The sequence below is a fragment of the Leucobacter iarius genome (assembly GCF_039530105.1).
Taxonomy (GTDB): Bacteria; Actinomycetota; Actinomycetes; order Actinomycetales; family Microbacteriaceae; genus Leucobacter; species Leucobacter iarius.
Genome location: NZ_BAAAOB010000003.1, coordinates 1 through 114199, shown reverse-complemented (window position 1 = coordinate 114199; position 114199 = coordinate 1). Strand labels below are relative to the sequence as shown.

104 protein-coding genes and 1 tRNA gene (1 of these 105 cut by a window edge) are annotated in these 114199 nt (G+C 71.1%); 47 read left to right on the top strand and 58 right to left on the bottom strand.

Going from position 1 to position 114199, the window contains the following annotated elements; translation table 11 throughout:
• On the bottom strand, positions 1–981 hold the 5' portion of the coding sequence (locus tag ABD169_RS12175; RefSeq protein WP_344032585.1) for an ABC transporter substrate-binding protein. Its footprint begins 888 nt before the window's first position; 981 of the gene's 1869 nt are visible here — the first part of the coding sequence; the start codon lies at positions 979–981; its stop codon lies off the left edge, out of view.
• A 263-nt stretch (positions 982–1244) separates the two neighbouring features.
• Here ABD169_RS12175 and ABD169_RS12170 point away from each other — a divergent pair, with 263 nt between their 5' ends.
• Genes ABD169_RS12170 through ABD169_RS12160 form a run of 3 tightly spaced genes read left to right on the top strand, consistent with a single transcriptional unit; the run spans position 1245 to position 4690 of the window.
• On the top strand, positions 1245–2579 hold the full coding sequence (locus tag ABD169_RS12170) for a M20/M25/M40 family metallo-hydrolase (protein ID WP_344032583.1): 1335 nt from the start codon (positions 1245–1247) through the stop codon (positions 2577–2579).
• A complete protein-coding gene (locus tag ABD169_RS12165; protein ID WP_344032581.1) occupies positions 2572–4041 on the top strand; it encodes a serine hydrolase domain-containing protein in 1470 nt (489 codons plus the stop codon). Before ABD169_RS12170 ends, ABD169_RS12165 begins: the two co-directional genes overlap by 8 nt.
• A complete protein-coding gene (locus ABD169_RS12160) occupies positions 4025–4690 on the top strand; it encodes a MurR/RpiR family transcriptional regulator (protein ID WP_046455127.1) in 666 nt (221 codons plus the stop codon). The genes ABD169_RS12165 and ABD169_RS12160 overlap by 17 nt, the downstream gene beginning before the upstream one ends.
• Before the next feature lies 1 nt (position 4691).
• Here the strand turns inward: ABD169_RS12160 and ABD169_RS12155 are convergent, their stop codons facing one another.
• Together ABD169_RS12155 and ABD169_RS12150 are read right to left on the bottom strand one after the other, a co-directional pair.
• Entirely contained in the window at positions 4692–6119 is a 1428-nt protein-coding gene (locus ABD169_RS12155; protein WP_344032579.1) for an APC family permease, read from the bottom strand.
• Positions 6120–6160: 41 nt separating this feature from the next.
• A complete protein-coding gene (locus ABD169_RS12150; protein ID WP_344032577.1) occupies positions 6161–7264 on the bottom strand; it encodes an alcohol dehydrogenase catalytic domain-containing protein in 1104 nt (367 codons plus the stop codon).
• A gap of 159 nt (positions 7265–7423) precedes the next feature.
• On the opposite strand from ABD169_RS12150, the gene ABD169_RS12145 reads away from it, so the two are divergent.
• Positions 7424–8860, top strand: coding sequence for a PucR family transcriptional regulator (locus ABD169_RS12145; RefSeq protein WP_344032575.1), 1437 nt, complete (start codon positions 7424–7426; stop codon positions 8858–8860).
• A gap of 12 nt (positions 8861–8872) precedes the next feature.
• On the opposite strand, the gene ABD169_RS12140 is transcribed toward ABD169_RS12145, so the two are convergent.
• Both ABD169_RS12140 and argS read right to left on the bottom strand, forming a co-directional pair.
• Positions 8873–9649, bottom strand: coding sequence for an LmeA family phospholipid-binding protein (locus ABD169_RS12140; protein WP_344032573.1), 777 nt, complete (start codon positions 9647–9649; stop codon positions 8873–8875).
• Positions 9650–9662: 13 nt separating this feature from the next.
• Entirely contained in the window at positions 9663–11333 is a 1671-nt protein-coding gene (argS, locus tag ABD169_RS12135) for an arginine--tRNA ligase (RefSeq protein WP_046455122.1), read from the bottom strand.
• A 73-nt stretch (positions 11334–11406) separates the two neighbouring features.
• Between argS and ABD169_RS12130 the strand changes: the two genes are divergently transcribed.
• Positions 11407–11479 (top strand) — tRNA-Arg (locus ABD169_RS12130).
• A gap of 72 nt (positions 11480–11551) precedes the next feature.
• Here the strand turns inward: ABD169_RS12130 and ABD169_RS12125 are convergent.
• Both ABD169_RS12125 and ABD169_RS12120 read right to left on the bottom strand, forming a co-directional pair.
• Positions 11552–13816: a DUF2510 domain-containing protein gene (locus tag ABD169_RS12125; RefSeq protein ID WP_344032571.1), complete on the bottom strand. Its 2265-nt coding sequence runs from the start codon at positions 13814–13816 to the stop codon at positions 11552–11554.
• Positions 13817–13950: 134 nt separating this feature from the next.
• A complete protein-coding gene (locus tag ABD169_RS12120; protein ID WP_344032569.1) occupies positions 13951–14913 on the bottom strand; it encodes a GlxA family transcriptional regulator in 963 nt (320 codons plus the stop codon).
• A 117-nt stretch (positions 14914–15030) separates the two neighbouring features.
• Between ABD169_RS12120 and ABD169_RS12115 the strand changes: the two genes are divergently transcribed.
• The 3 genes from ABD169_RS12115 (at position 15031) to ABD169_RS12105 (ending at position 18976) form a co-directional block, all read left to right on the top strand.
• The gene (locus ABD169_RS12115) at positions 15031–15630 is read left to right on the top strand and encodes an isochorismatase family protein (RefSeq protein WP_344032567.1); all 600 of its coding nucleotides are present in this window, start codon (positions 15031–15033) and stop codon (positions 15628–15630) included.
• A 156-nt stretch (positions 15631–15786) separates the two neighbouring features.
• Positions 15787–18486 carry a LuxR C-terminal-related transcriptional regulator gene (locus ABD169_RS12110; RefSeq protein ID WP_344032565.1) on the top strand — a complete coding sequence of 900 codons (2700 nt, stop codon included), beginning with the start codon at positions 15787–15789 and terminating at the stop codon, positions 18484–18486.
• Between the two features lie 43 nt (positions 18487–18529).
• Positions 18530–18976: a YdeI/OmpD-associated family protein gene (locus tag ABD169_RS12105; protein WP_344032563.1), complete on the top strand. Its 447-nt coding sequence runs from the start codon at positions 18530–18532 to the stop codon at positions 18974–18976.
• A gap of 7 nt (positions 18977–18983) precedes the next feature.
• On the opposite strand, the gene ABD169_RS12100 is transcribed toward ABD169_RS12105, so the two are convergent.
• The gene (locus ABD169_RS12100) at positions 18984–19736 is read right to left on the bottom strand and encodes a copper homeostasis protein CutC (protein ID WP_344032561.1); all 753 of its coding nucleotides are present in this window, start codon (positions 19734–19736) and stop codon (positions 18984–18986) included.
• Between the two features lie 145 nt (positions 19737–19881).
• Between ABD169_RS12100 and ABD169_RS12095 the strand changes: the two genes are divergently transcribed.
• From ABD169_RS12095 to ABD169_RS12085, 3 genes are read left to right on the top strand one after another with little or no spacing between them, the layout of a single operon-like run.
• Positions 19882–21264 (top strand): hypothetical protein, encoded by a 1383-nt coding sequence (locus tag ABD169_RS12095; protein WP_344032560.1) that lies wholly within the window; start codon positions 19882–19884, stop codon positions 21262–21264.
• A complete protein-coding gene (locus tag ABD169_RS12090; RefSeq protein ID WP_344032558.1) occupies positions 21261–22832 on the top strand; it encodes a DNA-3-methyladenine glycosylase 2 family protein in 1572 nt (523 codons plus the stop codon). The genes ABD169_RS12095 and ABD169_RS12090 overlap by 4 nt, the downstream gene beginning before the upstream one ends.
• Positions 22829–23398 (top strand): methylated-DNA--[protein]-cysteine S-methyltransferase, encoded by a 570-nt coding sequence (locus ABD169_RS12085; protein WP_344032556.1) that lies wholly within the window; start codon positions 22829–22831, stop codon positions 23396–23398. Before ABD169_RS12090 ends, ABD169_RS12085 begins: the two co-directional genes overlap by 4 nt.
• Here ABD169_RS12085 and trmB read toward each other — a convergent pair.
• On the bottom strand, positions 23383–24147 hold the full coding sequence (gene trmB, locus ABD169_RS12080) for a tRNA (guanosine(46)-N7)-methyltransferase TrmB (protein WP_425560971.1): 765 nt from the start codon (positions 24145–24147) through the stop codon (positions 23383–23385). The two genes, ABD169_RS12085 and trmB, sit on opposite strands and share 16 nt — an antisense overlap.
• Before the next feature lie 108 nt (positions 24148–24255).
• On the opposite strand from trmB, the gene aroQ reads away from it, so the two are divergent.
• Both aroQ and ABD169_RS12070 read left to right on the top strand, forming a co-directional pair.
• The gene (gene aroQ, locus ABD169_RS12075; protein ID WP_046455111.1) at positions 24256–24693 is read left to right on the top strand and encodes a type II 3-dehydroquinate dehydratase; all 438 of its coding nucleotides are present in this window, start codon (positions 24256–24258) and stop codon (positions 24691–24693) included.
• A 63-nt stretch (positions 24694–24756) separates the two neighbouring features.
• A complete protein-coding gene (locus tag ABD169_RS12070) occupies positions 24757–27141 on the top strand; it encodes an ATP-binding cassette domain-containing protein (protein ID WP_344032554.1) in 2385 nt (794 codons plus the stop codon).
• A 334-nt stretch (positions 27142–27475) separates the two neighbouring features.
• Here the strand turns inward: ABD169_RS12070 and ABD169_RS12065 are convergent, their stop codons facing one another.
• The 4 genes from ABD169_RS12065 to ABD169_RS12050 all read right to left on the bottom strand — a co-directional run bounded on the left by ABD169_RS12065 (position 27476) and on the right by ABD169_RS12050 (position 32008).
• On the bottom strand, positions 27476–28486 hold the full coding sequence (locus tag ABD169_RS12065) for an LOG family protein (RefSeq protein ID WP_344032894.1): 1011 nt from the start codon (positions 28484–28486) through the stop codon (positions 27476–27478).
• A gap of 68 nt (positions 28487–28554) precedes the next feature.
• On the bottom strand, positions 28555–30795 hold the full coding sequence (locus tag ABD169_RS12060; RefSeq protein ID WP_344032552.1) for an FtsX-like permease family protein: 2241 nt from the start codon (positions 30793–30795) through the stop codon (positions 28555–28557).
• The gene (locus ABD169_RS12055) at positions 30792–31478 is read right to left on the bottom strand and encodes an ABC transporter ATP-binding protein (RefSeq protein ID WP_046455106.1); all 687 of its coding nucleotides are present in this window, start codon (positions 31476–31478) and stop codon (positions 30792–30794) included. The genes ABD169_RS12060 and ABD169_RS12055 overlap by 4 nt, the downstream gene beginning before the upstream one ends.
• A complete protein-coding gene (locus tag ABD169_RS12050; protein ID WP_231580832.1) occupies positions 31475–32008 on the bottom strand; it encodes a PadR family transcriptional regulator in 534 nt (177 codons plus the stop codon). Before ABD169_RS12050 ends, ABD169_RS12055 begins: the two co-directional genes overlap by 4 nt.
• A gap of 74 nt (positions 32009–32082) precedes the next feature.
• Between ABD169_RS12050 and ABD169_RS12045 the strand changes: the two genes are divergently transcribed.
• Positions 32083–33552, top strand: coding sequence for an RNB domain-containing ribonuclease (locus tag ABD169_RS12045; protein ID WP_344032548.1), 1470 nt, complete (start codon positions 32083–32085; stop codon positions 33550–33552).
• Here the strand turns inward: ABD169_RS12045 and ispG are convergent.
• The 4 genes from ispG to ABD169_RS12025 form a co-directional block, all read right to left on the bottom strand.
• Entirely contained in the window at positions 33542–34669 is a 1128-nt protein-coding gene (gene ispG / locus ABD169_RS12040; RefSeq protein WP_046455141.1) for a flavodoxin-dependent (E)-4-hydroxy-3-methylbut-2-enyl-diphosphate synthase, read from the bottom strand. The genes ABD169_RS12045 and ispG overlap by 11 nt on opposite strands.
• A 76-nt stretch (positions 34670–34745) precedes the next feature.
• A complete protein-coding gene (locus tag ABD169_RS12035; protein ID WP_344032545.1) occupies positions 34746–35504 on the bottom strand; it encodes a M15 family metallopeptidase in 759 nt (252 codons plus the stop codon).
• A gap of 16 nt (positions 35505–35520) precedes the next feature.
• Positions 35521–36783, bottom strand: a complete 1263-nt coding sequence (locus ABD169_RS12030) for a CapA family protein (RefSeq protein ID WP_344032544.1) — start codon at positions 36781–36783, stop codon at positions 35521–35523.
• A 55-nt stretch (positions 36784–36838) separates the two neighbouring features.
• A complete protein-coding gene (locus ABD169_RS12025; protein WP_344032542.1) occupies positions 36839–38209 on the bottom strand; it encodes a M50 family metallopeptidase in 1371 nt (456 codons plus the stop codon).
• A gap of 85 nt (positions 38210–38294) precedes the next feature.
• Here ABD169_RS12025 and ABD169_RS12020 point away from each other — a divergent pair, with 85 nt between their 5' ends.
• The gene (locus ABD169_RS12020) at positions 38295–38642 is read left to right on the top strand and encodes a TfoX/Sxy family protein (protein ID WP_344032540.1); all 348 of its coding nucleotides are present in this window, start codon (positions 38295–38297) and stop codon (positions 38640–38642) included.
• A 63-nt stretch (positions 38643–38705) separates the two neighbouring features.
• On the opposite strand, the gene dxr is transcribed toward ABD169_RS12020, so the two are convergent.
• Both dxr and ABD169_RS12010 read right to left on the bottom strand, forming a co-directional pair.
• Positions 38706–39800 (bottom strand): 1-deoxy-D-xylulose-5-phosphate reductoisomerase, encoded by a 1095-nt coding sequence (gene dxr / locus ABD169_RS12015; RefSeq protein ID WP_344032538.1) that lies wholly within the window; start codon positions 39798–39800, stop codon positions 38706–38708.
• A 4-nt stretch (positions 39801–39804) separates the two neighbouring features.
• Positions 39805–40797, bottom strand: coding sequence for an FKBP-type peptidyl-prolyl cis-trans isomerase (locus ABD169_RS12010; protein ID WP_344032536.1), 993 nt, complete (start codon positions 40795–40797; stop codon positions 39805–39807).
• Between the two features lie 157 nt (positions 40798–40954).
• Here ABD169_RS12010 and ABD169_RS12005 point away from each other — a divergent pair, with 157 nt between their 5' ends.
• The gene (locus ABD169_RS12005) at positions 40955–41638 is read left to right on the top strand and encodes a lysophospholipid acyltransferase family protein (protein ID WP_344032535.1); all 684 of its coding nucleotides are present in this window, start codon (positions 40955–40957) and stop codon (positions 41636–41638) included.
• Between the two features lie 19 nt (positions 41639–41657).
• Here ABD169_RS12005 and rsmI read toward each other — a convergent pair whose 3' ends face one another.
• Positions 41658–42479, bottom strand: coding sequence for a 16S rRNA (cytidine(1402)-2'-O)-methyltransferase (rsmI, locus tag ABD169_RS12000; RefSeq protein WP_344032533.1), 822 nt, complete (start codon positions 42477–42479; stop codon positions 41658–41660).
• Between the two features lie 44 nt (positions 42480–42523).
• Here rsmI and ABD169_RS11995 point away from each other — a divergent pair, with 44 nt between their 5' ends.
• Both ABD169_RS11995 and ABD169_RS11990 read left to right on the top strand, forming a co-directional pair.
• A complete protein-coding gene (locus ABD169_RS11995) occupies positions 42524–43705 on the top strand; it encodes a DsbA family protein (protein WP_344032531.1) in 1182 nt (393 codons plus the stop codon).
• Positions 43706–43788: 83 nt separating this feature from the next.
• A complete protein-coding gene (locus tag ABD169_RS11990; protein ID WP_344032529.1) occupies positions 43789–45018 on the top strand; it encodes an MFS transporter in 1230 nt (409 codons plus the stop codon).
• Between the two features lie 39 nt (positions 45019–45057).
• On the opposite strand, the gene ABD169_RS11985 is transcribed toward ABD169_RS11990, so the two are convergent.
• Positions 45058–45696 carry a trimeric intracellular cation channel family protein gene (locus tag ABD169_RS11985; protein WP_197074120.1) on the bottom strand — a complete coding sequence of 213 codons (639 nt, stop codon included), beginning with the start codon at positions 45694–45696 and terminating at the stop codon, positions 45058–45060.
• A 100-nt stretch (positions 45697–45796) separates the two neighbouring features.
• On the opposite strand from ABD169_RS11985, the gene ABD169_RS11980 reads away from it, so the two are divergent.
• From ABD169_RS11980 to chrA, 4 genes are all read left to right on the top strand, one after another.
• Positions 45797–47095: an aminotransferase class V-fold PLP-dependent enzyme gene (locus tag ABD169_RS11980; protein ID WP_344032526.1), complete on the top strand. Its 1299-nt coding sequence runs from the start codon at positions 45797–45799 to the stop codon at positions 47093–47095.
• The gene (gene sufU / locus ABD169_RS11975; RefSeq protein ID WP_344032524.1) at positions 47092–47562 is read left to right on the top strand and encodes a Fe-S cluster assembly sulfur transfer protein SufU; all 471 of its coding nucleotides are present in this window, start codon (positions 47092–47094) and stop codon (positions 47560–47562) included. The genes ABD169_RS11980 and sufU overlap by 4 nt, the downstream gene beginning before the upstream one ends.
• Positions 47563–47834: 272 nt before the next feature.
• Entirely contained in the window at positions 47835–48992 is a 1158-nt protein-coding gene (locus ABD169_RS11970; RefSeq protein WP_344032522.1) for a DUF4192 family protein, read from the top strand.
• Between the two features lie 54 nt (positions 48993–49046).
• The gene (gene chrA, locus ABD169_RS11965; protein WP_344032520.1) at positions 49047–50327 is read left to right on the top strand and encodes a chromate efflux transporter; all 1281 of its coding nucleotides are present in this window, start codon (positions 49047–49049) and stop codon (positions 50325–50327) included.
• Positions 50328–50398: 71 nt separating this feature from the next.
• Here chrA and ABD169_RS11960 read toward each other — a convergent pair whose 3' ends face one another.
• The gene (locus ABD169_RS11960) at positions 50399–50569 is read right to left on the bottom strand and encodes a hypothetical protein (RefSeq protein ID WP_156174898.1); all 171 of its coding nucleotides are present in this window, start codon (positions 50567–50569) and stop codon (positions 50399–50401) included.
• Positions 50570–50756: 187 nt separating this feature from the next.
• The gene (locus tag ABD169_RS11955; RefSeq protein ID WP_344032518.1) at positions 50757–51710 is read right to left on the bottom strand and encodes a LysR family transcriptional regulator; all 954 of its coding nucleotides are present in this window, start codon (positions 51708–51710) and stop codon (positions 50757–50759) included.
• A 77-nt stretch (positions 51711–51787) separates the two neighbouring features.
• Here ABD169_RS11955 and ABD169_RS11950 point away from each other — a divergent pair, with 77 nt between their 5' ends.
• From ABD169_RS11950 to ABD169_RS11940, 3 genes are all read left to right on the top strand, one after another.
• Positions 51788–53581, top strand: coding sequence for an FAD-binding protein (locus tag ABD169_RS11950; protein WP_344032516.1), 1794 nt, complete (start codon positions 51788–51790; stop codon positions 53579–53581).
• 75 nt (positions 53582–53656) lie between these two features.
• A complete protein-coding gene (locus ABD169_RS11945; protein WP_046454059.1) occupies positions 53657–55345 on the top strand; it encodes an FAD-binding dehydrogenase in 1689 nt (562 codons plus the stop codon).
• A 91-nt stretch (positions 55346–55436) separates the two neighbouring features.
• Positions 55437–56861: a bifunctional pirin family protein/GNAT family N-acetyltransferase gene (locus ABD169_RS11940; protein ID WP_344032513.1), complete on the top strand. Its 1425-nt coding sequence runs from the start codon at positions 55437–55439 to the stop codon at positions 56859–56861.
• Between the two features lie 36 nt (positions 56862–56897).
• Here ABD169_RS11940 and ABD169_RS11935 read toward each other — a convergent pair whose 3' ends face one another.
• From ABD169_RS11935 to ABD169_RS11915, 5 genes are all read right to left on the bottom strand, one after another.
• Entirely contained in the window at positions 56898–57548 is a 651-nt protein-coding gene (locus ABD169_RS11935) for an SDR family oxidoreductase (RefSeq protein ID WP_344032511.1), read from the bottom strand.
• Positions 57549–57622: 74 nt separating this feature from the next.
• Positions 57623–58186, bottom strand: a complete 564-nt coding sequence (locus ABD169_RS11930) for a dihydrofolate reductase family protein (RefSeq protein ID WP_344032509.1) — start codon at positions 58184–58186, stop codon at positions 57623–57625.
• 50 nt (positions 58187–58236) lie between these two features.
• Entirely contained in the window at positions 58237–58842 is a 606-nt protein-coding gene (locus tag ABD169_RS11925) for a hypothetical protein (protein WP_344032507.1), read from the bottom strand.
• 16 nt (positions 58843–58858) lie between these two features.
• Positions 58859–59365, bottom strand: coding sequence for a PACE efflux transporter (locus tag ABD169_RS11920; protein ID WP_344032505.1), 507 nt, complete (start codon positions 59363–59365; stop codon positions 58859–58861).
• Between the two features lie 223 nt (positions 59366–59588).
• Positions 59589–61667, bottom strand: a complete 2079-nt coding sequence (locus tag ABD169_RS11915; protein WP_344032503.1) for an MDR family MFS transporter — start codon at positions 61665–61667, stop codon at positions 59589–59591.
• A gap of 226 nt (positions 61668–61893) precedes the next feature.
• Here ABD169_RS11915 and ABD169_RS11910 point away from each other — a divergent pair, with 226 nt between their 5' ends.
• Complete coding sequence (locus ABD169_RS11910; RefSeq protein WP_046454063.1) at positions 61894–62358, top strand: DUF3817 domain-containing protein; 465 nt, start codon at positions 61894–61896, stop codon at positions 62356–62358.
• Positions 62359–62475: 117 nt separating this feature from the next.
• Here ABD169_RS11910 and ABD169_RS11905 read toward each other — a convergent pair whose 3' ends face one another.
• From ABD169_RS11905 to ABD169_RS11895, 3 genes are all read right to left on the bottom strand, one after another.
• Complete coding sequence (locus ABD169_RS11905) at positions 62476–62802, bottom strand: hypothetical protein (RefSeq protein WP_344032501.1); 327 nt, start codon at positions 62800–62802, stop codon at positions 62476–62478.
• A 541-nt stretch (positions 62803–63343) separates the two neighbouring features.
• Positions 63344–63538, bottom strand: a complete 195-nt coding sequence (locus ABD169_RS11900) for a hypothetical protein (protein WP_344032499.1) — start codon at positions 63536–63538, stop codon at positions 63344–63346.
• Between the two features lie 69 nt (positions 63539–63607).
• The gene (locus ABD169_RS11895) at positions 63608–65389 is read right to left on the bottom strand and encodes a 2-isopropylmalate synthase (RefSeq protein WP_344032497.1); all 1782 of its coding nucleotides are present in this window, start codon (positions 65387–65389) and stop codon (positions 63608–63610) included.
• A 169-nt stretch (positions 65390–65558) separates the two neighbouring features.
• Between ABD169_RS11895 and ABD169_RS11890 the strand changes: the two genes are divergently transcribed.
• Complete coding sequence (locus tag ABD169_RS11890; protein ID WP_344032495.1) at positions 65559–66242, top strand: FadR/GntR family transcriptional regulator; 684 nt, start codon at positions 65559–65561, stop codon at positions 66240–66242.
• Positions 66243–66454: 212 nt separating this feature from the next.
• Positions 66455–67534: an FUSC family protein gene (locus ABD169_RS11885; protein WP_344032493.1), complete on the top strand. Its 1080-nt coding sequence runs from the start codon at positions 66455–66457 to the stop codon at positions 67532–67534.
• Between the two features lie 64 nt (positions 67535–67598).
• On the opposite strand, the gene ABD169_RS11880 is transcribed toward ABD169_RS11885, so the two are convergent.
• Entirely contained in the window at positions 67599–69242 is a 1644-nt protein-coding gene (locus tag ABD169_RS11880; RefSeq protein ID WP_344032491.1) for a DUF4822 domain-containing protein, read from the bottom strand.
• 181 nt (positions 69243–69423) lie between these two features.
• Between ABD169_RS11880 and ABD169_RS11875 the strand changes: the two genes are divergently transcribed.
• Positions 69424–70704 (top strand): threonine/serine exporter family protein, encoded by a 1281-nt coding sequence (locus ABD169_RS11875; RefSeq protein ID WP_344032489.1) that lies wholly within the window; start codon positions 69424–69426, stop codon positions 70702–70704.
• A 37-nt stretch (positions 70705–70741) separates the two neighbouring features.
• Here the strand turns inward: ABD169_RS11875 and ABD169_RS11870 are convergent, their stop codons facing one another.
• Both ABD169_RS11870 and ABD169_RS11865 read right to left on the bottom strand, forming a co-directional pair.
• Positions 70742–71368: a response regulator gene (locus ABD169_RS11870; protein ID WP_344032487.1), complete on the bottom strand. Its 627-nt coding sequence runs from the start codon at positions 71366–71368 to the stop codon at positions 70742–70744.
• The gene (locus ABD169_RS11865) at positions 71365–72534 is read right to left on the bottom strand and encodes a sensor histidine kinase (RefSeq protein ID WP_344032485.1); all 1170 of its coding nucleotides are present in this window, start codon (positions 72532–72534) and stop codon (positions 71365–71367) included. The genes ABD169_RS11870 and ABD169_RS11865 overlap by 4 nt, the downstream gene beginning before the upstream one ends.
• A 78-nt stretch (positions 72535–72612) precedes the next feature.
• Between ABD169_RS11865 and ABD169_RS11860 the strand changes: the two genes are divergently transcribed.
• Both ABD169_RS11860 and ABD169_RS11855 read left to right on the top strand, forming a co-directional pair.
• Positions 72613–73431, top strand: coding sequence for a tyrosine-protein phosphatase (locus ABD169_RS11860; RefSeq protein WP_344032483.1), 819 nt, complete (start codon positions 72613–72615; stop codon positions 73429–73431).
• A gap of 26 nt (positions 73432–73457) precedes the next feature.
• Positions 73458–74357 (top strand): AfsA-related hotdog domain-containing protein, encoded by a 900-nt coding sequence (locus ABD169_RS11855; RefSeq protein ID WP_344032481.1) that lies wholly within the window; start codon positions 73458–73460, stop codon positions 74355–74357.
• Here the strand turns inward: ABD169_RS11855 and ABD169_RS11850 are convergent.
• Complete coding sequence (locus ABD169_RS11850) at positions 74273–74986, bottom strand: ScbR family autoregulator-binding transcription factor (protein ID WP_046454723.1); 714 nt, start codon at positions 74984–74986, stop codon at positions 74273–74275. The two genes, ABD169_RS11855 and ABD169_RS11850, sit on opposite strands and share 85 nt — an antisense overlap.
• 92 nt (positions 74987–75078) lie before the next feature.
• On the opposite strand from ABD169_RS11850, the gene ABD169_RS11845 reads away from it, so the two are divergent.
• Entirely contained in the window at positions 75079–76002 is a 924-nt protein-coding gene (locus tag ABD169_RS11845) for an NAD-dependent epimerase/dehydratase family protein (protein ID WP_344032478.1), read from the top strand.
• Positions 76003–76039: 37 nt separating this feature from the next.
• On the opposite strand, the gene kdpC is transcribed toward ABD169_RS11845, so the two are convergent.
• The 4 genes from kdpC to kdpF are packed head-to-tail and all read right to left on the bottom strand — an operon-like array spanning position 76040 to position 80568.
• Positions 76040–76657, bottom strand: a complete 618-nt coding sequence (kdpC, locus tag ABD169_RS11840; RefSeq protein WP_344032476.1) for a potassium-transporting ATPase subunit KdpC — start codon at positions 76655–76657, stop codon at positions 76040–76042.
• Positions 76658–76670: 13 nt separating this feature from the next.
• Positions 76671–78806 (bottom strand): potassium-transporting ATPase subunit KdpB, encoded by a 2136-nt coding sequence (gene kdpB, locus ABD169_RS11835; protein ID WP_344032474.1) that lies wholly within the window; start codon positions 78804–78806, stop codon positions 76671–76673.
• Positions 78803–80476, bottom strand: a complete 1674-nt coding sequence (gene kdpA / locus ABD169_RS11830) for a potassium-transporting ATPase subunit KdpA (RefSeq protein ID WP_344032472.1) — start codon at positions 80474–80476, stop codon at positions 78803–78805. Before kdpA ends, kdpB begins: the two co-directional genes overlap by 4 nt.
• Entirely contained in the window at positions 80476–80568 is a 93-nt protein-coding gene (gene kdpF, locus ABD169_RS11825) for a K(+)-transporting ATPase subunit F (RefSeq protein ID WP_158234942.1), read from the bottom strand. Before kdpF ends, kdpA begins: the two co-directional genes overlap by 1 nt.
• A 192-nt stretch (positions 80569–80760) precedes the next feature.
• Here kdpF and ABD169_RS11820 point away from each other — a divergent pair, with 192 nt between their 5' ends.
• Both ABD169_RS11820 and ABD169_RS11815 read left to right on the top strand, forming a co-directional pair.
• Entirely contained in the window at positions 80761–81147 is a 387-nt protein-coding gene (locus ABD169_RS11820; RefSeq protein ID WP_344032469.1) for an MmcQ/YjbR family DNA-binding protein, read from the top strand.
• The gene (locus ABD169_RS11815) at positions 81144–81734 is read left to right on the top strand and encodes a hypothetical protein (protein ID WP_344032466.1); all 591 of its coding nucleotides are present in this window, start codon (positions 81144–81146) and stop codon (positions 81732–81734) included. Before ABD169_RS11820 ends, ABD169_RS11815 begins: the two co-directional genes overlap by 4 nt.
• Here ABD169_RS11815 and ABD169_RS11810 read toward each other — a convergent pair whose 3' ends face one another.
• The gene (locus ABD169_RS11810; RefSeq protein ID WP_344032464.1) at positions 81735–82283 is read right to left on the bottom strand and encodes a hypothetical protein; all 549 of its coding nucleotides are present in this window, start codon (positions 82281–82283) and stop codon (positions 81735–81737) included.
• A gap of 69 nt (positions 82284–82352) precedes the next feature.
• Between ABD169_RS11810 and ABD169_RS11805 the strand changes: the two genes are divergently transcribed.
• Entirely contained in the window at positions 82353–82949 is a 597-nt protein-coding gene (locus ABD169_RS11805; RefSeq protein ID WP_344032462.1) for a TetR/AcrR family transcriptional regulator, read from the top strand.
• Here ABD169_RS11805 and ABD169_RS11800 read toward each other — a convergent pair.
• Both ABD169_RS11800 and ABD169_RS11795 read right to left on the bottom strand, forming a co-directional pair.
• Positions 82946–83548, bottom strand: coding sequence for a response regulator transcription factor (locus ABD169_RS11800; protein ID WP_344032460.1), 603 nt, complete (start codon positions 83546–83548; stop codon positions 82946–82948). The genes ABD169_RS11805 and ABD169_RS11800 overlap by 4 nt on opposite strands.
• Positions 83545–84762 (bottom strand): sensor histidine kinase, encoded by a 1218-nt coding sequence (locus ABD169_RS11795; protein ID WP_344032458.1) that lies wholly within the window; start codon positions 84760–84762, stop codon positions 83545–83547. Before ABD169_RS11795 ends, ABD169_RS11800 begins: the two co-directional genes overlap by 4 nt.
• Before the next feature lie 180 nt (positions 84763–84942).
• On the opposite strand from ABD169_RS11795, the gene ABD169_RS11790 reads away from it, so the two are divergent.
• Positions 84943–85875: an alpha/beta fold hydrolase gene (locus ABD169_RS11790; RefSeq protein ID WP_344032456.1), complete on the top strand. Its 933-nt coding sequence runs from the start codon at positions 84943–84945 to the stop codon at positions 85873–85875.
• Positions 85876–85884: 9 nt separating this feature from the next.
• On the opposite strand, the gene ABD169_RS11785 is transcribed toward ABD169_RS11790, so the two are convergent.
• Entirely contained in the window at positions 85885–86997 is a 1113-nt protein-coding gene (locus ABD169_RS11785) for a DNA alkylation repair protein (RefSeq protein ID WP_344032454.1), read from the bottom strand.
• Entirely contained in the window at positions 86981–87469 is a 489-nt protein-coding gene (locus ABD169_RS11780) for a MarR family winged helix-turn-helix transcriptional regulator (RefSeq protein WP_344032452.1), read from the bottom strand. Before ABD169_RS11780 ends, ABD169_RS11785 begins: the two co-directional genes overlap by 17 nt.
• Before the next feature lie 54 nt (positions 87470–87523).
• Between ABD169_RS11780 and ABD169_RS11775 the strand changes: the two genes are divergently transcribed.
• Positions 87524–88249 carry a hypothetical protein gene (locus tag ABD169_RS11775; protein ID WP_344032450.1) on the top strand — a complete coding sequence of 242 codons (726 nt, stop codon included), beginning with the start codon at positions 87524–87526 and terminating at the stop codon, positions 88247–88249.
• A gap of 5 nt (positions 88250–88254) precedes the next feature.
• Entirely contained in the window at positions 88255–88614 is a 360-nt protein-coding gene (locus tag ABD169_RS11770; protein ID WP_344032448.1) for a Fe-S protein, read from the top strand.
• Between the two features lie 18 nt (positions 88615–88632).
• On the opposite strand, the gene ABD169_RS11765 is transcribed toward ABD169_RS11770, so the two are convergent.
• Positions 88633–89337: a VOC family protein gene (locus tag ABD169_RS11765; protein ID WP_344032446.1), complete on the bottom strand. Its 705-nt coding sequence runs from the start codon at positions 89335–89337 to the stop codon at positions 88633–88635.
• 95 nt (positions 89338–89432) lie between these two features.
• Here ABD169_RS11765 and glsA point away from each other — a divergent pair, with 95 nt between their 5' ends.
• The 3 genes from glsA to ABD169_RS11750 are packed head-to-tail and all read left to right on the top strand — an operon-like array spanning position 89433 to position 92895.
• Entirely contained in the window at positions 89433–90470 is a 1038-nt protein-coding gene (gene glsA / locus ABD169_RS11760; RefSeq protein ID WP_344032443.1) for a glutaminase A, read from the top strand.
• Positions 90467–92137 (top strand): MFS transporter, encoded by a 1671-nt coding sequence (locus ABD169_RS11755; RefSeq protein ID WP_344032440.1) that lies wholly within the window; start codon positions 90467–90469, stop codon positions 92135–92137. The genes glsA and ABD169_RS11755 overlap by 4 nt, the downstream gene beginning before the upstream one ends.
• Positions 92134–92895, top strand: coding sequence for an META domain-containing protein (locus tag ABD169_RS11750; protein ID WP_344032438.1), 762 nt, complete (start codon positions 92134–92136; stop codon positions 92893–92895). The genes ABD169_RS11755 and ABD169_RS11750 overlap by 4 nt, the downstream gene beginning before the upstream one ends.
• Before the next feature lie 34 nt (positions 92896–92929).
• Here the strand turns inward: ABD169_RS11750 and ABD169_RS11745 are convergent, their stop codons facing one another.
• Together ABD169_RS11745 and ABD169_RS11740 are read right to left on the bottom strand one after the other, a co-directional pair.
• Positions 92930–93529, bottom strand: a complete 600-nt coding sequence (locus ABD169_RS11745) for a hypothetical protein (protein WP_344032436.1) — start codon at positions 93527–93529, stop codon at positions 92930–92932.
• Between the two features lie 12 nt (positions 93530–93541).
• Entirely contained in the window at positions 93542–94777 is a 1236-nt protein-coding gene (locus ABD169_RS11740) for an NADH:flavin oxidoreductase/NADH oxidase family protein (RefSeq protein ID WP_344032434.1), read from the bottom strand.
• Between the two features lie 67 nt (positions 94778–94844).
• Here ABD169_RS11740 and ABD169_RS11735 point away from each other — a divergent pair, with 67 nt between their 5' ends.
• A complete protein-coding gene (locus ABD169_RS11735; RefSeq protein ID WP_344032432.1) occupies positions 94845–95435 on the top strand; it encodes a TetR/AcrR family transcriptional regulator in 591 nt (196 codons plus the stop codon).
• Positions 95432–96136 (top strand): type 1 glutamine amidotransferase domain-containing protein, encoded by a 705-nt coding sequence (locus ABD169_RS11730; protein WP_344032430.1) that lies wholly within the window; start codon positions 95432–95434, stop codon positions 96134–96136. The genes ABD169_RS11735 and ABD169_RS11730 overlap by 4 nt, the downstream gene beginning before the upstream one ends.
• Here the strand turns inward: ABD169_RS11730 and ABD169_RS11725 are convergent.
• From ABD169_RS11725 to ABD169_RS11705, 5 genes are all read right to left on the bottom strand, one after another.
• Positions 96130–96903 (bottom strand): iron ABC transporter ATP-binding protein, encoded by a 774-nt coding sequence (locus ABD169_RS11725; RefSeq protein ID WP_344032428.1) that lies wholly within the window; start codon positions 96901–96903, stop codon positions 96130–96132. The genes ABD169_RS11730 and ABD169_RS11725 overlap by 7 nt on opposite strands.
• On the bottom strand, positions 96900–97967 hold the full coding sequence (locus tag ABD169_RS11720) for an iron chelate uptake ABC transporter family permease subunit (RefSeq protein WP_344032426.1): 1068 nt from the start codon (positions 97965–97967) through the stop codon (positions 96900–96902). Before ABD169_RS11720 ends, ABD169_RS11725 begins: the two co-directional genes overlap by 4 nt.
• Positions 97960–98946, bottom strand: coding sequence for an ABC transporter permease (locus ABD169_RS11715; RefSeq protein ID WP_344032424.1), 987 nt, complete (start codon positions 98944–98946; stop codon positions 97960–97962). Before ABD169_RS11715 ends, ABD169_RS11720 begins: the two co-directional genes overlap by 8 nt.
• 58 nt (positions 98947–99004) lie before the next feature.
• Positions 99005–100000: a siderophore ABC transporter substrate-binding protein gene (locus tag ABD169_RS11710; RefSeq protein ID WP_344032422.1), complete on the bottom strand. Its 996-nt coding sequence runs from the start codon at positions 99998–100000 to the stop codon at positions 99005–99007.
• Between the two features lie 241 nt (positions 100001–100241).
• A complete protein-coding gene (locus tag ABD169_RS11705) occupies positions 100242–101165 on the bottom strand; it encodes a LysR family transcriptional regulator (RefSeq protein ID WP_046454739.1) in 924 nt (307 codons plus the stop codon).
• 130 nt (positions 101166–101295) lie between these two features.
• Between ABD169_RS11705 and ABD169_RS11700 the strand changes: the two genes are divergently transcribed.
• Positions 101296–102480, top strand: coding sequence for an NAD-dependent formate dehydrogenase (locus ABD169_RS11700; RefSeq protein WP_344032419.1), 1185 nt, complete (start codon positions 101296–101298; stop codon positions 102478–102480).
• Positions 102481–102524: 44 nt separating this feature from the next.
• On the top strand, positions 102525–103016 hold the full coding sequence (locus tag ABD169_RS11695; protein ID WP_344032417.1) for an HPP family protein: 492 nt from the start codon (positions 102525–102527) through the stop codon (positions 103014–103016).
• A 28-nt stretch (positions 103017–103044) separates the two neighbouring features.
• Here ABD169_RS11695 and ABD169_RS11690 read toward each other — a convergent pair whose 3' ends face one another.
• Positions 103045–103986 carry a Dyp-type peroxidase gene (locus ABD169_RS11690; RefSeq protein WP_344032415.1) on the bottom strand — a complete coding sequence of 314 codons (942 nt, stop codon included), beginning with the start codon at positions 103984–103986 and terminating at the stop codon, positions 103045–103047.
• A 129-nt stretch (positions 103987–104115) separates the two neighbouring features.
• On the opposite strand from ABD169_RS11690, the gene ABD169_RS11685 reads away from it, so the two are divergent.
• Positions 104116–104937 (top strand): endo alpha-1,4 polygalactosaminidase, encoded by an 822-nt coding sequence (locus tag ABD169_RS11685; protein WP_344032413.1) that lies wholly within the window; start codon positions 104116–104118, stop codon positions 104935–104937.
• A gap of 26 nt (positions 104938–104963) precedes the next feature.
• On the opposite strand, the gene ABD169_RS11680 is transcribed toward ABD169_RS11685, so the two are convergent.
• Positions 104964–105788: an ABC transporter ATP-binding protein gene (locus ABD169_RS11680; RefSeq protein ID WP_344032410.1), complete on the bottom strand. Its 825-nt coding sequence runs from the start codon at positions 105786–105788 to the stop codon at positions 104964–104966.
• A 187-nt stretch (positions 105789–105975) separates the two neighbouring features.
• On the opposite strand from ABD169_RS11680, the gene ABD169_RS11675 reads away from it, so the two are divergent.
• Positions 105976–107646, top strand: a complete 1671-nt coding sequence (locus ABD169_RS11675; protein ID WP_344032408.1) for an ABC-F family ATP-binding cassette domain-containing protein — start codon at positions 105976–105978, stop codon at positions 107644–107646.
• On the opposite strand, the gene ABD169_RS11670 is transcribed toward ABD169_RS11675, so the two are convergent.
• The 4 genes from ABD169_RS11670 to ABD169_RS11655 form a co-directional block, all read right to left on the bottom strand.
• On the bottom strand, positions 107643–109649 hold the full coding sequence (locus ABD169_RS11670) for a S9 family peptidase (protein ID WP_344032406.1): 2007 nt from the start codon (positions 109647–109649) through the stop codon (positions 107643–107645). The genes ABD169_RS11675 and ABD169_RS11670 overlap by 4 nt on opposite strands.
• Positions 109650–109796: 147 nt before the next feature.
• On the bottom strand, positions 109797–111425 hold the full coding sequence (locus ABD169_RS11665; RefSeq protein ID WP_344032404.1) for a PucR family transcriptional regulator: 1629 nt from the start codon (positions 111423–111425) through the stop codon (positions 109797–109799).
• 58 nt (positions 111426–111483) lie between these two features.
• A complete protein-coding gene (locus tag ABD169_RS11660) occupies positions 111484–113031 on the bottom strand; it encodes an N-acyl-D-amino-acid deacylase family protein (protein ID WP_344032402.1) in 1548 nt (515 codons plus the stop codon).
• Positions 113024–114199: ERAP1-like C-terminal domain-containing protein (locus ABD169_RS11655; RefSeq protein ID WP_344032399.1), on the bottom strand; the 1176-nt coding region annotated here is incomplete at its 5' end. The genes ABD169_RS11655 and ABD169_RS11660, both read right to left, overlap by 8 nt.

Here is a 114199-nt window from a genome sequence, read left to right as displayed (position 1 = left end):
TCGCACCACGGGATCGTGCAGCACCGGGTTGCCGTCGCCCAGCGGTTTGCCGTCGATGTCCTTCGCGCCGGGGTTGATCGCGATCGAGGAGTAGCCGCGCCCCGCGCCCGAGACCGTGGTGATGCCGGAGGCTCCCTTGAGGGCGTCGAACTGGGCGACGGTGAGATCGCTCATCATGTCGATCTCGCCGGTCTTGAGCGCCTGCACCGCGGCGTCAGAGTTCTTGTACGGCACCCAGGCGACGCCGCCCGACTTCGCCTCGCCGCGGCGGTAGTGCGGGTTCGGGATCATCTCGACCCCGTTGGTCTTCGACGACGCGGAGACCGTGAACGGGCCCGAGCCGACGACGTCCGTGTCGTTCGCGAAGCCGGCGGGATCGGAGATCTTCGACCAGACGTGCTTCGGCACGATCGGCAGATCGGTCCCCGGGTTCGCGGCCTGCGGGGAGCGCATGCGCATCACGACGGTCGTGGCATCGGGCGCCTCGATCGACGCGATGTTCTCGACGAGCGACCCGTTCGCCATCTTCAGGGCGTTGTTCTTCTGGATCGCCTGCACGGTCCAGACGACGTCGTCCGCGACGATCGGCTGCCCGTCCGACCACTTCCCGTCCTTCGGCAGGTGGAAGGTCCACTCGGTGGCGTCGGCGCTCGATTCCCATTTCTCGGCCATGCCGGGCGACTCGGTGTTGTCGTCGGCGCTCCACTCGACGAGCGGCTCGTACTGCAGCCGCATGATCTCGAGGCTCGTCCAGAGCACCGAGAGGAACGGGTTGAGGGTGTCGACGTCGCCCAGCAGCGCGACGCGGATGACCGGGGGCTTCGCCGCCGCCCCGGCCGGGGCGGCGCCCGCACCGGCCGGGGCGGCGCCCGCACCGGCGGCCGCTCCGCCAAGGGCGAGCGCGCAGGCTCCCGTCAGGGCGAGCGCGCGCCGCCGCCAGGCGACCATGGGCCGCACCTTCTGCTCCCGTTGTGCCCGCATCGAACCACTCCTTCGTGTTTACGTTTCTCAAATGTGAGAACTGGCATCGGATGTGCTGCGGTTCAAACGAGATCAGATCCTCATTGATCCGCATGATCAAGCCGAAACTTTGCACGTTTCGCACTTGCCACCGTCAAGCTATCCGTGAATGATAGGAATCGCAAGATGCATTTTCGGTACGGATTGCGCTGCGCCAGGTGCGCGGATCGCCCCGCGTCGGAAACAATGGAGGCCGGGCCTCCGTGAGCCAGAGCAGGAGCAAGATGTCCAGACCGGAAACCGCCTCGAAGATGAGCGCCGCCGAGCTGTGCGCCCGATTGATCCGTTTCGACACCTCCAACTACGGCGAGGGCCGCAGCGCGGGCGAGGCCGACCTCGCCGCCTGGCTCGTGGGCGCGCTCGAACGGGCGGGCTACGCGCCGCAGCTGGTCGGGCCGTCACCCGCCCGCGCCTCGGTGGTGCTCCGCGTGCCGGGCACCGATCCCACGCTCCCCGCGATGCTCGTGCACGCCCACACCGACGTGGTGCCCGTCGAGCCTTCGCAGTGGACCGTGCCCGCCTTCGCCGGCCGCATCTCCGACGGCTACGTGTGGGGCCGCGGGGCGACCGACATGAAGGACATGGTCGCGATGACACTCGCCACGCTGCTGAGCTGGGCGAAGACCGGCACCCGCCCGCGGCGCGACATCGTGGTGCTGTTCGTCGCGGACGAGGAATCGGGCGGCGAGCACGGCGCGCTCTGGCTCGTGCGGAACCGGCCCGAGCTGTTCGCCGGTGTGCAGTTCGCGATCGGCGAGTCCGGCGGCGATGCGACGGAGCTCGTCGCCGCGGACGGCCGCACCGTGCGCTGCTACCCCATCGCGACCGGTGAGCGCGGCACCCTGCACCTGCGGCTGCGGGCGAGCGGCGATCCCGGGCACGCATCACGCCCCCACCCCGGGCACGCGCTCGAGCGCCTGATCGCCGCGTGCCACCGCATCAACACCCATGAGTGGCCACTCCGGCTCACCGACACCGTGCGCGGCTACATCGAAACGATCGACCGAGCGCTCGGCAACGAGCCCGAGCTCGACACCGAGGCCGGCGTGCTCGCCGCGATCGACCGCCTGGGCCCCGCGGGCGAGGTCGCGGCCGCGACGATCCGCTGCACCGCGACCACGACCGTCATGAACGCCGGCATGACCGTGAACGTGATCCCCGGCAACGCCGAGGCCCTGGTCGACGTGCGGTGCCTCCCCGGCACTGAGGACGAAGCCGTCGAGACGCTGCGCGGACTCATCGGCGACGGCATCGCCTGGGAGTTCGTCGACCGGCAGTCCCCCGTCAGCGCCCCGCATCCGTCGCCCTGGTTCGATGCGATGCGCGACGCGATCATCGCCCACGATCCGGACGCGGTCGTGCCTCCCGTCTGCATGGGCGGTGGGACCGACGCGAAGGCGTTCGCCGCGCTCGGCATCGCGGGCTACGGCTTCGCCCCGCTCACGGCGGATCCCGAGGGGCGCAGGCCCGCGGGCACGCACGGCGCCGACGAGCGCACGCCCGTCGCATCCATCGACGGCGGCCAGCGGATCCTCGAGGAGTTCCTGACCCGTGTCTGATTCCCTGCTGACCCGGCCCTCGGCCGAGGCGCGTACGAACGGGACGGATGCCGACGCGCTGCTCACCGATCTTGCGGCATCCCGGGTCCGCTCCGGCTCCACGCCGGCGATCGCGCTCTCGGCGCGCATCGGCGGCCGGGACGCGTTCGCCGCGTCCGGCGATCGCGGCGACGGGCTCCCTCCCGACGCCGGCACGGTGTTCCGCATCGCCTCGGTCACCAAGTCGTTCACCGCGGCTCGTGCGCTGCAGCTGCGCGACGCCGGCGCGCTCGATCTCGATCGCCCGGTCGCCGATCTCCTGCCCGCTGCGGTGTTCCGTCCGGCCGGATCGGGCGCGCGGATCACTCCGCGCATGCTGCTCACCATGTCGGCGGGACTCCCCACCGACGACGCCTGGGCGGACCGCCTCGAGTCCATGACCGCGTCCGAGTTCGATGCGCTGCTCGCGGCGGGGATCCGGCTCGTGCGCGAACCGGGAACCGGCTTCGAGTACGCGAATCTCGGGTGGGCGATGCTCGGCCGAATCCTCGAGCACCTCGACGGGCGCCCGCTGCCGCGGCAGGTCGAAGCCGAGATCCTCGACCCGCTGGGGCTCACCGGCGTGCGCTTCACCGCGCCGACCGGCAGGCCGCTCGCGACCGGTCATGCGCGACGGGCGGCCGGGTGGGAGGCGCAGCCGCTGACCGGGCCGGGCGCGTTCTCGGCCATCGGCGGAATCTTCGCATCGACCGCCGATCTGCTCGACTGGGCCGCTTGGCTGGCGAGCGCGTTCTCGCACCCCGACGACGATCGCGTTCTCGCCGCCGCGAGCCGCCGCGAGATGCAGCAGCTGCACCGGACGCTCCCGCCCGAGCCGTCCGCCCCGTCCACCGCCGTCGTCGTCGGCTACGGCTACGGCCTGTTCGTCGAGCTGGTGTCCAAACTCGGCCGGGTCGTCTCGCACTCCGGCGGGTACCCCGGATTCTCGGCGCACCTGCGCTGGGGGCTCGATCGCGAGGTCATCGTGTGCGGCCTCGAGAACGGCGGCTACTCGGGAGCCTGGGAACCGACCGGCGAGGCCTTCTCGCGCTTGGCTGCGCAGTGCCCCGAGCCGCGCGTGCGTCCGTGGGCCGAGACCGAGGCCGCCGTGGCGCTGACTCGGACCCTCGCCGAACGGACCGACGACGACGCACGCTGGTCGAGCGCGGAGCGGGACGCTTTCGCCCCGTGCGTCGCCCTCGATCTGCCGATCGCCGAACGCCGCGCCGCGCTCCTTCGGGTACGCGACGAGCTCGGCCCCGGGGCGCGCCTCGCCCCCGAGGGGATCCGCTACCCGACCGCGGCGAGCGCCCGCTGGCGTATGATCGGGCGCGATCGGCAGTGCGACTTCGTGCTGGAACTGACACCGACGGATCCGCCGCTGATCCAGCGATTCGATGCGAGGCCCGCGGGCCGTGAGGAGGACCATGCCGAAGCCCGCTGAGCACGCACCGCAGCCCAGGCGCCGGTCCTCCGCACTGAAGTCGCGGATCCTGCAGGCGGAACGCGCGGCGCTCGAGAGCGCGGTCGAGGCGTTCGAATCCGACCCCTCGTTCGAGCGCGCCTCCGCGCTCGTCGCGGGCAGTCGTCGGCGCTTCGTGCTCGGCCGGGGCGCCTCTCAGGGCTACGCGGCGACGCTCGCGAGCGCGCTCGGCGCGAGCTTCAGCCAGGTGATGCTGGCGGCTCCCCCCAGCCTGGAAGCGCTCGACCTGCTCTCCGATGTGCGCACGGGAGACGCGCTCATCGCGGTGTGCACGCGCCCCTACCGACGGGACACGGTCGAGATCGCGCGGCAGTACGTCGCCGCCGGCGGCACCGTCGTGCTGCTGACGGACAGTTCCGACTCGCCGCTCAGCGCCTTCGCCGCCGAGCAGGTGGTCGTCGACACCGAGGACCGCGAGCTCGGCGACACCTCGTCGGGGATCCTGCTCGCGATCCGTCTGCTCGTCGACCTGGCGGCCGCGAGCTCCAAGGGAGCCGCGCGGCGCGCCCAGGAACGGGAACGCCTCGGCGCGGTCCTCGACCTGTACGCCCCCGAGCAGCGCTGGGACGGACGGGTCGCGGATCCGCGCCTCGGCGGCAGCGTGGTCTGACTCAGCCCACGCCCTCCAGCATGTCGGTCTCGGTGTTGCCGATCCGGTCGAGCACCTGCGGGTCCCGCTTCCGCAGGCGGAGGAACCAGGCGAGCGCCACGATCATCGTCACCAGGAAGATGTACGGGATCACGTTGAGCGGGAACGCCGGTACGGGGAACACGTTCGCGAGGAACACGTAGACCATGGCGATCACGGCGATCGCCGCGCACAGGGTGACGAGCGCGCTGCGCATCCGCTCGCGGCGCACGTAGGCGACGCAGGCGATCGCGACGAGCGCGTACGCGACCATGTACCCGTAGGTGCCGTAGGTGTCGACCCACACGGTGATGTCCATCGGGTGCACGCCGCAGGCGAGCAGGATCACGTCGAGCACGATCGCCGCGGGGCCCGCGATCAGCAGCACCCGGTGCGGAGTGAGGTGCGTGTCATGGGTGCGACCGAAGCGCTCCGGCACAACGCCCTCCTTGCCCATCACGTAGACGATGCGGCCGACCACGTTGAGCGGGGCGACGACCACGGCGAAGAACGATGCGGCGACGCCGAAGGTGAGCAGCGGGGTGAACCACCCGGGCATCCCGATCTTCTCGGAGATCGCCTGCAGCGGGCTCGCCGCGGTCGCGAGGTCGTCGCCGAGCACGGCGATCTGCGTGTAGGCGGCGAACACGTAGAGCACGCCGACCACGACGGCGCTCCACATGATCGCGCGCGGGATCGCGGTGTAGGGGTTCTTCGCCTCGCGGCCCAGCGCATCGGCCGAGGAGAACCCGACGAAACCAAGGATGCCGAGGACCATGCCGGCCGCGACGCCCTGGAAGGGAACGCCCTCGAAGCTGAACTGGGCGGGGTCCCAGGCGTCGGGACCGAGCACGACGAGCGCCGTGATGAGCAGGATCAGGATGATCGCGACCGACACGAGCTCGAGCACGAGCGAGACGCGCGCCGAGATGCGGATGCCGCGGATGGTGAAGAAGGTGGCGAGACCGCCGATCACGATCGCGAGCGCCACGAGCCAGACGACGCCCGAGGCGGGGACGCCCAGCAGGCGGAGCAGGTCGGACATGTAGGACACGGCGCCGCCGAGCGAGCCGGCCGCGATGCCCCAGCAGCCGATGATGAGCGCGACGCCCGCGGTGTAGGCGCCGCTCGGGCCGAGGCCCTTCGCGACGTAGGTGTACAGGGATCCCGCCGAGGCGTTCTTCTTCGCGAATACCGCAACGCAGTAGCCGACGCAGACGATCACGATGGTGGCGAGCAGGAACGACAGCATCGTGCCGTTGCCGGCCCCGATGAAGATCGAGGCCGCGGTGAACGCGATGACCGCGCTCGGTGCGATGTTGGCGATGGCCTGAGCGGCGAGCTCGGGCCCCGACATCACTCCGTGGCGCAGGCCGGCGTCGACCGGCTGCTGGGAGGTGGTGGTGGACATAGTGGTGGACTCTCCTTCGAGTGGCTTCGGTGGCGCGGGGCTCAGGGGATCAGCAGGGTGCGCAGCACGCCGCCGGCCTCCAGATCGTCGAGCGCCTCGGCGGCCTCGGCGAGCGGGCGTCGGCCCGAGATGAGCGGATCGAGCTTCAGTTGCCCGTCCATGTAGCGGTCGACCAGCGCGGGGATGTCGATCGAGGGACGCACCGATCCGTAGTTCGAGCCGAGGATCCGCTGATCCGCCTCGGCGAGCACGAGCGGCTCGAACGAGGCCTTGGCTCCGGTCGGCGGCAGGCCGACGATCACGGCGGCGCCGCCGAGCCCGAGCATGCGGATCGACTGCTCGGTGGTGGAGGTGCGGCCGATCGCGTCGAAGGCGTAGTCGACGCCGTCGGGCACGAGTTCGAAGAGCTGCTCGACGGCGTCGCGCTGCGAGGCGTCGATGCGGTCGGTTGCGCCGAACTGCAGCGCCATGGCGGTCTTCTCGGGCACGACGTCGATCGCGATGATGCGCTCGGCTCCGGCGAGCTTCGCGCCCTGGACCACGTTGAGGCCGACGCCGCCGCAGCCGATCACGGCGACCGTGGATCCCGGCTCGACGGCGGCCGTGTTGAGCACGGCGCCGACGCCCGTGGCCACGGCGCAGCCGACCACGGCGATGACGTCGAGCGGCGCGTCGTCGCGCACCTTGATCGCGCCCGAGACCGGGACCACGACCTCCTCGGCGAACGAGGACACGCTCAGGTAGTGGTGCAGCGGCTCGCCGGTCTCGGCGTTGCTCAGGCGCGAGGTCCCGTCGAACAGCGAACCGTGCGCGTTGTTGACCTCGACGACCTTCTGGCAGCGCGCCTCGTGGCCCTGCAGGCAGTAGCGGCACTCGCCGCACGGCGGCACCCAGCTGAGCACCACGTGGTCGCCGACCGCGAGCGAGGTGACGCCCTCGCCGAGCTCGGTCACGACGCCGGAGCCCTCGTGCCCCATCACCATGGGAGCGGGTGCGTCCCACTCGCCGCGCTTCACGTGCAGGTCGGAGTGGCACACGCCCGCTGCGGCGATCTTCACGCGCACCTCCCCCGCCTTCGGCGCGGCCAGGTCGGCATCGACCACTTCCACGCGGGTATCGGGATCTCGGAACACCACGGCCTGCATCTTGCACTCCTTCGTCGGCGGCTGCACTGGGTCGGTCTCGCCGTCGCGGTCTGGACCGGTCGGGCGACTGAGGAGATGCTACGGAGGGATCGGGAGCCGTGTCACTGCGCCGAAGGGTGGAAGCGGCCTGGTAGATTCGACGTTTGGTACATTCGAGGGGTGCCGCTCACCCTGTCAGCCATCGCCCGCGCCGTCGACGGCAGCTGCGTCTCGCAGCGGCTGTCCGAGCGCACCCCGGTCGACGGCGTCGCGCGGTTCGACGAGGTCGTCGTGGTCGGGCATCCCGCCTACGCGACGCTCGTGACGGGCGATCCCGCGGCGCTCCTCGACCGGCTGGACGCCGGCGGGCCGGAGGCCGATGCCCTCGCGCGGGCCGTCCTCGTGACCGATGCCGACGATCCGGCACTGAGCGAACGACTCGCAGCGCACGGCACCACCGCGATCCTCGGTTGCGCGCTCGGCGGCGTCGCCCTGCACGCGACGCTCGCCGCGCTGCTCGCCGACGACCTGGCCGCATCGGACCGGCTCGTCGCCGCAGGCATGAAGGTGCTCACCCAGGCGGCCCGGCGGGGAGGCTCGACCGCGGCGATCGCCGAGCTCGCGCACCGCATCGACGGCTGGGCGGTCCTGCTCGACGCGCAGGGGCAGCTGATCACGAGCGCCGGTGCGGGTCGCCTGCACGTCTCCGATGCGACCGCGGTCGCGCTCGGACGCCCCGTCCGCGTGCGGCACGAAGGCCTGCAGCTGCACCAGGTCGGCTCCGACCGGGACCTCGCCGGATACCTCGTGATCTCGACCAGGTCCGGCACGGTGAGCCGCTCGCGCGATCTGGCGTCGCTCGCCGCCGCCCTGTTCGACCTGCTGCTCCGCTCCCACGACCCCTCGGTCACCGAGCACCTCGGCCGCGAGTCGCTCATGCGCACGATCATCGACGGCGGCGCACCCGCGCTCGAACTGCTGCGCCGCTGGGGCGTGCACGACCGCAGCCTCACCGCCTTCGCGCTCGGCGCCCGCACCCGCACGATCGACGCCGAGCGCCTGCTGCGCCGCTGGTTCGACGAGCTCGGAGCCGAGCACGTCTTCGCCGCGTCGCAGGGTCGCGTGCTCGGCTTCGTGCGCGACGACCTCGTCGACGAGCTCGCGAAGCGGGTCGACGAGCTCACGCCGGTCTCGGGGCAGCGCCTGCACCTCGGCATCGGCACCCCGTCCCCCGCCGACGCGCTCGCCCGCGGCGCCGCGCAGGCGGGCCAGGCGCTCGACACCGCGCTCGACGAATCGCGCACGGTGGTGCACTACGCCAGGCTCGCCTCGGTGGAGCTGGTGCTCGGATCCCTCGCCGCCGAACCGCGGGCGGAGCTCGCCCGCGCGCTCGATCCGCTGCGCGACGCGACCGGTGCGCACGGCGAGCTCACCGAGGCGCTGCGGGTGTTCCTCGCTGAGAACGGTCGCCACCGGGCGAGCGCGGAGCTGCTGGGCATCCACCGGCAGACCCTCGTCTCGCGCCTGCGCCGGGTCGAGGAGCTGACCGGGCTCTCGATGGAGCACGCCGACGACCGCGCGACCGCCTGGATCGCGCTGCGCGCGCTCGACCGCTGAGCGGGACTCGGGTCAGCCGCAACTGCCCTTCTCGCGCTGCTTCGGATCGCTGACGAGGGTCGGTGAGATCTTCGCGTCGACGCGCACCGATCCGGTCGACGACAGCTGGATGCCGGTCAGCTCGATCCCCCGCGGCAGCTGGTCGCGCACGCAGACCGTCTGCGGCTGGGTCAGCGCGCGCACGGCGGGTCCTCCGAACGACTCGATCTGCTTCGCGGTGAGGTCGAAACCGGCGGCCTTGACGCCCGCGGGGGTGATCTTCACGTCGCCCTTCTCGACCCCGAGCTTCAGCGTCGCCGAGAGCGACACCTTCTGCCCGAAGATCTCCATGCTGCGGCCGACGTCGATCGCGCCCTCGCGCACCGTGCCCGTCTGTGCGATGCCCTTCGTGAGCAGCGAGATGGTCTGGTCGATCTTGTCCTTCGGCACCGTGATCGACGCCGTGGCCCCCTGCACCTCGCCGGAGCCGGAGATGAGGCTGAACGGCGCGGAGTCCGCGTGCACCGTGAGGTCGCCCTGCAGGCCCTCGACGAGCGGGGCGTCCGGCACGGTGACGGTGACGTCGCCCAGCTTGCCCGTGATCGTGTGCAGCAGCACCGAACCGTCGAGCTGCACGTCGACCGGGTGATCGCTCGACAGCTCGAGCGGTTGACGCACCGCGGTCGAGATCATCCCGGGCAGGATCGCGCGCAGCGCGATCTCGCCCGCGCCCGCGAGCACCGCGAGGATGACGACGATCCAGAGGATCCTCAGCCACCAGCGCGGTCGGCGCTCCCGCTGCTCCGTCATCGTGCCGTGCCGATCAGAGGCGCTCGGGCGCCGAGACGCCGATCAGGTCGAGACCGTTGCGCAGCACCTGGCCGGCGGCGTCGTTCAGCCACAGGCGCGTGCGGTGCAGGTCCTCCACCGGGGCGTCGCCCAGCGGGATCACGCGGCAGTTGTCGTACCAGCGGTGGAACGCCGCCGCGAGCTCCTCGAGGTAGCGCGCGATGCGGTGCGGCTCGCGCAGCTCCGCGGCGCCGGCCACGATCCCCGGGTACTCCTGCAGCTTGCCGAGCAGCTCGGTCTCGGTCTGGTGCGTGAGCAGCTCGGGCGCGAACGCGCTGCGGTCGATGCCCGCGGCGGCCGCGTTGCGGTCGACCGCGCAGGTGCGGGCGTGCGCGTACTGCACGTAGAAGACCGGATTGTCGTTCGTGCGGCTGCGCAGCTTCTCGCCGTCGAGCGCGAGCGGCGAGTCCGCCGGGTAGCGGGCGAGCCAGTAGCGCAGCGCGTCGGAGCCGAGCCACTCGAGCAGGTCGTCGAGCTCGACGATGTTGCCGGCGCGCTTCGACAGGCGGGCGCCGTTGAGGTTGACGAGCTGGCCGATGAGCACCGTGATGTCGGTCTCGATGTCGTCGCCGGCGGCACCGGCGATCGCCGTCAGGCGGCCGATGTAGCCGTGGTGGTCGGCACCGAGCAGGTAGATCTTCTCGCCGAAGCCGCGATCCTTCTTCGTCAGGTAGTAGGCCGCGTCGGCCGCGAAGTAGGTGTAGATCCCGTTGCCGCGGGTGAACACGCGATCCTTGTCGTCGCCGAAGTCGGTCGTGCGCACCCAGATCGCGTCGTCCGCCTCGAAGACGTGGCCCTGCTCGCGCAGGCGGTCGACCGCCGCGTCGATGGGGCTCTTCTCACCGTTCTCGCCCGGCGCGTGCAGCGAGCGCTCCGAGAAGAACACGTCGAAGTGCACGTTGAAGCGCTCCAGCGAATCCTTGATCTCGGTGAGCTGCTGCTGGTAGCCGATCTCCTGCGCGAGCTCGAGCGCGCGGTCGCGATCCTGCGCGGCGATCTCGGCGAGATCGGGCTGCTGGGCGAGCACGTGCGCGCCGAGCGACTGGATGTAGGCGCCCGGGTAGGCGTCCTCGGGTGCGGGCTCGCCGAGAGCGGCGGCCAGCACCGAGCGGCCGAACTTGTTCATCTGCGCGCCGGCGTCGTTGATGTAGTACTCGTTCGTGACCTCGGCGCCCGCGGCGCGGAGCACGCGCGAGATCGAGTCGCCGAGCGCCGCCCAGCGGGTGTGCCCGAGGTGCAGCGGACCGGTCGGGTTCGCGCTCACGAACTCGAGGTTGATCTTCTGCCCGGCGAGCGCATCGCCGTGCCCGTAGGCCTCGCCCTGCTCGACGACCCGGCGGGCGGTCTCGCCCGCGCTCGCGGCGTCGAGGGTGATGTTGATGAAGCCGGGGCCCGCGATGTCGGCCGCGGCCACGCCGTCGATCTCGGAGATGCGCTGCGCGATCTCGGTCGCGAGCTCGCGCGGGTTGGTGCCGATCCGCTTCGCGAACTTCATCGCGGCGTTCGACGCCCAGTCGCCGTGCTCTCGGCTCTTCGGTCGCTCCACCTGCGTGTCCGCGTCGGTCACCGGGACCTCGACGCCGCGCGCGGCGATGAGGTCGGTGAGGATCCGGGCGATGGCGGTGGCAAGTTCCTGTGGCGTCACAAGCACCGATCCTACCGGCCGCCGGGCGACCGGCGCGCGCGGGCCCCGAGAAGTGCGCTAGGCTTGCGGAGTCGCCTCCGTAGCTCAGGGGATAGAGCGCCGGTTTCCGGTACCGTAGGTCGGGAGTTCGAATCTCTCCGGGGGCACGAGATATCAGCCGGGTCGGCCCGCAGAAATGCGGACCGACCCGGCTTTTTCGTATTCCTGGCTCCGAGCCGCTACTTGGCGGCGAAGCTCGGGAGGAGATCGTCGCGCACCCAGCTCGAATCCTCGACGCGGGTCGCCGTCCCGGTGAAACCGGAGTCCGGGATGAGCAAGTACCGGTTCGCACCCGATGCGGAATCGTTCCAGGTCGTGTCGACCGCGTACCAGGCGCCATCGATCTTGACCTTGTTCCACGCATGCGGGCCGGCGGACAGCACATCGCCGGCCACGTACACGGTCGGGACGCCAGCTGCATTCATCAGGGCGTTGTAGGTCACCGCGTATCCACCGCACACCACGCGGCCCTTCTCGAACACGCCGTCGGCACGCCAGGCGTACTCGAATCCTTCCAGCCCCTTCCCGGCCTCGAGGGCATCGCGCGCCGCGCCGTCGTACACCGTGTGGGCGGCCAGCCAGTCGTTGAGCGCGACCGCCTTGTCCCGGTCGGACATGCCGGCGGTCACGACGGAGGAGAGCGTCTGGTCCACTCCGCGCTTGATGGACGCTTGGATGCGCTTGCGCTCGTCGGCCTGCATTCCGTAGTCCACGCGGAGCAGGGTCCGATCGTCCACCCGCTCCGACATGTCGTCGAACCCCACGACGTCGATCACGTACGGGTTCTGCGCCCTCGCCTCCTGCACCGCATCCGTGACCGTCTGGGCACCCGGGGCATCCGCGTACCGAGTGACATCGATGAAGGTGTCTCCGAGGATCATGTGCCCGGCGATGTACTTCACGTAGTCGTTTGAGCCGTAGACCGGGTACTCGGTCTTCGGGGCGTTCGACACCGGCTTCGCGTCCGACTTCGCCTGCTCGATGCTCCGAACGAGCACCGCTTCCCCACCGGTCGGCGGTGCGGCGGCCGCGGCTTTGGCGTTGTAGGCCGTTCGGAAGGCCTCAGCATCGAACCCCGGATCCGGATCCAACCAGCTGGTCTTCCACTCGAGCTTCGTCCCCACCCCGACGATAGTGAATTCCAACTGGTCCGGATCATCCGGGTTCCGGGCGATCCCGCCCTCCGGGATGAAGGCCCTCGTCTCGCGGGTGCGGCCGTCGAGGCTGGTGAACGAGAACCTCTTTGGCAGTTCGTTCAACGAGCTCCGGTCCACGATGAGGTACTGCCCGCCCATCGCCGTCTTCGCCGTCTCGTAGGGCAGCGCTTCGAGCATTCCGCCCAGGTCGGCCGTCGCGATGCGGGACCGATCACGTCCGTTCGACGCGATCACTCCCCACTGGTATCCGCTCTGAGTGAGGGTGCCGAGCGGCTCCGTCCGTCCGGTCTTCAGGATCTCGTCGGCGCTGAGGCCGTCGAAGATCGCAAGGTGGGCGTTCTGCCGTTCCTCGAAGATCGAGTCCGTGTCGTCCTTGCTCGACCAGGAGGTGCCGGAGGTCTTCGCGAGCGCTTCGTAGTGCCGGCCCGGACTCGAGTCCTCCCCGCTCTGCAACGCCGAGCTCCCCACGACGATGTACTCGGTCGCACCCTCGACCGGTGTCCAGGACAGTTCGATGGATCCGGTCTTCCGGTCGACGGTCGCGCGCACCCCGGGAGCTTCGATGCCGGGAGCTCGCGTACTGATCTTCGTGACCACCGGCTTCTTCAGCTTCTCCCCGTGCTCGTCGATGTGCCTCACGAGGTAGTACTCGGGGTGCAGGCCCCAGTCGTTGCTGTTCGTCCCCTGCGACATCAGATCGACCGAACCGCCTCCTTCGGCCATGAGTGCGAAGGTCGAATCGGACGGCCTGATCTCCAGACCGCCGGACGTCTTCGACTGCGATACCCAGACCCCCGTGGGAACAGTGAGCGTCGGGTCGAGGAAGAGCTCGAATGCCCAGGCGAAGTCGCCGTCTTCCTTCTGACGGCTCGCGAAGTCGTAGTCCGCCGGGAAGGAGAAGGCGGTGTTCGATGCGACGTTCTCGATCGGATCCGTCATGGCGAACTCGCGCCCCGGAACCGCCTCCGCATCAGTGGACAGCTCGATCTGCGAACCGAGGACCGTGCGGATCATCACGAAGAGAGCGCCCCCGGACAGCGCGAGGACGATGGCCACCGCACCGGCGACGATGGCGAGCGTCCGCAGCTTCTTCCGAGGACGTCGCCCGGGCAGACCGGGAGCGGCCTGCGTCGGCACCGCTGCGCGCACGGAATCGTCTGCGCCCGCCGTCAGCCTCGCCGTGCCCGCCGGGTGCACGTGGTCAGTCCAGTTGCCTCCGTCCCACCAACGCTGCAGGCCGGAGTCGATCGGATCCGGATACCATCCGGGCGCGGGCTGTTCGGTCAAGATACGAGACTCCCTCGAAGTCGGGCGGGCATGCCCCGGTCCGCCCGGAACACGCATCTCTCGGAGACTGAACCAGGATACGGCTACGAGCGACTTCCACCCCCCACCTGCGTCGAGGATCCGTTCCCGGGGACTCAGATCAGCGCGCCCGCACGGAACGCCTCGCGGTAACTCGCCGGGGTCGTGCCGAGTTCGGTGCGGAAGTGCTCGCGCAGGATCGCGGCCCCGCTGAACCCGCAGGCATCGGCGATCGCTTCGACCGCGAGATCGGTGCGTTCGAGGAGCTCGCGCGCCCGCGACACCCGCTGCTGAGTCACCCATCGGGCGACCGTGCTGCCGGTCCTGCGGCGGAAGGCCCGGGTGAAGGTGCTCCGGCTCAGGTGCGCACGCGCCGCGAGCTCGTCGATCGGGAGGGGGCCGTCGAGGTGCGCGAGCGCCCACTCGCAGGCGCGCCCCACCGGGTCGTCCGATTCCGATACGGCGGGCTGTTCGATGAACTGCGCCTGCCCGCCTCGGCGGTGCGGCGACGCGACGATGCGGCGCGCGACCCGGTTCGCGGCGCTCTGCCCGATCCGCGAGGCGAGCAGGTGGAGGCAGGTGTCGATGCCCGCGCTGGCCCCCGCACCGGTCAGCACGGCGCCCGCATCGACATAGAGCGCAGCCGGATCGAGCCGGACCTCGGGGAACCGTCGTCGGAAGGTCTCGATCCACTTCCAGTGCGTGGTGGCGCCCCTGCCGTCGAGGACTCCGGCGTCGGCGACCGGGAACACGCCGAGGCACAGGCCCACGATCGTGGCGCCGCGCAGGTGCGCCGCGCGGATCGCGGACAGGACCGGCGCAGGTGCGGGCGTCGCGGGATCGCTCCACCAGGGAACGATGACGATGTCGGCGGTCTCCGTCGCGTCGAGTCCGCGCGGGACGACGATCTCGTACCCGGCGGAAGTCCGCAGCGGTCCGGGGCGTTCCGCGCAGATCTCGATCGGCCAGGGCTCCGCCTCGCCCGGAGGGTTCTCGGGTCCGAGTACCAGCGAGGGCACCGAGAGGTGGAAGGGACTGATGCCGTCGAATGCGATGACGGCGACCGACGGGGCGGGCATACGACTCCTCAGCGGTTCGGCCGCTTCCTGCGCGAAGTGACCCGATTTCACCTGTTCATGCTATTTCAGCTCACGAATACTGGACAGCAGCACCCCGATCCCGACGAAAGGCCGGCCATGACCGTCTCCGCCACCCTCCGCTCGCTCAGCGGACTCCCCCAGCAGCCCGCATCGCTCGCCGACGCCACCCTGATCCTCGTCGACTTCCAGAACACCTACACGACCGGCGTGATGGAGCTCGAGGGCTGGGCGCCGGCGCTCGAGGCGGCCGCCGAACTGCTGGCCCGTGCACGGGCCGCCGGGGCGACCGTGATCCACGTCGTGCACGACGACGGGCCCGGAACCCCCTACGACATCCGCAGCGAGATCGGCGCGATCCACCCCGCCGTCGTCCCCGTCGACGGCGAACCGACCGTCGTGAAGCACGCGCCGAACGCCTTCGTCGGCACGGAGCTCGGGGACCTGGTCGACGCCGCGGGTCACGAGGAGGTCGTCATCGCGGGGTTCATGACCCACATGTGCGTCACGTTCACCGCCGAGGGCGCGTTCCTGCGCGGAAACCGTCCGACGGTGGTCGCGGACGCGACCGCGACCCGCTCGCTGCCGACGCCGTACGGCGACGTGCCCGCGGAGCAGCTCCACCGCTCGGCCCTCGCCACGATCGGGGACCTCTACGCGGTGGTGGTGCCGAGCGCGGACGACCTGCGCTCGGCCTGACCGGGGCCCGCATCGCCCCTCCGGGGCGGGCGACACCCGCGCGGGGGTCACGGACGCTCAACGATTCACATGAATCGTCATGTTTCAGACGTAGCATGAGGCTGTCGATCCGCACGGCAGCGAAGCCCGCCGGATCCTCAGGCAGGTGGTGCGGCGATGGTGTCGGAGAACGCGGGCGGGCGCGAGGCCGGATCCTCCGCGGAGCCCGTGCCCGTCCCGATCTCACCGCACTCCGCACCGTTCTGGGGACGCGGCGCGCTGCTGGCCGACGCCCGGGCCGCGCTCGAGCCCGACGGGGCGAGCGCGATCCTGGTGGGCGCCGCCGGTTCCGGGAAGACCCGCCTCGCGAGGGAAGCCGCGCTCGGCTTCCTCGAAGATCGTCCGAATACCCGCATCGCACGATTCGGGGCGACGAGCGCGACGCAGCGCACGCCGCTCGCCGTCTTCGCGCCGGCCCTGCGCTCGCTGCGCGGCCCGGCGGGCGACACCCCCGAAGAGGTCGCGCGGTCGCTCGTGCGCGCCTGCACGGGAGGCGCGAAGGGGGTGCCGCTCATCGTCCTCATCGACGACACTCCCCAGCTCGACCCGATGAGCGAGGCCGTCACCGACCTGCTGCTGGCGCTCCCCGACGTCCGCGTGCTCCTCACCTGCCGCAGCGCCCCGGGGCCTTCCGCGCTGCTCGCCCGCGCCTGGCGCGATGGCGAGCTGCGGCGGATCGAGGTCCCCGAGCTGACTCGGCCGGAGACCGCGGAGTTCTCGACCGCGATGCTCCCCGGAAAACCCTTCGCGCCCGACACGATCCGGCGCCTGCACCAGTCGACCGGTGGCAACCCGCTCTTCCTCGCCGAACTCATCGGCGCGCTCGACCGGTCCGGTGCCCTCGAGGAACGGCACGGCCTCCGGATCTGGCCCGGCTCGCTCCCGGCCGGCACCTCCCTGCACGATGTGCTGCGCGCCGAGATCGCCCGGCTTCCGGCCGACGAACGGACGGCGTTCGAGACGACGGCCCTCTGCTCCCCGGCGCCGCTCCACCTGCTCGAAGATTCGATCTCGCCCGACGCCCTCGAACGGCTGCTGGAGAAGGAGGTCGTGCGGATCGTCTACCGGGCCGACGGCAGACCCGTACTGGAGCTCGCCCACCCGATCTACGGCGAGACCGCCGAGACGATGCTCAATCCGCTCCGGATGCGGGAGCAGTACCGCACGCTCTACGATCGGGCCGTCGAACCGCTCCTCGAGGAGGACCTCGAACGCACCACCGGCGGCGGGACGATCCCGACCGGGGATCTGCTGACGGTCGTCGACTGGGGCCTGCACGGCGAGCGCGAGGTTCCGCTCGAACTCCTCGTACCCGCGTTCCGCTTCGCCCGTCCGCTCGTCGACCACGGGTTCAGAGTGCGCATCGCGTCGGCCCTGCTCCGGCGCCACGGCCTCGAGCGGTCGCTCCGGATCGATGCGCTGGTCAATCGGCTCGAGGCCTTCCGCTACCTCGGCGATCCCGATGCCGTCGCCGCCGACGAGGTGTCCGCGCGAGCCCTCATCGAAGCAATGCCCGCGAGCGCCGAACGCACGCGCCTGGCCGCGGACCTCGCCATCGCCTTCGCCGACGCGGCGGTGCTGATGGTCGGGCGCTGGGAGGACGCGGTCGCCGCGCTCGACTGGGCGGACCGGCTCGGCGCCGCGGGACCCTCCGCGGCAGCGACGACCGCAGCGATCCGGGTCGAGGCGCAGCGCGGCATCGCGCTCTGCTACGGCGGCGAGATGGTCGCGGCCACCGAGCTCGAACGGCGCCTCTCCGAAGCCACGCAGGGCACCCCCGGATTCCTCCCCTTCGCCCCGACCTCGATCCTGCTGCACGGCCAGCGGGGCGAGACCCGTCAGGCACGGCAGATCGCTCGGCAGCAGCTCCGCTTCGCCGTGCAGGCCGCCGCCGACTATCCGCTCGCCGCGGGCGAGATCATCGGAGTCTGGTGCCTCGTCGACGTGTTCGCCGGGCACAGTCGCGAGGCGGCGTTCATCTACGGAGTGATGGAGCAGGCGATCGCCCGGGGCGCAGGCGGTCCGCGCCTCCGGGAGACGGTCGTCGCGTTCGGGCGGGGCCTGCTGGCGCTCATGCAGGGCGACTGGGTGCGCGCGTCGGAGCACCTCGCGATCGCGTGCTCGGAGCTGGACGATTTCACGGGCACCGGCTCGGAGGGGCTGCTGCTCACCTCGCTCGCCCTCGCCCAGACGGCGAGCGGAGACCTCGACGGCGCGCGGGTCACCCGCGCGGCCATCGCCGGGTGGCCCACCGGGACGAGTCGGCTGCTCGACGTCCCGAGCCGCTACCACCTGCTGCTCGCGCGGCTCTGGGCGCCCGACGGCACCGAGCGCGGAGAAGCCGAGGCGATCGCGCTGCGAGCCCGGGAGTACGGGTTCGGGCTCATGGAGCTCCGCGCCCTGCACGCGATCCAGCTCTGCGGAGGGCCGCCGCTCCCGCCGGAGCAGCTCGCCCGGGCCCGGGAACTCGGTTCGTCCCTCGCCGCCCCCATCGCACCCCTGCTGGCGCTGCACATCGACCAGCTGCGCGCCCCCGGACGGGAGAATGCCGGAGACACCGCGAGGCGCCTCGCCCGGCGCGGCCTGTTCCTGCCGACCCCCAGGCATCCCGTGCTCACGGTCCGTGAGCAGCACGTCGCGGAACTCGTCTCCCTCGGCTACAGCAACGCGCAGATCGCGAAGCGGCTGCAGAACTCCCGGCGCACGGTCGAGACCCACGTCGCGCGGATCCTCATGAAGCTCGGTGTCGGGTCGCGGGAGGCCGTGGCCGATGCGCTCGACGCGACCCGCTGGGACGAGGAGGAGGCCGCCGGATGAACGGGCTCTCCCGCGGAGCCCGACCGAGGAGCATACTGAAGCGATGACCCTCATCGTCCGCACCGTCCTCGCCCCGCACGGCCCCGCGACCGCCATCGTGCTCAGCGACGCGCAGGTCGCCGAGCTCGGCGGCGGCAAGCGCGCCGCCGTGCGCGTCACCATCGGAACCGCCTCCGTCCCCCTCCGCCTCGGCGTGATGGGCGGGCAGAACCTCATCGGCATCTCGAAGGCGAACCGCGCGGAGCTCGGCGTCGAGATCGGCGACGCGGTCGAGGCGCGCATCGACCTCGACGAGGCGCCGCGCGAGGTCGAGGTCCCCGCGGAGCTCGCCGCGGCGCTCGACGCGGATCCCCTCGTCCGGACCCGGTTCGAGGCTCAGTCGTTCACCGCGCGCAAGGAGGACGCCCGCGCCGTCGCCGACGCGAAGCGGGAGGAGACGCGCGAGCGCCGGATCCTCGCGATCGTCGAGCGGCTGCGGGCCGGGATCTGATCCGGACTCAGGCGCGCGCCGCGGCGACCGCGGCCCGCACGATCCCCGCGTCGGTCGCGTCGTAGGACGAGTCGCCGCCGCCGGGCCCGGTCGGCCCGCCCATCAGGGTGCGTCGGGCGGACAGGTGCAGCGCGTCCGCTCCGACCGCGCGCAGTGCGGCGGCGTCGCCCGGAGTCGCTCCCCCGCCCGCCATGATCTGTACGCCGGTTCCCGCGGCGGCGAGCGCCCGCAGCACGGGCATGCCCTCCGAGACCCGCGCCGCTCCGCCCGAGGTCAGCACGCGCGCCACGCCGAGCTCGGCGAGGTCCGCGAGCGCGGCCACCGGATCGCTGCTCAGGTCGAGCGCACGGTGGAAGGTGACCTCGGCCGCACCGGCCGCATCGCGGAATGCCGCGACGGCCGGGAGATCGATCGCGCCGGACCGGTCGAGCGCGCCGACGACGGCACCGGACGCGCCGAGGCGGATCGCGTGCGCGGCATCCCGGCGCATGAGTTCGAGCTCCTCCGGGCTGTAGACGAAGTCGCCCGGACGGGAGCGGATCAGGACGTGCACGAAGCCCTCGCGTCCGGCGTCGCGCGCGAGCCCGGCCGCCGATTCGATCAGCGCGGCGCTCGGCGTCAGGCCGCCCGTCACGAGCGCGGTGCAGAGCTCCACGCGGTCCGCGCCCTCGGCGAGGGCGATCCGCACGCCGTCGAGGTCCTGCGCGACGATCTCGACCGCCAACCGGCCCGGTGCGGGCGTCTCCGCTGCTGTATTCATCCGACCAGCCTAGGAGGTCGGACGGGCGGTCCCGGACCCCGGGCGCGGTCATGGGTGGCTTCCGGGTGACGCATCGCCCCGCAGGCCGCTGCGCGCTGCCAGTATGGACCCGTGCGGTGTGCGCCGCCCCAGGGAAGGATCACCGATGAACGAACCCCGCGAAGTGGATGCCCTGCGCGAACGCGTCGCCGCGCTCGAGAGTCGCAATCGCGAGCTCGAGGCCGCCGGGAACGGCGGCGGGTCCGATCGCGCCGGTTCGAAGCGCGGTCGGCTGCGCGCGGTCGGCGCGATCGCGCTCATCGCCATCGGAGCGCTCCTCGCCCCGGTCGCCGTCATCGGGAGTTGGGCGCGCGCCGAGCTCGTCGACACGGATCGCTTCGTCGAGACCTTCGCCCCGGTCGTCACCCGCCCCGCGGTGCAGGACTACATCTCGGCGCAGGCCGAGCAGGCGATCGCGCAGCACGTCGATGTCGAGGGACTCGTCGGCGATCTGCTCGGCGGTGTCGAACAACTGGACCTGCCGCCCAAGGCCAAGGCCGCGCTCCCGCTGCTCAAGGCCCCCGCGGTCGCGGGGGTCGAGTCGCTCATCTCCACGGCGGTCGACCGCGTCGTGCGTTCGCCCGAGTTCGCCCGGGTGTGGTCGACCGCGCTCCGCGAGACCCACAGCCGGGCCATCGCGGTGATCCAGGACGATCCGTCGAGCGCCGTCCGGCTCGGCGACGACGGTACGCTCTCGCTGCAGCTCGACTCCGTCGTCGCCGAGGTCAAGCGCTCCCTCCAGCAGCAGGGATTCGGGTTCGCCTCGGCCATTCCCGAGGTCCACCGCAGCATCCCGCTCGCGGCCTCCGACTCGCTCGCGCTCGTGCGCACCGTCTACCAGCTCGCCACCGCGGCGGGCACCTGGCTCCCCTGGCTCTCGCTGGGCCTGCTCGCGCTCGGGGTGCTCGTGGCCCGGGGCCGCCTGCGCGCCATCGCGTGGGCCGGAGCCGCGCTCGCGGCGTCGCTGCTGCTGCTCGCGTCGGGCCTCGGCATCGGCAGGCAGTTCTTCATCGGCTCCGTGAGCCCCTCGATCATGCCGGCGGCCACGGCCGATGCGCTGTTCGAGCAGCTCACCCTCGTCATGCGCTCCTCTCTTCTGGCGCTGGTGGCGCTCGCGATCTGCATCGCGGTGGGCGCCTGGATCTCCGGTGGATCCCGCATCGCGGTCGCCGCACGCTCGGCGGGCGCCACGGGGTTCGGCGCGCTGCGTGCGGCGCGCGACCGTGCCGGGCTCGATCCCCGCGGCTTCGGCCGGGCGGTCGAGCGGCTGCGTCCCGCGATCCTGTCCCTCGTCGCGGCGCTGGGCGTGCTCCTCGTGTTCCTCAGCAGGCCCGCTTCGTTCGCGGGCGTGGTCTGGACCCTGGTCGCCGTCCTGGCCACGGCCCTGGTGGTCGAACTGCTGCGGCAACCCGGTGATCGTCCGTCCTCCACCGAGATGTCCGAAAACCGCGAGTCGGGAACCCCGGCCGCCGCCACAATGGAGGAATGACGAGCGACGCCCGGACCCACCCCGCCCTGGGCCTCGACTTCGCCGCGAGCTATCGCGCGATCTCCGGCCGCGATGCGCGCTGGGACGGCAGGCTCTACCTCGGCGTGACCAGCACGGGCATCTACTGCCGCCCCTCGTGCCCGGCGCGCAAGCCGAAACCCGAGAACTGCCGGTTCTTCCCCAGCGCCGCCGCGTGCGTGGCCGCGGGGTTCCGCGCGTGCAAGCGGTGCCGCCCCGACACGATCCCGGGCTCCCCCGACTGGAACGCCCGGGGCGACCTCGCGGCCCGGGCCGTCCGCCGGATCCGGGACGGCGCCGTCGACGAGGCGGGAGTGCCCGGTCTCGCGTCCGAGCTCGCCGTGAGCGGGCGGCACCTCCGCCGGATCCTCGTCGAGGAGATCGGCGCGGGCCCGCTGCAGCTCGCCCGCACCCGCCGGGCGCACGCGGCGCGGGCGCTCATCGAGCAGACCGATCTGCCGCTCGCCGACATCGCGTTCGCCGCGGGGTTCGGCAGCGTCCGTCAGTTCGGGGACACCATGCGCGAGGAGTTCGGAGTGGCGCCGTCGTCGCTCGTCCGGGACTCCGCTCGCGCGCGGGCTGCGCGGGGTTCCGGCACGGCGACCTCCGACGAGCGTCCCGCGCTCGCGCTCAGGCTCCGCACGCGAGCGCCGTTCGCGGCGGCCCCGGTGCGCGCGTACCTCACCGCGCACGCGGTGCCCGGTCGCGACGAGGTCCCGTCCGATCCTTCGGAACCGACGCGCCACGCGATCGATGCGCCCGGCGGCACGGCCGTCGCCCGCGTCGACTGGGGCCGGATCGCCGCAGCCGGGGACGGATCCGTCGCGATCCCGGTCGGGCTCGAACTGCCCTCCCTCGCCGACACGCTCCCGGCGATCGAGAACCTGCGCCGCCTGCTCGACCTCGACGCCGACCCCGGCCAGTTGGGCGGCGCGTTCTCCGAGGACCCGCTGCTCGCGCCCCTGATCGCGGCCCGACCGGGACTCCGGTCGCCCGGCGCACGCACTCCCGCCGAGTTCGCGCTCGGAGTGGTGCTCGGGCAGCAGATCTCGCTCGCCGCGGCGCGGACGGTGCAGGGTCGCCTCGCCTCCGCCTTCGCGAGGCCGGACGAACGGCCGCTCGCCCGAGCCGACGGGTTCCTCGGCGCACCGGATCCCGCGCGGATCGCCGATACTCCGCTCGAGGAGCTGCGCGCCGCGCTCGGGATCATGCGCAGCCGGGCGGAGACGCTGCGGGCGCTCGCCGCCGCGATCGCGGACGGCCTCGACCTGGGTCCCGGCGCCGACCGCGCCGAAGCGCGGTCCCGTCTGCTCGAGCTCCGCGGCATCGGCCCGTGGACGGCGGAACTCATCGCGCTGCGGGGGCTCGGGGATCCGGACGCCTACCCCGCCGGCGACCTGATCCTGCACCGGGCGCTCGGGGTGGGGACGGCGCGCGAGGCGGTTCGGCGCGCTGAGGACTGGCGACCGTTCCGCGGGTACGCGGCGCAACTGCTCTGGGCCGACTTCCTCGAATCGACCGCGACACCGACCCGGAAGGATCCGGCATGACCCCCGCACCGCTCTCCCACACCACCGTCGTGATCGCCGGAAGCCCGTTCCGGGCGATCTGGACGCCCGAGGACGGCGTCGTCCGCGCCGGCGGTTTCGACACCGAGTTCGATCCCGGCCACCGGCTCCTCCGGGATCGGCTCGCCGTGGGCTCGCCCGAGCTCGCGAGCCGCGGGCTCGCGCCCCGGCCCGACGACGAGCATCCGATCGCCGAGGCCCTGCGCGCCTATGCGGCGGGCCGGCTCGATGCGATCGACGGGATCCCGGCGTCCCAACCCGAGACGGAGTTCCGCGGCGACGTCCGGCGCGCGCTGCGCGGGGTCGCCGCCGGCGAGCACGTCACCTACACCGGCCTCGCCGAACGAGCCGGGCGGCCGGACGCCGTGCGCGCGGCCGCGTCGGCCTGCGCCACCAACCTCATCGCGCTCATCGTCCCCTGCCACCGGATCCTCCGCCGGGACGGCGGCGCCGGCGGCTACCTGTTCGGGGTGGAGCTCAAACGGCGACTGCTGCAGCACGAGGGCGCGCTGACGCCCTCGGCCGCGCGGGCTCAGCGCAGGCGGTAGGCGAGGTCGCGGATCTCGCGACCTTTGTCGATCCCCTTCTGCTCGAACGCGGTGAGCACCCGCCCGTCGAAGCGGGGCGCCCAGTCGCCGTCGAACGCGCGCTCGAAGTCGGCGGAGGCTGCGTCGCCGACCTCGCGCATCTGCTCGGCGTAGTCCTGCCAGTCGGTGGCGAGGCGCAGCAGGCCGCCGGGGCGCAGCGCCCGCGCGGCGATCCGCATGAAGTCCTCGGAGATCAGACGGCGTTTGTTGTGCCGGGCCTTGTGCCACGGGTCCGGGAAGAACACCCAGATCTCGTCGACCGAGCCCGCAGGCAGGGCGTGCTCGAGGACCTCGGGGGCGTTCGCCTCGACCAGCTTCAGGTTCGTCGTGTCGGCCCACTCGGCGCGGATCATCGTGCGCGCGAGCCCGGCCTGGAACACCTCGATCGCGAGGTAGTCGCGATCCCGGTGCTCGGACGCCGCGTGCACGATCGCGTGCCCCTGCCCCGAACCGACCTCGACGGTCAGCGGCGCCGTGCGCCCGTAGACGGCCGCGGGATCGAGGCTCGCGTCCTTCGCGATGCTCGTCACCGCGTGATCGCGGGGCAGCTCGACCAGGAACCGCGGGCCGAGCTCGTCCCAGGCGCGCTCCTGCGACGGGGTCATCCGGCCGCGGCGTACGAAGGAGACCGGCTTCTCGCGGAAGGTCCGGGGGTCGAAGCTCTTCGCCGGGAGGGGCTGCTGCGGGGTCTCGTTCGGGGTCTCGCTCACCCGACAACGGTAGCGCAGCGGGCGCCGAGCGGCCGCGACGATACGATGGGGGCAGGAGCGCGGCCCGCGATCGAGCGGCATCGGAACGGCTCCCGAGACGGAGCGAGCATGTCGAAGCGGATCCTGCTGGTGAACGGGCCGAACCTGAATCTGCTCGGCACCCGCGAGCCCGAGGTCTACGGGCACGACACCCTGGCCGGCATCGAGGCGCTCGTCTCGTCCGTCGGTGCGGAGCTCGGCCTCGAAGTGCGGGCTGTGCAGAGCAACCACGAGGGCGAGCTCGTCGACGCGATCCAGTCGGCCCGCGAGGACTGCGCTGCGATCCTCATCAACCCGGCCGCGTACACCCACACCTCCGTCGCGATCCGCGACGCGCTCTCGGCCGTCGCACTCCCCGTCGCCGAGGTGCACCTCTCCAACGTGCACGCGCGCGAGGAGTTCCGACACCATTCCTTCGTCTCGCCGATCGCGGCGTTCGTGATCGCGGGCGCCGGGATCCAGGGCTACGAGTTCGCCGTCCGGAGGCTCGCGACGCTGATCGGGTGACACCCGAGCACCCGATCAGGAATCGAGAAGCCCGATGTCGGAGGCGCGCGCTACTCTTTCGGCATGAGCGCAGCTGCACACCCCCCGCACCCCGCCGACGGCCACGACGTGATCCGGGTCTCCGGCGCCCGCGAGAACAACCTCAAGAACGTCTCGGTCGAGCTGCCCAAGCGCCGGCTGATCGCGTTCACCGGCGTCTCCGGTTCCGGCAAGAGCTCGCTCGTGTTCGGCACCATCGCGGCCGAGTCGCAGCGCCTCATCAACGAGACCTACCCCGCGTTCGTGCAGGGCTTCATGTCGTCGCAGGCGCGCCCCGATGTCGACGTGCTCGAGGGGCTCACCACGGCGATCCTCGTCGACCAGGAGCGCATGGGCGCGAACCCCCGCTCGACCGTCGGCACGGCGACCGACGTCAACGCCATGCTCCGCATCGTCTTCTCCCGTCTCGGCCAGCCGCAGATCGGCTCCCCCAATGCCTTCTCCTTCAACGTCGCATCGGTCAGCGGCGCCGGCGCCGTCACCTTCGAGAAGGACGGCAAGAAGGTGAAGGAGCGCCGCGAGTTCCAGGTGCTCGGCGGCATGTGCCCGCGCTGCGAGGGCCGCGGCACCGTCTCCGACTACGAACTGTCCGAGCTGTACGACGCCGACAAGTCGCTCGCCGACGGCGCGCTCAAGATCCCGGGCTACAGCATGGACGGCTGGTGGGGGCGCATCTTCGGCGACCTCTTCGACCTGTCGAAGCCCATCAAGGACTACAGCGACGAGGAGCTCGACCGACTGCTGCGCGCCGAACCGACCAAGGTCAAGGTCGAGGGCGTCAATCTCACCTACGAGGGTCTCATCACCCGCATCGAGAAGTCGATGCTGTCGAAGGACCGCGAGGCCATGCAGCCGCACATCCGCGCCTTCGTCGACCGCGCGATCGTGTTCCACGCCTGCCCCGCCTGCGACGGTACCCGCCTCAACGAGAGCGCCCGCTCGTCGAAGATCGGCGGAACGTCCATCGCCGATGCCTGCGCCATGCAGATCAGCGACCTGCTCGACTGGGTGCGCACCGTCCAGGATCCGGGCATGGCCCCGCTCATCGAGAAGCTCGTCGACACTCTCGAGTCGTTCGTCCAGATCGGGCTCGGCTACCTGTCGCTCGACCGCGCGACCGGCAGCCTGTCGGGCGGCGAGTCCCAGCGCACCAAGATGATCCGCCACCTGGGCTCCAGCCTCACCGACGCCACCTACGTCTTCGACGAGCCGTCGATCGGCCTGCACCCCCACGACATCCAGCGCATGAACACGCTGCTGCTCAAGCTCCGCGACAAGGGCAACACCGTGCTCGTGGTCGAGCACAAGCCCGAGATGATCGCGATCGCCGACCACGTCGTCGACCTCGGCCCGCGCGCCGGGGTGAACGGCGGCGAGGTCTGCTTCGAGGGCACGGTCGACGGGCTGCGTGCCTCGGGCACCCTCACCGGCGCGCACCTCGACGACCGCGCCCGCATCAAGGAGTCGGTGCGGACCGCCACCGGCGCCATCGAGGTGCGCGGGGCTTCGACCCACAACCTGCAGGACGTCGACGTCGACATCCCGCTCGGGTTGCTCTGCGTGGTCACGGGCGTCGCGGGCTCGGGCAAGAGCTCCCTCATCCACGGCTCGGTCTCGAACCGCGACGGGATCGTGTCGGTCGACCAGGGCGCCATCAAGGGATCCCGCCGTTCCAACCCGGCCACGTACACCGGTCTCCTCGACCCGGTACGCACCGCCTTCGCGAAGGCCAACGGGGTCAAGCCCGCCCTGTTCAGCGCCAACTCCGAGGGCGCCTGCCCCGAGTGCAAGGGCGCCGGCGTGATCTTCACCGATCTCGGCATGATGGCGACGATGGAGAGCCCCTGCGAGGTCTGCGAGGGCAAGCGGTTCAACGCCGAGGTGCTCGAGTACACCTTCGGCGGTTCCTCGAGCGAGGGCGGCAAGAACATCGCGGAGGTGCTCGCGCTCAGTATGAGCGAGGCGCACGAGTTCTTCGCTCGCGCCGAGTCGAAGGTGCCCAAGGCCGTCAAGATCCTCGAGCGCCTCGTCGACGTCGGGCTCGGGTACCTCTCGCTCGGGCAGCCGCTGTCCACGCTGTCCGGCGGCGAGCGCCAGCGCCTCAAGCTCGCGATCCACATGCTCGAGGACGCCGATACCTACGTGCTCGACGAGCCGACCACCGGCCTGCACCTCGCCGACGTCGAGCAGCTGCTCGGCCTGCTCGACCGCCTGGTCGACGCGGGCAAGAGCGTGATCGTGATCGAGCACCACCAGGCGGTCATGGCGCACGCCGACTGGATCATCGACATCGGTCCGGGTGCCGGTCACGAGGGCGGCACGGTCGTCTTCGAAGGGACCCCGTCCGACCTCGTCGCGCAGCGCAGCACGCTGACGGGCGAGCACCTGGCCGAGTACGTCTCGGCGTAGGCCGACGGACCGAGAGGTTCACTGACATACGGGCCTGCGGGGCCGCGATCCTGCTGGAGGGGCGGCTGCTGTCCTCCTGACCTGCACGGGGCCGAGGATGGGCCCGGGCTGCGAGCTTCTGAGCCGTAGTTCTCGGCACATGCCCGGCATATGCCCCGCCTGGTTCCGGGCGCATACCCGGCCTTTCATACAGACTGAGATCCTCGCTCAGACTGAGACTTCGCGCCCGAACATCAGTCTGGACGTGAATCTCAGTCTGAACGCACACCTCGATGCGCGCGCCAAGACCGGCTTCCAGCGCACTTCCGACCTTTTCCGCAGACTGAGATCCGACTCAGACCGGTTCGGGTGCCGCTGCCTCGTCCGGGGCCGACGCGAGGCGGTTGAGCGCCCGGATCAGGCGGTGCAGCTCGCCCACCGCGCGGCGCTGTGGCGTGAACACGAGTCGCGGCAGCGCCGCGGTCTCGGGTTCGTCGCGTTCCTCTGCGAGGGGCGCGGTCCGGGCGAAACCGCCCGACAGGCACATCGTGCCGAAGCGCTCGTTCAGTTCGGCGACCTCGGCGTCGCTCGGCTCGGCGCGGAGCCGCAGCACGAGGTCCGAACCGACCCAGCGGAGCGAGTGGTAGTTGCGCCAGAAACCGGTGATCTCGGCGATCGCCTCCTCCGCGGACTCGGTGATGAGCACGCGATCGAGATCCCCGGGAGCGATCATGCCGGAGCCCGCGAGCTCCTCGGTGACGAAGCGCTCCAGTCCGCGCCAGAAGGTGCCGCCTGGCCGGTCGAGCAGCACGATCGGCACCGGCACCATCTTGCCCGTCTGCTGCAGCGTGAGCAGTTCGAAGGTCTCGTCCATCGTGCCGAACCCGCCGGGCAGGCAGACGAAGCCGAGGGACTCCTTCACGAGCATCAGCTTGCGGGTGAAGAAGTACTTCATCGACACGTGGTGCCCGTCGAGGGTGACCAGGTCGTTCGGCTGCTCCTCGAAGGGCAGCCGGATCGAGACGCCGAGGGAGTGCTCCGGACCCGCACCGGTCGCCGCGGCTTCCATGATCCCGGGCCCCGCACCGGTGACGACCATCCACCCCTGCTCGGCGAGCCCGTGCGCGACGGCCTCCGCGCCGAGCCAGAGCGGATCCTGCGCCTGAGTGCGCGCCGACCCGAAGATCGTGACCTTCGGGGTTCCGACGAACGGCGCGAAGAGACGGAACGCCGCCCGCATCTCCTCCACCGCCGCGGCCGTGATCTTGAGATCGAGCCGCTCGGTGCCGTCCGTGCCCAGACCGACGCCGGCTCGCAGGATCCGACGGACCAGCGCGCGCTGCTCGCGCACGCCGGCCGCGTCCATCGCCGCGTCGAGGGCTTCGGTGATCCTGGGGTCTTCGTTCGCGCTCACGGCCTCAGTCTAGGAGCCGCTCACTCGAATCTGGTCGCCGCCGCACCGCGCCCCGGCCGCGAGGCGGCGAAGGCCACGGCGACCGCGAGACCGACGAGCAGCAGGCACACGCCGAGCACGCCGAACGCCTCGGGATCCGGAACGGAGACCGTGCGCCGCCCCTCCGACAGCCCGGTCACGAGCCCCCACGCCGACAACCATCCGAGCCCGATGCTCGGCACGATCACCGCGAGCAGCGGCACGGCCGTCTCGATCACGATCATGCGCCTGACGAGTCGGGCGGGCGCACCGCTCAGCCGGAGCAGGCCGAGCACGCGCCGCCGATCGATGATCCCGGCGGCCGTCGAGATCGCGAGCGAGATCGCCGAGATGGCGGCGGCGATGAGCACGCCGATCCCCGCGAGGATCGAGTACCTCGCGGCCCAGCTCGCCGCTCCGATGCCGATGCCGGCGTCCTCGGCGCGCGTCGTCGGCCCCGCCTGCAGCGGGAGGTCGGATTGGACCACTGCGGTGCGGGCCCGATCGAGCGCGGCCGCGGAGCCGTCGGTGCCGATGAGCACCTGCATGGGATTCATCGCCATCGCGTCCGCCGCCGACACCGCCCCGATGCGCGCGGGTTCACCGGTCACCTCGAAGTTGCCGAAGTACCCGCCCGGGTCCTCGATCGCGACGAACTCGGCGTCGGGGGCGGGGTCGAGCCCGATCGCGCGGGCACCTTCGGCAGGGATCACGAGGCCCGAGATCTGCTCGGTCCCCTCGCCGGTGACGCCCTCGAAGGAGCGCCCGACGAACGCGGCGTTCACGCCCGGCGTCCGCGCGATCTGCGCGAGACCGCGTTCGAGCCGCGCGTCGGTGTCCGGCTCGCCCGGCGCGACGGAGGCGACGAGCACGTTCGGGCTCAGGAGCTCCGCGGGCGGGGCGATCGCGAACTCCGCCTCGCGCTCCGTCGTCGCCCCGACGACGAAGGTGGTCACGACGAAGAGCGCGAGCGCCATGCCGCCGACTGCGCGGAAGGTCGCGCGGGGGTGCCGGGTGATCCGGTTCATCGCGAGCAGGACCGATGGCCGCCCGCTGCCGCGCGCACCCGCGCGGCTCACGAGCCCGGTCAGGTACGGCCCGGCGAACAGCAGCCCCGTGGTCATCAGCACGAATCCCGCGATGAGCAGCTCGCCGGTGAACGGGATCGGCACCCCGGAGATGGTCAGCACGGTCGTTCCAGCGATCACCGCGCCGCCGAGCACCAGCGGCAGCAGCGAGAGGATCCGCGGGCGACGCTCCTGCCGCTCGCGACTGGCGCCGAGCGGACCGAATCCGGTCCGCAGCGCGGTCACGTAGGCGATCACGCAGGTGATGGCGGCCACGCCGAGCGCGACGCCCGCTTGAACGCCGCCGGACACCGCGAGGTCGTCGGGGTAGAAGCGCATCCCCTCGACGGGCACCATCGCGGCGACCGGGCGCAGCGCCCAGAACAGGCCGACCCCGAGGAGCGCTCCGACGAGGCTCGGCAGCCCCGTCTCGACCGCCGTCGCGCCTGCGACCTGGCTCGGACGCGCCCCGATGAGGCGGATCGTCGAGATCCGCTCGGAGCGCGCGGCCTGCCCGAGTCTGGTGAGGATCACGATGAGCACACCGACCGGGAAGATCACGGCGAATCCGCCCGCGAGGGTGACCAGTTCGTAGCCCTGGCTCGGGAAGGCGAAGGTGCCGAAGCCGTGCACGAGCGTCGCTCCGAGCCGGTTCTTCACCTGATCGACATCGGCGCCGACCACCGCGACGAGCGCGTCGGGGCTCGCGAGCCCCGAGTCGTCGATGGTGCCGATGGGCTTCCCGTACCGGTCCCCCAGCTGGTCGGCTGGATTCGCGGCGATCAACCGTTCGAGCGCCGGCGATGCCAGGTACTCCCCCGGTCGCGGGATCCGATCGACGCCCGGGATCCGCAGCGCGGTATCGGGCGCCGTCGCGACATCGAGGCGGGCGATCCCGGCGCCCCGGAACGGCTCGGGCGCCGCTCCCACCCGGCCGCTCGTGACCGCGATGGCCTCGTCCGGTCCCAGCGGTTCCGTCCGCTCCGCGTTCGCGTGCTCGCCCGACAGGTAGGTCCAGGTCGAGCGCTCGTTGCGGCTGTTGAGCCCGTTGTAGGCCGCCACTACGAGGAGCATGAGCGCGACGCCGACGGCGACCCCCACGGCGACGCCGGCGAGCCGGCCGCGCCCCGACCGCTCGGTGCGAGCGAACAGCCAGCCGAGACGGAGCGCGTTCACGCGAGGATCCCGACGCCCGAGATGCGTCCGTCGCGCACCACGACCTCGCGGTCCGCATAGGCGGCGACGCGGGGATCGTGGGTGACGATGACCACGGTGGCGCCGGTGCCCTTCGCGAGCTCGAGCAGGGTCGCCATGACCTGCTCGGCGGAGAGCGAATCGAGCGAACCGGTCGGCTCGTCGGCGAAGACGATGCGCGGTGCGGTCACGAGCGCACGCGCGATCGCGACGCGCTGCGCCTGCCCGCCCGACAGTTCGCCGGGACGCTTGCCGGCGTGGTCCGCGAGACCGAGCTGCGTCAACCAGGACTTCGCCTGGCGCACCGCCTGCCGACGCGGTCGACCGGCGATCAGCAGCGGGAGCGCCACGTTGTCGAGCGCGGTGAGGTCGGGCAGCAGCTGTCCGAACTGGAACACGAAGCCGAACTCCTCGAGCCGGAGCCGGGCCCGATCGGCCTCCCCCAGCTCGCTCACGAGCGTGTCGAGGTAGTGCGCGGATCCCTCGTCGGGCGCGTACACGCCTGCCAGGACGTGCAGCAGCGTCGATTTTCCGGATCCCGAGGGGCCCATGATCGCGAGCACCTCGCCCGCGCGCACGTCGAGATCGACGCCGTCGAGGGCCGTGTCGAGACCGAAGCGCTTGCGGACGCCGCGGAGCCGCAGGATGGGAGGTGCCGAGCTCACGCGCGCACCTCCTCGCGGAGCGCGCCGAGGCGCGCGGAGGTGAGGTCGATCCAGCGCAGATCGGCCTCGATGTGGAACAGCGCGTGGTCGCACAGCAGCACGGTCGGCAGATCGGAGCCGATCTTGCGCTTGGTGAGGTCGCGCATGCGCGCCAGGTGGCCGGAGCGCTGCGCGTCGAGCAGTCGTTCGGCGTCGTCGTCGAGGAGCAGCGCGATCACCGTCTTCGCGAAGAGGTCGCTCTGGAGCGCGGCCGAGGGCACCTCGACGGCGAAGAGCCATTCGGCGATGCGCTCCCGGCCGGCGGGGGTGATCTCGTAGCGCTTGCGGTCGGGGCCGCCGCCGGCCTCGTCGCCGAGCAGTTCGATCAGACCGTGCTTGAGCAGGCGCGCCAGGGTCGCGTACACCTGCCCGAAGGCGAGGGGCTTCTCGGCGCCGAACAGCCGGTCGTAGTCGTGCTTCAGGTCGTACCCGTAGCCCGGCCCCGTCCCCAGGATGCCGAGCAGGGCGTTCGAACTATTCATTCCGCTCATACACCGAGCGTATACACCGAATGTATAGATGCGCAAATCATGGGTGATGAGCCTGGTCGGGCTAGGCTGAGCCCATGCCCAGCCGGCACGTCTCCCTCCCCCGAGTCCCCACCGCAGCCGACGAGCGCGCCGCGCTCGAACAGAGCCTCGCCGCGCTCCGCGACGAGCTCGAGCTCCCCGGCGAGTTCTCGCCCGAAGCGCTCGCCGAGGCGGCGTCGACGCGCCCCGAGGACCCGGGGAACGACCTGCGCGACATCCCGTTCAGCACGCTCGATCCCCTCGGGTCGAAGGACCTCGACCAGGCGTTCCACCTCACGAAGAGTCGCCGCGGCGTCACGGTGCGCTACGCGATCGCCGATGTACCCGGCTTCGTCCGTCCGGGCGGCGCCCTGGACGCCGAGGCCCGCCTCCGCGGGCAGACGATCTACCTCCCCGACGGCTCGATCCCCCTGCACCCCCGCTCGCTCAGCGAGGGGCGCGCATCGCTCCTCCCCGCCGAGGAGCGCCCCGCCTACGTCTGGACGATCGAGCTCGACGCCGATGGCGCGCAAACCGACGCCCGAGTGGAGCGCGCCCTGATCCGCTCCCGCGCGCAGCGCGACTACGCGAGCGCCCAGCGGGAGATCGACGGCGGCCGGGCCGACGAGCAGCTGCTCCTGCTGCGCGAAGTGGGCGAGCTCCGCATCGCCCAGGAGCGGGCACGCGGCGGGGCGAGCCTGCCGATGCCCGAGGAGGAGGTCGTCGAGGACCCGGCGGACGGATATCGGATCGAGCGCCGGAGCGTGCTCCCCGTCGAGGACTGGAACGCCCAGCTCTCGCTGCTCACCGGCATGGCCGCCGCCGAGCTCATGCTCGCGGGCGGCACCGGGATCCTGCGCACCATGCCGAAGCCGGACGAGGCGGCCATCGCCCGCTTCCGATCGCAGGTCGCCGCCCTGGGCCACCCGTGGGCGCCCGACGTCGAGTACGGCGAGTTCCTGCACGGCATCGACGGCGCGGCGCCCGAGTCCGTGCCTCTGCTGCAGGCGGCCTCGGCGCTGTTCCGCGGCGCCGGCTACACCCCGTTCGACGGCGCCGTCCCCGAGCAGCCGTCGCAGGCGGCGATCGCCGCGCCGTACGCCCACGTGACCGCTCCCCTGCGCCGCCTCGTCGATCGCTGGGGCCTGGCGATCTGTGCGGCGATCAGCGCCGGAACCCCGATCCCGGAGTGGGCGCGGACGAGCCTCCCGGAGCTTCCGGAGCTGATGCGTGCTTCGACTCAGCGCGCCTCACGAGCCGAGGCCTCGGCGCTCGACCGCATCGAGGCGGCGCTGCTCGCGCCGAGCCTGGGCGAGCTGCGCACGGCCCTGGTGGTGGACGCGAGCCCGAGCCGAGCCCGCCTGCTGCTCGACGACCCGCCCGTCGTCGCGAGCGCGGAGATCGCCGACGCGACGCCCGGGACCCGGATCGAGGTGCGCGTGACCGCCGCGGACATCGCGACGGGCAGGATCTCGCTCTCGGCCGCCGAGGCCGACGACGCGGAGCCGCTCGCCGCTACAGCGTGACGACCTCGGGGCTCCCCGACTCGGCGTTCGGCATCTCGGCCGCGATCCGATTGGCCTCCTCGATCAGAGTCGCGACGATCTCGTGCTCGGGCACGGTCTTGATGACCTCGCCCTTGACGAAGATCTGGCCCTTGCCGTTGCCGGACGCGACCCCGAGATCCGCCTCGCGCGCCTCGCCGGGGCCGTTCACGACGCAGCCCATGACGGCGACGCGCAGCGGCACGCTCATGCCCTCGAGGCCCTTCGTGACCTCTTCCGCCAGCGTGTAGACGTCCACCTGGGCCCGACCGCACGAGGGGCACGAGACGATCTCGAGCTTCCGCTCGCGCAGATTCAGCGACTGCAGGATCTGCAGACCGACCTTGACCTCCTCGACCGGGGGCGCAGACAGCGAGACGCGGATCGTGTCGCCGATGCCCTCGGAGAGCAGGATCCCGAACGCGGTCGCGCTCTTGATCGTGCCCTGGAACGCGGGACCCGCCTCGGTGACCCCGAGGTGCAGCGGCCAATCGCCGCGCTCGGCGAGCTGGCGGTACGCCTTGACCATGACGATCGGGTCGTTGTGCTTCACCGAGATCTTGAAGTCGTGGAAGTCGTGCTCCTCGAACAGCGACGCCTCCCAGACCGCGCTCTCGACGAGCGCCTCGGGCGTCGCCTTGCCGTACTTCTGCAGCAGGCGCGGGTCGAGGGATCCGGCGTTGACGCCGATGCGCAGCGAGACGCCGGCGGCCTTCGCGCGTCGCGCGATCTCGCCGACCTGATCATCGAACTTGCGGATGTTGCCGGGGTTCACGCGCACCGCGGCGCAGCCCGCGTCGATCGCGGCGAACACGTAGTTCGGCTGGAAGTGGATGTCCGCGATCACCGGGATCTGGCTCTTCATCGCGATGATCGGCAGCGCCTCGGCGTCATCGCGGCTCGGGCAGGCGACGCGCACGATGTCGCAGCCCGCGGCCGTGAGCTCGGCGATCTGCTGCAGCGTCGCGTTGATGTCGGTCGTGGGCGTGGTGGTCATCGACTGCACCGAGACCGGCGCGTCGCCTCCCACCATCACGGAACCCACGCGGATCTGGCGGGATGTGCGTCGCGGGGAGAGGACCTCGGGAACCGAGGGCATGCCCAGGTTGATTGCTGCCACGAGCAGGATTCTACCGGCGCGGGCTGTGCGCGCCCTCGAACGCGGATACGCCGGGCTACGGCGTCGCGTAGTCGGGGGCCGCCGGAAGCCCGAAGAACTCCTCGAGCGTCGTGACCCCGGTGCGCTTCATCTCGGCGGCGAGCTCGGGACCGACGTAGCGCAGGTGCCAGGGCTCGGGCATGAATCCCGTGACGCCCTGCTTCCCCTCGGGGTACCGGATCACGAAGCCGTACTCCGCGGCGTGCGCGGCGATCCACGCGCCCGCCGGCGTCTGCCCGAAGCAGGCGGCCAGGTAGCAGTCGCCGAAATCGTCGAGGTCGACCGCGAGGCCGGTCTGGTGCTCCGAGTGCCCCGGCCGCGCCGAGTAGGTGTCGGCCTGCTGCTTCCCGTCGCGCTCGACGTATCGGTCGTAGAGCGTCACCTGGGTGGCGTAATCGCGGTAGGCGCTGATGATCCGGACCTTGAGCCCGGCCTGCTCGGCACCCCGGATCAGTTGCACCACGGCAGCGGCTGCGGGCGCCCGCAGCGGCTGCGCGAACTCATTCTCGACGCCCTCGGGCATCGCCAGGTCGCTCGGAGCGAAGTCGACGGGCTTCAGGGCTCGTCGCTTGTTGCTCACGACCCAGATCGACTGCGGGTCGTCGATGGAGTGCGCCGCTCGGTCGAAGGCGGGCGTCGTCGGCTTCGGTTTCGGAGCAGGCGACGACGTGCTCGGTGCGGCGCTGCTCGGCTTCGACACCGAGCGCTCGGGCTCCTGGGCGCAGGCCAGCAGCGTGTTCGCGAGCACCGCGCAGGCGGCGACAGCGGACAGCACCCGGATCCCGCGCACGCTAGCGGGGCTCCAGCTTCACGTCGGGGCCGAGGATCTTCGCGGACGCCTCGGCCTGCTGCGCGGGCGTCACGCCGAAGCGGGTCCGCGACAGCAGCGAAGCGGAGTCGGCGAGCGGCGTGATCGACAGGTTCTTCCGTGCGTCGAGCCGGTTCGCCGCCTCGTCCTCCGCGGTCCAGTCGTAGTGCATGTAGGTGAGCACCCCGGTCGGGTTCTGCACGGTGACGGGGCCGCCCGCCTTCGCGCGGGCGAGCTCGAACCTGGCGATCAGGCCCGTGCGCTGGTCGAGCGCGATCTGCGTGTTCAGCATGTTGCCGATCGAGTACCAGACGAGGGTGCGACCGCCGCCCGAGCGATCGAGCCAGGCGACGGGCTGCAGCACGTGCGGCCCGGTCCCGATCACCACGTCGGCCCCGAGGTTCGCGACCTTCTGCGCGAACCCGCGCTGCTGATCGTTCACCTCGTGCGAGTCCTCGGTACCCCAGTGCGCCGACACGATCACGACGTCGGCCTGCTTCCGCGCCTGTGCCATCAGCTGCGTCACGAGGGCGTCGTTGCTCATGAGGTTCAGGGAGACGCCGTCGATCGGCGCGTTCGAGTACTCCGCGAACGAGACGAGGGCGATCTTCACACCGTCCTTCTCGAAGATCGGGACCGTCTGCTGCTCCTGCGCGCTGCGGTTGGCGCCGTCGACGATGGCGGGCTTCAGCGTGTCCCAGGCCTTGCGGGTCGCGGCGATCCCCTCGACCCCCTTGTCGGCGGTGTGGTTCGTCGCGGTGTTCACGAGGTCGCAGCCGACGGTCTTGCGCAGGTCCCGCGCGAACTCGGTCGGCGCGTTGAACGTCGGGTAGCCGCTGATCCCGAACTCCACGCCGGCGCTCGGCACCTCCTGATTGCAGAAGCGGACGTCCGCAGCGTCGAGCTCCTTCGTGATCCCGGTGAAGAACTGGCCGTAGTTCCAGGTGCCGTCGGCCTGCTTGGCGTTCTGGTTGACCGAGTCGTGCGGCAGCATGTCGCCCATCGCGATCACCGAGATCGGTTTCGGGACGTCCGGAGTGGTGGGCTTCGACGAGGCGCTCGGCGACGGGGTCGCGGAGGAGGAGGCTTTCGGCTTCGGCTCGACGGGGTGCGGCATGAACGCGAACGCGGCGGCCGCTCCCCCGCCGATGAGCAGGAGCGCGACGACGCTCAGCGTGATCGCGAGCCGGGTGCGGCGGGCCGGCCGGCGACGGGCCGGTGCGACCGGGTTCGGATCGTCAGACATGCGACCACACTACCGAGCGCCGCCTGGGCGCCTCCGAGCGCGACCGGCGTTCCGCTCAGCCGAAGAACGAGATGGGCTTCACCAGGTCCGCGTAGACGAGCAGCACGGTCATCGCCCCGAGCACGATCACGACGCCGAAGGTGATCGGGACCATCTTGGCGGTATCGACGGGCCCCGGATCGGGCTTGCGGCGCAGGCGGGCGATGCCGCGCTTGATCGCCTCGTAGATCGCACCGGCGACGTGGCCGCCGTCGAGCGGCATGAGCGGGACCAGGTTGAACACGAACAGCGCGACGTTCAGTGATCCCAGCAGGCCGAACATGACCTGCGCCTTCGCCGCGACCGGGGCGTCGGTGCTCACGATCTCGCCCGCGAGCCGTCCGACTCCGACGACGCTCATGGGGCCGTTCGGGTCCCGCTGCTCCGGCCCGAAGGCCGCGTTCCACACGTCGACCATGCGCTGGGGAAGCCCGACGACGACCCCCGCGACGCGCACGACGTTGTCGCCGACGAAGCCGGGCACCTCGGTGATCGGCTGCTGCACGAGCTCCGACGCGGGAGTCGCGCCGACCATGCCGACCTGCTCCGTCTTCGCGGAGCCGTCGGAGTTCTTGACCGTCTGACCGTTCGCGTCGGTCACGACGCGCGTGTTGGTGACGGGAGTGAGCGAGAGCTGCTTCGTCTCGCCGTCGCGCTGGATCTCGATCGAGAGGGTGCGGCCGGGCGATGCGCTGACGGTGTCGCGGAACGCGTTCCAATCACGGACCGCGGTGCCGTCGATCGACAGGATCTTGTCGCCGGGGCGCAGACCGGCCGCGGCCGCGGGAGCTTCGGGGTCGTTCGCGCTGCAGGCGGTCTCCCCGCTCTGCGACGCGGACTTCAGGCACTCGTTCACCGAGCCGAGGGTCGTGCTGTTCTGCGGCACGCCGAACCCGCACAGCACGATCGCGAAGAAGACGAACGCGAGCACGAGGTTCATGAACGGCCCGCCGAGCATGATGATGATGCGCTTCCAGGACGGCAACCGGTAGAAGGTCCGCGAGTCCTCGCCCACTTCGATGGTCTCGGCGCTCGCGAGCCTCGCCTCGTCCACCATCCCGGCCACGCCCCGGCGCGGCGCGCCCTCCTGGACCACGGAGTTCAGGAACCCGGTGGTCGACTCCCGCGGAGCCTCCCCCGGTTTGGACGGCGGGAACATGCCGATCATCGAGATGTAGCCGCCGAGCGGGATCATCTTGACGCCGTACTCGGTCTCACCCTTGCGACGCGACCAGATGGTGCGTCCGAAGCCGATCATGTACTGCGTGACCTTGACCCCGAACAGCTTCGCGGGGACCAGGTGACCGATCTCGTGCAGTCCGATGGACACGGCGAGCCCGACGAGGATGATCAGGATCCCGAGCACGTAGAGCAGCACATCGAACACCGGTTCAGCGTACCGCCCGCGCGCTGTGGTCGGGCTGTGGCCGGGATCCGGAGCCGCTGCGAATCGCGGGGACTACACTCCGAGCATGAGCACCAGGCCCGAAACGATCGAGTTCCTCATGGATCAGCTCGGCCGCGCGCCGATCTTCCGCACCAAGGCCATGTTCGGCGAGTACGCGCTCTATCGCGACGAGAAGGTGATCGCCTTCATCTGCGATGACGAGCTGCTCATCAAGCCGACGCCCGAGGGGCGAACGTGGCTCGAGGGTTTCGGTCCGGTCGAGGAGTCCGAGGCCTACCCCGGTTCGAAGATGTACTACCTGATCGGCGGCGACCGCTGGGAGGATCGCGACTGGCTCGAGGAGCTCACCCGGGTGACCGCTGACGCGCTCCCCGCGCCGAAGCCGAAGAAACCCCGCGCGCCGAAGCGGTAACCGCCGTCCTCCCGAGCGACGGAGGAGCCAACCGTCATCCTGCGCGACGGAGGAGTCGCAGGATCAGCGCCGCCCCGCGCGCGCCGAGATGACGATCTGCGCGCGCTCGCGCGCCCAGCGCTCGATCTCAGGCAGCGCGTCGAGGGTGAGCTGGGCGGGCGCTTCGTGCGCTTCCAGGACGTCGCGCACGGTGTCGACGATGTCGAGGAAGCCGATGCGCCCGTCGTGGAACGCATCCACCGCCTCCTCGTTGGCGGCGTTGTAGACCGCGGGGTAGCTGCGTCGGGCGCGCCCGACCTCCTTGGCGAGGTCGACGGCCGGGAACGCCTCGGCGTCGAGCGGCTCGAAGTCCCAGCTCGTCGCGCGAGTCCAGTCGATCGGTGCGCCGACGTTCGCCAGGCGGCCCGGCCAGGTGAGACCGAGCGCGATGGGCAGACGCATATCGGGCGGCGAGGCCTGCGCGATGGTCGATCCGTCGATGAACTCGACCATCGAGTGCACGACCGACTGCGGGTGCACCACCACCTCGATGTCGCCGTACGAGACGCCGAAGAGCAGGTGCGCCTCGATCACTTCGAGGCCCTTGTTGACCAGGGTCGCGGAATTGGTCGTGACGACCCGTCCCATGTTCCAGGTCGGGTGGTTCAGCGCTTCCGCCGGGGTCACGCCACGCAGCGATTCGCGGCTCCGCCCGCGGAACGGCCCGCCGGACGCGGTGAGCACGAGGCGTCGCACCTCGTGCTCGGAGCCGGAGCGGAGCGCCTGCGCGATCGCCGAGTGCTCAGAATCGACCGGGACGATCTGGCCGGGAGCCGCGAGCCCCGTCACCAGATCGCCACCGACGATCAGGGATTCCTTGTTGGCGAGGGCGAGCGTGCGCCCCGCTTCGAGCGCGGCGACAGTCGGGCCGAGCCCGACCGATCCAGTGATGCCGTTGAGCACCACGTCCGCCGGCACCTCGCGGATCAGCTGCACCGCCTCGTCGGCGCCGAGCCCGGTGTGCTCGACGTTGAACTCCTCGGCCTGCGCGCGGACGCGGTCCGCCTGCGACCCCGCGACCAGGCCGACGACCTGGAATCGCGAGGGGTTGCGGCGGACCACGTCGAGCGCCTGCTCGCCGATCGAACCGGTCGAGCCGAGGATGACGATGCGGCGCACGGGACTACTTCTCGTGGACGGTTCCGAGGATGTCGAGCACGAAGACCATGACGTCGTCCGGCTTGTGACCCATCTCCTGCAGCTTCTGGGGCCCGTAGCCGCCCTGATCCAGCGCGGCCGGGACGACCGAGATGATCTGCGAACCGACCTTCTGGCCCTCGAGCGCCTTCTGGAATCCGCCGATCACGCCGGTGGTGAGGAAGTCGGCGGGCTTGCCGCGGCTCCAGCTCGAATCGAACTCCTTGCCCGTGCTCCAGATCACGCCGCGGTAGTTGACGTAGACGCGGTCGCCCGGCTTGACGGTCTCGCCCTTGCCCTCGATGACCGTGGCGGTCTTGAGGGTCGTCGGCGGCTTCACACCCTTGGGGATCGTGATCGTCGGCTCGCCGTTCTCGGCCAGCTTCACGGTCGGGAAGCCCTCGGGCGCCTTCTTCGCGGTGCCCTCGGCCTTCTTGAGCAGCTTGCTCTCCGAGAGCGTGCCCGGCTGCTGCTTGGTGACGTCGATGACCGCGAGGATCGAGTCGCCGTCCTTGAGGTCGGGGATCCCGAGCGAGGAGGCGGGCTGCCCGTTGGCGAGGTCGCTCGCGGGCATCGCCATCGCGACGCGCTGGCCCTTCACCGAGCAGCGCACCGCCTGGTAGGCCCAGTTGGGCAGCTGCTGCGCGTCGTTCATGAGCGGGGTCTCGGGGATCGCCTGGACGACCTTGCCGGTGCGGCCGTTGAACAGGGTGACCGCTGCGGAGACGCCGCCGCCCTTCGCCGTGGTGTCGCCCTTGCCCTCGATCAGCACCGAGCGCTCGAGCTCCTTGGCCTTGAGCGGGGTCTTGGAGGTGAGCTTCAGCGTCTTGCCGAAGTCGCCCTCGACCTGGACCGACTTGCTGGCGTCGCCCGCGGGCGTGCAGTCCTTTGGCATGCCGGGGGCCGCCTGAGCGGTGCAGCCGGCGAGGGCCAGGGGCAGCACGAGGGCTGCGGGAATGAGGAGGCTCAGACGCTTCACGAACACGGATCCTTACGGTCGAGGCACGGTTTTCCTCCATCATGCCGGAGTTTCCCCGGCCCCGCCTGAGCGTCGTGCCAGGGACCCGCCGATGATCACCCCGGACAGGCCGATCGGTCACCCGGCCCGGGGGCGCACCTGCGATTAGGCTCGTGGCGTGTCCGATCCCGCAGCAGATTCCGCACGCCCCGGGCCCGTCTTCTTCATCGGGCGCGCCGTGCTCCGCCCGCTCCTGCGCCTGCGCTTCCGCCCCCGGGTATCCGGCCGCGAGCACGTGCCCGTCGCGGGTCCGGTGCTGCTGGCGAGCAACCATCTCAGCGGCCTCGACACGATCCTGATCCCCTCGTTCGCGCCGCGCCAGGTGCAGTTCCTCGCGAAGGAGTCGTTGTTCTCCTCGCGCATCGGGGGCTGGTTCTTCCGCGGAATCGGCGCGATCCCGGTGCATCGCTCCGCCGGATCCGCCGCGCAGGCCGCGCTCGACGCCGGACGCGACGTGCTCGCTGCCGGCCGGGTGTTCGCGGTGTTCCCCGAGGGCAGCCGCTCGCGCGACGGCCGGCTCTACCGAGGGCGCGGCGGCGCGGCCTGGATGGCGCTCGAAACGGGCGCGACCGTCGTTCCCGTCGGTCTCATCGGCACCGATCGCTCGCTCCGGGATCCCGCGACCGGGCGCGCGCCGCGCGTCGAGCTCCGGTTCGGCGCACCGATCCCGCTCGACGATCTGGCCGGGCTGCCCGGCGGGCGGGCGCGCAGGGAGGCGACCGAGCGGATCATGGCCGCGATCCGCGAGCTCAGCGGCCAGGAGCCCGCGGACGACTACGCGGCCGGCGGTCGCGGGGCGTAGCCGGGAACGCCCGGACGGTTCAGGCGCTCCGTGCGGCGAGCGCGGCGGCGTAGAGCTCGCGCGCCGACAGTCCGGTCGCCGCGGCGACCTCGCGGGACGCGTCCTTGAGGCGATCGCCCGACGCGACGCGACGCTGCACCTCGGCCAGCGCGTCGGCCGGCGATACGACGGTCTCGGGCGCTCCGGCCACGACCACGACGATCTCGCCGCGCACCCCGTCCTCGGCCCAGCTCGCGAGCTCGGCGAGCCCGCCGCGACGCACCTCCTCGTGGAGTTTGGTCAGCTCGCGGCAGACGGCCGCGGGCCGCTCGGGGCCGAAGGCCTCCGCCATGGCGCCGAGGGCGTCCGCGATCCGGCTCGGCGCCTCGAAGAACACGAGGGTGCGCCGCTCGGGCGCGAGGGCGGCGAGGGCGCGGGCGCGCTCCCCCGACTTGCGCGGCAGGAATCCCTCGAACGCGAATCGGTCGGTCGGGAGCCCCGAGACCGCGAGCGCGGTGAGCACGGCGCTCGGCCCGGGCACCGAGGTGACCAGCACCCCGCGCTCGGCGGCGAGCTGCACCACGCGGAAGCCCGGATCCGACACGGTCGGCATGCCCGCGTCGCTCACGAGCACGATGTCTTCGTGCTCGGCCCGCTCGACGAGCGAGGCCGCCCGGTCGCGCTCGTTGTGGTCGTGCAGAGCGATCAGCTCCGGCCGGCTCTCGATGCCCAGCAGGCGCAGCAGCTGCCCGGTGTGCCGAGTGTCCTCCGCCGCGATCGCGGAGGCCGAGGCGAGCGTGTCGCGCAGGCGCTGCGACGCGTCCCCGAGGTTGCCGATGGGGGTCCCCGCGATGATGAGCATGCGTCAATCGTAGGCGCGCAGCTCCGCCTGGCAGAATTGCCGCCATGAGCGATTCCCAGCCTCCGACTCCCGACGAGCAGCCCTCGCCCGTTCCCTCGCCGCAGCCCGGCGCGTCCGTTCCGCCCGGTGCGCCCGTTCCGCCGCCCCACCCCTACGCCGCGGCGGCGCAGAGCAGGAGCGGACTGTCGACGGCGGCGCTGGTGCTCGGCTCGCTCGGCCTGCTGCTCGGCCTCGGAGCCATCGTCGTGCTCGCCGCGGTCGGCGGCTTCGCGGCCGCCGCCGTCTCAGGGCTCGCGATCCTCGTCGGCCTCGCCGGCCTCGTGCTCGGCATCGTCGCGCTCGTGCGCAAGCAGCCGAAGGGCTTCTCCCTCTCGGGCATCATCACCGGCGCGCTCGCCATGGTGCTCGGCATCGCGCTCTTCGGTGCCTCCCTCGTCGTGGGCGTCGGGCAGGCGATGATCCAGGGCTCCGGCGGTTCCGAGTCGTCGAGCGGGTCCCAGGAGAACGACGGCTCCGGAGGCGCCTCGCCGAGCGCGGACGCGTCCGGACCCGCAGGGATGCAGAGCGGCGGCGTCGTGTTCGGCAAGGATCTGATCCCGGCCGAGACACCGGCGCTCGGTTCCGGTGAGACCCCGGTCCCCTCGAAGGTCGCGCGCGATGGCAAGACCGCGGACGTCCTGCTCTACGTCGACTTCCGCTGCCCCGTCTGCCGCATCTTCGAGGAGACGAACGCCGATCTCCTGCAGCAGGTCGTGCAGAGCGGCTCCGCGACCCTCGAGGTGCACCCGCTGACCTTCCTCGACAAGGTGTCCGCCGGCACCCAGTACTCGTCGCGCGCGGCGGGCGCGTTCGCCTGCACGGTGCAGGAGGATCCCAAGGGCGCCTGGCCGCTGTACCGATCGCTGCTGACCGCCGAGGTGCAGCCTCCCGAGAACACGGGAGGCCTCACCGACGAGCAGCTGATCGCGCAGGTCGAGCGCGCGACCGGCGGCGCGAGCGCCGCCCTCAAGTCGTGCATCACCGACCAGCGCTTCGTGCCGTTCGCACAGGCGATGAACCAGTACACGCTGTCCACGCACGTGCCGAACGCGGTGGATCCGCAGCTGGCGGTGACCGGCACCCCCTTCGCCGTCGTGAACGGCGTGCCGTTCACGGGCGCTCCCAACGATGCCGCCGCGTTCCGGACGTTCCTGACCGAGCAGGGCGTCGCGCTGCCCGCCCAGTAGGGGTCCCGCCCCGAGCACCCGTCGCGGTCCCGTCGTCCATCGCCCGATGGGCGACGGGACCGCGCTGCTATACTCGGTCGGCTATGCACAAATCGCCTCAGTCCCCGACCCTCGTCTCCCTCGCAGGGCTCGGGTACTTCCCGCTCGCCATGGTGGCGCGCCTCCCCTTCGCCATGATGGTGATCGGCGTGCTGACCCTCGTGGTGGCGGCGCGCGGCTCGGTCGAACTCGGCGGCATCAACTCCGCGATGGTCGGCCTCGGCACGGCCTGCGTCGGCCCGCTCATCGGCGCAGCCGCCGACCGTTTCGGCCAGCGTCCCACCCTGCTCATCGCCGGGGCCGTCAACAGCGTCGCGCTGCTGCTCTTCGCCTGGCTGGCGTACAGCGAGCTGCCCGTCTGGGCCATGTTCGTCGGCGCGTTCCTCGTCGGCGCTTCGGCGCCGCAGGCCTCGCCCATGTCGCGCTCCCGCCTCGTCACGCTGGTCGGCGACCTCCCGGTCGAGCGCCGCCCCCGGGTCATGAGCACGACGATGGCCTACGAGTCCGCGGTCGACGAGGCGATCTTCGTCTTCGGCCCCGTGGTCGTCGGGCTCCTCGCCACCTGGTTCGGCGCGGGCGCGCCGGTCATCGGTGCGGCGGTGCTCACGGCGATCTTCATCACCCTGTTCGCGCTGCACCGCACGAGCGCACCGGCCAAGTCCGCCGAGGAGCGGGCGGCGACCCTCGCACCGGTGTCGGAGCTGTGGCGGCCCCGCCTCCTCATCGTGGTCATCGGCATCGCAACCGTCGGCGTGCTCTTCGGCTCGACGCTCACCGGGCTCACCTCGTTCATGCAGGATCGGGGCGCGGTCGAACAGGCCGGGATCCTCTACGGCGTCATGGGCGTCGGATCCGCGATCTTCGCCATCGCCATCGCCATGCTGCCCCCGAGCTTCACGCTGCGCCTGCGCTGGCCGGTGTGCGCGGTCATGATCCTCGCCGGAACGCTGCTGCTGCAGACCGCGCACGACATCCCCCGGCTGCTCGCGAGCCTCGCGCTCATGGGCATCGGCATCGGACCGCTGCTCGTCACCATGTACAGCCTCGGCGCGCTGCGCAGCCCCGCGGGCCGCTCGGCGACCGTGATGACGATGCTCGGCTCGGGCATCGTCGTCGGCCAGTCCGCGGCCTCCGCGATCACGGGCACCGCCGCGGAGCAGGCGGGCACGTCGGCCGCACTCGTGGTGCCGCTGGTCGCCGCGGCGCTGGCGCTCGCCTCGGGCATCGCGAACTGGTTCCTCACGCCCGAGTCGGAGCGGCGCTCGGCGCACTGATCCGGGCCCGCCGATCCCGGGCGCACCGGGCCCCCTCGCTCAGGCTCCGGTCGCGGGCGTCTCGCGCATGCGGGGCTTCGGCAGGTGCCAGCCCAGCTTCCGCGAGGCGAGGCGCAGCACGATCGCGCACGCGCCGCCGATCACCGTGGCGAGCGTCTCGCTGCCGCCGAGCGCGACGACCCCGACCGCGATGCCCGCGCCCAGGATCGCGGAGACCGCGTACAGCTCACGCGTGAGCACTCCCGGAACGGTGTTGACCAGCACGTCCCGGATCACCCCGCCGCCGATCGCGGTGATGGTGCCGACGAGGATCGCGGTGAGCGGGGTCTGGCCCGAGGCGAACGCGATCGCCGCGCCGTTCGCGGTGAACAACCCCAGGCCGAAGGCGTCGAACACGACCTCGAAGTAGCGGATCCGGGTGATTCCCGGGTGCACGAAGAACACGGCGAGCGAGCCGGCCACCGCGACCGCCAGGTTGGGCCAATGCGTGAACGAGACCGGCGGATGCACACCGAGCAGCATGTCGCGCAGGATCCCGCCGCCGACGCCGGTGAAGCTGCCGACCACGATCACGCCGAGGATGTCGAGGCCCCGGCGGACGCCGACGAGGGCGCCCGAGATGGCGAAGGCCAGGATCCCCGCGAGTTGCAGGATCTCGTACAGCACGGCAGCGGTCACCCGGTCAATCCTAGAGCCGTCTCCGCGCAGCGCAGCTCCGCATGACGCCCGGTGTTCCGCTCCGAGCGGAACACCGCGGTGCGGGTGGGAGAATGGAGGAATGCTGCCTCCTCTCACCGCCGACGGGGTCGCCGAACTCCGCGCGGCCTTCCCGTACTTCGCAGACCTCCCCCGGGTCGACGGCCGACCGGTCGCCTACCTCGACTCCGCCGCGACGTCGCAACGTCCCGCGGCGGTGCTGGACGCGGAACGGGCATTCCTCGAACACTCGAACGCGGCGGTGCACCGCGGCACGAGCGGGGCCGTCGGCGCGGCGACCGAGGCGTTCGAGGGCGCGCGGGCGACCGTCGCCCGCTTCGTCGGCGCGGCTTCCGCCGAGCAGATCGTCTGGGCCGAGAACGCGACCGACGCGCTCAACATCGTCGCGCTCGGCATCGGCGAGGCGAACGCCGGGCTCGGCCTGCCCGGCTCGGAGCGCTTCGCGCTGTCGCCCGGCGACGAGATCCTCGTCACCGAGGCGGAGCACCACGCGAACCTGATCCCCTGGCAGCGGCTCGCCGCGAAGACGGGCGCGAGCCTGCGCTGGATCCCCGCGCGGGAGGACGGCACCTGGACCCTCGACGACGCGCGGGCCGCGCTGAACGCGCGCACCCGGATCTTCGCGTTCGCCCACGTCTCGAACGTGACCGGCTTCGTGGCACCCGTCGCCGAGCTCGCCGCGCTCGCCCGCGAGGTCGGCGCCGTGACCGTGCTCGATGCCTGCCAGTCGGTGCCGCACATCCCCGTCGACTTCGCCGAGCTCGGCATCGACTTCGCCGCTTTCTCGGGGCACAAGGCGCTCGGTCCCAACGGCATCGGCGTGCTGTACGGCCGGCCCGAGATGCTCGACGCGCTGCCCCCGGCGCGCACGGGCGGATCGACGATCACCCGGGTCACCATGGAGAGCGCCGACTTCCTGCCCGCCCCGCACCGCTTCGAGGCCGGCACGCAGCCGGTGTCGCAGGCCGTGGGGCTCGGTGCCGCACTCGATTTCGCCGCGGAGGTGGGCATGGCCCGCTCCGCGGCCCGCGAGCACGAGCTCGTCGAGCGGCTCGTCGCCGGCGTGCTCGAGACGCCCGGGATCCGGCTGCTCGGCCCGCAGGGCACCCGGGATCGCGTCGCGCTCGCGTCGGTATCGGTCGAGGGCCTGCACGCGCACGACGTGGGCCAGTTCCTCGACGAGCAGGGCATCCTGGTGCGCGTGGGCCACCACTGCGCGCAGCCGCTGCACCGAGCGCTCGGCATCGCGTCGAGCACCCGCGCCAGCGTCCACCTGACCACGACCGAGGACGAGATCGACCGGTTCCTCGACGCGCTCCGCGGCGCCCAGCGGTACTTCGGAGTGGAGGTCTCCCGATGAGCGGACTCGACGGGCTGTACCAGGAGCTGATCCTGGATCATTCGAAGCGGCCGATCGGTCGCGGCGAGCTCGCGGGCGGCGACGGCGACCTCACCGCCTCGCATCACGAGTTCAACCCGAGCTGCGGCGACGAGATCACGCTGCGGATCGCCGTCGACCCCGAGACCGGCACGATCGATTCGCTCGCGTGGGATGGTCAGGGCTGCTCGATCTCGACCGCTTCGGCGTCCGTGCTGTCGCAGATGGCGCGCGACGAAGGGCTCACGCTCGAGACCGCGCAGCAGCGGATCGACGCGTTCCGCGAGATGATCCAGTCCCGGGGCGAGATCGAGCCCGACGAGGACCTGCTCGGCGACGCGGTCGCGTTCCAGGGCGTCTCGAAGTTCGTGATGCGCGTGAAGTGCGCGATGCTCGCCTGGGTCGCCCTGGAGGCCGACCTGCGCCAGGTGGAGTCGCAGCGCGCCTAGCCGCGCTGATTCTCGCGGGGTCGTGCGCCCGGGGCCCGGGGCGGGGCCGCGCCCGGGCCGTCGAGTGAACGCTTGTACATGAATAGCGAGCTCATTTCGTGGACAAACGTTCACTCGACGGCGAGTGCGCGCATTGGTGGCCGGAGACTCTCCGCCAGAGTTCACCCGTTCGCCTTCAACAGCACGCATCTGCGCCGGACTACGCGTGTCCTCCCGGAGTCCTCCTGTGGATCGGCGAGCCGACGGAACTCCCCGCGTCCAGGATCGAGGGCATGCATACCGATCCCACTCCCGAAGGCCCGCAGATCACTCGCTGCCGCACCACCGCGGACTTCCTCGCCGCCCTGCCCTGGCTGGTCGGCGAGGTGCCGCGCAATTGCCTGCTCATCGTCGACTTCGCGCGTTCCCGCGCCGGGGTCGCCGCTCGGATTCCACTCCCCCGCGAACACACGCCGGGCGTCGCGACCGCGCTTGTGGAGTCGGTGCTCTCCTTGCTCGAACGCTCCGGCTCAATCGATCGCGAACCCGCGGTGGTCATCGTGACCGATCAGCGTTTCGGGCTGCGCGGCGAGGCACCATTCCGCACGCTCGCCGATCAGCTCCTGCGTCGGCTTCGACGATCGGGCTGGTTTCCCCGCGAACTCGCCTGCATGGCCGCCGACGGTTGGATCGGGTTTCTCGAGCGTTCCGATGCACGCGCGATGCGTCCGTTGAGTCAGATCGAGGCCTCTCGTGCGGCGCTGGGGCTCGATCCCGCCGAGCTCCCCTCCGACCCCGGCGCCCTTCCCGTGTGTCGGCCCGACCTCGCCGCCGAGGTCACCGCGCGTTGCGCGGAGCTCGGGCTCGGGGCGCCCTGGCCGCCGGCCGCCTCTGAAACCTGGGCCGACGAGACCATCGAGTTGCTCGAAGCAGCCGAGGCTCCCGGGTTCGCGACGACCGCTGAGTGGTGCGCGAGGTTCGCGCAGGCCGTCTCGACGCCGCAGGGATGGTTCGTGTTCGCCATGGTCGCCGTCTCGGACCGGGTGCTCATCGACTCCGTCGTGCACACCTATGGCGCGTCGGCGCTCGCGGCGACCTGCGTCGATCGCACCTCCGCCGCAGAACGGGGCGGCGGCGAAGCAGTGTCGATCTGGAACCTCCTATCCGACATCGTCTCGACGCCTCGAATGCGTACTCGTCTCCGAGCCGTCCTGCCGATCCTGAGCGATGCGACGTCGCAGCTTCCCGCAGAGTGGCGCGCTGGGCCCCTGTCGCTCATCGGATGGTTCTGGTGGCTCTGCGGGATGCCGTCGGTCGCCGAGCGGCGCATTGACGAGGCGTTGGAGCTCGATCCCGAGCACGCATTGGTCCGCCTTGCCCAGCGTTTCCTCACGCTCGACCCGGTCGCCGAGTGGGCGGTCCGATCACGACCCTCTCGAATCGCAGCGTGAGCGCCTCATCGTCGCCGGAGCCGAATAACTCTCGACTCCGTGAACGCGCGGTGAATGAGCGCTGGCCGGCCGCACCGCTCGGTCGATCCGGTGCAGACTGGGTTCGTGTTCGAGGTCTTCCGCGTCTTCCTGCTCCTGGGGGTCACCTCGTTCGGCGGACCGAGCGCGCACATCGGCTACTTCCACGAGGCTTTCGTGGTGCGACGACGCTGGATCACCGAGGTGGGTTTCGGCGAACTGCTCGCCCTGTGCCAGTTCCTCCCCGGTCCGGCATCGAGCCAGCTCGGCATGGGAATCGGGCTGCACCGAGCGGGCATGCGCGGCCTCATTGCAGCCTGGATCGGCTTCACGCTGCCCTCCGCCGTGCTCATGGCCGCCTTCGCGGTCGGCGCGCCGGCCATCTCCGCGACGCTCGGCACCGGCTGGCTCCTCGGACTCGGGGCAGCTGCGGTCGCGATCATCGTCCAGGCGGTGGTCGGCATGGCCCGCACCTTCGCAGCCGGTGGCTTCGGGTTCCTCCTGGCAGCACTCACCATGCTCTGCACGGTCGCATTCCCGCATCCCCTCGCCCCGGCCATCGCGATCGCGGTCGCCGGGGCCGTCGGGGCCTGCCGCACCGAGCGCACCGGTCGACCGAACCGCGGTTCGGAGCGATCGGCATCGGACGATGCTTCGTTCCGGGCTCCCCTCAGAACAGGCACCGCGGTGACCTCGCTCGCCCTGTTCTTCGGATTGCTGTTCGCGCTGCCGGTCCTTGCGTCTCTCAGCGGCAGTGCCGCCCTCGCGGGCATCGACTCGATCTCCCGCGCCGGCGCCCTCGTCTTCGGCGGCGGCCACGCCGTGCTGCCGACGCTCCAAGCGGCGTTCGTGGACGGCGGCACCGTTTCGCCGTCGAGCTTCTTCGCCGGATACGGAGCCGCACAGGCGGTACCGGGACCGCTGTTCACCTTCGCGAGCTACCTCGGGGCGGCGGGCGCGATCCCTCCCGGCGGAGCGATCGGCGCTGCGGTCGCCACGATCGCGATCTTCCTGCCCGGGACGCTGCTCCTCGTCGGAGTGCTGCCCTTCTGGTCCCGGGTCCGCGGCTTCGCAGCGGTGCACCGCGCGCTCCGAGCCGTCACTGCGGCCGTCGTCGGCCTGCTCGCAGCGGCACTGGTCGGCGCGATCGCCGCATCCTGGTTCCCGGACGGGGCTCCGCAGGTCCCCTCGATCGCGCTCTCGATGCTCGCGCTGGCGACCATTGCGACACGTCGCGTTCCGCCCTGGGCGGTCGTACTCGGTTCAGGGCTGCTCGGTGCGGCCGCAGACGCAGTGTCCCGCGGGCTCGCCGGCTGACGATTCGCCCGACGGGCACGAACAGGTCACGGCTCCGGGCGCCGATCCCTCACCGTGGGCGGGCCGAACGCTCAGCGGCGGTGCGCTCCGCTGCTGACCTGGAAGGAACCGAGCAGCTCGTCGACACGCTTGATGTCGTTCTGCCAGGCCTCGATGGCCTCGCGATTCGGGGCGGAGGCCTGCTCCTCGGTACGGATGCGACCCCTGATCTGGTCGATTTCACCCTCGAGTCCCGTGGTCACGATTCGCTGTACGGCCAGCGGCAGGGCAGAGAAAGACGATGTACTCACCGATCCAGGCTAATGCCAAACTCGCCGGACGCCGATTCAACGTGAAGCTGCAACCAACCGCACGAGCCCGAAACCGTACTGGATCAAACGAATCCCGGGGGTTTCTCCGCCCGCGAACACCGCGACACGCGGGCCCCGCTCAGCGCCGTCCGCGCGCTTCCAGCGCGACGAACGGGGCGGCCGGCGCACCGGGAGCCGTGATCGAGACCGCCACCTCCTCGATCATTCGCCGCATCGCCCCGGCCGCGTGCGTCGGCGCCATATCGGCCCGCCGAGCCAGACTGACCGTACGCGAGAATTCCGCTCCGGCCAGCGGGATCGCGCGCAGCCCCGGGCGCTCGATCGCCACCATCGCGGGCACCACCGCGACGCCCAGGCCCCGCTCGACGAAGCGCAGCGAAGCGTCCATCTCCGCCCCCGAGACCGCGGTGACCGGCTCCAGCTCCGCCACGCGGAACGCGGCCGTCATCGACGCGTGCAGATCGTAGTTCTCGGGGAACCCCACCTGCGGCAGCGCCGCGACCTCCTCGAGCGTCGCGGTCGCTCCCCGCACCGGCGAGGGCTCCGCGGCGGACGACACCAGCACGAGCCGCTCGCTCAGCACCGCTTCGCGCTCCAGCACCGCGCGCGCCGCCCCCGAACCGACGCTCGTCACGATCAACGCGAGGTCGAGCGTCCCCTCGAGGAGCGCCTCGATCAGGCTGCGCGAGCCCCGCTCCAGAATCTCGACGTCCACCCCGGGATACCGCTCCCGGAACTCCACCAGCACCTCCACCACCAGGCTCGTGCAGAGCGTGGGCGTCGCCCCCAGCCGGATCCGGCCCCGACGCAGCCCCGCGAGCTCGGCCATCTCTCCGCGCGCCGCCTCCGCATCCGCGAGCATCCGCTTCGCGATCGGCAGCAGCCGCTCCCCCGCGGCCGTCAACGTCACGTTCCCTCGGGCCCGATGGAACAGCTCCACACCGAGATCGGACTCGAGCGTCGCGATCTGACGACTCAGCGAAGGCTGCGCCAGGTGCAGGTGCTCCGCCGCGCGCGTGAAGTGCCCCGTCAGCGCGACCTCGGCGAAACCGCGCAACTGCTCCAGATTCATGGCGATAGCCTACGCGCATCGTCATTATGAAATCTATTCATTGGAGTAATCACGCGAGCGAACCTAGCGTGAGTTCCATGAACACGACACCCGCCTCCGGCACGCGCACCGAGCGCATCCTCGCCACCTCCGTCCTCGTCATCGGCACCGGCGGAGCCGGCCTCCGCGCATCGATCGAACTCGCCGAGCGCGGCGTGCAGGTGCTCGCCGTCGGCAAGCGCCGCGCGCATGACGCGCACACCACGCTCGCAGCGGGCGGCATCAACGCCGCGCTCGGCACCATGGACCCCGAGGACAGCTGGGAGCAGCACGCCGCCGACACGCTCCGCGAGTCGTACTTCCTCGCCGACCCGGCCATCGTCGAGGTCGTCACCCGAAACGCTGCCCGCGGCATCGAGGACCTCGAGCGTTGGGGGATGCCCTTCGCGCGCGAGGCCGACGGCCGCATCAGCCAGCGCTTCTTCGGCGCGCACAAGTACCGCCGCACCGCGTACGCCGGCGACTACACCGGCCTCGAGATCCAGCGCACCCTCATGCGCCGCGCACGGGAACTGAACGTCCCCATCATCGACACCGTCTACATCACCCGGCTGCTCGTCAGCGACGGCCGCATCTTCGGCGCCTACGGCTTCGACATCGTCGACGGCTCCACCGTCGTCATCCATGCCGACGCCGTGATCCTCGCCGCGGGCGGCCACACCCGCATCTGGCGCAACACCTCCTCCCGGCGCGACGAGAACACCGGCGACTCGTTCCGTCTCGCCGCGCTCGCCGGCGGCAAGATCCGCGATGCCGAGCTCGTGCAGTTCCACCCGTCCGGCATCCTCGAGCCCGCGGACGCGGCCGGCCTGCTCGTCTCCGAGGCCGCACGCGGCGAGGGCGGGATCCTGCGCAACGCCCTCGGCGAGCGGTTCATGGAGCGCTACGACCCCGAGCGCATGGAGCTCTCGACGCGCGACCGCGTCGCGCTCGCGAGCTACACCGAGATCACCGAGGGGCGGGGCACCGAGAAGGGCGGCGTCTACCTCGACGTCTCCCACCTCCCCCGCGAGCAGATCCTCTCGAAGCTGCCCCGCGTCTACCGCAACCTCATCGACCTGCAGATGCTCGACATCACCGAGCAGCCGATCGAGATCGCCCCGACCGCGCACTACTCGATGGGCGGCGTCTGGGTGCGCCCCGAGGACCACGGCACGGGCGTCGACGGCCTCTACGCGATCGGCGAGGCGTCGAGCGGCCTCCACGGCGCGAACCGCCTCGGCGGCAACTCCCTCATCGAACTGCTCGTCTACGGCCGCATCACCGGCACCGACGCCGCCGAATACGTCTCGGGCATCACCGACGTGCACCGCGACCCCGCCGCCGTCGCCGAGGCCCGGACCGAGATGCAGCGACTGCTCGGCCAGGACCCCTCGGGCCGCACCGCTCGAGCCGCCGACGCCGACGCCGAGAGCCCGCGCCTGCTGCAGCGCGCCGTGCGCGACCTCATGACCGAGCACGCGGGCGTCGTCCGCAGCGAGGCGGGCCTGAACGCCGGCCTCGCGAAGCTGACCGAGCTCGAGGACCGCGCCTCCCGGGTCACGGCCCACCCCGACATCGCCGGCTTCGACGACCTCGCCCACGCGTTCGACCTGGCCGGTTCCCTCCTCGCCGCACGCGCCACCCTCGAGTGCGCGGTCGAGCGACGCGAGACCCGCGGCTGCCACAACCGCTCCGACTTCCCGGAGCAGAGCGAGGCGCTGCGCGGCAACTTCGTCTGGACCCCCGAGGACGGCCCGGTCTTCGAAGCGCTGCCCGAGGCCCCCGACTCGTTCCGCGAGCTCGCGTACGCCGACGCCGACGACTCGGTGCAGGGCAAGCTCGTCGAGTAGCCGCCTCCGACGAGCCGTGGGCGGTGGGCGGTCCTCGATCGCCCACCGCCCACGCTTTGCTCCTAGACTCGGGCCATGGACGCTGACGTCATCATCATCGGGGCCGGGCTCTCCGGCCTGGTCGCGGCGCGGGAGACCGCGCGGGCGGGACTGCGCACGCTCATCCTCGACCAGGAGGGCGCGCAGGACCTCGGCGGGCAGGCCTGGTGGTCGTTCGGCGGGCTCTTCCTCGTCGACTCCCCCGAGCAGCGCCGCCTCGGCGTGCGCGACTCCTTCGACCTCGCCTGGCAGGACTGGCAGGGCAGCGCGCAGTGGGACCGTCTCGCACCCGGCGATGACGGCTCCGCGCCCGAGGACGGCTGGGCGGCGAAGTGGGGACGGGCCTACGTCGAGTTCGCGGCGAGCGAGAAGCGCGATTGGATCCGCGAGGCGGGGATCGACCTCACCCCCATGGTCGGCTGGGCCGAGCGCGGCGACCTCCGCGCGGGCGGGCACGGCAATTCGGTACCCCGGTTCCATGTCTCCTGGGGCACCGGCACCGGCGTCGTGAACCCCTTCGTCGCGTCCGCGCTCGAAGCCGTGGAGCACGGGACGACCGAGATCCGCCACCGGCACCGGGTCGACCGGCTCCTCGTCGAGGACGGCACGGTCGTGGGCGTCGCCGGGACGATCCTCGCGCCGCACACGGGGGCCCGCGGCACCGAGTCCAATCGCGACCGCGTCGGAGACTTCGAGCTGCGCGCCGGGGCCGTCGTCGTGGCGAGCGGCGGCATCGGCGGCGACCACGACCTCGTGCGCCGGTACTGGCCCGAACGACTCGGCACCCCGCCGCGGGAGATGGTGACCGGAGTGCCCGCGTACGTCGACGGGCGCATGCTCGGCATCGCCGAGGAGGCCGGCGCCCGGCTCGTGAACCGCGACCGCATGTGGCACTACACGGAGGGCGTGCGCAACTGGGCCCCGGTCTGGCCCGGGCACGCGATCCGGATCCTGCCCGGCCCGTCGCCCCTCTGGCTCGACGCGCTCGGGCGGCGGCTGCCTCCCCCGGCGCTCCCCGGCCATGACACGCTCGGCACCCTGCGGATGCTCCGCACGGACCCCGCGATCGCCCCGCACGATCATTCCTGGTTCATCGTGACGAGTCGCATGGCCGCGAAGGAGTTCGCGCTGTCGGGCTCGGAGCAGAACCCCGATGTGACGAACCGCGACCGCAAGCTGCTGATCAAGACCCGGGTCGGGCGCGGCGCCCCGGGCCCCGTGCAGGCGTTCCTCGACCGCGGCCCCGACTTCGTCGTCGCCGAGACCCTGCCCGAACTGGTCGGGCTGATGAACGGCCTCACCGACGAACCGCTGCTCGATCCCGACGCCGTCGCGCGCGTGGTGCGGGAACGCGACGCCGAGATCGAGAACCGGTTCTCGAAGGACGCCCAGGTGATGAGCATCCGGAACTCGCGCAGTTACCTCGGCGACCGGCTGACCCGCACGACGGCGCCGCACCGGATCCTCGATCCCGCGGCCGGGCCGCTCGTCGGCGTGAAGCTGCACGTGCTCACCCGCAAGTCGCTCGGCGGGATCCAGACCGATCTCGGTTCGCGCGCGATCGGCGCGGACGGCTCCGTCGTGCCCGGCCTGTACGCCGTCGGCGAGGCCGCCGGCTTCGGCGGCGGCGGCGTGCACGGGTTCAACGCGCTCGAGGGAACATTTCTGGGCGGCTGCCTGTTCTCGGGAAGAGCGGCGGGTCGCGACATCGCGGCCCGGGCGTGACCGGTCCCCGCGGGATCGATCCCCGATTGACCGGGTCGAACGCAACGGACGACGGCGCGGCAGCGCGCGCAGGAACAGAACGGAGCACCGCATGAGCGACCAGGATCCCGAACCCCTGGATCGGGTCTGCACCGCCGGGCCCGCGCCCGCGGGCATCGAGGTGCTCGAGCCGCGAGCGGTCCCGCTCGGCGGCGTCCGCGCGATGACCGTGCGCCGCACGCTGCCCCAGCGGCAGCGCTCGCTGATCGGCGCCTGGTGCTTCCTCGACCACTACGGCCCCGACGCGGTCGATGCGACGGGCGGCATGAACGTGCCCGCGCATCCGCACACCGGTCTGCAGACCGCGAGCTGGCTGTTCACGGGAGAGATCGAGCACCGCGACAGTTCGGGCGCCCACGCGATGGTGCGTCCCGGCGAGCTGAATCTCATGACCGCGGGCAGCGGCATCAGCCACTCCGAACGCTCGACCCCGGACACCTCGGTGCTGCACGGGGCGCAGCTCTGGATCGCGCTCCCCGAGGCCGCCCGGCACGGCGCTCGACGGTTCGACCACTACGCCCCTCCCGTGCGCACGGGCGAGGGGTGGCGGGCGAGCGTGTTCCTCGGATCACTGCTCGGCGAGACGTCCCCCGTCCCCACGCACACGCCGCTGATCGGTGCGGAGATCACTCTCGACGCGGGTGCTTCGATCGATCTGCCGGTCGATCCCGCGCACGAGCACGGCGTGCTCGTGGATCAGGGCTCCGTGCGCTTCGCGCGCGGCGCCGCGGACGGCGGCACGGACGGAGCGGCCGTGGACCGCGCATCGGATCCGGAGCACCCGCTCGAAGCGCACGAGCTCGGGTTCTCCCCCGTCGGCGCGGCCGTCCTGCGCGTGCGCGCGGGCGACTCGGGCGCGCGGATCCTGGTGATCGGCGGCGAGCCGTTCCCCGAGCGGATCGTCATGTGGTGGAACTTCGTGGGACGCACCCACGAGGAGGTGGAGCGGGCGCGCGCCGACTGGCAGCGCACGATCGAGGGCGCTGCGCCGGACGACCCGTTCGGGCTGCCCGACGGAGAGCCGGAGCCGCCGCTCCCCGCTCCGGTGCTGCCGCTCACCCGTCTGGTTCCACGGGCTCAGCCGGGTGCGCCCGCCGGCAGCATCGTCTCGAAGGGAGCCGCAATGGTCCAGGATCCGAACACCGCGCCCGAACCGCAGCGCGCAGACGCCGAGGCGTCTGCCGAGGTCCGCGTCGTGCACCAGCCCGAGCAGCGCCGCTACGCGATCACGGTCGGCGGAGAGCTCGCCGGCTTCACCGAATACTTGCCCCGGGACGCCGGGCAGCGGCTGCTCTTCGTGCACACCGAGACGTTCCCGCAGTTCGCGGGGCAGGGTCTCGCCTCGCGTCTCGTCTCGGAGGCGCTCGCCGAGGTTCGTGCCGCGGGCAAGCGGATCGTGCCGCTGTGCCCCTACGTCGCCGCTTGGCTGCGCAAGCACCCGGAGTACGACGACTCGGTGGACTGGCCCGCTGAGTAAGGGCGGTCGCCGAGCGCTCAGCCGGAACGGACCCCGCTATTCGGCCGCGCCGAGCGCTTCCGCGATCGGCGTCTGCCCGGTGTTGAAGCGGATCGTCCTGCGCACCGTGGAGGGGTCGGCGAGGGTCGCCGCGATCACGGCGGCGACGTCGGCGCGGGAGACCTCGCCGGACTCGGTGGCGCGGGCGTCGATGCGCCCGGTCGCTTCGCCGAGCGTGAGCGCGCTGGGGCCGAGGACCGTCCAGTCGAGAGCCGACGCGCGCAGGTGCTCGTCGGCCGCGGCTTTGGCTTCCGCGTAGTGGAAGAAGGAGTTCTCGGGTGGGACGCCGTGCTCGGGCGAGGACCGGAAGTACGACACCATGACGTAGCGGGGAACGCCCGCGAGCTGCGCCGCCTCCATCGAACGGATCGCCGCGTCACGATCGACCGCCAGCGTGCGCCGGGGATCGCCCCCGCCCGCACCGGCCGACCACACGACGGCGTCGTGGCCCACGAGGATCTCGGCGATGCCGTGCGCATCGAGCTGTTCCACGTCGGCGACGTGCGGGATCGCCCCCGTCGCCGCGACCTCCGCGGCGTGCTGCGGGTTGCGGATCACCGCGGTGACCGTATCGCCGCGCACGGTCAGCAGGGGCGCCGCGAGCAGCGCGATCTTGCCGTGTCCTCCGAAAATCACGATGCGTGCCATGCCCTCACCCTACGCTCGCCGCGCGGGACTGGGAACCGGAATGCGCACGCTCACGGCGAACCCGCCGAGAGCGGTCAGCCCGTGACCGGCCGCACGTCGTAGACGAGCCGGGCGAACTGGCCGACCGCGTGCGCCGTGCGCAGGTGCAGCCGGTCGGCGTCGAGGCGCCGCGGCAGCAGCGGTGCGCCGCCGTCGAGCGCGACCGGCGCGACCGAGAGCGCGATCTCGTCGAGTGCGCCGGCGTCGAGGAACTGACCGGCCAACTCGCCGCCGCCCACCACCCAGATGTCGCCCTCGCCCGCGGCCGCACGGATCTGGGGCAGCGCCGCCGAGACGTCGCCCGAGAGGAAGCGCACATCGGCGCCCGCGGGCATCGGGAGCTCGCGCGAGGTGAACACGAAGGTGACCTTGTCGCCGTAGAGCTCCGCCCAGCGTTCGGGCTGTTCGAGCAGCCGTTCGTGCTCGAGCACCCACTCGTAGGTGGTCGATCCCTCGACGAGCACCCGGGCGCCGGCGGGCCAGAGCCCGTCGGCGGGCGCGTCGCCGTTCTCGACCGTGAAGAGCCAGTCGAGCGAGTTGTCGCGGTCCGCGATCCAGCCGTTGAGTGCGGTCGCCGTGTCGAAGATGATTCGTCCCATGAGCGCAGGGTATGCGGGGCCACCGACATTCACCCGGCCGAAGCAGCGCGTCACCGGCGCCGCGGACGCCACTCCGTGACGCGAACCCCGCGCCGCACCGCGGTTCCGCCGACGAGCCCCGCGTTCCGCAGGCGTTCGACGAGCAGCCCAGGCAGCTCGTCGATGAACGGTTCGACGCTGTTGTGCCGATAGTGCTGACCGATCGTCCAGCGCCGAGTCCCCGCGGCGGTCGCGATACGGATCCGCGTCGGTGCGCCGTCATGGACGATGAGCAGCCGGTGCAGCTCCCGGTACGGGATCGCGGTCGTGCCGCCGGACCTGCCATCGTCCTCGGTCCCGACGCGCACGGCGTCGGGACCGAGGACGAACTCGAGGACGCGCCTCCGGGTCCGCAGCGTCGCCAGGTAGATCACGATGCCGATCGACGCCCCGATGAACACGGCGGTTCCGAACGCCCCCCAGTCCCCTCCGGAGAGCCCGATCACGAGCGCGAGCAGCAGCGCCGCGAGCAGCAGCGCCGCGAGGATCACGCCGCCCCAGACCGCGAGACGGCGTGGAGCGAGGAGCGCCCCGAGGTCCACCGCGATGATCCGCAGCACGAAATCGTCTCCGCGGTCCGTCCAGGGCGCGGGCAGCTCGGACGGGGTCGGCGTCACGCCGACCCATCGTAGTTCACGCGGCCTCGCCGCCGAGCGCAGAGGCGGGCAGACCGAAGACGCGGTCGAACACCCAGGCGTAGACGACCGTGAACACGAGGAAGAAGACCAGCATGCTGGCCTCGATCACGACGGCCTCGAGCAGGGTCACGCCCAGAACGATCGTCACGATGGGCACCGTGAACAGCAGCGCACCGCCCTCGTAACCGATCGCGTGGATCGCGCGGGCGGCCGGTCCGCGCCCTTCGGCCCCGATGCGGCGCTCGAGGTTCTCGAAGATCGTGTTCCAGATGTAGTTCCACACGGTCGCCGTGGTCGACAACAGGATCGCGGTGAACGTGGACTGCCCGCCGCCGTGGCCGAGCAGACTGTTCAGCACGAGCACCGTGCAGAGCACGCTGAGCCCCTCGTAGCCCGCGACGTAGACGAAGCGGCGCAGCCGAGGACGTCGCTGGAAGAAGCGCAGCTGGTGGGTGGGACGGGTCGACGCCGGGGCGTCGGAGATGTGGCCGGTCGCGGTCACGGGTATCACTCCAAATGATTGCCGGCCCGCTGAGAAGTCGCTTCGGACCCGCCTCGTTGCACGCGGTTACGCCAGCCATTTGAGCATATCGCAACTGATCCGGTTGTCAAACGAGAGATTCGCAACCCATATCGAAGGTCATGCGCCGAACACCGCACCCCGGACGCACCGAGGGGCAGCGGATCCGCGATCCACTGCCCCTCGGTGCGAGCCGGAGCCGCGCTCAGGCGCTCTGCACCCGAATGGTCCCGGTCTCGGTCCTGCCCGCGGCGTCCGCCTGCTCCTGCAGCGCGGAGGTGCGCCGCAGCGGCGGGGCCTTGAAGAACCAGCTGAGCACGAAGGCCAGCAGCAGCACTCCGAAGCCGATCCAGTAGATCACGACGATGGCCTCGGTGAAGCCCACCATGAAGGGCTTGCTCAGCCGCGAGTCGGCGCCGTTGAGGAACGAGGTGTCGCTCGTCGAGGCGCTGGACCCGTTCGACCCGCCCGAGGCCTTCTTGTCGATCTCCTTCGAGAGGGTCTTCGAGAGCTGCCCGCTCCAGTAGTCGCGCTGCGAGGCGTTGCTCCAGTCGACCGACACCTTGCCGTCGACCACGCTGGCGTGCGCCTTGTCGGCGACCGCCTGCAGCGCCTGCTCCTCTGCGGCCGGGGTGGCCGCTGCGACCTGCTGGTCGATGACCGCCTGCGCGGCCTCCGCGGGGATCGCTCCGGCGGAGACGCCCTGCTGCACCTTCTCGGTGACCGCCTTCGTCACGGCCTCGCCCGCGGCGGCCTTCGCCTTCGCGGAGCCGTCATCGAGCTGCGCCTGCACGTTCTTCTTGACCGGGTCGACGATCGGGTTCCACATCTGGTCCATGATCGCCCGGTTCGCCGGGGCGCTCGCCACCGTGGGGTTCAGGGCGGCATTGAGCCCGGCGTCGAGCGTGTGCCGATCGGCGGTCGCGTGCTGGATGTTGGTCGGCAGCAGCGTGAACAGCACCGACAGCATGATCGCGGTGCCGAGCGTGCCGCCGATCTGGCGGAAGAAGGTCGCGGCACTGGTCGCGACGCCCATGTCGGGCGCCTCCACCGCGTTCTGGCTCGCCATGGTCAGCGACTGCATGAGCTGGCCGAGGCCGAGGCCGACCACGAACATGCCCGCCATGAGGTACCAGACCGGAGTCGTGTCGGTGACGAACGCGAGCACCAGGAAGCCCGCCGCGGTGACGATCGTGCCGGTGCGCGGGAAGAAACCGTACTGCCCGGTGCGCGCCGTGATCTGGCCGGCGGCCATCGAGGAGATCATGAGGCCCAGCACCATCGGCAGCATCGCGAGGCCCGACTCGGTCGGGTTCAGCCCGATGACGATCTGCATGTAGAGCGGGATCGTCATCATGGCGCCGAACATGCCGAAGCCGACGAGCACGCCGATGACGGTCGCCATCGAGAACGGGTTCGAGCGGAACAGGCGCATCGGGATGATCGCGTCGTTCTTCATCGCGATCTCGATGAGAACGAAGGCGATCGCACCGACGCCGCCGATCACGTAGCAGGCGATCGCACCCGCGGATGCCCAACCCCACTCGCGTCCCTGCTCGGCGACGAGCAGCAGTGGCACGAGCGCGACGATGACCGCGGTCGCACCCCACCAGTCGATCCGCGGATTCTCGTGCTTCGCGACCTTGGGCAGGTGCAGGAAGGCGATGACCATCGCGAGCGCGATGATGCCGATCGGCAGGTTGATGAGGAACACCCAGCGCCAACCGGCGATCCAGAGGATCTGGTCGGCACCCGCGAAGAGGCCGCCGACCAGCGGGCCGATGAGCGAGGAGACGCCGAACACGGCGAAGAAGTAGCCCTGGTACTTGGCGCGCTCGCGCGGAGCCAGGATGTCGGCCATGATCGCGAGCGGCAGCGACATGAGCGCGCCCGCCCCGATGCCCTGGAAGGCGCGGAACCCGGCGAGCATGATCATCGAGGTCGAGAACGTCGACAGCACCGAGCCGAGGATGAACACCGAGATGCCGAAGATGAAGAGCGGTCGGCGTCCGAAGATGTCGGAGAGCTTGCCGTAGATCGGCACGGAGATGGTCGAGGTGATCAGGTAGGCCGTGGTCACCCAGGCCTGCTGATCGAGCCCGTGCAGGTCGTCGCCGATGGTGCGGATGGCCGTACCGACGATGGTCTGGTCGAGCGACGACAGGAACATGCCGGCCATGAGGCCGTAGATGACGAACAGGATCTGCCGGTGCGACATGATCGGCTTCGGCGCATCGGCCGCGCCGGCCTGAGCGGCCGGTGCCTGCGCTGAGGTTTCTGACATTGCCAGTCCTTCTGATGGGGGTGCGGAAACGGTCGACGCCCGGCACCGCTGGCGCGGGACGGGCGCCGACACTGGCGTGCAATTGCTTGCGAGCGATCAATAGTGACACCGCAGTAAATGGTTGTCAAGTGTCAATCAATCGCGTGTCGAGCTTCCCAGCGGTTCGTGAGGATCGGACGGCTCGGCGGGATAGCGTGGGGGTACTGCCGAGACTCGAGGAGCCCCGTTGTTCACCGCACCAGCCCGCCTGTTCCGCTCGCTCGCGATCGCCGAGGCGATCACCTGGACCCTGCTGATCGGGGCGCTGATCGCCCGGGCCTCGGGCGTCGACCCGGTGGTGGTGACGATCGCCGGCGGCATCCACGGCTTCATCTTCCTGTCCTACGGCGCGATGGCGATCCTCGTCGCGATCCATCAGCGATGGAACCCGGGCGTCGCGATCCTCGCGATCGCGAGCGCGGTGATCCCCTACGCGACGATCCCCGCGGAGATCTGGCTGCACCGTTCGGGCCGCCTCGCCGGCTCCTGGCGCCTGGAGCAGACCGACGACCCTCGGGACGCTCGCTGGTACGACCGCCTCATGCGCTGGTTCCTGCACCGCCCGTGGGTGCTCGCGGCGCTGATCCTGCTCGCGATCGTCGCCCTCTACGCGATCCTCCTCACCGCCGGCCCGCCCGGTGGATCGCACTGAGGCTGACGCGCACCGCGCGGGAACGGCGAAGGCCCGCTCGAGAACCCCATGGTTCCCGAGCGGGCCTTCGCCGTTCCCGGTGACGATCCCCGGCGCCGCGCCGTCGGACCGTTCGGATCAGAAGAGGCGCAGGCTCGGTGCGTAGCCGACGCGGAGCGTTTCGTGCTCGGCGCGCGCTCGCTGCGCGGCGAGCTGCGCTTCCCGGAGCTCGAGCGCCCGGAGCCGGGCGGACTCGGTGCCCGAACAGGCCTCCGGTGTCGCGACGCCCCGCCGAGGCAGGGCGCGATCGGGTTCGACCGCTCGCACAGCCGGCAGCGGCTCAGCGGGTCGATCGGTGGTGAGGAGAGTGGAATTCACGATCGTGACTTTCTTTCGAAGAATGCGTGGAATATTTGAAATTTGGCGCGACGAATAGACCCTTTTCGGGTCGGCGAAATCGCGCAACAGCGAATTCGCCGGATCGGATCATCGATTCGAGATTCGATCCGGGGACCCGGCGAGCCGGGTCAGGGCCCCGGCGCGGACGCCCCGATCGAGCGGGGCGCCCGCGCGGTCAGCGGGAGCTCACCGACGTCCGATCCGATGCCGCCCCTCGCTCCGCACGAAATCGCAGGAGGAGTCAGGCGAGTGCCGGAAGGCCCGGGATCACGGAACCCGACGGTTCACAGCCGATCTCGGTGACGAGTCGTCTCGCGGCCCCGAAAGCGGAGCGACGGTCGACCTAATCTGCCGTGCGGCAGAAGGAGCCACGGGGAGCGACGGAGCCGAAGGAGTTCCCGACAAATGGAACTTTGATATCAAACTTAGGCATCTTACGCACCTCCCTCTCGTGACTTGATTCATACAGACACTATTGAACGACCGCGCCGCCTGTCAAGCGATTCGAGCAAAAAGAATAGCGGCGGGTGAAATCCTCGGGACGACCCGAGAACGCAGAACACCCCCGCTCCCGAAAACGGGAGCGGGGGTGTTCGCACGATCGGGCTCAGTCGCGGAGCTGATCCTTGGCCTCGTTGCGGGCCTTCACCGAGTCGCGTTCGGCCTCCGCCTTCTTGACCTCGGCCTCGGCCTGCAACTCCTCGGCCTTGTCCTTCACCTTGTCGACGGTGTCCTCCACTGCGCGGCCGGCCTGCTTGGCCGCCTGGCCGATGGTCTCCTTGGCGTCATCGAGAATGCCCATGCTCGCCCCTCTCTGTCGGTGTTCGGACTTCCAGCCCAGCAGACGAAGCTACACGTCCGGTGAGTGCGTTCAGGATCCGGAGCCGATCGCGTTCGCCGCCGCGACCACCGCCGCGAGGCTCGCGGAGAGGACCGATTCCGCCCGCCCGCCGGCCCAGCCGGTCTCTCCGGCATGCCGGTACTCGATGAGCGTGAGCGCCTCGCTGTCGCTCCCCGAACGCACGCTGGCCTGGTGCAGTTCCAGCACTTCCAGGGCGGTTCCCCGCTCGGCGAGCGCCGACACGAGTGCCTCGACCGGGCCCTCGGCGGTCCGCTCGTGCACGGAGCGGGCCTCCCCCACGCGGATCGACATCCGTGCTCGCGCCGCTCCCGCGGCCTCCGCGACCTCGTACTCCTCCAGTTCGACCCTCCGGCCCGCCGCCTCCGCACCGAGATAGACCCGCTGGAAGATCCGGTGGACCTCGGCCGCGGTCACCTCGGTGCCGGTCGCATCGGCGTGCAGCTGCACATGCCGCGCCAGGTCGATCTGCATCCGGCGCGGCAGCTCGATCCCGTACTCAGACTCGAGCAGGTGGGCGATCCCGCCCTTGCCGGACTGCGAATTGACCCGGATGACCGCGTCGTAGTTGCGCCCGATGTCGGCCGGGTCGATCGGCAGGTAGGGCACCCGCCACGCGATCTCGCGCTCGGACCGCCCTTCCGCCGCGGCCCGGGATCGGTGCTCCGCGAACCCCTTCCGGATCGCGTCCTGGTGGGTCCCGCTGAACGCCGTGTGCACCAGATCCCCGACGTAGGGGTGCCGCGGATGCACCTCGATCCGATTGCAGTACTCCACCGTGCGCCTGATCTCGTCGATGTCCGAGAAGTCGATCATCGGATCCACACCCTGCGCGTGGAGGTTCAGCGCGAGGGTCGCGATGTCGACGTTGCCCGTGCGCTCGCCGTTCCCGAAGATGCACCCCTCGACGCGCTGCGCCCCGGCGAGCACCGCGAGCTCGGCGCAGGCGATGCCCGTGCCGCGATCGTTGTGCGGGTGCACCGACAGGATCACACCCTCCCGGCGCGCGAGGTGGCGGTGCATGTACTCGATCTGGTCCGCGTACACGTTCGGCGATGCGATCTCGACCGTGGCCGGCAGGTTCAGGATCACGGGCCGCTCGGGGGTCGCGTCCCACAGCTCGGTCACCGCGTCGCAGATCTCGAGCACGTAGTCGGGTTCGGTGAGATTGAACACCTCGGGCGAGAACTGGAACCGCACGTTCGGCAGCTCCCCCGCGAGCTCCAGCAGATCACGAGCGCCGTCGAGGATCATGCGCTTCAGCTCCGCGCGCCCCTTCCGCAGCACGGACTCCCGCCAGGTCGGCGCCGTCGCCGCGTACATGTGGATCACGATCGGGTTCGAGATCCCGCGGATCGACTCGACGGTGCGCTCGATGAGGTCGCGCCTCGCCGGCGTGAACACCACGACGGTCACATCGGCCGGCGCGATCCCCGCATCGGCGATCAGTCGCACGAAGTCGAAGTCCGTCTGGGACGCCGAGGGGTAGCCGACCTCGATCTCGGTGTACCCCATCGCCACCATCAGCTCGAAGAATCGGCGCTTGCGCTCCGGATCCATGGGCTCGGCGAGCGCCTGGTTCCCGTCGCGCAGATCCACCGGCACCCACAGGGGCGCGCGGGTGAGTCGACGGCGCGGCCACTCGCGCTCGAGCTCGGGGACCTCGACCCTGGCGTAGGCGTCGCGGTAACGGTGCGAGGGCATCTGGGAGCGGCGCTGCCGATTCCAGGGCGGCGCATCGGCGGGTACGGGACCGGCGGGCGTATCGATGCGGTTGAATGTTGACGTGGACATGGCGTCTGGGCTTCCTTCTTCGATCGGTCTGGTCGATCGGCGCATCACTCCGCAGCGGGACGCCGATCGCACAGGTCCCCGCCGCGGCGGCGAAGAAGGAGGAACCCGTGGAACGTCATGCGCCGAGAATATCACAACTCCTCAGACAAGCAGAAGAGATGAGAAGATCATGGCCCAGGTGAAACGCACCCCCCTGGCCGATCAGGCGGCGGAACTGCTGCTCGAACGGATCCGCTCGGGCGAATGGACCCTCGGCGAGAAGCTCCCCGGCGAGACGACGCTCGCCCCGCAGCTGGGCGTCGGCCGCTCGACCGTCCGCGAGGCGATCCGCCAGCTCGCCGGCCGCGGCGTCCTCGCCTCCCGGCAGGGATCGGGCGTGTTCGTCACCGCCCTCGACGCCCCCGAGGGCTGGGACACCGTCGTCCGCCGCAGCGACATCGTCGCGGTGATCGAAGCGCGGATCGCGATCGAGAGCGAGGCTGCGGCGCTCGCCGCAGAACGCCGCACCCCGGGCGAGCTCCGCGCGATCCGCCGAGCCCTGGGCCTGCGCGCGGAGCGTCGCAGCGAGCTCGCCACGCACGTCGATGCCGACACCGGCTTCCACCGCAGCGTGGTCGCCGCCGCCCAGAATCCCATCCTCGCCGAGCTCTTCGACGGGTTCACCCCCCGCCTGCGCGACGCGATGATCGAGATGCTGCGCACCCGAGGAGCATTCGGAGACGACGCGGACCACGACGCGCACGCCCGCCTCGTCGAGGCGATCGCCGACCGCGACCCGGACCGCGCACGAGCCCTCAGCCGCGCACACCTGCGAGCGCTGGCCGAGACCTTCGAAGGCGCCACCGGGAGGTAGTCCCCGAAGAATGGTGGCCCATGCGGATATGCAGACTGGGGTCCTCGTCGCCACGCATGGGCCACCCTGCCGGAGCCCCAGGGGGGGTTGAGGCCTCACGACTGGAGATCGCCGAACCGCGATCCCAGATACACTGTAACCGGTTACCGGCCACAACGCAAACGGCTCCCTGTCCGGTCCCCTCGTCCGCACGTTCACGGAAGAATGGACGGGTGAGTACGCGTCAGAAGATCCAGAAGTGGCTCCCCCGCGCGCACGGCGCGGAGGTCGCACTGCGCACCGCGCTCTCGCTCGGCATCGCGCTCTGCGCCCTCGCGCTCTTCGGACGCCTCGACCTCGCCTCGTACGCGATGTTCGGGTCGTTCTGCGCGGTTTTCGGATTCAACGAGCCGTATCGGGTGCGCGCCCGGACCGTCGGTCTCGCGGGGATCGGAATCCTCGTGGCGATCAGCACGGGGATCCTGCTCTCCGCGGCCGACGCACCGATCGCGGCGATCGGTGCCGCCACCCTGATCATGCTGGCGGTCGCGGTGCCCGCGAACGTGGTGATCGGGCTGATCCCGACTCCCCCGTTCTTTCACATCATCGCCCTGCTCGTCTGCACGGCGATCCCGGTTCCGGGGTCGGGGTCGGAGATCCTGCTCCGCATCGCGGTCGCTGCGGGGGCCACGGTGCTCGCCTGGCTGATCAGCCTCTCGGGCTGGGCGGTCCGGCGCGCGTGGCCGGGGCACGCGCGTGCGTCGCACGCTCTGGCCCGCCCGTTCTTCAAGGATCTGAACCGCACTCCCCGCGTCGACTTCTCAGCGCTGCGCGACTCCCGAGTGTGGCGCAGCGTCGCCGAGAACCTGGCCGGCGCGGTCCTCGCCTACGCCCTCGCGTCGGCGTTCGGCGGCTCGCGTCCCTACTGGGCGGTGCTCACGGTCGTGTGCGTGATCGCACCCGCGCGTGCCCGACCGTCGGCCGGGCACGCGATCGAGCGGGTGATCGGCACCGCCGTCGGGCTGGTCGTCGTCTGGCTGCTCGAGCCGCTGCAGCTCGGAGCTCCCGCCGTGATCGCGATCATCGTCGTCTGCCAGTTCTTCACCCAGCTCTTCGTCGTGCGGGCCTACGCCGCGGGACTGGTCTTCATCACCGTCATGGTGTTCGCCAGCCTGTCGTTCGTGATCCCCCTCGACGGTCCGATTCTCGTCGAGCGGTTCGTCGAGACGGTCATCGGCTCGGCCGCCGGGTTGCTGGTCATGCTCCCCGGCTGGATCCTCGACCGACGGGCGGCCCGCCGGCCGAGCGCGTAGCTCGAGCGAACGCCTCGGCCCGCTCCCCGGACGCGATTCCGGAAGAGCGGGCCGAGCACCGCGATCAGCCGCGGAGGCGCCGCATCAGGACGCGACCGCCGAGCAGTCCGCCGCCCGTGATCGCCGCGATCGCCGCCGCCACGATCCCGGCGACCGCCGACTGACCGCCGGTCACGGCGAGGCGATCCTTCGCGCCCTGCGCGTTCTCGCCCGAGCCGTTGCCGCCGCCGTTCGACCCGGCATTCGACCCGTTCTGGCTGCCCTGGCCGTTGCTTCCGCCGTTCGCGCCGCCGTTGCTTCCGCCGTTCGCTCCACCGTTGCTTCCGCCGTTCGCACCGCCGTTGCTCCCGCCGTTCGCACCGCCGTTGCTCCCGCCGTTCGCACCGCCGTTCCCGGTGCCCGGCTCGGGGTGCGCGGTCGGAGTGTGGACGATGTCGACCCACTTCGAGGCGTCGTTCGCGTCCACGACCCGGTAGGTGAACTCGGCGTCGGTGAGCGCGACGATCGGCACGATCCGCTCGAACAGCACCGCGCCGGCATCGTTCTTCGCCGCGATCCAGCGTGCGAGCTTGCCGTCGACGACGCGCATCTCCCAGTCGCCGTGCATCTTCGGGCTGTCGTCCAGGTTGAACATGGTGAAGGTGCCGTCGGCCGTGAAGTAGGCGTTGCCCACGAAGTTCGCTGCGCGGCTGTCGTCGAGCGCGACCGGGTTGCCGTCCTGGTCCACCGCGCCCGTCGTCTCCCAGGGAGTCGCCGCGAGCGCCGCCGTCGCGGCGGCGAGGTCGACGGTGCCCGGCTCGACGTGGGTGGTCGGCGTGTGCACGATGTCGACGTACGCACCGCCGGCACCGGCGACGCGATAGGTGAACTCGGCACCGTCGAGCTTCACGATCGGGACCTCGCGCTCGAACAGCACGTTGCCGTCGGCGTCCTTCGCGTTGATCCAACGCACCAGCTGGCCGCCGACGACGCGCATCTCCCAGTCGCCGCGGAGCTTGGGCGAGTCGTCGAGATTGAACATCGTGTACGTGCCGTCGGCCGTGAAGTAGGCGTTGCCGACGAAGTTCGCCGCGCGCGGATCGTCGAGCGCGACCGGATTGCCGGCCTGATCGACCGAGCTCGTGGTCTCCCACGGCGTCGCGGAGAGCGCCGCGGTCGCGGTGGCGATCACGGCCGCCTCCGTGCCGGGCTCGACATGGGTGGTGGGCGTGTGCACGATATCGACCCACTTGCTCGCGTCCGTCGCATCGACGACCCGATAGGTGAACTCGGCGCCGGTGAGGGTGACGATCGGCACGGTGCGCTCGAACAGCACGTTGCCCGCGGTGTCCTTGGCGTTGATCCAGCGCGACGAGCCGTCGGCCGCGACGGTCCAGTCGCCGCGGAGCTTCGGCGAGTCGTCGAGGTTGAACATCGTGTAGGTGCCGTCGGCCTTGAAGTACGCGTTGCCGACGAAGTTCGCCGCGCGCGGGTCGTCGAGCGCCACCGCGTTGCCGTCCTGGTCCACGGCACCCGAGGTCACCCACGGGGTCGAGGCCAGCACGTCGGTGGGCGTCGAGGCGGCGGGAGCGAGCGCCGACACCGCGGTCGTCGGGGACGGGCCGCCGACGGCGAGCGCCGCGCCCGCGGGCAGCAGGCAGGCCGCGGCGACGGTCGCGGTCGTAGCGGCGAGCATCCATCCGCGTGAGGACGAGGGGCGAGCGATCATGTGCGGGTTCCTTTGCAGATTCGATCCGGGGACAGGTCGGAGCCGATGGGGCTCAGCGACACCTTCCACGCTAGGAATCGACGCACCGACCGAGCATCAACCGATCGGTTGAAGCTCACCCGCACCGCTAGAATCGCAGCATCGGCAGAGCCGCTGCGGCTCCGGGAGAACAGGGCTGAGGGTGGCTGAAGACATCGTGCTGGGCGAGCTCGGCGCGCTCCTCCTCGACGGAGGATCCTCCGTGACCGACGTGCGCGGCTCCCTCGAGCAGGTGCAGCGACGCAGCGGCACCGATTCGGATCTCCGCTTCGCGGTGCTGCCCGAGCTCGTACTCGTCAGCCGCGCGGGCGTCTCGGCGTCCACGAGCATCGCGTACGCCGGGGCGAAACCGCTCTCCTTCCGGCAATCCGCCCACGCGAACCGGTTCGCCCGGGATCTGGAGGCCGGACGCCAGACGCTCTCCGACGCACCGCGACGCATCGCCGAGATCCGTTCGATCCGCGAGCGTCTGCCCGCCGCGACGAACATCATCGGGATCGCCATCCTCTCGATGGGTCTCGCAGCTCTCGTGCGCTGCCCGTGGTGGGCGATCCTGTTGGCGTTCTTCGTCGGCGCACTGGTCGGCACGATCACCAACGCCATGTCGCGGGTCCGGTCCGCCGCCGCCATCGCCCCGTTCGTCTCGGCTCTCGTCTCGACGGTCGCCGTCGGTGCATTCGCCGGCTGGCTGGAGCTCGGCCCGGTCCCCCTGTTCGCGGTCTGCGCCCCCATCGCCATCCTCGTGCCGGGCGCGATCATCACCAACGGTCTCCTCGAACTGACCTCCACCGACATCGTCACGGGCGCCTCGCGTCTCATGTACGGCCTGATCATGCTCGCGTTCATGGCCGCGGGCGTCTTCGCCGGCGCGCACCTCACCGGGCTCAGGATCGATTCCGGATCCGCTGCGCTCGTCGCCGAAGCCGCCCACTCCGTGAGCGAACGCTCCGGATGGGAGGCGCTGCCGCCGCTCTGGCTCTCCTGGATCGGGGTCGTCCTCCTCGCCGTCGGCATCGGTCTCGCGTTCGGAGCCGGGCTCCGCCTGACGCTCGTGAGCGCCGCGGTGATGACGGGGACCTACGCGGTCCTCGTGCTCCTCACCCCGGTGCTCGGGAACGCCGTCGCGACCGGCCTCACCGCTGCGCTGCTGTTCGTCGCGGCTCGCGCACTCGAGCGCCTCACCCTCGCGATTCCCGCGACCGTGTCGTTCCAGTCCGCCTTCCTGCTGCTCGTACCGGGGACCGTCGGCCTCGTGGCGCTGGCGAGCTTCGACGCGTCGGCTCTCGCGTCCGCACCGATGATCTTCCTCAGCCTCTGCATCGGGACCAAGGTCGGAGCGCTCACCGCCGATCTCGCCCACATCACCCGCACATCGCTGCGGTCGCGACGGCGAACCCCGGTAGTGCCGTCCGCCGGAGTGTGACCCGCGCCGGAGCCACCCGCTCGGAACCGGGACCGGCTCAGATCCGGATCAGCCCGCGCTTCACCGCGATGGCGATCGCGGCCTGACGGTTCTCGGCTCCGAGCTTCGTAAACGCATGGTGCAGGTGCGTCTTGACCGTCGCCTCGCTGACCACCAGCGCCTGCGCGAGCTCCCGGTTTGAGAGCCCCGATGCCGCGAGCGCGAGCACCTCGAGTTCGCGCGCGGTGAGGATGTCGTCGGGGTGCCTGCTGCGGTCGCGCAGCCGCTCCGAGATCCGACCGGCGAGCGCCCCCTCCCCGGCGGCAGCGGATCGGATCGCCCGGAAGAGCTCCGCCGGGCGGCTGTCCTTGACCAGGTAACCGGCGGCTCCCGCGTCGATCGCACGCACGATGTCCGCGTCGGAATCGTAGGCGGTGAACACGAGCACGTGCGTCCCCGGGCTGGCCCGCAGAATGCCGCGGGTGGCCGCGATCCCGTCGGGCAGGTCGTCGCCGAGATCGAGGTCGACGAGCGCGACATCGATCCCGCCACGGCTCGCGAGGTCGACGGCCTCATCGGCCGAGCCCGCCTCCGCCGCGATCTCGAAATCGGGCTGTGTGCCGAGCAGTGCGCTCAGCCCGTGGCGGAGCACCGGGTGATCGTCGAGCAGCAGGATCCGGATCACGATGGAGCTCCTTCGTCCGGGGTCGGCAGGATCGCGGCGACGACCGTGCCCCGTCCGGGCCCGGACTCGATCGTGAGGGTCCCGCCGAGGCTCTCCGCGCGCCAGGTCATCGCGCGGAGTCCGAAGCCGTCGCCGTCGCCGCCCGAATCGAACCCCCTGCCGTCGTCCGAGACGTCCACGCCGACCTCGCCGGCGAAGTAGGTGAGCGTCACTCGCACGGTCCCCGCGGCGGCGTGCTTCCGCGCGTTGATCAGCGCCTCCTGGACGATCCGCTGCAGGGCGTGCGCCACCGCCTCGGGCACCGACCGTTCGTCTCCGACGACCTCGAATCCGGCGCCCGAGGCGGTCGCCTGCGCGCTCAACGCGGAGGTGAGCGAGGCCGCGGTCTCGCGGGGATCGGCCAGGCCGTGCAGCAGCTGCCGGGTCTCGACCAGCGCCTCGCGCAGCGTCTCCCGTGCCTCCTCGACCGACGACGACGATCCCTCCGGCCGCAGTCCGTCGGTCTCGAGCAGCAGGAGCGCGCTCGCGGTCCGCTGCACGACGGTGTCGTGCAGCTCGCTCGCGACCCTCCCGCGCTCGGCCAGCGCCCCCGCCTCCCGTTCGCTGCGCGCGAGCCGTTCGCGGGCCTCGAGCAGTTCGCGGTTGAGGCGGCGCTGCTCCGACAGCGCGCGATCGAGCGCGGCGTAGGCCGACGCGAGCACGAGCCCGCCGAAGAACGGACCGAGCACGAGCCCCGGGTCCTGTCCGTTCGACATGATGAGCAGGCCGAGGCTCACCGCGATGACGATCACGGCCGAGAGCCACAGCGCCGCCCGGCCCCGCAGCACGCGATGGACCGCGACGAACAGCGCGAACGCGCACCAGCCGAACGACGGGGCGATGATCGTGAGCGGCAGCCAGAAGGCCGTGGCGAGCAGCAATCCCGCCGACTGGCGGGTCCCGACGCTCCCGCGCCCGAGGACCGCGGCCGCGTAGCTCGCGCCGGTGCCGATCGCGAGCAGCAGCACGAGGATCCCCTCGCCCGCGAGTTCGTGCCGCGAGAAGTAGCGCAGCCCGCAGACCAGGAGCAGCACCGCGAATCCCAGGTCGACCGCGCGATCCACCCCGCTCCGTCGAACGGGCAACGGTTCCGCCGTCCGGTACCCCGGTCGCTTCGTTTCGGTCATGATGGGGTCAAGTATCCCTGAACTCCGCGGCTCGAGCCTCAATCGATAGGCTGAGTCCAGCGACGAAAGCTGGTGCACATGAACCTCACAGACGTTCTTCCGGTCACGCACAATGCCCGCGGTCTCGGCGGTCTCCCGACCGAGCGCGGCGAACGGATCGCCCCGGTGCTCTTCCGAGCCGATGCGCTCGCGGGGCTCACCGACGCCGGTCTCGCCGGCCTCGCCGAGCTCGGCATCGGCACCGTCGTCGATCTGCGCACCGAGCACGAGCGCGCCCGATCGGCCGATTCGCTGCCGGAGGACGGCAGCGTCGAGTTCATGGCGCTCCCGGTGCTCGGCGGCGCCATGGACGAGATGGCCAAGAGCCTGATGCCCGCCGAGGGGCGGTCGAGCGGCGCGGGCATCGACCCCGAACGGATCGCGGCGCTGCTCGACACCGTTCCGACGCTCGACGAGCTCTACCTCTCGATCCTCGCCAGCAGCCCCGCGCAGTTCGCGACCCTGGCCCGCGCCGTCGTCGACGCAGCCGGAACCGACCGCCCGGGCGTGCTCTTCCATTGCACCGCGGGCAAGGACCGCACGGGCATCGCAGCCGCGCTGCTGCTCGCGGTCGCCGGTGTCCCGCGCGAGACGATCGTCGCCGACTACGCGCTCACCGAGCGCAACCTCGCCGGGCCCTTCGCGCAGACGCTGCTGGGCTACATCTCCGCCACCGGGATCCCGCTGACCCCGAAGCTCGAGGAGCTCGCCACGAAGTCGCCCGCGAGCGCGATCAGCGCGGCCCTCGATTGGGTCGAGCGGGAGCACGGCGACGCGGGGACCTACCTGCGGTCCGGCGGGCTCTCAGCGGACGAACTTCTGCGGCTCCGCAGCGCACTCGTCGCTCCCGTGGCCTGAGCCGCACACGGATCGACGGCCCGAGCATGCTCCCCGACGACGCGGTAGCGATCCCCCTGGAGTACACGCACAAGCGTCACCCCGAGGAGGCTCTGCTGCGGGCGTATCGACCGGTACCTCGCGGGTCGGAGATCGAGCTCTTCCTCACCTCCGGCTGGGCTGCGAACTTCGACACCCGCGCGGCGGAGTTCGCGCTCCGGGTCGCCGAAGCGCTCCGCCAGTCGGTGATCGTCGCGGCGCACCTGGCTCACGACGTGCCGCTCGGAGACGCGTTCGTCATGGAGCGGATGCGCCTCCGCGGGGCCTCCCCGTGCACGGATGCAAGCACGACCGTCCGCGTCGCCGCCCGGTCTCCGCGGATCGCGGGAGGGCGGCTCGTCTCGATGATCGCCGAGGTGCGCTTCTTCGCCGATGGCGAGGAAGTCCTCAGCGGAGAAGGGTATCTGCGCGTGGTCCCCGACCACGTCTCCCGCCGCATGCGCAGCGGCAGGACGAGATCGGACGAGCTCGAGGTCCCGACGCCGATCGAGCAGGGGTTCACGGTGCACCCCTCGCCCGAGGGCGGGCTCGCCGTCTTCTACGACGCGCGGCACCCGCTCTTCTTCGACCACCCGGTCGACCACGTTCCCGGGATGCTGCTCATCGCGGTCGCGCTCGACGCTTTCGCGAACCGGTTCCCGGGTCGCCCGGTCACCGCATTCGATGCCCGGTTCCTCGACTTCATCGAGCTCGACGAATCACGGCTCCTGTCGATGCGCGCATCGACAGGACGCACCGCGCTGCGCAGCCTGCACCGCGTGCACTTCGGCCCGGCGAACCGGGCCTCCGCGGTGATCGACGTCTATTCGGCTTCGGCGGTGCCGCTCTCGATGGCCGAAGCAGCCTCTTCCTCGGCCGGGGTCTCGGCGTCGATGAGGGTCGAGTGATCGTCGAGCAGGCGCTGCACGGACTCGCTCGTGCAATCGGCCTTGACGACCTGCGAGAACAGGATCGGCCACAGGCGCGCGAGACGCTCGGGCAGATCGCTGCTGCCCGAGACCGCGGACGACATGAACTGGGTTCCCGTGAACGCGGAGTTGATGACCTCGGCGAAGTGCTCGAGGTCGATGCCCTCGGCGAGCTCGCCGGCGGCCCGCGCCTTCTCGAGCAGCTGGACGCACTGCCGGGTCCAATCGAGGTACGGCTGGGCCGAGCTGATGCCGAGGTCCTCGACGGACTCGGTGCTGAGCCGGAGACCCGCGCGCACCACCGGATTGGTCGAGATGAGGTTCGCGAGCTTCGCGGACACCACGATGATGTCCTGGATGCCGCTCGGCGAGTTCATCTCGTCGACGGCGGTCGCCGCCTCCATGACGATGCGGTGCTGCTGCTCGATGACCGCGTTCGCGATGTCGGTCTTCGCCGGGAAGTGGAAGAGCAGGGTGCCGAGCGCGGCCCCGGCTCGCTCAGCGACGTCGGCGACGCGCGTCGCCCGGTAGCCGCTCTCGGAGAAACACTCGCCGGCCGCGGCGATGATACGGGCGCGAGTCCTGATCGCGCGCTGCTGTCGTGCCACGGGGTCCTTCCCATTGGTCCAGGCGGTTCCGGTCGGAACCGCGTGATGCAATCCAGACGAGTCTATCCATCGAAGGCGGAAAAGGAACGAGTATGAGGATTCTTGTCACCGGCGGCACAGGTTTTCTCGGTTCCCACGCCATCGCGGAGCTCTCAGCGCGAGGACACGACGTCGTCTCGCTGTCGCGCTCCGGCATCGCCCGACCCCCCGCGACCGCTGACGGCGGCAGCGTCGAGCATCTCCAGGCCGACCTCGCCGGCGAGCTGCCCGTCGCGCGCATGGGAGCCGACGTCTACCTGCTCTGCGCCGCGTACGTCGGGCCCGACGCCCGCACCGCCGAAGCGGTGAACACCGGCGGCGCCGAGCGCCTGGTGCGGGCCGCACAGACGCACGGCGCCCCGGTCGTCTCCCTCAGCACGCTGTCGGTCTACGGATCGGGGCCGCACCGGGGCCAGGCCGAGGGCGCGCTCGAACCGCACCCGGAATCCGTCGCCTCGCGCACCCGCGTCGCAGCCGAGGAGATCGTGCTGGCGTCCGGCGGAGCGGTGCTGCGCACCGCGCTCACCACGGGTGCGGGCGACCGCTGGGTGATCCCGACCCTGACGAGGGTCGCATCGAGGCTCGGCGCGCCCGACGAGCTGCGCGCCGTGCGCAGCTCGGTGATCGCGGCGCCCGCGCTCGCGCGGGCCGCAGCAGGAGCCGCCATCCGGCTGGCCGAGGACCCCGATGGGGCGTTCCGCGCGCGGACCCTCCACCTCGCCCACCCGGAGCCCGTGAACCTGGTCGGGCTCTGCGAGCGGTTGACCGGGATCGCGGTGCCCCGCGTCTCGTCCGAAGCGTTCGCGCAGGGAGTGGAGGGGCTGGGTCTCAGCCCGCATCAGACGCGCCTGCTCACCGAGGATCACTGGTACGAGTCGTCGGCGATCTGGGAAGCTCTGGGCGAAGACCCCGGCCCGGCCGTCGACCCGAGTCCCGACGCGGTCGCCTGGTACCGGGAGCGCCTCGCCGAGCGCTGACCCTGCGTCGTCGGCTCCGTCGCTCGCGCCGCTCCCGCTACGGCCTCGCGGCCTCGTCGAGCGCGAGGTTGAGTTCGACCACGTTGACCCGGGTCTCGCCGATGAATCCCAGGTCGGGCCCGGACGTGTGCCGGGCGACCAGTCGCTCCACCTCGGCCTGCGGCATGCCGCAGGCCTCCGCCACGCGCCGCACCTGCAGCTGCGCGTAGGCGGGGCTGATGTTCGGGTCGAGACCGGAGCCCGATGCCGTCACCGCGTCGACGGGCACCCGGGACTCCGGTACGCCGTTGAACTCCGCGACCTGCACCTTCCGCTCGCCGATCTGCTGCACGAGCTCCGGGCTCTCGGGTCCGAAGTTCGATCCGCCGGACTGCGCGGCGTCGTACCCCTTCCCCGCGGCGGAGGGGCGCGGCTGGAAGTACTGCCGCAGCGGCTTCCCGTCGGCGTCCGAGAAGCTCTGCCCGAGCAGTGCGGAACCGACGAGGCGGCCGTCCGCGGCCCGCACCGGCGAGCCGTTCGCCTGCCATGGGAACGCGAGCTGGCCGATCCCCGTGACGAGCAGGGGGTAGGCGATGCCGAGCAGCACGGTGAAGATCAGCATGAGGCGCAGCGCGATCCAGGTGCCGCGCGCGGCGCGGTTGATCGGTCGTGGCATGTCCGGTCCCCTCTCAGTATCCCGGCAGCAGGCTGACGACGAGGTCGATGAGCTTGATGCCGATGATCGGCACCAGCAGGCCGCTGAGCCCGCAGTAGATCAGGTTGCGGGTCAGTGCGGAGCGCAGGTTCTCGGTGCGATACGGCACGCCGATGAGGGCGAGCGGGATCAGGATGCCCATGACGAGGCTGCTGAAGATCACGGTCGACAGGATCGCCGAGGCCGGCGAATGGAGCCGCAGGATGTTGAGCGCGTCGAGGCCCGGGAACGTGCCGACGAACAGCGCGGGGAAGAGCGTGAAGTACCGCACCGCGTCGTTCGCGAAGTTGAAGGTCATGAGCGCGCCGCGGGTCGCCATCTGCCGACGGCCCACCTTGATGATGTCGACGAGGTGCGTCGGGTCGTCGTCGAGGATCACCATGTTGGCCGAGGACTTCGCCGCGGCCGTGGCCGTGTTCATCGCAATCCCGATGTCGGCCTGTGCGAGCGCGGGCGCGTCGTTGATGCCGTCGCCGCTCATCGCGACGATGTGCCCCTCCTCCTGCTCCCGCTGGATGAGGGCGAGCTTGTCCTCCGGCGTGGAATCCCCGACGTACTCGTCGATCCCCGCCTCGGCGGCGATCGCCTTCGCCGTGAGCCGGTGGTCGCCCGTCACCATCACGGTGCGGACCCCGAGGGCGTGCAGCGCCGAGATCTTCTTCGGCACCGAGTCCTTGACGACGTCCTGCAGGTGGATGAGCCCGAGCGCGTGACCGATGCCCGACACCGGCTTGACCGCGACGACGAGCGGCGTGCCGCCGGTCTGGGCGATGCGTTTGGTGCTCGCCTTCAGATCGAGGATGATCTGCCGCTGCGGCTGGGTCCCCTGCTGCTTCAACCAGGCCACGACCGCCGACACGGCGCCCTTGCGGATGCTCGTCCCGTCGGGCAGGTCGATGCCCGAGATCCGCGTCGCCGCGCTGAAGTGCACGGTGCGCCCGCCGGCCGCATCGCCGGCCAGGATCCGCACGCCCTCCTCCTCGGCGAGGCGCACCGTCGAGGCGCCCTCCGGAGTCGGGTCGCCGATCGAGGCGAGGGCCGCGGCGCGCATCAGCTGTTCGAGGTCGGTGCCGCCGACCGGCACGAACGCGATCGCGCTGCGGCTGCCCCGGGTCACGGTCCCGGTCTTGTCGAGCAGCACGGTCGTGATGTCGCCCGCGGTCTCGAGCGATTTCGCCGAGGTGACGAGCACGCCGCGCTGCAGCAGCTGCGACATCCCGGCGATGCCGGTCACCGACATGAGCGCGGCGATCTCGGTCGGGATCAGGCAGACCACGAGGGCGACGAGCACGGGGACCGACACCGGTTCGGCAACTGGCGACACGACCGAGTTGAGCGTGAGCACGAGCAGCACGAACGAGATGGAGAACGAGGCGAGCAGCGTGCTGAAGGCCACCTCGATCGGCGACTTCTTGCGCCGCGACTTGCTGGCCAGGCGAATGGTGCGAGCCGCCGCGCTGGCGTCGCGCGACGCGCTGATCCGGACCACCAGCCGGTCCGACAGCCCGCGGCTGCCGCCCATGACCGCAGTGCGGTCGCCCCCGGCCTCGCGGATCACCGCCCCCGGACGACCGGTGATCTCGGACTCGTCGACCTCGGCCGCGCCCCACAGCACCTCCCCGTCCGAGGGGATCGTCTCCCCCGCCTCGACGACCACGACATCGCCCGGTCGGAGCACGCGGGAGTCCACCCGCTCGACCGCGGTGCGCCGCACCGCCGGATCCTTCGACCGGCTGTAGCCGGCCACCCGGCAGGCCGTTTCGGTCGCGTTCGAGCGGCGCAGCGACTCCGTCTGCTGGCGACCGTGCCCTTCGGCGATCGATTCCGCCAGGGTCGCGGTGAACAGGCAGGCCCAGAATCCCGCGGCGAGGGCCCAGGTGAACCCGAAGGGCATCTGCGTGCCGCCGGAGGGCTGCTCGGTGCCCGCGATGGAGTCGAGGATCGCGATCACCGTGGTGAGCGCGGCGCCCACCTCGGTGAGGAGCAGCACGGGGTTGTGCCAGAGGTAGCGCGGGTCGAACTTGCGCAGCGCGTCGAGCAGCACCGGCCCGAGCGTGCGCAGGGCGATGACCGCGTTCCGCCGCTTCTCGCGGGCGAGCTGGGAACTCATCCGTTCAGCCCCTCGGCGAGGGGGCCTGCGAGCATGATCGGGACGAACATCGGCACGGTGATGAAGATGATGAGGCTCACGAGCAGCACGATGAACTGCGGCCGGTGCAGGGGCATCTCGACGGTGGTGGCGACCTTGCCCTGCGCCGCGAGCGACCCGGCGAGGGCGAGCACGAGCACGATCGGGAGGAACCTGCCGAGCATGATCACGACGCCGAGGGTGATGTTCAGCAGCGGGGTGTTCGCGTAGAGGCCGGCGAACGCCGATCCGTTGTTGATGGCCGCGGAGATGAATGCGTAGAGCACCTCGGAGAGGCCGTGCGACCCCGCGTTGCCGGTGCTCGCGATGATCTCGTCGTGCACGGCGGGGATCGCGAACCCGACCGCCATGCCGCCGATCGCGAGCGTCGGCATCACGAGGATCGAGATGCTCACGATCTTGAGCTCCCGCACGCCGAGGCGCTTGCCGAGGTAGACGGGCGAGCGCCCGAGCAGGAGCGTGGTGAGGAACACCGCGATGACGAGCAGCACGAGGATCGCGTAGAGGCCCGAACCCGCTCCGCCCGGCGCGACCTCGCCGAGCATCATGTCGAACATGAGCATGAGGCCGCCGAGCGCGGTGTAGGAGCCGTGCATCGAGTTCACCGCACCGCCGGTGGTGCCGGTCGTCGCGGTCGCGAACAGCGTCGACCCGATGATCCCGAACCGCTGCTCCTTGCCCTCCATCGCGCCGCCGGCGAGCTCGGGCGCCGTGCCGACGCCTGCGAACTCGAATGCCGTCAGCGGAATGTAGACGAGCACGAACAGCACGGCCATCGTGAGCAGGAGCGCGTAGCCGGCCCGCTGGTCGCCGACCATGGTGCCGAAGGTCCGCGGCATCGCGAACGGGATCAGCAGCAGGAGGACCGTCTGGAGGATGTTGGTCCAGGGGGTCGGGTTCTCGAACGGGTGCGCGGAGTTCGCGTTGAAGAAGCCGCCGCCGTTGGTGCCGATCATCTTGATCGCCTCCTGCGAGGCGACGGGTCCGCCGGGGATCGTCTGCCCGGCCCCCGCGACGGTCGTGATGTCGGTGAAGCCCGCGAAGTTCTGGATCACGCCGCCGGCGATCAGCACGATCGCGGCGACGATCGAGAGGGGCAGCAGGATGCGGATGTTGGCCCGCACGAGGTCGACCCAGAAGTTGCCGAGCCCGCTGCGCCGTCCGCGCGAAGCGAAGCCGCGGATGAGCGCGACGGCCACGGCCATGCTCACCCCGGCCGAGACGAAGTTCTGCACCGCGAGCCCGCCCATCTGGGCGGCGTAGCCGAGCGTGTGCTCAGGCGAGTAGGACTGCCAGTTGGTGTTGCCTACGAACGAGATCGCCGTGTTGAACGCGAGGTCCGGGCTCATGGGCGGCAGCCCGAGCGAGAACGGCAGCACCGGCTGCAACCTGAGGATCAGGTAGAGCAGCGCGAATCCGACCGCCGAGAACAGCAGCACCGCGGCGAGGTACCGCCGCCAGGTCTGCTGCCGGTCGGGGTCGATACCCGACAACCGGTAGACGAGCCGTTCGATCCCCCAGTGCCGATCGGAGGTGAACACCCAGGCCATGTAGTCGCCGAGGGGGCGGTAGAGCAGGCCGAGAACGACGATGACGGTGAGCAGCGCGACCGCCGCGAGGATCCACTCCATCAGAAGCGGTCCGCTTTGAGCAGGGCGTACACCAGATAGACGAGCGCCGCGACGCCGATGATCACGGCGACGATCTCGATGATGCCCAACAACTTCCGACTCCCTTGTGAGGACTGCCCGTTGAGCATAGTGCCGCAGCCTCGGCGTCGCCATTCCACCGGAGATTCGGTGCGATCTTCGTGCGCGAGCACTGCATCGGCAGGGCTCGGCCGATTCCGACGGTGCTGCGCCACGAAGCATGCGCATACACTGAGCCCGGATCCTGATCCGGGAGGAGGCGCGCGATGCGCGACGACGTGCTGCAGCGGTGGGCGAGCGACCGCGCCGAGGAGCTTCCCGGCGCGCACGTCGAGTACCCCTTCGGCCCCGACTTCGAGGTGTTCCGCGTGCGCGACCTCATGTTCATGGCGCACACCGTCAGGACCGGCGCTCCGATCGTGATCCTCAAGGCGAGGCCCGCCGACGCCGAGGTGCTGCGCGAGGCGTTCGCCGAGATCACGCCGGGGTACCACATGAACAAGAAGCACTGGATCACCCTCAATCCGGGCGGTCGGCTCGAGCGGCAGCTCGTCGAGGACCTCGTGACCGAGTCCTATCTCCTCGTCGCCGAGAAGCTGCCCCGGGCTCAGCGGCCCGTCGACCCCGCGACCTTCGGGCAGCGTCCGGCATGAGTCCCGCGGACGAGCCGAGCGGCCTGGGCGTCGTGCGTTTCGTCGACGCGCTCGATCCAGCCGCGCCGCCGCAGGGACTCCCGCTGCCCCGCCGGCTGGGCAGCCTCGGGCGCGCGATCCTGGCACTCGTGTTCGCCGCGGCGACCACGCTCGGCGCCGTCGGCGCCGTCGAGCTGTGGACGATGCCGACGCCCGGAACCTGGTTCTCGGTCCTCTTCACGGTGTTCATCGCGGCGCTCGTCGCGGCCGCCTGGTTCGCGTTCGCGACCGCGTTCCGGCGGGCGCAGCGGGAGCGGGACGCTTCGGTCCGATGGCTGCGGGAGCTCGGGAGCGTGACCGCCGAGGACGGCCGCATCGTCGACCGCTTCGTGAATCTCGGCGACGACGGCGACGTGGCCGCGTTCGAGGTGACGGTCGAGATCGCGGGCTCCGCGGCGGTGTCGGCCCAGTGGGAGCCCCTCGCCGGTCTGCGGAAGCTGCTCCAGCCGCAGCTGCCGGGGGTCGGCTCCCGAGTGCTCGTCTGGCGCGCACCGGGATCGCCGAGGCTCGTCGTCGACGTGCTCGACCCGACGCGCGTCGGCGACTGATCAGGCGCGCTGCACGGCCTCCGCCGGAGCCTTCTTCGGCCAGACCGTGTAGCTGATCGCCCAGACCACATCGATGCCCAGGATGATGCCGAGGATCCGGTAGGTGTCGCCGAGCGCGGTGACCTGGGCGGGGTCCGGGGCGATCGCCGTCAGCAGCCAGAGGAGCCCCGCGGCGATGCCGACCGCGAGCAGCGTGAACGGGACGTCCTTCCAGCACTTGAGCGTGTAGGCCGAACCGCTCAGCCGGACCGGCGCAGGCCCTCCGGCGAAGCGGTGCGCGAAGCGGACGTCGGCCCACTTGACCATGCGGTGCCCGTAGGCGACGGAGAACCCCAGGTAGATCGCGGCCAGGGTGTGGGCGAAGTCCGCCCGTCCGCCGCCGCGCAGATCGATCGCGGCGGCGGCGAGCAGGACCAGGTCGACCACCGGGGTGAGCAGGAGCAGCACGGCACCGAGGCGCGGCCGACGCAGCAGGTACCGTGCGGCGAGGCCCGCGGCGATGAGCACCCAGAACGCGATTTCGCAGCCGATGATGATTGCATAGATCATGCGGAGAGCCTCCTCGAGTCGATCCACCCACTTTAATACACTCGTATCAAAACTTAACCGGGAATTTCCGTGACCCCACGCACCTCAGCCGAGCAGCGGCGCGAGCGCATCGCGCGAGCCGCGTGGAGCGTCATGTCCGAGCGCGGCCTCAGCGCCGTCTCCGTGCGCAGCATCGCCGCCGAGGCCGGACTCTCGGTCGGCTCCCTGCAGAACACCTTCCCGACCCGCGCCGACCTGATCGTCCACGCCGCGGAGCTGATGATCCAGCGCGTGATCGACCGGGTCGCGGCCGAGGACCAGGAGGGCGATCCGATCGAGGCCACGCTGCGCATCTTCACGCATCTGCTCCCGCTCACCCCCGAGAGTCGCGTCGAGATGGACGTCAACGTCGCTCTCATCGCCGAGAGCCGCGCGCTCCCCCAGCTCGAGGAGATCCGCGACGAGGCGCACCGGGCCCTCGCCGCGGGATGCCGCAGGGCGATCGACCGGATCGCTCCGGGAACCGCCGAAGACGAGGCGAATCGGCGCGCGGCCCGCTTGCACGCGCTGACGGACGGGATCGCGCTGCACCTGCTGCACACCCCGGCCGACGGCGATCGCTCCTGGGCGCTCGAGATGCTGCGGAGCGAGCTGGAGGACCTCGCCGCCTCGTCGGCGACCGGCTAGATCCACCCCCGGTCGGCAGCGATCTTCGCCGCCGCATGCCGCGATTCCGCGTGCAGCTTCGCGATGGCGACCGACGCCACGTTGCGCACGGTGCCCGACGCGAGGTGCAGCAGCTTCGATATCTCGCGCGTCGACCGGCCGTCCCGCACGAGCCGGAGGACATCCGCCTCGCGCGAGGTCAGCGGGCTGCCCGGCTCGGAGAGCGCGGTCGCGGCGAGCGCCGAGTCGATGTACCGCTCCCCTCCGGCGACCGAACGGATGATCCGGGCGAGGTTCGCGGCCGGGGTCGACTTCGGCACGAAGCCCCGCACCCCGACCTCGAGCGCCCGCTTCAGCGCCCCGGGTCTCGCGTGCCTGGTGACGATCACGACGGAGGCCCGGGTCTGCCGCAGGATCTCCTTCGCCGCTCCGATGCCGTCGAGGCCGGGCATCTCGAGGTCGAGCAGGACGACGTCGGGATCGTGCGCGACCGCCGCCGCGACGGCGTCGGACCCGTTCGCCGCCTCCGCGACGACCCGGAGGTCCTCCTCGAGATCCAGCAGGGCCGAGAGCGCACCGCGGATCAGCTCCTCGTCATCGGCGAGCACGATTCGGATCACCGGGGACTCCCCTCGCTGCGGTGTTTCGATGCCCTGGGCACGCGGGCGACCAGCACGAAGCGGTCGCCGTCGCGGCGGTGCTCGAGCGTTCCGCCGACCGCGGCGAGTCGCCCGGAGAGCCCGGGGAGCCCGGTTCCGGCGGACGGCTCCCGGGAGGCGTCCTCGCGGTCGGAGACTCCGTCGTTCGCGATCGACAGTTCGGCACCGCCGTCAACTGCGCGGAGCTCGATGACCGTCCCGGTCGCGCGACTGTGGCGCAGCAGGTTCGTCGTCGCCTCCCGGACCGCCAGGGCGAGCGCCCGCTCCGCGGGCTCGGCGACGACGATCCCGTCGATCCGCACCTCGCAGCCGATCCCGGCCGAGCGGAGGATCTCGGCGGCGTTGCGGAGTTCGACGCTCAGAGACACCGCCCGGTAGTCGTTCACGAGCGCGCGGGTGTCCTCGATCGCGGTCCGCGAGATCTCCTGGATCTGGCGCAGCTCCTCCGCGACGGCCGCGGATCGATCCCGGTCTCCCACGAGGAGGCGCTCGGCGAGCTCGCTCTTCAGCGCGATGACCTGCAGGTGGTGCCCCTGGATGTCGTGCAGATCAGTGGCGAAGCGCAAACGCTCCCGCGCGACCGCGAGGTCCTCGGCGAGGCGTCGCGCGCGGTCGAGACGGAGCACCGAGTCATGGCTCCAGACGGTGAGGAACACCGCCGGGGGTGTGAACACCTGCACGAGCATCATCGCCACCGATTGCCCGTCGATCTCGGGAGCGGTCGCCCCGCGGAACGACAGGGAGAGCCCCCACCCGAGGATCAGCAGCGCGGGACCCGCGCAGAGCACCGCGATCCGCCGGCTCCTCGGCGCGAGGCAGGCCGCTACGCCCACGGCGAGCGCCAGCACCAGGCCCCATTCCCATCCGGCGAACGGCGGGAGGAGCGCCAGCACCCAGTTCGCGAGCCCGATCCCGAGGAGCGTCCACGCGATGCGGCGGCCGGCACGGCCCGGAGCCGTCCGGCGGAGCAGCACGGGGACCACCGCCACGGCCAGCACGGTTCCGAGACCGGTGAGCACGAGCAGCAGGACCGCGCGCGGTCCTGACACCGACGCCGCGAGGATCCCGACGACGAACTGCGTGAGCCCGGCGCTGAGGACGAGCGCCCACAGGGTGATCGCGGCGTAGCGGCGAGCGGACCTCACCTCGACCGGCTCCGCTTCGGCCTCCAGCATGCGGCTCAGTCTACCGAGGCGACCGAGGATCGCCGGGGCTGCGGGGCGCTCCGCTCGGATCGATGACAAACGTCACGCCGCCCGGTGATCCACGGCACTGCCGAGCCGCCCGACTCCCGCGAATACTGGGGCGGTGGGGTCGGAACCGGCCGATCCCGGAGACACTCAGTCAGGAGCCCCGTGCGCACCCTCGGAAGAATCGTCGTCCGCATCATGCTCGGCATCATCGGCGCGATCGCGCTCGTTCTCGCCGCGACCTCGGCGGGCAACGCCATCGCAAGCTCGGTGGAGGCCGATCAGATCGTTCCCTACGGCACCCGCGTGGAGGTCGACGGCAAGAAGATGAACGTCGTCGAGCGAGGAACGGGCTCGCGCACGGTCGTGCTCCTGCCCGGATTCGGCACGGCGGCACCGGGAATCGACTTCGAACCGCTGATCGCGCAACTGGAGTCGAAGTTCCGGGTGGTCGTCGTCGAGCCGTTCGGATCGGGCCTGAGCGACGACACCGATGCACCGCGCACCTCCGAGCGGTACGTGCAGGAGGTGCACGGTGCGCTCGAACGGCTCGGGATCGATCGCTACGCCATCGCGGCCCACTCGATCGCGGGAATCTACGCCCTCGCATACGCCGATCGCTATCCGGATGAGGTCACCGCGTTCATCGGCATCGACAGCAGCGTTCCCGGTCAGCCCGGCACCGATGACCCGCTCCCCATCGACCTGATGCGCTGGATGAAATGGCTCGGCATCAGCCGGCAGCTCGATGCCGCGGGCCCCGATCCTCTCGAGGGCCTGCCGTACTCGGACGAGCAGCGCGCCCAGAACCGGATCCTCTCGCTGCGGAACAGCCTCAGCTCGGCGTTCGTGAACGAGGCGGACGCTACGTCGGTGAACTTCCGGAACGCCGAGAAGCTGCGCTTCCCGACCGGACTGCCCGTGCTGCTCCTCGTCGCTCGGGATCCGAACGCGCCGGAGCCGGGCTGGCTGGACCTGCACCGCCGCCAGGCCGCGCAGACGCCCGACGGACGCGTGGTCGAACTCTCGGGGCCGCACTACCTGCATCACGTGCAGGCACCGCGGATCGCCGAGGAGATCGGCAAGCTGCTCGGCTAGACCGGGAGATCAGTTCTCGATCGCCTCCGGGCGCACCGCGAACGCCGCCCGTTCGAAGGCGACGCCGTTGACCTGCAGCGCGACCCCGTAGTCGCCCGGGTAGTAGCTCCGGGTGGTCAGCGCACGGAACGACCTCGACGCATCGACGCGGGTCCGTTCGCCCGGCGCGAGCGTCCGCCGCCCGATCTTGAAGACCTTGGTTCGCTCCCGACCGCGGGAGTCGGGGAAGAACAGCGCATAGTCGATCACGAGGTCCGCGGACTCGATACCGATGTTGCGGATCTCGGCCCCGAAGCGGACGGTTCCGCCCGGCTCGATGCGCCGCTCCGCGATCTCGATGGGCGAGACCTCGACCTCGGCGGCGCGGAATCCCAGCAGCGCGAGGGCGTCCGCGTCCCCGCGCTTGACCAGGGTGCGCAGCGCGTGGCTCGCGGTGCGGGCGACGTGCGGACCGCCCCGCCGCTGCCAGCCGCGGACGACCTCGACCGCGAACCCCGGGTGCGCCCGACTGTGGTCGTTGAGGTGATTCGCCACCGAGCGCCGCACCACCTCGTCCGGGTCGTCGTGCAGGGCGTCGAGGATCCCGCGGGTGAGGCCCGGGTCCTCGACGAGGCCCGGCACCCGTTCGCCCCAGGGCAGCAGCGGCCGGGTGCCCTCGGAGGCGAGCCTCCGCACGTGCGGGTCGGGGTCGGAGGTCCAGTCCGCCATCGTTCGGAGCGCCCGATGCAGGTCGTGCCGCAGCATCGGCCGCACCGAGAACTCCGAGGTCATGCGCGGCGTCAGCTCGCGCAGCAGTGCGAGCCCGTCGTCGAACGCCGCGTCGCTCCCGTCGTCGATCGCTCGGCGTCCGACCGCGAGGCCGACGCCCCAGAGCATCCAGCCGGCGAAGCCCGGATCCGCCGTCGCGCTGCGGACCACCGCGTTGAGCCGGTCCGCTCCGTCGTCGAGATCGGCGTCGAGCGCCTCCGCGAGCGCGCGGGCACGGGCGCTGAGCGCGAGCTCGCCCAGCCGCGCCGCCGCCGCGCGCAGCCCCGCGAACCCCGTGGCGGGTTCGGCTGCGGCGAGCGCCGCGATCAGCGCCTCCGCTTCGTCGGCGCCGAGCAGTTCATCCGCGAGCGGCATCGCCCGCGTCCTTCCGGCCGTACCCGGTGTGCACGTCGGGATCCAGGCCGTGGGCCGCGGCGAGCTTGGCCACGATCGCCGAGAACGCTTCGCGCTCTTCGGGTTCGAGCGGTTCGAGGATGTCGCGGCTCTGCGTCTCGGCGGCCGTGCGCAGGGTGCCGAGCACCCGCCGTCCGGCGTCGGTCGCGTCCAGCCGGTGATGGCGGCGGTCCGCCGGATCCCGGGTGCGGGAGACGAGCCCCGCACCCTCGAGCGAGTCGACCAGGACCACCACCCGGCTGGGGACCGAGCCGAGGCGGGTGGCGAGTTCGCGCTGACTGAGGCCGGGTTCCATCGCGATGATGCGGAGTACGCCCGCGGTGGCCGGGGTGAGGCCGGCGGGCTTGATCAGCTCGGCGAATCGGGCGGCCGCGAAGGCGCCCAACTGCGAGACGAGGAACCCGGTTCGGGGCGGGCGTCGAGGAGTGGTCACGCCACCATCATATCCCGGTTGACAGAATCATTCACCCTGTGCATCATTATTGCCATGACCGATTATTCGCACTCCCCTCGCCCGCACCGCCGTGCCGGCGGCCCGCCCCTCGGCCCGCTCGCGATCGTCACCCTCGCGCTGACCGTCGCCGGTATCGTGACCCTCATCGCCGGCACCGGTTCGGCGCCCGCACCGTTCGCGTCTCCCGCAGAAGTCGCCGCCTGGTACGCCGCGCATCCCACGGCGATCCGGATCGGCGCGCTGCTCCAGTTCGGTTCCGCCGTACCCCTCGGGATCCTGACGGCGTCGGTGTACGCACGCCAGCTCCGCCTCGGAGTACGGGTCCCCGGCCCCGTGATCGGCCTCTTCGGCGGCATCGCCGCGTCGATCGCGCTCGCGACCTCGGCGCTCGTCACCTGGACGCTCAGCTTTCCCGATGCGCTCGGCTCGCCCGACGCGGTGGCCCTGCTCGCCCGATTCTCGTTCGGCCTCGGCGGCGTCGCCTACGCCACCGGCCTCGGCCTGCTCATCGCGGGCATCGCCGTACCGGCGCTGATCCTCCGATTCGTGCCGCGCTGGCTCGCGATCCTGGGCCTCGTGCTCGGCGTCGCCGGAGAGCTCTCCTTCCTCTCGCTCGCGCTCGAGCCCCTGCAGGCGCTGCTGCCGATCGTGCGCTTCGGCGGCGGGGTCTGGCTCATCGCCGTCGCGCTCCTGCTGCCGCGCTCCCGTCCCCGCCGGGATCCGAGCGACCCCCGCGTCGAGCACCGGGCGGAGGGATGATCGCCATGGATCCGCTGCTCCTCCTGCGCGAGCTCCTCGTCCTCGTGCACCTCGTCGGGTTCGCGCTGCTCTTCGGCGGCTGGGCGGCGCAGGCCGCCCGCAGGCGCACCACCACGACCACGCTGTTCCGCACCGGCCTCGGCATCATGATCGTCTCGGGCCTGCTGCTCGCGATCCCCTTCCCCGCGGGCATCCACCTCGACTACGTCAAACTCGCCGTCAAGCTCGTGATCGCCTTCGCCATCGGCGGCACCTTCGGGGTCGTCATCACGCGCGAACGCGCCGGCCGTCCGACGAAGGCGCCGTTCTGGACCATCGGTGCGCTGTCGCTGCTGAACGCCGGCATCGCGGTGCTCTGGCACTGAGCGGCACCGCGGCGTGGCTCAGATCAGTGAGAACTCGTTGCCATCCGGATCGAGCAGGACGCGCCCGAGCACCGGCTCGGTCCCGAGATCGTCCGCGCCGAGGGCGAGCAGTCGATCGATCTCCGCCGCGAGCCGCTCCGGGCCGGCGTCGAGCGCCCTCAGCTCGAAACCGATGCGCATACGCTCGGTCTTCGGCGCCACGGGCGGACCTCCCCAGGTGATCTTGGTACCGCCGAGAGGCGATTGAATCGCCGTCTCCTCGTCCTGGTCCCACACGAGCGGCCAGCCGAGTGCCGCGCTCCAGAAGCGGCCGACTTCCGCGGTCCCGTCCCCCGCCAGAGCCCCGATCGCGCCGGTGTTCGCGAGAAAGGCGTTCCCCGGCTCGATCACGCAGAACTCGTTCCCCTCGGGGTCCGCCAGCACCACATGCGGCTCCTCCGGCAGTTGCCCGACGTCGTGATGGCGGCCCCCGGCGGCGAGCGCCCGATCCACGATCGCCCCCTGATCGTCGAGCGAACGGCTCGTCAGGTCGAAATGGAATCGATTCGCTCCCGTCTTCGCCCGGCCCGACGGGCGGAATCGGATCGGGATCTCACGAGGATCCGCCGCGAGCAGCACGGTCCCGTCACTGGAGACATCGCGCTCGAGCACGTCGCCCCAGAACCGGGCGAGCACCGAAGGGTCGGCCGCGTCGAACGTCAGGGCGTGCAGTTCGGACGGCATTCGGGCTCCTTCGCTATGCCCCCACGATAGGGGGTTTGTGAATTCTCCGTCCCCAATCACTCGAACATCGTCCCGGGAAGCGGGATGATGAGGGCATGCTCGAAGCAGACGTGAAGGACATCGCGCAGCGCAGCTCGACGGGAGCGCTGCCGCAGCACGATCGCGTCGGCGATCTCGTCGCCCACGCGCACGAGCGCTACGCGAGCGTCGACGACGGTACGGTGGCCGACTACATCCCGGTGCTGGCGGAGGCCGATCCCGCCTGGTTCGGGCTCTCGCTCGCGAGCATCGACGGCCGATGCCACTCGGCCGGCGACACGGGGATCGGATTCTCGATCCAATCGATCTCGAAGGCGTTCGTTTTCGCCCTCGTCTGCGACGCCATCGGGCACGACGAGATCCGCAGGGTCGTCGGCGTCGACAACACCGGCATGGCCTTCAACTCGGTCGTCGCGATCGAGCTCAACGGCGGCAGCCCGATGAACTCGATGGTCAACGCGGGCGCGATCGCGACCACCGCGCTCATGCCCGCCACGAACGCGGACGAACGCTGGGCGCTGATCCGCGACGGCCTGAGCCGCTTCGCCGGCCGCCCGCTCATGCTCGACGGCGAGGTGTATCGCTCGGAGTCCTTCACGAACCACCGGAACCAGGCGCTCGCCCGCCTGCTGCAGAGCTACGACCGGCTCGCCATCGGCCCGCGGGAGGCCGTCGACATCTACACGCGGCAGTGCTCGCTCTCGGTGACCGCGGACGACCTCGCCGTGATGGGAGCCACCCTGGCCGACGGCGGCGTCAATCCGATCACGGGCGAACAGGTCGTCTCGGCCGAGACGAGCCGCGACACGCTCGCACTCCTCGCCGCCTGCGGCATGTACGAGCGCTCCGGCGAGTGGCTCTTCGAGATCGGCATCCCCGCGAAGTCGGGGGTCGCGGGCGGCATCGTCGCCATCGCGCCCGGCAAGGGAGCGGTCGGTGCGTTCTCGCCCCGGCTGGACAGCGCGGGCAACAGCGTCCGCGGGCAGCGGGCGTGCGCCTACCTGTCTCGCGCGCTCGGCCTCAACCTCTTCGCGTCGGCCCCGCACGGTGCCGACTCCGGCATCGACACCACCACCGAAGGAGCGCTCCGATGACCGCACGCACGGATTCCGGGCGGAGCGACGGCTCCGCGCAGGCGCCCCCGGCCGGCGCCGAGGAGCGTCGCTCCTGGGCGCCGATGATCGGCCTGTTCCTCGCCCAGGTACTCATGTCGTTCAACGTGGCGGCCCTGCCGATCTCGCTGGGCGGCATGGTCGAGGACTTCGGGGTTCCGCCGACGACGGCGAGCACGACCATCGTGGTCTACGGCCTCGCGGTGGCCGCGCTCGTCATGACCGGCGCCAAGCTCGGCCAGCGCATCGGCTGGGTGCTGATCTTCAGGATCGTGGTCGCGGTGTTCGCCGTGTCCTCGCTGATGATGATCCTCTCCCGCAGCATCGGCTGGGCCATCGGCGGGCAGGTCCTGGCCGGCGCCTCGGCCGCCATCATCGTGCCGGCGCTCGTCGCGCTCATCGCCGAGAACTACCGCGGCGCGCAGCAGGCCACCGCCGTGGGCTCCCTCGGCTCGGCACGCGCGTTCTCGGGCATCAGCGCGTTCCTCATCGGCGGCACGCTCGGCACGCTGGTCGGCTGGCGCCCCATCTTCTTCATCACCCTGGGACTCGCCGCCATCGTCTTCGCGCTGAGCTTCCGACTCCGCAGCGACCGGGGCAACCCGAGCATCCGCATCGATCTCGTCGCCTCCGCCCTCATCGGAGCCGCGATCGTGCTGCTGACCCTCGGCTTCAACAATCTGAACGCCTGGGGAATCCTGCTGGCCGAACCCGGAGCGCCGTTCTCGGTGCTCGGGCTCTCCCCCGCCCCGGTGTTCGTGGTGCTCGGCGTCGTCTTCGGCCAGGCCTTCTTCATGTGGACCCGCCGCCGCATGCGCCTCGGCAAGGTCCCGCTCGTCGACCTCGGCGTGCTCGCGCAGCCGACCGAGCGCGCCGCGATCTACGCGATGTTCATCATCGTCTCGATGGAGGCCGCCGTGAACTTCACCGTGCCGACCTACATCCAGGTCGTGCAGGGCCGCACCCCCTTCGACACGTCCCTCGCGATGATGCCGTTCAACCTCACGGTGTTCGTCACCGCGACGCTCATCGTCCGGTTCTACAACCGGTACAGCCCGCGCACGATCGCGCTCTTCTCCTTCGCCCTCACCACGGCCGCGCTCGTCTGGCTCGCGTTCGTCGTGACCAACAACTGGGAGACGCTGCCCACGATCCTCGGCCTCGTGGTATTCGGCATCGGCCAGGGCGCGCTCGTCACCCTCGTGTTCAACGTGCTCGTCACCGCTGCTCCGAAGGAGCTCGCGGGCGACGTCGGCTCGATCCGCGGCACCACGCAGAACCTCGCGAGCGCCGTCGGCACCGCGGTCATGGGCGCACTGCTCGTCACCGTGCTGAGCCTCGGCTTCACCCAGGCCGTCACCGAGCACGACGATCTGCCGAAGGCCCTCGCCGAGGAGGTGCAGCTCGACCAGGTGAACTTCATCAGCAACGACGAGCTGCGCACCAAGTTCGAGGAGACGAGCGCGACCCCCGCGCAGATCGACGCCGCGGTCGCGATCAACGAGGAGCAGCGCCTGCGCACGCTCAAGATCGGCTTCCTCGTGCTGGCCGGGCTCAGCGCGATCGCCGCGCTCCCGGCATCCCGCCTGCCCCGGTATCGTCCTGAAGAGATCCCCGCACCCGCGAACGTCGAAGGAGCCGCATCATGACCCGACCCAGCCCCGTCCCGCACTCGACCGGCCGGCGCATCGGCCTCGCCGCTGCGGTCGCCGCCGTGGCGAGCGCAGCGCTGCTCCTCGCCGGCTGCGCCGGCTCGTCCGGCACGGATCAGACGCCGAAGCCGACCACCACGTCGAAGTCCGCGGACGTGACCGGATCCTGGGGCGACGCCGCGAAGGAGTCCGCCCCCGCCATCGAGCTCGCCGGTGACGGCACGCTGACCGGCACCGACGGCTGCAACCGGCTCACCGGCAGCTGGAAGCTGGAGGGCGACACCATCGCGTTCGGCGAACTCGCCTCGACGAAGATGGCCTGCATCGGGGTCGACACCTGGCTCTCCGGCGCGCGAACCGCGACCGTCTCCGGCTCCACCATGACCGTGCTCGGCGAGGGCGGAGCGGAGCTCGGCACGCTCGACCGGGCGGATACGAGCACGAACACGAAGGATCCCGTCTCCGAGGCCTTCCTCGGCTCTTGGGGATCGACCGATCAGGGGAAGCCGAACCTGTCGATCTCGGGCGACGGCCGTTTCACCGGCAACGACGGCTGCAACGGACTCAGCGGCAGTTGGAAGGCGGAGAACGCCGACGCGATCACGTTCTCGGAAGCCGTGAGCACGCTCATGGCATGCCCCGGGATCGACGCGAAGCTCGGACAGCTCGCCTCCGCGAAGGTCTCGGGCGACACCCTGACGGTGCTCGATGCGAAGGGCGCGGAGCTCGCGAAGCTCGAGCGGAGCCGCAGCTAGACCGGCGTGCGGGTGAGTCGCGGCGGGCCGGGCGTCAGCGCCCGGCCCGCCGCGTCACCGCGCCGATCGCCGACAGCACGATCAGGAACGCCGCGAGCAGCGGGCAGACCACCGCGCAGAAGACGAGGATCGTGCCCACCGCGAAGTCGTTCCCGCCGGTGCGGCCGAGACCGATCGATCCGGATCCGAAGCTGTCCCCGGCGATCAGGAAGCCGCCGTCGTACACGCCCATCCGGTCGACGCAGCGCACGTCGACCGCACCCGCGTTCGGAGCGGTGAACGCGCGCACCTGCTCGAACCCGGTGCGCGGCGTCGCCCACCAGAGCGCGTCGTCCCACGAGAGCGCCGGTGCGCGACGCAGGTCGAGCTCGCGCCCGCGCTCATCGGTCGCCGCGCACTCAAGGGTCTCGAGCGCGGCCGCGGCGCTGTCGGTCCAGATCCCGGCGCGCTCCCCCGATTCGAGCGTCACCGCGATGGGCTCGCCCAGCGCCCGCGGGTGCGCGTCGCGGACCGAGCCGCTGATGGGCAGCACCCAGAGCAGCCACACCAGCGTGCCGATGATCGCGGATATCGCCGCGATCGGCAGCATCCTGCGCGGGTTCAGCCGATCGGATCGCGCGGTGGAAGCTCGCATGGGAGCCCCATGCTACCGATTCGCGATCCAGTTCCGGTAATTGCGCAGCGCCCTCCGCTCGCGCAGCTGGTCGAGACCCAGCGTCAGCTTCGGATTCACACCGGGCCGCGTTCGCGCACCCCGCCCGAGCCGGCGGAGCTGGAAGCGCACGCGCGACATACCCGCGGCCGATGCGATGGCCTTGTCGGCGATCCGGACCGGAGCCAGTTCGACGCTCGCGTCGATGCCGGCGCGCCACTCCTCCGGCAAATCCGGGTCGACCGCGAGCGCGCTTCCCATGCCCACGAGCGCAACGCCGCTCGCGAGCACCCGCTCGGCCACGGGCCTCCGGACGATGCCGCCGGTGAGCATGAGCGGGATCGGGCTCGTGCCGACGAGTTCTCCCGCCAGGTCGAGGAAGTACGCCTCGCGTGCCAGCGTGCGCGAATCGGCGGATCGGCCCGACATGGCCGGACTCTCATAGCTGCCGCCCGAGAGCTCGACGAGATCGACGCCGAGCGGCGCGAGCAGGGCGATCACCCGACGAGCGTCTTCGGCGTCGAATCCGCCCCGTTGGAAGTCGGCGGAGTTCAGCTTGACCGCGACCGCGAACTCCGGCCGCACTGCCGCGCGCACCCCGCGCACGACCTCGATCAGTGCGCGAGCCCGGTTCTCGAGCGAGCCGCCCCAGCGGTCCTCCCGCCGGTTCGCGAGCGGCGACAGGAACTGCGAGAGCAGGTAGCCGTGGGCTGCGTGGATCTCGACGCCGTCGAACCCGGCTTCTTCGGCACGGCGCGCGGTCACCACGAAGCGGTCGATGGTCTCGGCGATCTGAGACTCGGTCATCGCGCTCGGCTCCGCGAGCATGCGACTCGCCTTCCCGGCGTCGACCCTGATCGCCGACGGCGCCCAGGCGACGCCCGGCATCGCGGCCTTGACCTGGCGTCCCGGGTGGTTGATCTGCATCCAGACCCGAGCGGCCCCGGCATGCGCCGCCCGCGCCCACTCCCGGAAGGGCTCGAGCGGAGACCGGTCGTCGAGCACCACTCCAGCGGGTCCGGTCATCGCCTCGGCGTGCACCATGACGTTGCCGGTGATGAGCAGCCCGGCTCCCCCGGAGCTCCAGCGCCGGTAGAGCGCGAACAGCCGCTCATCGGGAAGCTGGCCAGGGCCCGCCATGTTCTCCTCCATCGCGGCCTTGGCGATGCGGTTCGGGATCTCAGTACCGCTCGCGAGGACGAGCGGAGCGAACAGGAACGATTCGGGCACGGTGTTGCTCCTTCGAAGCGAAATGTTTACACTGCTTACATCAGGACCCTAATCAAGGAAGTGTTCAGTGTCAACATCAGCGCGTCCCGCGTACCACCACGGCGACCTCCGAACCGCGCTGCTCGATGCGGCGAGCGAAATGCTCGAGGCCGGTGAACCGTTCTCGCTCCGCGCGGTCGCGCGACGGGCCGAGGTCTCGCAGACGGCCCCGTACCGGCACTTCGCCGACCGCGAGGCCCTCGAGTCCGCCCTCGCGGTCCGAGGTTTCCATGAGCTGCGCGAGCGCCTCTCGCTCACCGGAGCACCCGCGGATTCCGAAGATGAGCTGGTCGGCTTCGCCGTCGCCTATGTCCGCTTCGCCCTCGACCGTCCAGCCCTGTTCGCGCTCATGTTCGGTCAGGAATGCGACGACCGGAACGACGAGCGCGTGCTCGCGGCCGGCGAGCTTCGCGCCCTGCTCGCGGACTCGCTCACGGGCCTGTACCCCGAGGCCGATCGCGACGCGCTCGCGACCGCGCTCTGGTCGATGACGCACGGGCTCGCGTTTCTGCACCTCGACGGCAAGCTGGCCGCCGATTCCCCGGAGTCCGTCGCCGAACGTGTACGCGACTCCTTCACCGCGCTCCGCGCGCTCGCCCCTGGAGGCGGAGAACGATGACCGGACGGATCCTGCACGTCGTCACGAACGTCGGGCACTACGACGACCCCGAGCATCCGACCGGGCTCTGGCTCTCGGAACTCACGCACGCCTGGGAGGTGTTCGCGGAGCACGGATTCGAGCAGACGATCGTGAGCCCCGCGGGCGGTCCGGTACCGCTCGAGCCGCGCGCGCTGAAGTTCCCGAACATCGACCGCACTGCGAAGCGGTGGCTCGGCGGCCTGGAGCGCATGGCGCTGCTGGAGCGGACGGCGAGCCCCGACGAGATCGACGCCTCCGAGTTCGACGCCGTGTACTTCACCGGCGGCCACGCCGTGATGTACGACTTCCCGGACAGCGCGGGCCTGCAGCGCATCGCCCGCGAGATCTTCGAGAGCGGCGGAGTCGTGTCCTCCGTCTGCCACGGATACTGCGGGCTGCTGAACACCCGCCTGTCCGACGGTTCCCTGCTCATCTCGGGACGCTGCATGACCGGTTTCTCCTGGCGGGAGGAGAAACTCGCTCGGGTCGATCGGCTCGTGCCCTACGACGCCGAGGCCGAGGCGAAGCGGCGCGGAGCCCGGTACACCAGGGCCGCTCTGCCGTTCGTCCCGTTCACCGTCTCCGACGGCAACCTGGTGACCGGCCAGAACCCGGGCTCGGCGAAGGCCACCGCCAGAGCGGTCGTCGCGCGGCTCGCCCAGATCCGCAGCGCTCAGTAGTAGACGGCGAGCGGCCCCGCCGGGCCCTCGATCACGCGCACCTCGGTGTCAAACACGCGGCTCAGCACCTCGTCGGTCATGATCTCCGCAGGCGTCCCGAACTCGATCACCGTGCCGTTCTTCATCGCGCAGATCCGGTCGGCGTAGTGGCCGGCGAAGTTGATGTCGTGCAGCACGATCACGATCGTCCGCCCCAACACCTCCGCCGCGCGGTGCAGGTGCTTCATCATCTGCACCGAGTGCTTCATGTCGAGGTTGTTGAGCGGCTCGTCGAGCAGCACCACCTCGGTGTCCTGCGCGAGCACCATCGCGACGTACGCGCGCTGCCGCTGCCCTCCCGAGAGCTCGTCGAGGTATCGACCCTCGAGCTCGCCGAGCTCGAGGAAGTCGATCGCCCGGCTCACGATCTCCTCATCGGCGGTCGTGAGCCGGCCCCGCGAGTGCGGGAAGCGTCCGAACCCGACCAGCTGCCGCACCGTCAGCCGGGTCACGAAGTGGTTCTCCTGCCGCAGCACGGAGACGACCTTCGCGAGGTCCTTCGACTTCGTCCGCGCGACGTCGAACCCGGCCACCTCGATCGTCCCGTCGTCCATGCCGAGCAGCCGCCCCATCATGGTGAGCAGGGTCGACTTGCCGGCGCCGTTCGGTCCGACGAGCGCGGTGATCCCTCCACCCGGGATGCTGAGGTCGAGCGGACCGATCGCGACCTCGTCCGAGTACTGCTTGCGGACGCCCCTCACGAGCACGGCCGGGGTCTGCTGGGTCACAGGCGTCCCTTTCTCAGGATGACGATCAGGAAGAGCGTGCCGCCGACGACCTCGATGATGATCGAGACGACGCCCTGCGCGCTGAAGACGTGCTTCATGACGAAGTAGGCGCCGCCGAGCACGACGAAAGCGGTGAGCGCGGCGATCGGGAGCACGACCCGGTGGTCGAAGGTGTCGGCGAGCTGGTAGGCCAGCGCCGCGACGAGGAAGCCGAGGAACACCATCGGCCCGACGAGCGCGGTCGAGGTCGCGATCAGAACCGCGACGAAGAACAGCGTGCGCATCAGCTCCCGCCGGTGCTGCAGACCGAGGCTGTTCGCCGCGTCACGCCCCATCGCCATCACGTTGAGGCGGCGCGACCCGCTCCAGAGCACCGCCGTCGAGATCACGACGAGCGGGATCGCGTAGGGCAGGCTGTCGGCCGAGGCGTTCGAGATGCTCCCGAAGAGCCGCGCGGCGAGCACGTCGAACTCGCTCGGCGTGAGCATGCGCTGCATGAAGGTGGAGACGGCGCCCAGTCCCCCGCCGATCACGATGCCGACGAGCAGCATGATCTGCAGATTGCCCCGCCTGCCGCTGAGCAGCCAGCCGTAGAGCAGCACCGCGAGCCCGACCATGAGCCCGATCTGCAGCAGAAACTGCACGGGACCGGCGAGGAGCGCGATCCCGGCGATACCGAAGAGGTACACCGAGGTGGTGTGCACCGCGGTGTAGAGCGCGTCGAAGCCCATGATCGAGGGGGTGATGATCCGGTTGTTCGCGACGGTCTGGAACGCGACGGTGGCGGTGGCCTGCGCGACGGCGACGACCGCGATCACGAGCACGCTCTGCTGCCGCCTCTCGGCGATGAGCCAGAAGCCCTCGCTGCCCGGCGGCATCGGGTTGCCGTGGGCGAGCAGGCCGAAGACGATGAGGCCCGAGAGCAGCACGAGCGCCGAGATCACCACGACGGTGCGCCGGGAGGATCCGTGCCCGGCGAACGGGCCCGAACTGCGCGGGGCGGTTCCCGGCCGCCGTCGTGCGCCGCCGCGGAGCGGGGTCCTGCGCTGCGCGGAATCAAGCACGGCGCCTCCGTCCGACGAGCAGCAGCACGAAGACGACCGCGCCGACGACCCCGAGGATCAGCGACACCGGGACCTCGAAGGGCATGATGATCGTGCGACCGATGAGGTCGCACGCCGTGACGATCCCGATGCCCGTGAGGCACACCCACGGCAGGTTGCTGCGCAGGTCGTCGCCGCGGATCAGCGACACGAGGTTCGGCACGATGAGCCCGAGGAAGGGCAGGTTGCCCACGACCACGGTCACCACGCCCGTGGCGACCGCGATGAGCACCGTGCCGAGGAGCATCACGCGCTGGTAGTCGACGCCGATGCCGGTCGCGACCTCCTGCCCCAGGCCCGCGACCGTGAAGCGGTCCGCGGCGATGAAGACGGCGACGGCGACGATCGCGACGATCCAGAGCAGTTCGTACTGCCCCCGCAGCACCGTGGTGAAGCTGCCGGCGAACCAGACCCCGAGGTTCTGCAGGGTGTCGGTCTGCAGCGCGATGAAGGTCGTGACGGCGCCGACGACGGCGCCGAGCATGATGCCGACGATCGGCACGATGAGGGAGGATCGCAGCGAGACCCGTCGCAGGAAGAGGAAGAACACCATCGTGCCGACGAAGGCGGCGACGACCGCGACGAGCATGCGCACGGCGATGGGCGCCTGCGGCGCGAGGATCATGGTGAGGAGCAGCCCGAGTCCGGCCCACTCGGTGGTGCCGGTGGTCGTGGGCTCGACGAAGCGGTTCTGGGTGAGCAGCTGCATCACGAGCCCCGACATCGCCATGGCGGCGCCGGCGAGCATGAGCGCCGCGGTGCGCGGGACCCGCGTGATCGCGAACATCTCGGCGCCGTCCGCGCCGCCCGCGATGTCGTACACCCCGGTGAAGAGCGACAGGACGAGCAGTCCCGCGACGACGAGCACGCCGATCGCGAGGGCGGGGTCGATCAGGCGTCCGCGCGAGCGGGCGGATGCCTGGGCGGTGGTGGTGGTCATGGTGCGGATGGAGCGGGCTGCGACTCCGGGAGTCGCGGCCCGCCCGTCCCGTTCTCGATCAGGCCTTCGACTTCTCCAGGGCATCGGCGAAGTCGTTCAGGAACTCGGTGTAGGTCTGGATGCCCTCGTTCAAGTAGGTGTCGGTGGGCATGTAGACGATGTGCTTGTTGGCGACGGCCTTCACGTTCTTGAGCGCGTCGTTCTTCTCGAGGATCTCGGCCGCGGGCTTGTAGTCCGCGCCGCGCTCGGCCTTGTCGAACGAGGCGTCGCGATCCATGACGAGGATCCAGTCGGGGTTCGCCGAGGCGATCGCCTCGACCGAGATCTCATCGCCCTTGTGCCCCTCGGAGGACTTCTCCACCTTGAGCGCCGGGGTCAGGCCGATCAGGTCGTAGACCGGGCCGAGGGTGCGTCCCACGGTGGGCGCGATGTTGCCGATGGCGCCGCCCGAGGTGTTCACCGCGAGCACCGTGTCGGAGCTCTTGTAGGCCTTCTTGGCCCGGTCGACGGCCTTGTCGAAGTCCGCGACGAGCTTCTTCGCCTCCGTCTGCTTGCCGAACACCTCGCCGAGCACGGTGACCTGGCGCTTCAGCTCGCTGTCGAAGGGCTTGCCGTCGCGCGGGTCGAGTTCGAGCACGGTGGCGTCGGGCGCGAGCTTCACGATCTCGTCGTGGAAGCCCTGGTAGCGCTGCCCGTTGATCACCAGATCGGGCTTCGCCGCGACCAGCAGCTCGAGGTTCGGTTCGCGGTGGGTGCCGAGATCGACGAGGCCCTTCTGGGTCTTGTACGACACCGTGTCGGGCATCAGCGAAACCGCCGCGGCCGAGAGCTGGACGCCCCAGTCGCTCAGCGTCTGGAAAGTGCGGTTGTCGGTCGCGACGACCGACTTCGGCGGGGTCTGGACGGTGTGCTTGCCGCTGTTGTCCTCGACCGTCACGCTCTTGGCCGCGGGCTTCTCGGTCTCGGCGGCGGGTTTCGCGCCGGAGCATCCGGTGATCGCGAGAACGGCGGCGACGCCCAGGGTCGAGACGGCGAGCAGACGGGGCACGGACATGGTGAGGCTCCTTGTTCGGGTGCGGTGCGCGGGCGCCGGCCGGCGTGGCCGGCGCGCAGGTCGGCGCCAATATTAGGCGACCCTTACCTACGTCAGATCAACCTAGCACACGTGTTTTCCCCGTCCGGCGCAAGCCGCTTCGGAGCGCAGAGGATACGGAGGATGCGCACAAAAAATCCCTGGAGAGCGCAGCTTTCCAGGGATTTGCAGAAGATTCGGAACGGCGCCGAATCGCCGCGGGTCAGGCGAGGGGTCGCCACTCGCGGGCCGCGCGCAGCAGCTCCCGGGCCGGCCGCGAGGCGGGCTCCTGCCCGGACTTCCAGACGGCGCTCAGTTCGCGGTGGAACGCGACGCTCCCCACCCCGATCCGCACCAGCCGTCCGTCGTCCAGGTAGGACTGCGCCGGCCGGGTGCTGATGACCGCCGGGGCGACGTTCGCCGCGGCCGCTTCGAGCACCGCGGTGTTGCTCGGCAGCTCCAGCGCGGGGGCGGCGAACCGCTCCCGCTCGACGCCGTGCGCGAGCAGGGTCGCGAGCAGCACCGAACGGCACCCCGACCCGGCCTCCCGAGTGACGAGCGGGGTCGACGCCAGGGTCCAGGGGCTCACCCGACGTCCGCGAGCCCACTCGTGCGCGGGCGACACGTAGACGGCCAGTTCGTCGGCGGCGAGGAACGCGTGACGCAGCCCCGGCGGCGGTTCGCTGCCCTCGACGAACCCCAGGTCGGCCTCGCCGTCCGACACCAGCCGCACGACCTCGCGCGTGTTCGTCGCGCGCACCCGCACGGAGCCGACCTCGTTGCCGTTGCGCACGTAGGCCATGATCCACTGCGGAAGGAAGTGCTCCGCGACGGTGAGGCTGGCCGCGACCGCGACCCGTTCCTCCGCGTCGAGCAGGAGCTCCAGCGCTTCGTCCATCGCCGCGGCCGCCGCGATCACCGGCTGCGCGATACCGAGGACGGCCAGCCCGTCCCCCGTGAGACGCGACGACCGCGACGACCGCACCACGAGCTCGCGCCCGACCCGCTGCTCGAGCCGCCGCAGGCGCAGCGACGCGGCCTGTTGGGTGACGCCGAGCTCGGCCGCCGCGAGCGTGATCGACCCGGTGCGCGCGATCGCTTCGAGCAGCTCGAGCGCCCGCAGGTCGGGCAGGCGGGGACTGTACACGCCGCCAGTCTACGCACAACCAGGCGTTGTATTGCGGCAATCCCCGGTTCGTGGTGGCCGGTCTGCGCCAGTCGTAGCTTGGAAATCGAGAGGGCGCATCCCAGGCGCCCCACCTGGAATTGGAGACACCGTGGCAAAAGTTCTCATCGTCCTCTACCCGGACCCGGTCACCGGCTACCCGCCCGAGTACGCCCGCGACACCGTTCCCGAGATCACCGAGTACCCGGGCGGCGCGACCCTGCCCGATCCGCAGGCGATCGACTTCGTGCCCGGTCAGCTGCTCGGCTCGGTCTCGGGCGGCCTCGGCCTGAAGCGCTGGCTCGAGTCCGAGGGCCACACGGTCGTGATCACGAGCGACAAGGAGGGCGCCGATTCGATGTTCGAGCGCGAGCTGCCCGACGCCGACGTCGTGATCTCGCAGCCTTTCTGGCCCGCGTACCTCACCGCCGATCGCATCGAACGGGCCGAGAAGCTCCAGCTCGTCATCACCGCGGGCATCGGCTCCGACCACACCGACCTCAACGCGGCGAACGCGCGCGGCATCACCGTGGCCGAGGTGACCTACAGCAACAGCATCAGCGTCGCCGAGCACACGGTCATGCAGGTGCTCGTGCTCGTGCGCGACTTCGTGACCCAGCACCGCATCTCGGAGGAGGGCGGCTGGAACATCGCCGACGCCGTCTCCCGCTCCTACGACCTCGAGGGCATGCGCGTCGGCGTCTTCGCGGCCGGCCGCATCGGCCGCGCGGTGATCGAGCGGCTGGCGCCGTTCGGCGTGCGCCTGAGCTACACCGACCGGTTCCGGCTCCCCCGCGAGTACGAGGAGCGCTACGGCCTCACGTTCCACGACAGCATCGAGAGTCTCGTGCGCGAGGTCGACGTGCTCACCGTGCACGCTCCGCTGACCGACGAGACGCGGGGGCTGCTGGACGACGAGCTGCTCGCCACCATGCCCCGCGGCGCCTACATCGTGAACCCGGCCCGCGGCGCCATCGCCGACCGCGACGCGATCGTGCGCGCGCTCGAGTCCGGGCGGCTCGCGGGCTACGCGGGCGACGTCTGGGACCCCCAGCCGGCCCCCGCGGGTCACCCGTGGCGCACCATGCCGCACAACGCGATGACGACGCACACCTCGGGCACCTCCCTCTCGGGCCAGGCGCGCTACGCGGCGGGCACGCGGGAGATCCTCGAGCGCTGGTTCGCCGGCGAGGAGATCCGCCCGGAGTACCTGATCGTCGAGGGCGGCGGCTACCGCGGCACGGGCGCGCACTCGTACGCCCAGCAGCCGACGCAGGCCGCCGGCGAGCAGGCCTGACCGTGGCGGAGCGGCGCACCCGGCGGCCATCACTGTGGTCCCGGGTGCGCCCGACCCAACCCGCGATCCCCTGGCACACGATCGTCGGCGCCTCGGTGGCCGGCGCGCTGACCATCGCGGTGCTGGGACTCGGCGGCGATCTGGTGGGCACGCCGATCCTGATCGCGGCCTTCGGTTCGTCGTGCGTGCTCGTCTTCCTGCTGCCCGATGCGCCCCTCTCGAAGCCGATCAACGTGGTCGGCGGTCACCTGCTCTCGGCGCTGTGCGGGCTCGCGGTCCACGCGGTCCTGCCGACCGCATGGTGGAGCCTCGGCCTCGCGGTCGGCATCGCGATGGCCGTCATGGCTGCGGCGCGGGTCGTGCACCCGCCGGCGGGCGGCACGCCGATCGCGATCATGCTCGCGCACGCGGGCTGGGGCTATCTACTCACCCCCGTGCTCGCCGGTGCACTCGTGCTGAGCGCGTGCGCGCTCGCCTACCGGTTCCTGCTGCGACGGCTCGCACGACGGCCCGGAGCTCCGGCTCCGCGCGTCTGACGCCGCGCGGGTCGGGCGCTCGGCGGCCTCACTCGCCGAGCGCGGCCAACATCTCGGGGGTCGGCACGAAGTACGCGCTGCCCGTCTCGGCCGTCGAGAAATCGAGCAGCCGGTCGTGCCTGCCCGCGGGCTCTCCGACGAACATGCGCTCCAGCATGCGCTCGATCACCCAGAGGTGCCGCGAATAGCCGATGAAGTAGGTGCCGTACTCGCCCGCACCCGGACGCGCGAACGGCATGTTGTCCCGCACGATGTCGTGCTCGCCGTGCTCGTCCTCGACCGTCGCGAGCGACTTGTGCGCCTGCTGCTCGCCGTCCGGCGCGTCGTCGAGCTCGATGTTGTCGGACTTGGTCCGCCCGATGATCGCCTCCTGGTCGCCGGTGCTCAGCCCCTGCCAGGCGTCCAGATCGTGCAGGTACTTCTGCACGACGACGTAGCTGCCTCCGGCGAAGCCGGGATCCTCGTCGCCCACGAGCGCCGCGACCGGCAGGTCCGGCCCGATCGGGTTCGCGGTGCCGTCGACGAATCCGAGCAGGTCCCGCGAGTCGAAGTACCGGAACCCCGACGCCTCGTCGACCACGGAGACGGCCGAGCCGAGCCGTCCGAGCAGGAGACGCGCGAACTCGACCGCCAGATCCTCGCGATCCGCCCGGATGTGGAACAGCAGGTCGCCCGGTGTCGCGACCGCCGTGTGCACGGCGCCGGCGATCTCGCGGAACGGACGCAGCTCGGCGGGCCGATCGTCGCCGACCACCGCGGCCCAGACGCGGGCACCGATCCCGACCGTGCACGAGAGCCGCGCCCGCGGGGCCCGGAACCCGACCGTCTTGACGAGGTCCTCGAGCCCGGCGAGCACGGCGCGCACGGTATCCACCGCTGCGCCGCCGTCGCCCACGCGCGCCACGAGGAAGGTCGCGTTCAGCGTCAGCGGCCCCTCGACGTGCTGCGTGCGGTACTCGCTCTGCTCCATGCGCCCACGCTAACAGCGTGCGGCACGGACGGGTGCGGCCGAACCGGATCACGGCGAGCACCGATCGGTCGCCGATCGAACGCTCGTAGGCTTGACCCGAGCACCACACACTCCCGGGAAGGACCGCCCATGTTCAGACGCCGGACGGTCGTCGCGCTGTCCTGCGTCGCCCTCGCGCTCGCTCCCCTGCTCGCCGGCTGCGCGCCCGGCGCGGCCGCGCCGCACCTCCCCGACCCGTCGGCGGGATTCGACTACCAGCTCGGCGGCCCCTACGAGCCGCCGTCCGGGGCGACCACGATCGCCCGCGATCGCACGGCGGATCCCGCCGGCGCGGGCTACGACATCTGCTACGTGAACGGTTTCCAGACCCAGCCCGATGCGTCGCAGCGGTTCGCCGCCGAGCACCCGGAGCTGCTGGTGCAGCACGACGGCGGCCCGCTGGCCGATCCCGGCTGGCCCGACGAGTACCTCTTCGACACGTCGACCGCGGCGAAGCGCAGGGCGCTCGCCGACCTCGTGGGCGCGTGGATCGTCGGCTGCGCCGACGCCGGGTACGACGCCGTCGAGATCGACAACCTCGACTCGTACACGCGCTCGCAGGGCGCGCTCGGGCGCGACGACAATCTCGCCCTCGCCGCGGAGTACGCCCGGATCGCGCACCGCGCGGGACTCGCCATCGGGCAGAAGAACACCGCTGACCAGTCGAAGCGCTTGCGCGGGCTCGGCTACGACTTCGCCGTGACCGAGTCCTGCGCGGAATTCGACGAGTGCGACGCCTACACCGCGGTCTACGACGTCGTGCTCGACATCGAGTACACCGACGAGCTCGGCGAGGAGAACTTCGCCGAGACCTGCGCGAGCCCCGACCGCCCGGCGACCATGATCCTGCGCGACCACAGCCTCACGACGCCGGGCTCGGCCGACTACGCGTACCGCAGCTGCGCCGGCTGATCCGCACGCCCCGTGCGCCGCCGCGATCAGCTCGCGGCGCGTTCCCGCCGTTTGGCGCGCGCTCCCCAGCGCCCGCCCTCGCGCGTCACCTCGATCGGGTGCTCGAACGCCCGAGAGATGACCTCCGTCGTGACGACCTCCGACGCGGCCCCGGCCGAGACGATCGCCCCGTGCGCGATCACGACCGCGTGCGTCGTCGACGCCGGCAACTCTTCGAGATGGTGGGTGACGAGCACCGTCGTGAGCTCGGGATGGTGCTCGGAGAGATCGTCGAGGGTCTCGAGGAACTGCTCGCGCGCGGCGACGTCGAGCCCCGTGGTGGGCTCGTCGAGCAGCAGCAGCCTCGGATCCGACACGAGAGCCCGGGCGATCAGCGCGCGCCCCCGCTCTCCCTGCGACATGGTGGGCCAGACCACCTCTCGCCGGTCCTCGAGCCCGACGAGGTCGAGCATCGCATCGGCCCGGTCGATCTGCGCGGACGTCGGTGCCCATCGCATCACCGTCTCGAGGGTTCCGGTGAGCCCGGTCAGCACGACCTCGCGCGCGGTGATCGCCGAGCGCACGGCGTGCCTCGGATTCACATGGCCGATCTCGCGGCGCAGCGCCTGCAGCTCGACGCGGCCGATGCGCCGACCGAGCACGTCGACGGTGCCGCTCGTCGGGTGCTCGACCGCTCCGCAGAACCCCAGGATCGTGCTCTTGCCCGCCCCGTTGGGTCCGAGCAGCGCCCACCGCTCCCCCGGATCCACCCGCAGGTCGATCCCGTGCAGGATCTCGGTGCCCTCACGACGGAAGGTGACCCGGTGGAGATCGAGAACGGCACCCGGATCCGGATCGCGGCGGTGGGTCATGTCGGTGCTCCTTCCCCGCAGCGGCGCGCGAGGCCTCCACGCTAGCAGGATTCACTCGAAATTCCTCACCTCCTCTGCGGAGTTCACCGCTCGCCCGAGGCGTCTTCGTCTGAAACGCGTCCGCCATCCGTCGAGCTTTGTCCACCCGCACCGCCCACGCGGGCCCGCCCCTTGCTAGCGTGGCAGGATGGCCCATCTCGATCTCTCCGGCATCAGCTACGGACTCCCCGACGGCCGCCCCCTGCTCAACGACGTCTCGCTGCGCGTCGGCGCCGGCCAGCGCGTCGCGCTCATCGGGGCGAACGGCGCGGGCAAGTCGACCCTGCTGCGCATCGCCCTGGGCGAACTCGAACCCGACGAGGGCGCCGTCGCGCGCTCCGGCGGCCTCGGCGTGATGCGCCAGTTCATCACCGGATCCTCCGTGCGCGAACTCCTGCTCGGCGTCTCCTCGCCGCGGGTCCGCGAGGCCGCCGACCGAGTCGACCGGGCCGAGCGGAACATGCTCGAGAAGGGCACCGAGACCTCGCAGATGACCTACGCGAACGCACTCGCCGCCTGGGGTGAGGCCGGCGGCTACGACGCCGAGGTGTTCTGGGACGTCTGCACCACCGCGGCGCTCGGCATCCCCTACGACCGGGCCTCGGCGCGACCGATCGAGACGCTCTCGGGCGGCGAGCAGAAGCGGCTCGTGCTCGAGGCGCTGCTGCGCGGGCCCGACGAGCTGATCGTGCTCGACGAGCCCGACAACTTCCTCGACGTGCCCGGCAAGCGCTGGCTCGAGGATCAACTGCGCGCCTCCGACAAGAGCGTGCTGTTCGTGAGCCACGACCGCGAGCTCCTGGCGCGCTCGGCGACCGCGATCGCGACGCTCGAACTCGGGGCGCTCGGCAGCACCGCCTGGATCCACCCGGGCAGCTTCGCGAGCTACCACGCGGCGCGCGAGGCCCGATTCGCCCGGCTCGACGAACTGCGCAAGCGCTGGGACGAGGATCACGCCAAACTCCGGGCGCTCGTGCTCATGTACAAGGAGAAGGCCGCGTACAACTCCGACATGACCTCGCGCTACCGGGCGGCGCAGACCCGGCTCGCGCGCTTCGAGGCGGCGGGACCCCCGCACGAGCAGCCCCGCGAGCAGCGGCTCGATATGCGGCTCGCGGGCGGCCGCACCGGCAAGCGCGCGGTCGTCTGCGAGCAGCTCGAACTCACGAACCTCATGTTCCCGTTCGACGCGGAGGCCTGGTACGGGGATCGCATCGCGGTGCTCGGTGCCAACGGATCGGGCAAGTCGCACTTCCTCCGGCTGCTCGCCGCGGGCGGCACCGATCCCGATCTCGAGCACGAGCCCGTCGGCGATCTGCCCATCGAACCCGTCGCGCACGAGGGACGCGCTCGGCTCGGCGCCCGCGTGCGCCCGGGCTGGTTCGCGCAGACCCAGCGCCGTCCCGACCTCGCCGGACGCACCCTGCTCGAGATCCTGCACCGCGGCGACGAGCACCGCGCCGGGCGCGACCGCGAGGCGGCCGCTCGGGCGCTCGCCCGGTACGAGCTCGCGCAGGGGGCGGAGCAGGCGTTCGAATCGCTCTCGGGCGGCCAGCAGGCACGATTCCAGATCCTGCTGCTGGAGCTCGGCGGCGCGACGCTGCTCCTGCTCGACGAGCCCACCGACCACCTCGACCTCGAGTCCGCCGAGGCGCTGCAGCAGGCGCTCGGCGCGTTCGACGGCACCGTGATCGCGGTGACGCACGACCGCTGGTTCGCCCGCGACTTCGACCGGTTCTGGGTGTTCCAGGAGGACGGCGAGGTCGTGGAGTCCCCCGTCGCCGTATGGGACGAGGGGCGCGTGAACCGGCCCCGCTAGCCGGCGTCCACCATTTCGACAGGGCCCGCCCAACGTTCCGCCCACTCGACGATCCTGCGTGCGTAGTCGATGCGGTGGCTCGGACGGCCCTCGAAGATGAATGCGTGGCCGGCTCCCGGGTAGACCACCATCTCACTCGGCACGCCCTGCTCCTGGAGCGCCTGGAGCCACTGCTGGGACTGACCGATCGGGCAGGCCGTATCGGCGGCTCCCTGCAGGAGCAGCGTCGGAGTGCGCACTCGCTCGGCTCGGCTCAACGGCGAGAGTTCCCACAGCCGCTTTCGATCTTCGGGACGCCACGGGAAGAGTTCGAGCTCGTATCGGCTGGTCACGAACGCGTTGCTCGCAGTTCCAGCGACGCTGATGAGGTCCGATATCGGCCCTCCTGCGATCGCTGCCGCGAATCTCGGGTCCCGGCCCGGGAGGTTGCAGCTCATGAACCCTCCGTAGCTGTATCCGGATAGCACCAACCGATCGGGGTCCGCGATGCCCTCGGCGACGAGTTCGTCCAGGGGCTCCAGGAAGTCGTTCAGGTCGGCCTCGCCCCATGCTCCGTTGACCGCGGTCCAGCACGCCTCGCCGTAGCCGTCGCTCCCCCGCGGGTTCAGGAGGAGGACCGTCCACCCCCGAGCCGCCAGCTCCTGGTGGTAGAGGTAGCTCGGATGGGCAATCCCGTTCCATGCGTATTGGGGGCCTCCGTGCACGTCGAGGAGAAGCGGCCCCTCCCCTCGAATGGAGGGGTCTCGGATCACCCAGGCATCGATGCGGTGTCCGTCCGAGATCTCGAACACCCGGCGCTGCGGCGAAAGCAGGTCCACGTGGGAGTGCGAAGCACCGTGATTCGTGAGTTCGACGGAGGAATCGGGCGTCCGCATATCGATGTAGGTCACTTCTCCGAATGACTGCGCCGCAGCGACCACCGCCACCACCCCGTGCCCCGCGCAGGAGAACCCCGACACGGTTCGAATTCCCGTCGTGGCGGGCACGACCCGGGCCGGCGAGCCGGACGCGGAAGCGACATACAACTGTGCACGACCGGCGTCGCTCACCGAGAAGAGCACTTCGCCCGAGGAGAGGAGCACGGGTACGCCGCCGGCGTCCTCGTCCCCCGGCTCCGCGTTCCGATCGAGCTCGGGCGCGATGCGCGTCACCTCACCGGTATCGCGGTCCACGACGTAAATGCAGGCGTGGCCTCTCGGCTCGCCCGGGTAGCCGAGCACGACGAGAGCTCCCCCGTCCGGGGAATAGCTCACGGTCACCGCGTGACCGGTCTCGAATGCGAGGACTCGGGCCTGCTCGGAGGCGGTTGCGTCGTCGTCGGCTGAAACCGGAACGCAGTGCACCGCTGAGCGCATGTCCAGCTCCTCTGCACCGGGCGGGGACGCGGTATAGGCGATTTCGGAGGAGTCCGGACTCCACGCAAATGATCCGATGCCGAACTCGGAGCCCGCGATGCGCCAGACTGCCCCGGTCGACATGCTGACGCAGAAGAGCTGTTGCCGGAGCCTCGGCACGTACCCGATCCCGTCGCGCAGGTCTCCGAGCAGCCGAACTTCAATCGGGGCGCTCGCCTGTTCCGGGCCGTGGTCCGTCGGGCAGCGCGTCGGCCTCGCGTCGGGTTCCGCGTCGGCGGCCACAGCGAGACGGGTGCCGTCGGGGCTCCAGGCCAGCGCGCTCGCACCGTGCGGGAAGCTGGTCTCGCGCGCGACCGGTTCGGGTTCTCCGCCGTCGAGGCGGAGCATCCATGGCACCCCGTCGCGGAGGAAGGCGATTCGTGTCCCGTCGGGGGAGAACACGGCGCCGGAGTCATCAGGCCCGTTGGTCAACGGACGCGGGGTGGGATCTCCGTCCAGAGCCACGGTCCAGAGTCTGGTCAGCGAACGATCGGATTCGAGGTCTTCGCGGCGGAGCGTGTAGACGACGCGTCCACCGGCCGGCGAGAGCACCGGTTCCGACGGGACTTCGATGATCGGCAGGTCCGAGATCTGTGCAGGACGGGACATGTGTTCCTCACGAGCGGTTCCGAGCGACACGATCGAAGCGAGGATCTCGCAACATCGCGCTCCTACTTCACCACGCTCCGAAGCCGCCCCTCTGGTGCGTGACCACCTTCTTCGAGCACACGCGTTGGCCGCTGCCCCAAGAGGCGGTCATGCAGGCAGGTCCGAGCCGCCCGAGGCCGGCCGCACGAGCGTCGCGAGCCGGAGCTGCAGCACGAGCGCCAGGCGCAGGTCGGGGTCGTCGAGGTCGAGCAGGCCGCGGATGCGCCCCAGGCGGTGCCGCAGCGTGTTCGGGTGCAGGTAGAGGTCCTCGGCCGCGGCCGGCACGTCGTAGTGGTTCGCGGCCCAGGCCGCCAGCGTACGCAGGTAGTCGGTTCCGTTCGCCGCGTCATACTCGCGGATGATCGAGATCGGCTCCTCGGTGAGGAGGGCCGCGGCCTCGGTTCCCGCTGCGACCGCGTGCAGCAGCAGGAGCGGCGCCATGCGATCGTGATAGGCGACGAACGGCTCCGTCCCCGGCTCCGCCGGGGGCAGCGCGTCCCGGACAGTCTCCGCGTGGATCGTGCTGTCGATGATCCGCTCGAGCCGGTCGACGACGCGCCCCATGGCCGCACGCCACGCCGCACCGTGCCTCTGTCCGGCACGGCCGAGCGATTCGACGAGCACGCGCTCCAGCAGCTCCGCATCGGGGTCCCCCGCGATGATCGCTCCCGGCACGCCCTCGACCACGCCGACCGCTGCGCGGATCCGATAGGCGGCGAGCGCGCTGCGCACGAGATCGGCGACGACCGTCGCGTCGAGCTCGTCCGTCGGTCCGCCGCTCGACCCGAACACGACGACGCGGTAGTGCCCGCGAACGGGGAGCCCGAGCTCCGCCGCGAGCGCTTCGGCGGGTCCCGCTCCGTGGACCAGACGCCGAATGCTGTCGTCCCGCTGGCGCCGGACGGCGTCGGAGGCGAGTTGCAGTCGAGCGAGGTGGGGTACCGCCTGCTCCGCAGCCTCCGCGAGGATCCGGGGTGCCTCCTCGGAGAGCGGTGCGCTCTCGCCCTGCACCACCCAGATGGAGCCGTAGGGCTGCTCGTGGGCTGTGACGCCGATCGCGAGCCTCGGCGCGTTGTCGCGGGGTTCGAGGCACCAGATCGCACCGTCCGCGCGCAGGACGCGCAGGTATTCCTCCGCCTGCACGGCTTCCTCGGGAACCCGCCGTCCCAGGATCCCGGCCAGCCGCAGCTCGTCGATGTCCTGCCCGGCGACCGAGGAGTACGCCACCACCCGCATGTTCATGTCCTCGATCGCGACGGCGCCCCCGGCCGCCCGGGCCACGCGATCCGCGAGTTCGAACAGGTCGACGAACACGGGCTCGGTCGGCTCGTAGACCGTGAAGAGCGTGCGGATCATGGAGTAGAGATCGCCCCAGGAGAGGAGCTCTCCCGCGGCCAGGAGCGCGATCCCGGCTCGCGTGGCCGCCAGCGCGAGCTCATCCGAGTCCACCTCATCGGCGCGCACGACGACCGCGGTCGCGCCCGCTCGAGCGGCGCGTACGATCTCTGAGGGGCTGGGGCGGCCGACGAGCAGCAGCGTCGTGCCCGAGACCCGCCCGGAGAGATTCCCGTCGTCGATCAGCGGCGGGCCCGTGACGGCCGACGGGCCGTTCGGGATCGCGAGCGGCGAGAGCACCGCGGGGCCGAGCGAATCGAGCACCGCGCCGACGCTGACCCGCTGCGGTCCGACACGTGCCCCGGACTCGCCCGTCGCGCGTCCCCAGCCTTCCTCATACACCCGCCCAGTGTAGATATCGACGACTGGGAGTTCCCGCTCCGGGAACCGGACCCGCGGTTCACGCACGGCCGGCTCGCAGCATCGATCCGCGGCGCTCGCCCGTGAACTCGCCGTCGCGGATCACCGGGATCCCGTCGAGCGTCACCCACCGCACCCCGGTCGGGTGCGCATCGGGTCGAACGTAGTCCCCCGCGTATCCGATCGTCCGATGGTCGAACACCGTGATGTCCGCCGCGGCTCCGACCCCCAGCCAGCCCCGAGCGGAGAGCCCGAACTGCTTCGCCGTGACGGAGGTCGCGCGGCGCACGGCCTCGCCCAGCGGAAGCACCCCGCGATCGCGCACGTACTCGCCGAGGAAGCGCGGGAAGGTGCCGTAGGTGCGCGGATGGACGAGCCCGACGGGCGCATCGTTGTCGGATCCGATCGAGACCAGGGGGTCTCGCATGAACGCTTCGATGTCGCGTTCGTCCATGGTGTGCAGCACGGCGCCCGCGTGCGGGTCGGCGGCGACGAGCGCGCAGACCGTGTCCCACGGGTCCGCCGGGCCCGCGATCTCGGCGATCGTCCGCCCGATGTGCTCGGTATCGCGGTGCACGGTGATCGTGACGCCATCCGGCCGGACCTCGCGCCAGAGCCCCGCCGAGAGATAGTCGACCGGGTGCTCCGCCACGGCGCGCAGTCTCCGCCGTTCCTCGGGCGATGCCAGGCGCGACTGCAGTTCGGTCCCGCCGCCTTCGGACACCTCCGTCGGCAGCAGCGCGATGAGTCCCGTGCCGCACGCGGAGAAGGGGTAGAGGTCGCCCTGCACGTCGAGGCCCGCGCGCCGCGCCGCCGCGATCCGCGCGAGCATCGCGTCGGCACTGCCGTGCGTCCGGTGCCCGGAGGCCTTGAGGTGCGAGATCTGCAGGGTCACCCCGGTGCGCCGGGCGACTTCGATCGCCTCGTCCAGGGCTGCGAGCACGCCCTCCCCCTCGCTGCGCATGTGCGTGGCGTAGGTCCCACCCCAGCGTCGAGCGACGTGCCCGAGCGCGACCAGCTCCTCGATACCGGCGTACGCCCCGGGCGAGTACTCCAGTCCGGAGGACAGCCCGACGGCGCCGGCGGCGAAGGCCTCCTCGGCGAGCTCACGCATCCGTTCGAGCCCGTCCGGGGGCAGCTCGCGCTCGAACCCCGCCACCGCCAGCCGCAGCGTGTTGTGGCCGACGAGCGCCGCGAGGTGGTTCGTGGTCCCCGCGGCGTCGACCGCGTCGAGGTAGTCCCGGAAGCGGGTGAACGCGATACCGGCCTCGCGCATGATCTCGTGCTCCGACCCCGTCGAGGTCGGAGCGCACGTGTATCCGCAGTTCCCGACGATCTCGGTCGTCACACCCTGGAGCAGCTTGAAGGGCTGCGGTGCATCGAGGAACGGCACCGAGTCGGAGTGGCTGTGCGGGTCGATGAATCCGGGCGCCACCGCGAGACCCGCGACCGAGATGCGCTCGCGCGCGGCCCCGAGGCCCGATCCGATCGCGACGATCCGGCCCGCGGAGACGGCGACATCGGCCTCGACGCCGTCGCCGCCGAATCCGTCGAAGACGATGCCTCCGGCGATCACGAGATCATGCATGCGAGCTCCTCCGTACGCCCGACTCACCGGGACCGGGCGGTCCGACCTCACGGCGATCCCGCTCCTGCGCCGCGAGCGCGCGTTCGAGGTCGGCGAGCGGTTCGCCGACGAGCCGCCGCAGGGTCGGCGCGGCCTCGGGATGCGCGTCGAGCCAGTTCCGCGTCGCGGCCGAGAGCCCCAGGCTCGCGATCGGGGCCGGATAGAACCCGCCGATCACCTGCTCGGCGATGCTGTAGGAGCGCGATTCCCAGGTGCCCAGCAGCGCGTCGTGGAAGGGCTCCACGAAGGGTTCGAGCAGAGCGGGATCGCGCACCCGGAGGAAGCCCTGGGCGATGGCTTCCACGTCGTGGTTCGACGCCGCGTCCGTGGCGAAGACCGAGTCCCAGGCCTCGGTCTTCGCCACGTGGCCGGGTCGCGCGGCTCGAGCGCGCAGTGCGGCGACCTCACCGCTCGCGGTGCGGTCGATCGCGAGCCTCGCTTCGATCTCCTCGGGACCGGCCTCGCCGGCCACGACCAGTGCCGTGAGCAGCTCCCAGCCCAGCTCGTCGGAGACGATGAGCCCGTCGAGCGCCGCCCCGTCGCGCAGCAGGCCGCGCACCCGATCCACCTGGGTCGGAGTCACCGCGCTCCTGGAGTACGCGGTCGCGAACTGCAGCTGATGGTCGGAACCGGGATCGGCGGTGGCGGCCAGGTGCCAGAGCCCCTCCGCGACGAGCGCGTCGACCCCTCCCCTGCGGGGGACGTCGACGTAGTCGCGCGCCGCCGTCTCGAGCTGGTCGAGGAGGGTCTCCAAGGTCGTGGAGTTCGTCTCGGCGCCCACGTGGGCGAGTACCAGGTCGATGAAGCGGGACGCCGGGAACTCGGCATCCCGGGTCGCGTCCCAGACACTGCCCCAGAGCAGCGCCCGCGCCAACGAATCCTCCACCCCGCCCAGATGCTCCGTGACCGTCGCGAGGGAACGGTCGTCGAGACGGATCTTCGCGTAGCTCAGATCGTCGTCGTTGAGCAGCAGCAGATCCGGCTGGGCCACCCCGACGAGTCCGGGGACCTCGGTCAGCGGGCCATCGATATCGATCTCGATACGCCGCACCCGCCGCACCACCGCCTGCGCACCCTCGCCCACCGTGTCGTACAGGCCGACCGCGATGCGGTGCGGGCGCAGCGTCGG

Coding starts and splice junctions, on each gene's coding strand:
- ABD169_RS11715 (WP_344032424.1), bottom strand. CDS start 98,946: ATGACCACCACCACCGCCCAGGCATCCGCCCGCTCGCGCGGACGCCTG.
- ABD169_RS11820 (WP_344032469.1), top strand. CDS start 80,761: ATGCGCGACGACGTGCTGCAGCGGTGGGCGAGCGACCGCGCCGAGGAG.
- ABD169_RS11680 (WP_344032410.1), bottom strand. CDS start 105,788: ATGACCCACCGCCGCGATCCGGATCCGGGTGCCGTTCTCGATCTCCAC.
- ABD169_RS12095 (WP_344032560.1), top strand. CDS start 19,882: ATGAACGAACCCCGCGAAGTGGATGCCCTGCGCGAACGCGTCGCCGCG.
- ABD169_RS11880 (WP_344032491.1), bottom strand. CDS start 69,242: ATGATCGCTCGCCCCTCGTCCTCACGCGGATGGATGCTCGCCGCTACG.
- ABD169_RS11745 (WP_344032436.1), bottom strand. CDS start 93,529: ATGCGAGCTTCCACCGCGCGATCCGATCGGCTGAACCCGCGCAGGATG.
- ABD169_RS11945 (WP_046454059.1), top strand. CDS start 53,657: ATGGACGCTGACGTCATCATCATCGGGGCCGGGCTCTCCGGCCTGGTC.
- ABD169_RS12110 (WP_344032565.1), top strand. CDS start 15,787: ATGGTGTCGGAGAACGCGGGCGGGCGCGAGGCCGGATCCTCCGCGGAG.
- ABD169_RS11775 (WP_344032450.1), top strand. CDS start 87,524: ATGACCGATTATTCGCACTCCCCTCGCCCGCACCGCCGTGCCGGCGGC.
- ABD169_RS11755 (WP_344032440.1), top strand. CDS start 90,467: ATGACCGCACGCACGGATTCCGGGCGGAGCGACGGCTCCGCGCAGGCG.
- ABD169_RS12140 (WP_344032573.1), bottom strand. CDS start 9,649: ATGACGGAGCAGCGGGAGCGCCGACCGCGCTGGTGGCTGAGGATCCTC.
- ABD169_RS12085 (WP_344032556.1), top strand. CDS start 22,829: ATGACCCCCGCACCGCTCTCCCACACCACCGTCGTGATCGCCGGAAGC.
- glsA (WP_344032443.1), top strand. CDS start 89,433: ATGCTCGAAGCAGACGTGAAGGACATCGCGCAGCGCAGCTCGACGGGA.
- ABD169_RS11845 (WP_344032478.1), top strand. CDS start 75,079: ATGAGGATTCTTGTCACCGGCGGCACAGGTTTTCTCGGTTCCCACGCC.
- ABD169_RS11980 (WP_344032526.1), top strand. CDS start 45,797: ATGCTGCCTCCTCTCACCGCCGACGGGGTCGCCGAACTCCGCGCGGCC.
- ABD169_RS11730 (WP_344032430.1), top strand. CDS start 95,432: ATGACCGGACGGATCCTGCACGTCGTCACGAACGTCGGGCACTACGAC.
- ABD169_RS11900 (WP_344032499.1), bottom strand. CDS start 63,538: ATGGGCATTCTCGATGACGCCAAGGAGACCATCGGCCAGGCGGCCAAG.
- ABD169_RS12160 (WP_046455127.1), top strand. CDS start 4,025: ATGCCGAAGCCCGCTGAGCACGCACCGCAGCCCAGGCGCCGGTCCTCC.
- ABD169_RS11895 (WP_344032497.1), bottom strand. CDS start 65,389: ATGTCCACGTCAACATTCAACCGCATCGATACGCCCGCCGGTCCCGTA.
- chrA (WP_344032520.1), top strand. CDS start 49,047: ATGAGCGCTGGCCGGCCGCACCGCTCGGTCGATCCGGTGCAGACTGGG.
- ABD169_RS12090 (WP_344032558.1), top strand. CDS start 21,261: ATGACGAGCGACGCCCGGACCCACCCCGCCCTGGGCCTCGACTTCGCC.
- ABD169_RS11890 (WP_344032495.1), top strand. CDS start 65,559: ATGGCCCAGGTGAAACGCACCCCCCTGGCCGATCAGGCGGCGGAACTG.
- ABD169_RS12065 (WP_344032894.1), bottom strand. CDS start 28,486: ATGGACGCGGCCGGCGTGCGCGAGCAGCGCGCGCTGGTCCGTCGGATC.
- sufU (WP_344032524.1), top strand. CDS start 47,092: ATGAGCGGACTCGACGGGCTGTACCAGGAGCTGATCCTGGATCATTCG.
- ABD169_RS11765 (WP_344032446.1), bottom strand. CDS start 89,337: ATGCCGTCCGAACTGCACGCCCTGACGTTCGACGCGGCCGACCCTTCG.
- ABD169_RS11660 (WP_344032402.1), bottom strand. CDS start 113,031: ATGCATGATCTCGTGATCGCCGGAGGCATCGTCTTCGACGGATTCGGC.
- ABD169_RS11860 (WP_344032483.1), top strand. CDS start 72,613: ATGAACCTCACAGACGTTCTTCCGGTCACGCACAATGCCCGCGGTCTC.
- ABD169_RS12150 (WP_344032577.1), bottom strand. CDS start 7,264: ATGCAGGCCGTGGTGTTCCGAGATCCCGATACCCGCGTGGAAGTGGTC.
- ABD169_RS11690 (WP_344032415.1), bottom strand. CDS start 103,986: ATGGAGCAGAGCGAGTACCGCACGCAGCACGTCGAGGGGCCGCTGACG.
- ABD169_RS12100 (WP_344032561.1), bottom strand. CDS start 19,736: ATGAATACAGCAGCGGAGACGCCCGCACCGGGCCGGTTGGCGGTCGAG.
- aroQ (WP_046455111.1), top strand. CDS start 24,256: ATGTCGAAGCGGATCCTGCTGGTGAACGGGCCGAACCTGAATCTGCTC.
- ABD169_RS12020 (WP_344032540.1), top strand. CDS start 38,295: ATGAGCACCAGGCCCGAAACGATCGAGTTCCTCATGGATCAGCTCGGC.
- ABD169_RS11995 (WP_344032531.1), top strand. CDS start 42,524: ATGAGCGATTCCCAGCCTCCGACTCCCGACGAGCAGCCCTCGCCCGTT.
- ABD169_RS11935 (WP_344032511.1), bottom strand. CDS start 57,548: ATGGCACGCATCGTGATTTTCGGAGGACACGGCAAGATCGCGCTGCTC.
- ABD169_RS11785 (WP_344032454.1), bottom strand. CDS start 86,997: ATGCCGCTCGCGGATGAACTGCTCGGCGCCGACGAAGCGGAGGCGCTG.
- ABD169_RS12070 (WP_344032554.1), top strand. CDS start 24,757: ATGAGCGCAGCTGCACACCCCCCGCACCCCGCCGACGGCCACGACGTG.
- ABD169_RS11810 (WP_344032464.1), bottom strand. CDS start 82,283: ATGATCTATGCAATCATCATCGGCTGCGAAATCGCGTTCTGGGTGCTC.
- ABD169_RS11955 (WP_344032518.1), bottom strand. CDS start 51,710: ATGAATCTGGAGCAGTTGCGCGGTTTCGCCGAGGTCGCGCTGACGGGG.
- kdpB (WP_344032474.1), bottom strand. CDS start 78,806: ATGAGTTCCCAGCTCGCCCGCGAGAAGCGGCGGAACGCGGTCATCGCC.
- ABD169_RS11915 (WP_344032503.1), bottom strand. CDS start 61,667: ATGTCAGAAACCTCAGCGCAGGCACCGGCCGCTCAGGCCGGCGCGGCC.
- ABD169_RS11795 (WP_344032458.1), bottom strand. CDS start 84,762: ATGCTGGAGGCCGAAGCGGAGCCGGTCGAGGTGAGGTCCGCTCGCCGC.
- ABD169_RS11940 (WP_344032513.1), top strand. CDS start 55,437: ATGAGCGACCAGGATCCCGAACCCCTGGATCGGGTCTGCACCGCCGGG.
- ABD169_RS12120 (WP_344032569.1), bottom strand. CDS start 14,913: ATGCCCGCCCCGTCGGTCGCCGTCATCGCATTCGACGGCATCAGTCCC.
- rsmI (WP_344032533.1), bottom strand. CDS start 42,479: ATGCTCATCATCGCGGGGACCCCCATCGGCAACCTCGGGGACGCGTCG.
- ABD169_RS12105 (WP_344032563.1), top strand. CDS start 18,530: ATGACCCTCATCGTCCGCACCGTCCTCGCCCCGCACGGCCCCGCGACC.
- ABD169_RS11685 (WP_344032413.1), top strand. CDS start 104,116: ATGTTCAGACGCCGGACGGTCGTCGCGCTGTCCTGCGTCGCCCTCGCG.
- ABD169_RS12115 (WP_344032567.1), top strand. CDS start 15,031: ATGACCGTCTCCGCCACCCTCCGCTCGCTCAGCGGACTCCCCCAGCAG.
- ABD169_RS11770 (WP_344032448.1), top strand. CDS start 88,255: ATGGATCCGCTGCTCCTCCTGCGCGAGCTCCTCGTCCTCGTGCACCTC.
- ABD169_RS11670 (WP_344032406.1), bottom strand. CDS start 109,649: ATGTCCCGTCCTGCACAGATCTCGGACCTGCCGATCATCGAAGTCCCG.
- ABD169_RS11750 (WP_344032438.1), top strand. CDS start 92,134: ATGACCCGACCCAGCCCCGTCCCGCACTCGACCGGCCGGCGCATCGGC.
- ABD169_RS11710 (WP_344032422.1), bottom strand. CDS start 100,000: ATGTCCGTGCCCCGTCTGCTCGCCGTCTCGACCCTGGGCGTCGCCGCC.
- ABD169_RS11970 (WP_344032522.1), top strand. CDS start 47,835: ATGCATACCGATCCCACTCCCGAAGGCCCGCAGATCACTCGCTGCCGC.
- ABD169_RS12045 (WP_344032548.1), top strand. CDS start 32,083: ATGCCCAGCCGGCACGTCTCCCTCCCCCGAGTCCCCACCGCAGCCGAC.
- ABD169_RS11815 (WP_344032466.1), top strand. CDS start 81,144: ATGAGTCCCGCGGACGAGCCGAGCGGCCTGGGCGTCGTGCGTTTCGTC.
- ABD169_RS12170 (WP_344032583.1), top strand. CDS start 1,245: ATGTCCAGACCGGAAACCGCCTCGAAGATGAGCGCCGCCGAGCTGTGC.
- ispG (WP_046455141.1), bottom strand. CDS start 34,669: ATGCCCTCGGTTCCCGAGGTCCTCTCCCCGCGACGCACATCCCGCCAG.
- ABD169_RS12155 (WP_344032579.1), bottom strand. CDS start 6,119: ATGTCCACCACCACCTCCCAGCAGCCGGTCGACGCCGGCCTGCGCCAC.
- ABD169_RS11950 (WP_344032516.1), top strand. CDS start 51,788: ATGAACACGACACCCGCCTCCGGCACGCGCACCGAGCGCATCCTCGCC.
- ABD169_RS11865 (WP_344032485.1), bottom strand. CDS start 72,534: ATGACCGAAACGAAGCGACCGGGGTACCGGACGGCGGAACCGTTGCCC.
- ABD169_RS12050 (WP_231580832.1), bottom strand. CDS start 32,008: ATGAGCGGAATGAATAGTTCGAACGCCCTGCTCGGCATCCTGGGGACG.
- kdpA (WP_344032472.1), bottom strand. CDS start 80,476: ATGGAGTGGATCCTCGCGGCGGTCGCGCTGCTCACCGTCATCGTCGTT.
- ABD169_RS11990 (WP_344032529.1), top strand. CDS start 43,789: ATGCACAAATCGCCTCAGTCCCCGACCCTCGTCTCCCTCGCAGGGCTC.
- ABD169_RS11930 (WP_344032509.1), bottom strand. CDS start 58,186: ATGGGACGAATCATCTTCGACACGGCGACCGCACTCAACGGCTGGATC.
- ABD169_RS11855 (WP_344032481.1), top strand. CDS start 73,458: ATGCTCCCCGACGACGCGGTAGCGATCCCCCTGGAGTACACGCACAAG.
- kdpC (WP_344032476.1), bottom strand. CDS start 76,657: ATGCCACGACCGATCAACCGCGCCGCGCGCGGCACCTGGATCGCGCTG.
- ABD169_RS11675 (WP_344032408.1), top strand. CDS start 105,976: ATGGCCCATCTCGATCTCTCCGGCATCAGCTACGGACTCCCCGACGGC.
- ABD169_RS12030 (WP_344032544.1), bottom strand. CDS start 36,783: ATGTCTGACGATCCGAACCCGGTCGCACCGGCCCGTCGCCGGCCGGCC.